Origin of the sequence: Parasaccharibacter apium (assembly GCF_002917995.1) — a bacterium.
Classification (GTDB): domain Bacteria; phylum Pseudomonadota; class Alphaproteobacteria; order Acetobacterales; family Acetobacteraceae; genus Bombella; species Bombella apis.
Window position 1 is genome coordinate 1 of the sequence record NZ_LMYH01000012.1, and the last position, 115,343, is coordinate 115,343.

General features: G+C 53.5%; 95 protein-coding genes and 2 tRNA genes (1 of these 97 running past the window's edge). 57 read left to right on the forward strand and 40 right to left on the reverse strand.

Annotated elements, in window-relative coordinates; genetic code table 11:
* Positions 1-186 precede the first annotated feature (186 nt).
* Both ASO19_RS04730 and ASO19_RS09065 read left to right on the forward strand, forming a co-directional pair.
* On the forward strand, positions 187-1,008 hold the full coding sequence (locus tag ASO19_RS04730; RefSeq protein WP_103765519.1) for an HNH endonuclease: 822 nt from the start codon (positions 187-189) through the stop codon (positions 1,006-1,008).
* A 49-nt stretch (positions 1,009-1,057) separates the two neighbouring features.
* The gene (locus ASO19_RS09065) at positions 1,058-2,134 is read left to right on the forward strand and encodes a hypothetical protein (RefSeq protein WP_146046916.1); all 1,077 of its coding nucleotides are present in this window, start codon (positions 1,058-1,060) and stop codon (positions 2,132-2,134) included.
* 1,241 nt (positions 2,135-3,375) lie between these two features.
* Here the strand turns inward: ASO19_RS09065 and ASO19_RS09270 are convergent.
* Positions 3,376-4,044 (reverse strand): sterol desaturase family protein, encoded by a 669-nt coding sequence (locus tag ASO19_RS09270; RefSeq protein WP_103765520.1) that lies wholly within the window; start codon positions 4,042-4,044, stop codon positions 3,376-3,378.
* A 97-nt stretch (positions 4,045-4,141) separates the two neighbouring features.
* Complete coding sequence (locus ASO19_RS04740; RefSeq protein WP_232317229.1) at positions 4,142-5,185, reverse strand: polysaccharide biosynthesis/export family protein; 1,044 nt, start codon at positions 5,183-5,185, stop codon at positions 4,142-4,144.
* A gap of 437 nt (positions 5,186-5,622) precedes the next feature.
* Between ASO19_RS04740 and ASO19_RS04745 the strand changes: the two genes are divergently transcribed.
* The 9 genes from ASO19_RS04745 to ASO19_RS04785 all read left to right on the forward strand — a co-directional run bounded on the left by ASO19_RS04745 (position 5,623) and on the right by ASO19_RS04785 (position 20,613).
* A complete protein-coding gene (locus tag ASO19_RS04745) occupies positions 5,623-6,873 on the forward strand; it encodes a capsule biosynthesis protein (RefSeq protein WP_146046917.1) in 1,251 nt (416 codons plus the stop codon).
* The gene (locus ASO19_RS04750) at positions 6,860-7,705 is read left to right on the forward strand and encodes an ABC transporter permease (RefSeq protein ID WP_081563119.1); all 846 of its coding nucleotides are present in this window, start codon (positions 6,860-6,862) and stop codon (positions 7,703-7,705) included. Before ASO19_RS04745 ends, ASO19_RS04750 begins: the two co-directional genes overlap by 14 nt.
* Positions 7,706-7,712: 7 nt before the next feature.
* Positions 7,713-8,366: an ABC transporter ATP-binding protein gene (locus ASO19_RS04755; protein WP_081563120.1), complete on the forward strand. Its 654-nt coding sequence runs from the start codon at positions 7,713-7,715 to the stop codon at positions 8,364-8,366.
* Positions 8,367-8,399: 33 nt separating this feature from the next.
* Positions 8,400-9,686 (forward strand): glycosyltransferase family 4 protein, encoded by a 1,287-nt coding sequence (locus ASO19_RS04760; RefSeq protein ID WP_248630459.1) that lies wholly within the window; start codon positions 8,400-8,402, stop codon positions 9,684-9,686.
* A 3,188-nt stretch (positions 9,687-12,874) separates the two neighbouring features.
* Positions 12,875-13,870, forward strand: coding sequence for a GDP-mannose 4,6-dehydratase (gene gmd, locus ASO19_RS04765; RefSeq protein ID WP_103765522.1), 996 nt, complete (start codon positions 12,875-12,877; stop codon positions 13,868-13,870).
* A 1-nt stretch (position 13,871) separates the two neighbouring features.
* Positions 13,872-14,798 (forward strand): NAD-dependent epimerase/dehydratase family protein, encoded by a 927-nt coding sequence (locus tag ASO19_RS04770; protein WP_081563124.1) that lies wholly within the window; start codon positions 13,872-13,874, stop codon positions 14,796-14,798.
* 41 nt (positions 14,799-14,839) lie between these two features.
* Positions 14,840-16,972: a glycosyltransferase gene (locus ASO19_RS04775; protein ID WP_081563125.1), complete on the forward strand. Its 2,133-nt coding sequence runs from the start codon at positions 14,840-14,842 to the stop codon at positions 16,970-16,972.
* 630 nt (positions 16,973-17,602) lie between these two features.
* On the forward strand, positions 17,603-19,078 hold the full coding sequence (locus tag ASO19_RS04780; protein WP_103765523.1) for a phosphomannomutase: 1,476 nt from the start codon (positions 17,603-17,605) through the stop codon (positions 19,076-19,078).
* A gap of 119 nt (positions 19,079-19,197) precedes the next feature.
* Positions 19,198-20,613, forward strand: a complete 1,416-nt coding sequence (locus tag ASO19_RS04785; RefSeq protein WP_103765524.1) for a mannose-1-phosphate guanylyltransferase/mannose-6-phosphate isomerase — start codon at positions 19,198-19,200, stop codon at positions 20,611-20,613.
* A 35-nt stretch (positions 20,614-20,648) separates the two neighbouring features.
* Here ASO19_RS04785 and ASO19_RS04790 read toward each other — a convergent pair whose 3' ends face one another.
* The 4 genes from ASO19_RS04790 to ASO19_RS04805 all read right to left on the reverse strand — a co-directional run bounded on the left by ASO19_RS04790 (position 20,649) and on the right by ASO19_RS04805 (position 25,556).
* Complete coding sequence (locus tag ASO19_RS04790) at positions 20,649-21,839, reverse strand: glycosyltransferase family 4 protein (protein WP_232317232.1); 1,191 nt, start codon at positions 21,837-21,839, stop codon at positions 20,649-20,651.
* Between the two features lie 3 nt (positions 21,840-21,842).
* Positions 21,843-22,820: a glycosyltransferase family 4 protein gene (locus ASO19_RS04795; protein ID WP_081563128.1), complete on the reverse strand. Its 978-nt coding sequence runs from the start codon at positions 22,818-22,820 to the stop codon at positions 21,843-21,845.
* A gap of 260 nt (positions 22,821-23,080) precedes the next feature.
* The gene (locus ASO19_RS04800; RefSeq protein WP_373364566.1) at positions 23,081-24,439 is read right to left on the reverse strand and encodes a capsule biosynthesis protein; all 1,359 of its coding nucleotides are present in this window, start codon (positions 24,437-24,439) and stop codon (positions 23,081-23,083) included.
* Positions 24,432-25,556: a capsular polysaccharide export protein, LipB/KpsS family gene (locus ASO19_RS04805; RefSeq protein ID WP_103765526.1), complete on the reverse strand. Its 1,125-nt coding sequence runs from the start codon at positions 25,554-25,556 to the stop codon at positions 24,432-24,434. The genes ASO19_RS04800 and ASO19_RS04805 overlap by 8 nt, the downstream gene beginning before the upstream one ends.
* Before the next feature lie 384 nt (positions 25,557-25,940).
* Here ASO19_RS04805 and ASO19_RS04810 point away from each other — a divergent pair, with 384 nt between their 5' ends.
* The gene (locus ASO19_RS04810; RefSeq protein WP_181005198.1) at positions 25,941-27,245 is read left to right on the forward strand and encodes an LTA synthase family protein; all 1,305 of its coding nucleotides are present in this window, start codon (positions 25,941-25,943) and stop codon (positions 27,243-27,245) included.
* A gap of 69 nt (positions 27,246-27,314) precedes the next feature.
* Here the strand turns inward: ASO19_RS04810 and gpmA are convergent, their stop codons facing one another.
* Both gpmA and ASO19_RS04820 read right to left on the reverse strand, forming a co-directional pair.
* Complete coding sequence (gene gpmA / locus ASO19_RS04815; RefSeq protein ID WP_081563131.1) at positions 27,315-28,067, reverse strand: 2,3-diphosphoglycerate-dependent phosphoglycerate mutase; 753 nt, start codon at positions 28,065-28,067, stop codon at positions 27,315-27,317.
* Between the two features lie 190 nt (positions 28,068-28,257).
* The gene (locus ASO19_RS04820) at positions 28,258-29,553 is read right to left on the reverse strand and encodes an MFS transporter (RefSeq protein WP_081563132.1); all 1,296 of its coding nucleotides are present in this window, start codon (positions 29,551-29,553) and stop codon (positions 28,258-28,260) included.
* A gap of 452 nt (positions 29,554-30,005) precedes the next feature.
* On the opposite strand from ASO19_RS04820, the gene ASO19_RS09275 reads away from it, so the two are divergent.
* Complete coding sequence (locus ASO19_RS09275; RefSeq protein WP_227431460.1) at positions 30,006-30,269, forward strand: (2Fe-2S)-binding protein; 264 nt, start codon at positions 30,006-30,008, stop codon at positions 30,267-30,269.
* Between the two features lie 37 nt (positions 30,270-30,306).
* Here the strand turns inward: ASO19_RS09275 and bfr are convergent, their stop codons facing one another.
* Positions 30,307-30,801 (reverse strand): bacterioferritin, encoded by a 495-nt coding sequence (bfr, locus tag ASO19_RS04835; RefSeq protein WP_081563135.1) that lies wholly within the window; start codon positions 30,799-30,801, stop codon positions 30,307-30,309.
* A gap of 359 nt (positions 30,802-31,160) precedes the next feature.
* On the opposite strand from bfr, the gene nfsB reads away from it, so the two are divergent.
* On the forward strand, positions 31,161-31,817 hold the full coding sequence (nfsB, locus tag ASO19_RS04840) for an oxygen-insensitive NAD(P)H nitroreductase (protein WP_081563470.1): 657 nt from the start codon (positions 31,161-31,163) through the stop codon (positions 31,815-31,817).
* Positions 31,818-31,914: 97 nt separating this feature from the next.
* Here nfsB and ASO19_RS04845 read toward each other — a convergent pair.
* From ASO19_RS04845 to ASO19_RS04860, 4 genes are all read right to left on the reverse strand, one after another.
* Positions 31,915-32,005, reverse strand: a tRNA-Ser gene (locus ASO19_RS04845).
* Between the two features lie 24 nt (positions 32,006-32,029).
* Positions 32,030-32,683 carry a phosphoribosylanthranilate isomerase gene (locus ASO19_RS04850; RefSeq protein ID WP_081563136.1) on the reverse strand — a complete coding sequence of 218 codons (654 nt, stop codon included), beginning with the start codon at positions 32,681-32,683 and terminating at the stop codon, positions 32,030-32,032.
* Positions 32,680-33,399, reverse strand: a complete 720-nt coding sequence (gene pyrF, locus ASO19_RS04855) for an orotidine-5'-phosphate decarboxylase (RefSeq protein WP_043560210.1) — start codon at positions 33,397-33,399, stop codon at positions 32,680-32,682. Before pyrF ends, ASO19_RS04850 begins: the two co-directional genes overlap by 4 nt.
* 12 nt (positions 33,400-33,411) lie before the next feature.
* A complete protein-coding gene (locus ASO19_RS04860; protein WP_043560207.1) occupies positions 33,412-33,744 on the reverse strand; it encodes a hypothetical protein in 333 nt (110 codons plus the stop codon).
* Between the two features lie 237 nt (positions 33,745-33,981).
* Between ASO19_RS04860 and ASO19_RS04865 the strand changes: the two genes are divergently transcribed.
* Genes ASO19_RS04865 through ASO19_RS04880 form a run of 4 tightly spaced genes read left to right on the forward strand, consistent with a single transcriptional unit; the run spans position 33,982 to position 40,327 of the window.
* Positions 33,982-37,182, forward strand: coding sequence for a glycosyltransferase (locus tag ASO19_RS04865; protein ID WP_103765529.1), 3,201 nt, complete (start codon positions 33,982-33,984; stop codon positions 37,180-37,182).
* Positions 37,175-38,590 carry a M20/M25/M40 family metallo-hydrolase gene (locus ASO19_RS04870; RefSeq protein WP_103765530.1) on the forward strand — a complete coding sequence of 472 codons (1,416 nt, stop codon included), beginning with the start codon at positions 37,175-37,177 and terminating at the stop codon, positions 38,588-38,590. Before ASO19_RS04865 ends, ASO19_RS04870 begins: the two co-directional genes overlap by 8 nt.
* A gap of 17 nt (positions 38,591-38,607) precedes the next feature.
* Positions 38,608-39,612: a 4-hydroxythreonine-4-phosphate dehydrogenase PdxA gene (pdxA, locus tag ASO19_RS04875; protein WP_103765531.1), complete on the forward strand. Its 1,005-nt coding sequence runs from the start codon at positions 38,608-38,610 to the stop codon at positions 39,610-39,612.
* 19 nt (positions 39,613-39,631) lie between these two features.
* Positions 39,632-40,327: a pyridoxine 5'-phosphate synthase gene (locus ASO19_RS04880; RefSeq protein ID WP_103765598.1), complete on the forward strand. Its 696-nt coding sequence runs from the start codon at positions 39,632-39,634 to the stop codon at positions 40,325-40,327.
* A 53-nt stretch (positions 40,328-40,380) separates the two neighbouring features.
* Here ASO19_RS04880 and ASO19_RS04885 read toward each other — a convergent pair whose 3' ends face one another.
* Positions 40,381-41,076, reverse strand: a complete 696-nt coding sequence (locus ASO19_RS04885; protein ID WP_227431435.1) for a hypothetical protein — start codon at positions 41,074-41,076, stop codon at positions 40,381-40,383.
* A gap of 140 nt (positions 41,077-41,216) precedes the next feature.
* Between ASO19_RS04885 and ASO19_RS04890 the strand changes: the two genes are divergently transcribed.
* Positions 41,217-41,441: a DUF3126 family protein gene (locus ASO19_RS04890; protein WP_043560191.1), complete on the forward strand. Its 225-nt coding sequence runs from the start codon at positions 41,217-41,219 to the stop codon at positions 41,439-41,441.
* Positions 41,442-41,520: 79 nt separating this feature from the next.
* Here the strand turns inward: ASO19_RS04890 and ASO19_RS04895 are convergent, their stop codons facing one another.
* From ASO19_RS04895 to ASO19_RS04905, 3 genes are read right to left on the reverse strand one after another with little or no spacing between them, the layout of a single operon-like run.
* A complete protein-coding gene (locus ASO19_RS04895; RefSeq protein WP_103765599.1) occupies positions 41,521-43,290 on the reverse strand; it encodes an aminopeptidase P family protein in 1,770 nt (589 codons plus the stop codon).
* Between the two features lie 32 nt (positions 43,291-43,322).
* Positions 43,323-44,228: a 50S ribosomal protein L11 methyltransferase gene (locus ASO19_RS04900; RefSeq protein WP_103765600.1), complete on the reverse strand. Its 906-nt coding sequence runs from the start codon at positions 44,226-44,228 to the stop codon at positions 43,323-43,325.
* Between the two features lie 17 nt (positions 44,229-44,245).
* Positions 44,246-46,459 (reverse strand): ATP-dependent helicase, encoded by a 2,214-nt coding sequence (locus tag ASO19_RS04905; RefSeq protein WP_103765532.1) that lies wholly within the window; start codon positions 46,457-46,459, stop codon positions 44,246-44,248.
* A 99-nt stretch (positions 46,460-46,558) separates the two neighbouring features.
* On the opposite strand from ASO19_RS04905, the gene ASO19_RS04910 reads away from it, so the two are divergent.
* Entirely contained in the window at positions 46,559-47,182 is a 624-nt protein-coding gene (locus tag ASO19_RS04910) for a JAB domain-containing protein (protein WP_052349065.1), read from the forward strand.
* Positions 47,183-47,187: 5 nt separating this feature from the next.
* Complete coding sequence (locus tag ASO19_RS04915; protein WP_086431389.1) at positions 47,188-47,826, forward strand: JAB domain-containing protein; 639 nt, start codon at positions 47,188-47,190, stop codon at positions 47,824-47,826.
* Here the strand turns inward: ASO19_RS04915 and ASO19_RS04920 are convergent, their stop codons facing one another.
* The 4 genes from ASO19_RS04920 to rpmE all read right to left on the reverse strand — a co-directional run bounded on the left by ASO19_RS04920 (position 47,827) and on the right by rpmE (position 50,557).
* On the reverse strand, positions 47,827-48,963 hold the full coding sequence (locus ASO19_RS04920) for a 5-(carboxyamino)imidazole ribonucleotide synthase (protein WP_043560180.1): 1,137 nt from the start codon (positions 48,961-48,963) through the stop codon (positions 47,827-47,829).
* The gene (purE, locus tag ASO19_RS04925) at positions 48,960-49,454 is read right to left on the reverse strand and encodes a 5-(carboxyamino)imidazole ribonucleotide mutase (protein ID WP_043560177.1); all 495 of its coding nucleotides are present in this window, start codon (positions 49,452-49,454) and stop codon (positions 48,960-48,962) included. The genes ASO19_RS04920 and purE overlap by 4 nt, the downstream gene beginning before the upstream one ends.
* Positions 49,455-49,475: 21 nt before the next feature.
* A complete protein-coding gene (locus tag ASO19_RS04930; protein WP_052349063.1) occupies positions 49,476-50,087 on the reverse strand; it encodes a DUF1013 domain-containing protein in 612 nt (203 codons plus the stop codon).
* A 242-nt stretch (positions 50,088-50,329) separates the two neighbouring features.
* Positions 50,330-50,557: a 50S ribosomal protein L31 gene (gene rpmE / locus ASO19_RS04935; RefSeq protein WP_043560174.1), complete on the reverse strand. Its 228-nt coding sequence runs from the start codon at positions 50,555-50,557 to the stop codon at positions 50,330-50,332.
* Between the two features lie 240 nt (positions 50,558-50,797).
* Between rpmE and mscL the strand changes: the two genes are divergently transcribed.
* Entirely contained in the window at positions 50,798-51,250 is a 453-nt protein-coding gene (gene mscL / locus ASO19_RS04940; RefSeq protein ID WP_043560173.1) for a large conductance mechanosensitive channel protein MscL, read from the forward strand.
* Positions 51,247-51,585 (forward strand): hypothetical protein, encoded by a 339-nt coding sequence (locus ASO19_RS04945; RefSeq protein WP_043560170.1) that lies wholly within the window; start codon positions 51,247-51,249, stop codon positions 51,583-51,585. The genes mscL and ASO19_RS04945 overlap by 4 nt, the downstream gene beginning before the upstream one ends.
* Before the next feature lie 82 nt (positions 51,586-51,667).
* On the opposite strand, the gene secF is transcribed toward ASO19_RS04945, so the two are convergent.
* A complete protein-coding gene (secF, locus tag ASO19_RS04950) occupies positions 51,668-52,597 on the reverse strand; it encodes a protein translocase subunit SecF (RefSeq protein WP_086441623.1) in 930 nt (309 codons plus the stop codon).
* A 5-nt stretch (positions 52,598-52,602) separates the two neighbouring features.
* Positions 52,603-54,141 (reverse strand): protein translocase subunit SecD, encoded by a 1,539-nt coding sequence (gene secD, locus ASO19_RS04955; protein ID WP_081563146.1) that lies wholly within the window; start codon positions 54,139-54,141, stop codon positions 52,603-52,605.
* Positions 54,142-54,296: 155 nt separating this feature from the next.
* Between secD and ASO19_RS04960 the strand changes: the two genes are divergently transcribed.
* Positions 54,297-55,277, forward strand: a complete 981-nt coding sequence (locus tag ASO19_RS04960) for a Gfo/Idh/MocA family protein (RefSeq protein ID WP_103765601.1) — start codon at positions 54,297-54,299, stop codon at positions 55,275-55,277.
* A 47-nt stretch (positions 55,278-55,324) separates the two neighbouring features.
* The gene (locus tag ASO19_RS04965) at positions 55,325-55,747 is read left to right on the forward strand and encodes a superinfection immunity protein (protein ID WP_052349062.1); all 423 of its coding nucleotides are present in this window, start codon (positions 55,325-55,327) and stop codon (positions 55,745-55,747) included.
* A gap of 52 nt (positions 55,748-55,799) precedes the next feature.
* Here the strand turns inward: ASO19_RS04965 and ASO19_RS04970 are convergent, their stop codons facing one another.
* Positions 55,800-57,614 (reverse strand): ABC-F family ATP-binding cassette domain-containing protein, encoded by a 1,815-nt coding sequence (locus ASO19_RS04970; protein ID WP_103765533.1) that lies wholly within the window; start codon positions 57,612-57,614, stop codon positions 55,800-55,802.
* A 133-nt stretch (positions 57,615-57,747) separates the two neighbouring features.
* On the opposite strand from ASO19_RS04970, the gene cydD reads away from it, so the two are divergent.
* The 4 genes from cydD to recQ all read left to right on the forward strand — a co-directional run bounded on the left by cydD (position 57,748) and on the right by recQ (position 63,493).
* Positions 57,748-59,445 carry a thiol reductant ABC exporter subunit CydD gene (gene cydD, locus ASO19_RS04975; RefSeq protein ID WP_103765602.1) on the forward strand — a complete coding sequence of 566 codons (1,698 nt, stop codon included), beginning with the start codon at positions 57,748-57,750 and terminating at the stop codon, positions 59,443-59,445.
* Positions 59,442-61,079 (forward strand): thiol reductant ABC exporter subunit CydC, encoded by a 1,638-nt coding sequence (gene cydC, locus ASO19_RS04980; RefSeq protein WP_043560159.1) that lies wholly within the window; start codon positions 59,442-59,444, stop codon positions 61,077-61,079. The genes cydD and cydC overlap by 4 nt, the downstream gene beginning before the upstream one ends.
* 111 nt (positions 61,080-61,190) lie before the next feature.
* On the forward strand, positions 61,191-61,607 hold the full coding sequence (locus tag ASO19_RS04985; protein ID WP_081563148.1) for an OmpA family protein: 417 nt from the start codon (positions 61,191-61,193) through the stop codon (positions 61,605-61,607).
* Between the two features lie 41 nt (positions 61,608-61,648).
* Entirely contained in the window at positions 61,649-63,493 is a 1,845-nt protein-coding gene (gene recQ, locus ASO19_RS04990; RefSeq protein WP_052349192.1) for a DNA helicase RecQ, read from the forward strand.
* An 11-nt stretch (positions 63,494-63,504) separates the two neighbouring features.
* Here recQ and ASO19_RS04995 read toward each other — a convergent pair whose 3' ends face one another.
* Positions 63,505-64,014, reverse strand: coding sequence for a copper chaperone PCu(A)C (locus ASO19_RS04995; protein ID WP_181005200.1), 510 nt, complete (start codon positions 64,012-64,014; stop codon positions 63,505-63,507).
* 151 nt (positions 64,015-64,165) lie between these two features.
* On the opposite strand from ASO19_RS04995, the gene nrdR reads away from it, so the two are divergent.
* The 3 genes from nrdR to thiL are packed head-to-tail and all read left to right on the forward strand — an operon-like array spanning position 64,166 to position 66,081.
* On the forward strand, positions 64,166-64,645 hold the full coding sequence (gene nrdR / locus ASO19_RS05000; RefSeq protein WP_103765535.1) for a transcriptional regulator NrdR: 480 nt from the start codon (positions 64,166-64,168) through the stop codon (positions 64,643-64,645).
* On the forward strand, positions 64,642-65,124 hold the full coding sequence (gene nusB / locus ASO19_RS05005) for a transcription antitermination factor NusB (RefSeq protein WP_043560149.1): 483 nt from the start codon (positions 64,642-64,644) through the stop codon (positions 65,122-65,124). The genes nrdR and nusB overlap by 4 nt, the downstream gene beginning before the upstream one ends.
* A 12-nt stretch (positions 65,125-65,136) precedes the next feature.
* Positions 65,137-66,081 carry a thiamine-phosphate kinase gene (thiL, locus tag ASO19_RS05010; RefSeq protein ID WP_103765536.1) on the forward strand — a complete coding sequence of 315 codons (945 nt, stop codon included), beginning with the start codon at positions 65,137-65,139 and terminating at the stop codon, positions 66,079-66,081.
* Between the two features lie 52 nt (positions 66,082-66,133).
* Here the strand turns inward: thiL and ASO19_RS05015 are convergent, their stop codons facing one another.
* A complete protein-coding gene (locus tag ASO19_RS05015) occupies positions 66,134-67,312 on the reverse strand; it encodes a hypothetical protein (RefSeq protein WP_043560144.1) in 1,179 nt (392 codons plus the stop codon).
* An 87-nt stretch (positions 67,313-67,399) separates the two neighbouring features.
* Here ASO19_RS05015 and ASO19_RS05020 point away from each other — a divergent pair, with 87 nt between their 5' ends.
* Positions 67,400-68,194 (forward strand): SDR family NAD(P)-dependent oxidoreductase, encoded by a 795-nt coding sequence (locus ASO19_RS05020; RefSeq protein WP_043560141.1) that lies wholly within the window; start codon positions 67,400-67,402, stop codon positions 68,192-68,194.
* A 95-nt stretch (positions 68,195-68,289) separates the two neighbouring features.
* Positions 68,290-69,279: a glucokinase gene (gene glk / locus ASO19_RS05025; RefSeq protein ID WP_103765537.1), complete on the forward strand. Its 990-nt coding sequence runs from the start codon at positions 68,290-68,292 to the stop codon at positions 69,277-69,279.
* 372 nt (positions 69,280-69,651) lie between these two features.
* On the opposite strand, the gene ASO19_RS05030 is transcribed toward glk, so the two are convergent.
* A tRNA-Cys gene (locus ASO19_RS05030) sits at positions 69,652-69,725 on the reverse strand.
* A gap of 197 nt (positions 69,726-69,922) precedes the next feature.
* Here ASO19_RS05030 and ASO19_RS05035 point away from each other — a divergent pair.
* Together ASO19_RS05035 and ASO19_RS05040 are read left to right on the forward strand one after the other, a co-directional pair.
* Positions 69,923-71,374 carry a TolC family outer membrane protein gene (locus tag ASO19_RS05035; protein WP_081563152.1) on the forward strand — a complete coding sequence of 484 codons (1,452 nt, stop codon included), beginning with the start codon at positions 69,923-69,925 and terminating at the stop codon, positions 71,372-71,374.
* Positions 71,375-71,471: 97 nt separating this feature from the next.
* Positions 71,472-74,177 carry a valine--tRNA ligase gene (locus ASO19_RS05040; protein ID WP_086431512.1) on the forward strand — a complete coding sequence of 902 codons (2,706 nt, stop codon included), beginning with the start codon at positions 71,472-71,474 and terminating at the stop codon, positions 74,175-74,177.
* Between the two features lie 104 nt (positions 74,178-74,281).
* Here the strand turns inward: ASO19_RS05040 and ilvD are convergent, their stop codons facing one another.
* Positions 74,282-76,135 (reverse strand): dihydroxy-acid dehydratase, encoded by a 1,854-nt coding sequence (gene ilvD, locus ASO19_RS05045; RefSeq protein ID WP_086431393.1) that lies wholly within the window; start codon positions 76,133-76,135, stop codon positions 74,282-74,284.
* 171 nt (positions 76,136-76,306) lie between these two features.
* On the opposite strand from ilvD, the gene msrA reads away from it, so the two are divergent.
* Entirely contained in the window at positions 76,307-76,840 is a 534-nt protein-coding gene (msrA, locus tag ASO19_RS05050) for a peptide-methionine (S)-S-oxide reductase MsrA (RefSeq protein WP_086431394.1), read from the forward strand.
* Positions 76,841-76,886: 46 nt separating this feature from the next.
* On the opposite strand, the gene ASO19_RS05055 is transcribed toward msrA, so the two are convergent.
* The 5 genes from ASO19_RS05055 to ubiE form a co-directional block, all read right to left on the reverse strand.
* The gene (locus ASO19_RS05055; protein WP_103765538.1) at positions 76,887-78,206 is read right to left on the reverse strand and encodes an ABC transporter ATP-binding protein; all 1,320 of its coding nucleotides are present in this window, start codon (positions 78,204-78,206) and stop codon (positions 76,887-76,889) included.
* Between the two features lie 3 nt (positions 78,207-78,209).
* Entirely contained in the window at positions 78,210-79,487 is a 1,278-nt protein-coding gene (locus tag ASO19_RS05060) for a hypothetical protein (RefSeq protein WP_143539834.1), read from the reverse strand.
* A 254-nt stretch (positions 79,488-79,741) separates the two neighbouring features.
* The gene (gene dut / locus ASO19_RS05065; protein ID WP_103765539.1) at positions 79,742-80,194 is read right to left on the reverse strand and encodes a dUTP diphosphatase; all 453 of its coding nucleotides are present in this window, start codon (positions 80,192-80,194) and stop codon (positions 79,742-79,744) included.
* 35 nt (positions 80,195-80,229) lie between these two features.
* Positions 80,230-81,417 (reverse strand): bifunctional phosphopantothenoylcysteine decarboxylase/phosphopantothenate--cysteine ligase CoaBC, encoded by a 1,188-nt coding sequence (coaBC, locus tag ASO19_RS05070; protein ID WP_103765603.1) that lies wholly within the window; start codon positions 81,415-81,417, stop codon positions 80,230-80,232.
* Between the two features lie 2 nt (positions 81,418-81,419).
* The gene (gene ubiE, locus ASO19_RS05075; protein WP_081563158.1) at positions 81,420-82,208 is read right to left on the reverse strand and encodes a bifunctional demethylmenaquinone methyltransferase/2-methoxy-6-polyprenyl-1,4-benzoquinol methylase UbiE; all 789 of its coding nucleotides are present in this window, start codon (positions 82,206-82,208) and stop codon (positions 81,420-81,422) included.
* A 29-nt stretch (positions 82,209-82,237) separates the two neighbouring features.
* Here ubiE and mutM point away from each other — a divergent pair, with 29 nt between their 5' ends.
* From mutM to ASO19_RS05125, 10 genes are all read left to right on the forward strand, one after another.
* The gene (gene mutM, locus ASO19_RS05080) at positions 82,238-83,092 is read left to right on the forward strand and encodes a bifunctional DNA-formamidopyrimidine glycosylase/DNA-(apurinic or apyrimidinic site) lyase (protein WP_103765540.1); all 855 of its coding nucleotides are present in this window, start codon (positions 82,238-82,240) and stop codon (positions 83,090-83,092) included.
* Positions 83,093-83,200: 108 nt separating this feature from the next.
* Complete coding sequence (gene rpsT / locus ASO19_RS05085; protein ID WP_043560115.1) at positions 83,201-83,473, forward strand: 30S ribosomal protein S20; 273 nt, start codon at positions 83,201-83,203, stop codon at positions 83,471-83,473.
* Positions 83,474-83,758: 285 nt separating this feature from the next.
* Positions 83,759-85,210, forward strand: a complete 1,452-nt coding sequence (gene dnaA, locus ASO19_RS05090; protein ID WP_154981439.1) for a chromosomal replication initiator protein DnaA — start codon at positions 83,759-83,761, stop codon at positions 85,208-85,210.
* 74 nt (positions 85,211-85,284) lie between these two features.
* The gene (dnaN, locus tag ASO19_RS05095) at positions 85,285-86,409 is read left to right on the forward strand and encodes a DNA polymerase III subunit beta (protein ID WP_043560108.1); all 1,125 of its coding nucleotides are present in this window, start codon (positions 85,285-85,287) and stop codon (positions 86,407-86,409) included.
* Between the two features lie 9 nt (positions 86,410-86,418).
* Positions 86,419-87,519: a DNA replication/repair protein RecF gene (gene recF / locus ASO19_RS05100; protein WP_103765541.1), complete on the forward strand. Its 1,101-nt coding sequence runs from the start codon at positions 86,419-86,421 to the stop codon at positions 87,517-87,519.
* Between the two features lie 128 nt (positions 87,520-87,647).
* Positions 87,648-90,095 carry a DNA topoisomerase (ATP-hydrolyzing) subunit B gene (gene gyrB / locus ASO19_RS05105; RefSeq protein WP_081563161.1) on the forward strand — a complete coding sequence of 816 codons (2,448 nt, stop codon included), beginning with the start codon at positions 87,648-87,650 and terminating at the stop codon, positions 90,093-90,095.
* Positions 90,085-90,990, forward strand: coding sequence for a DUF3108 domain-containing protein (locus ASO19_RS05110; RefSeq protein WP_052349059.1), 906 nt, complete (start codon positions 90,085-90,087; stop codon positions 90,988-90,990). Before gyrB ends, ASO19_RS05110 begins: the two co-directional genes overlap by 11 nt.
* A gap of 46 nt (positions 90,991-91,036) precedes the next feature.
* A complete protein-coding gene (gene glmU / locus ASO19_RS05115; protein WP_103765542.1) occupies positions 91,037-92,368 on the forward strand; it encodes a bifunctional UDP-N-acetylglucosamine diphosphorylase/glucosamine-1-phosphate N-acetyltransferase GlmU in 1,332 nt (443 codons plus the stop codon).
* Positions 92,368-94,191, forward strand: a complete 1,824-nt coding sequence (glmS, locus tag ASO19_RS05120) for a glutamine--fructose-6-phosphate transaminase (isomerizing) (RefSeq protein WP_043560099.1) — start codon at positions 92,368-92,370, stop codon at positions 94,189-94,191. The genes glmU and glmS overlap by 1 nt, the downstream gene beginning before the upstream one ends.
* 129 nt (positions 94,192-94,320) lie before the next feature.
* Positions 94,321-96,906, forward strand: coding sequence for a cation:proton antiporter (locus ASO19_RS05125; RefSeq protein ID WP_043560096.1), 2,586 nt, complete (start codon positions 94,321-94,323; stop codon positions 96,904-96,906).
* 5 nt (positions 96,907-96,911) lie between these two features.
* On the opposite strand, the gene ASO19_RS05130 is transcribed toward ASO19_RS05125, so the two are convergent.
* Entirely contained in the window at positions 96,912-98,306 is a 1,395-nt protein-coding gene (locus ASO19_RS05130; protein ID WP_181005201.1) for a peptide MFS transporter, read from the reverse strand.
* 299 nt (positions 98,307-98,605) lie between these two features.
* Complete coding sequence (alr, locus tag ASO19_RS05135) at positions 98,606-99,691, reverse strand: alanine racemase (protein ID WP_103765544.1); 1,086 nt, start codon at positions 99,689-99,691, stop codon at positions 98,606-98,608.
* A gap of 362 nt (positions 99,692-100,053) precedes the next feature.
* Here alr and ASO19_RS05140 point away from each other — a divergent pair, with 362 nt between their 5' ends.
* The 3 genes from ASO19_RS05140 (at position 100,054) to spt (ending at position 103,334) form a co-directional block, all read left to right on the forward strand.
* On the forward strand, positions 100,054-101,802 hold the full coding sequence (locus ASO19_RS05140) for a fatty acyl-AMP ligase (protein ID WP_043560091.1): 1,749 nt from the start codon (positions 100,054-100,056) through the stop codon (positions 101,800-101,802).
* Between the two features lie 81 nt (positions 101,803-101,883).
* A complete protein-coding gene (locus ASO19_RS05145) occupies positions 101,884-102,138 on the forward strand; it encodes an acyl carrier protein (RefSeq protein ID WP_043561221.1) in 255 nt (84 codons plus the stop codon).
* Positions 102,135-103,334 (forward strand): serine palmitoyltransferase, encoded by a 1,200-nt coding sequence (gene spt, locus ASO19_RS05150; protein ID WP_103765545.1) that lies wholly within the window; start codon positions 102,135-102,137, stop codon positions 103,332-103,334. The genes ASO19_RS05145 and spt overlap by 4 nt, the downstream gene beginning before the upstream one ends.
* 89 nt (positions 103,335-103,423) lie before the next feature.
* On the opposite strand, the gene ASO19_RS05155 is transcribed toward spt, so the two are convergent.
* Together ASO19_RS05155 and ASO19_RS05160 are read right to left on the reverse strand one after the other, a co-directional pair.
* Complete coding sequence (locus ASO19_RS05155; protein ID WP_103765546.1) at positions 103,424-104,359, reverse strand: hypothetical protein; 936 nt, start codon at positions 104,357-104,359, stop codon at positions 103,424-103,426.
* Entirely contained in the window at positions 104,352-105,338 is a 987-nt protein-coding gene (locus tag ASO19_RS05160; protein WP_248460666.1) for a diacylglycerol/lipid kinase family protein, read from the reverse strand. Before ASO19_RS05160 ends, ASO19_RS05155 begins: the two co-directional genes overlap by 8 nt.
* A 147-nt stretch (positions 105,339-105,485) precedes the next feature.
* Between ASO19_RS05160 and ASO19_RS05165 the strand changes: the two genes are divergently transcribed.
* Genes ASO19_RS05165 through ASO19_RS05185 form a run of 5 tightly spaced genes read left to right on the forward strand, consistent with a single transcriptional unit; the run spans position 105,486 to position 110,218 of the window.
* A complete protein-coding gene (locus ASO19_RS05165) occupies positions 105,486-106,403 on the forward strand; it encodes a metallophosphoesterase family protein (protein ID WP_086431406.1) in 918 nt (305 codons plus the stop codon).
* Positions 106,397-107,566, forward strand: a complete 1,170-nt coding sequence (locus tag ASO19_RS05170; RefSeq protein WP_081563172.1) for an LptF/LptG family permease — start codon at positions 106,397-106,399, stop codon at positions 107,564-107,566. The genes ASO19_RS05165 and ASO19_RS05170 overlap by 7 nt, the downstream gene beginning before the upstream one ends.
* A complete protein-coding gene (locus ASO19_RS05175) occupies positions 107,563-108,663 on the forward strand; it encodes an LptF/LptG family permease (RefSeq protein ID WP_052349056.1) in 1,101 nt (366 codons plus the stop codon). Before ASO19_RS05170 ends, ASO19_RS05175 begins: the two co-directional genes overlap by 4 nt.
* Positions 108,660-109,466 carry a sterol desaturase family protein gene (locus tag ASO19_RS05180; protein ID WP_043560082.1) on the forward strand — a complete coding sequence of 269 codons (807 nt, stop codon included), beginning with the start codon at positions 108,660-108,662 and terminating at the stop codon, positions 109,464-109,466. The genes ASO19_RS05175 and ASO19_RS05180 overlap by 4 nt, the downstream gene beginning before the upstream one ends.
* Complete coding sequence (locus ASO19_RS05185) at positions 109,463-110,218, forward strand: nucleotidyltransferase family protein (RefSeq protein ID WP_103765547.1); 756 nt, start codon at positions 109,463-109,465, stop codon at positions 110,216-110,218. The genes ASO19_RS05180 and ASO19_RS05185 overlap by 4 nt, the downstream gene beginning before the upstream one ends.
* A gap of 53 nt (positions 110,219-110,271) precedes the next feature.
* Here the strand turns inward: ASO19_RS05185 and ASO19_RS05190 are convergent, their stop codons facing one another.
* Positions 110,272-111,159 (reverse strand): glucosamine inositolphosphorylceramide transferase family protein, encoded by an 888-nt coding sequence (locus ASO19_RS05190; protein WP_043560078.1) that lies wholly within the window; start codon positions 111,157-111,159, stop codon positions 110,272-110,274.
* A 167-nt stretch (positions 111,160-111,326) separates the two neighbouring features.
* Here ASO19_RS05190 and ASO19_RS05195 point away from each other — a divergent pair, with 167 nt between their 5' ends.
* Together ASO19_RS05195 and ASO19_RS05200 are read left to right on the forward strand one after the other, a co-directional pair.
* Positions 111,327-112,133 (forward strand): inositol monophosphatase family protein, encoded by an 807-nt coding sequence (locus ASO19_RS05195; RefSeq protein WP_103765548.1) that lies wholly within the window; start codon positions 111,327-111,329, stop codon positions 112,131-112,133.
* Between the two features lie 49 nt (positions 112,134-112,182).
* Positions 112,183-112,884 carry a lipid-binding SYLF domain-containing protein gene (locus tag ASO19_RS05200; RefSeq protein ID WP_052349055.1) on the forward strand — a complete coding sequence of 234 codons (702 nt, stop codon included), beginning with the start codon at positions 112,183-112,185 and terminating at the stop codon, positions 112,882-112,884.
* A gap of 99 nt (positions 112,885-112,983) precedes the next feature.
* Here the strand turns inward: ASO19_RS05200 and mltG are convergent, their stop codons facing one another.
* Both mltG and fabF read right to left on the reverse strand, forming a co-directional pair.
* On the reverse strand, positions 112,984-114,054 hold the full coding sequence (mltG, locus tag ASO19_RS05205) for an endolytic transglycosylase MltG (protein ID WP_103765549.1): 1,071 nt from the start codon (positions 114,052-114,054) through the stop codon (positions 112,984-112,986).
* Between the two features lie 43 nt (positions 114,055-114,097).
* Positions 114,098-115,343, reverse strand: the 3' portion of a protein-coding gene (gene fabF, locus ASO19_RS05210) for a beta-ketoacyl-ACP synthase II (RefSeq protein WP_043560074.1). 38 nt of this gene lie beyond the right edge of the window; only the last 1,246 of its 1,284 coding nucleotides appear in the window; its start codon lies beyond the right edge, outside the window; the stop codon is at positions 114,098-114,100.

A 115,343-nucleotide genomic window follows, 5' to 3' on the forward strand; every position in this document is an offset into this window, starting at 1 on the left:
GATGACCGCTCGAAAATGCAGGTCGGACTCCAGGAGCGTGCAGGAATAGCGACGCGCGCGCTTAAGGAACGCGGAGCTGACATGCAGGACGGGAAACAGAAAGCGCAAGAAAAGGCTCAAGCCGCCAGTCTTGCCCTATGAGGAACAGTATTGTGCCTCTTGCAATCTTATGTAACCAATTAGGATATGCTTTGGCCGTTTGAACTTCATCGATTCTATCATCGTCGCAATGATATTCATGCGCGTTTTGGTGGTCAGCAACAGGGCGGCATTTCAACGCCGGCTGACACGCCTGGGATCTTCATTTTTACCGGGCACGGCGCGGGCCATGTTGGCCACCAAGATGCTTTCGAAGCAGATGGGAGCTTCCGCTATACGGGGCAAGGCCAGCTTGGCGATATGCGGATGATCTCGGGAAACCGAGCCATCCGTGACCATGTGCAGAATGGCAAAGACCTCTTGTTGTTTCAGCAGACCAAGAAAGGCGGCCCGGTCCGGTTTGAAGGGCTCTATGTCTGTGGCGGTTGGGAAATCGAGCAGCAGCCCGATATGAACGGCCAGCCGCGGCAGGCAATTGTCTTTACGTTGGTGCCTCAGAGCCAGCTTTCCATAGAGGCTGAAGATCTTGCAACGAAAGCTCCGACTGATCTCCCGTTAGCAGAACTGAGAAAACGAGCATTCCAAGCGGCTCTTGCCCCCACTGCGGCGAGCCCACGTGTTGCGTTGGCAAATGTGAGGGCTCGCAGCAAAGCAGTGCGAGATTACGTTCTGGCTCGTGCGAGGGGATCTTGTGAAAACTGTCGCAGTGCAGCCCCGTTCTTGACTGCTACAGGACAGCCCTGCCTCGAAGCTCACCATATTCATAAGCTGAGTGATGGAGGTCCGGATCATCCCGCATCGGTTGCTGCATTATGTCCGAATTGCCATCGGGAGGCTCATTTTGGGGTTGGTCAGGTGCTTTTGAACGATCAATTACTTCAGCATGCCCAGAGCTTGGAGAAATATTGATTATATCGTGCATTCATTAATGAGATCATAAATAAATCCGGGGAATAAAATGTACTCTACACTTTACGGAAAAAGATTAGATAAAAAACCAGACGAGTTCCACTTCGCTTTATCACCAAGCGGAATTTGGGAAAATGAGGAAATTGGAACAATCGTAAATAGTATCAGGGATGCATTCGATAATCTAAACATGAAGTGTTTGCAGATATTGTTTGATTCTGCAGATCATTTTTGGAAGGTTCTTGAGCGATCTGATTTTAATATTGTCCATGCAGGATTAGATACGGAAGCCATTTTTAGTTCAGAAGAATTTAGGTTGTATACCAATAATTTAGAAAACATCGACGATAAGAAAATTTTATATTATTATTCTATAAAGAACTATTACAACGTTGCACTTAATATGATCAATCATTTTGTTGTCGCCATTGGCGATGCTTATGCAACGCTTTCTAAGCCAAACCTGTATAAAAATGTAACTCTTGAACAACAAAAGTTCAAGATGGGAGAAGACTATCGTCACAGCATCTCGCCTGACACCATGAGAATTTGGTCGGGATTTAGTTTTTCAATAGAAAAAATTATCAGCTTTCTTGATTTTACAACAAAATATATCTCTGATCTATCAGGAATTACTCCAGGAATGGTTTCATGGAAGTCTAAAGCAGGTAGCGTTCTGTTTGGTGATTGGAAGTCTATTCGTTTAGCAAAAGGAACACCTCTATGCGAACGCAGCATTCCATTCAATATAATTGATTCCTTAAGAAATGAAAGTGTTCACAATGGAACCATCAATCATTACTCTGGCGTATACGAACATACGAATGATGAAAAAGTAAATAGACGCTTTATTCTTATGCCGGACTATAATAAAAGCACTGGACGTCTTCTGGTCGCAGGAGGGAGAAAGCGTTTTTACACCCAAGATAATCATCTCAACGCACTTTTGCCCACTCTTGTTATTAGGGTATTTTCAGATGCTCTAGAATCTCTAAACCAGATAGATGCTAAACTCGAAAATAGATGGACGGATATGGAGGACTATATTGGAAGATACCCTGAATTTTTTGCCGCTGTTAGAGCTTCAGAGCAAGAGAACTCTTTTCTGAAATATACACCATTATAGTGAGCAAGTTATTTCATACTTCCTATCCAATGGTCGCCTCTCGATGAAAGCAGGCATCATTGTAGATAAAACTGAGCTGACGCATAAGCGAACAAAGCGTTTTGCGCCTTTCCAAGCAATCTACGTGAGGATTTTATGTGGGATTAAATTTTCAGAGGAATAATATTTCCAATTTATTCAATGAGTTGTTGACTATCTTCGGAAGGCATCCCCTCCGCCACGGTTCCTTCTGAAAATCGCAGTGTCGCCCCAGAGATAAGATGGCATTTATTTTCTGGCCCCCGGCGAGGCCCAAAAATTATTCCTTAGAAGTAGCTGCTTCAATAGATTGCTACCGCCCATTGTCCCAAAGGAGGGAGGTGGGATTGCGATTCCCCTCCCATAAATTTTCATGAAATTTAAGAATCGCTTGCGATGTGTACACTAGCAGTATGGAAAGAGAATCACAGAGCGAGAGAATGAAAGTAGCGGCATCTGACTTTACCAACGCCGAGGCCAATAATGGTCGGGGATCAGACCGTGGGATCGTGCAGGCAACTTTCGAAATCGTTTCCAGCCATGATGACGCTAAGCAGATTGGGGAGGTTCTTACTGAAGAACTGGAGCTTACGCTATGAAAAAATCTGGAACTGTCGGTGTGATTATAACTCAGCAGGAATACACTTCGCATCACGATGAGTATGTCATCCCGCCAGATAGGGCGGAACGATTGTCCGTATTGTTGTCAAGGATTTTGATAGGCTGATTTCTATCAAGGCAGCCAACAGATATCGTTTCCTGTTCTAGATTCAGAAACACCTAAAGAGGATGGAAATAAAGCCGTGAGGCCGTTTTTTGACGAACTATCCATGTGAGCCGCCAGGGCTAGTTAGTTCAGCGACGAGATACTCTGTCTGTTTTGAACTGGATTGTTGACAGGTTAGAGAGTGACGTGGGGCGTGAGGGAATGGTTCAAATCATTGAGAGAGCGTTATCGTTGGCTCTTTATTTTTGGAGTGTTAATGGAAATGGTTCTCTTCGCATCCATATGTAAGAATTGAGGCATATTGAGGGGCATAGATGAAGGGGAAGCTTCATCAGGGAAACAAATTTATTCTAATTTATAATTCTAAGATATAGTTTCACGCAAGGGAAATACATATAGAGTCTTCAAAAGTTATCTTTCAGCATAAGGATTTATTGTAAATGGCATCAGTTGTATCTTAATAGATCAGATATAAAAATTTTAAATAAAAATCCCTCTATCTTTTATATTTTGTTCTAAATATTGAATCAAGGAAAGGTAAGCTTATTGAATAATTATGCTCTTCCGTGCGGTAGTGATGAAGTAAATGGTGCTTTTTCCATAAAGATAAGGGGAATTTTCTCATTTTAAAATTATGCGTAGCATAATGTATGGTATCGTATATGGCGTACCCTGAGAAAAATCCCATGAAAAAAGAGGTGCCTAAAGAAAAACCTATACTATAGACACTAATACTCCAGATAAATAGTCCAATTGGTAAAGTCACAATTATCGGCATCAACGTTCGAAAGGGATGATTGGGTTGAATATGATGATTTCCGTGGAAGATATAAATCAGTCTTTGTATTTTTTTATTATTACTAACAAAATGGAAAGCAAATCTATGAAGAATATACTCAAATAAAAGCCACAAAAATACTCCAATTAAAAGAGGGATAATAAATGTTATCAATGGTGTGCGTGTATAAAAAATGGAGAAAAGCAAAATACCCTCAAAGGTTATGCAATATATAATAAATTTCCTGAAAGAGATTAGAGTGAAGGATTCCATCCAATCTTTCTGGAAGATTCGAACAGGGGGTTCCTTGGCAGAAACTTTATGATTGGGAGTTAAAGAATTTGCTGGATCAGAAACTCTAATCAATCTTGAAGAAGATTTTGACATATTAAGACAGAACCCCAAGTCGTTGGTAGGAGGGAGAATTACATCAAGGTTGCCTGCTGATATATCCTGAAAGGATTCCTCTTAATCATAAGACGGACTAGCGAGCAGCAACGGCAGCCATGGATGCGGCTTGCCCGAACAACGCTCCAACAATCATATTTATCTTGAAAATGGAATCTGTCGCAGCGTCAGCTATCAGGATAGAATCATGGTCCTTCATTGGGATTCTTTGTGCCAAGAAGTATTGAGTCGGATTCAGCATATCAATCTCATATACAACTGGAGCAGAATCCATTCCTGGCTTAATCGGAACACCAAGGCGCTTACAGACCATTTCATTTTCATAGCGGATAAGATAAACGGCATTCCCATCAGCACGACTATCAGCAGGGCCACCAATACGTGCCAGAGCTCCTGCAAGGGTCAACTTAGCTGTTCCGAACTGCACCTCATTACGTGCCTGTGTCTGTCCTACTGCGCCAAAGGCAGTGAAAGTACGAGGCTGGTATATAACATGGATCCGATCGCCAGGATCAGCTCGAATATCTTCTTCCGGGTGGTTTTCTAATGTTGCCAGATCCGTAGCCCCAATTTTGCCGTTACGTACCAGTTCAACTTGTGAGTCTGTTGGTGGGTACTTTGCTCCTCCAGCTATGGCGATCACATCTGAAAGATGTTCGTCGGCAAGGGAAAGGACAACCCGGCCTGGATGAATGATTTCACCTGAGACAATAACGGTGTTACCAATGTCATTCTGAATACGGACCATAACTTGAGGATCTTGCGATTTTCCTTTTAGATGTTCCTGAATTACCGCAGCGACCTGGCTAGGGGTTTTCCCTAAAACATTCATCCTTCCGACATATGGAACCATAATGGTTCCGTCACCTTCGACTTGAGTAGGAGGAAGATTTTGAGAAGAGATATGAGGTGCACTTCCGCCTACAGCCGCACCATCACTGGTGGGTGCTGTTTTATCAGAAGATGAGAAGAGGCCATTTCCCAGCTCAAATATCGTAATACCTAGCACATCGCCAGCGCCGATATGATCGTTGCGGGATTGCCTGAGATTACTAGTGACGAGTGTAGATATCTTGGGGGTTATTTCAGATGACAAAATATCTGCAATCTCTGGTGTCATGGTTAGAAGTTTGTAATCGAGAGCTTTCGTATTCTTCGATGATTTCGTATAGTTATGGACCTGTTTCTGCGTAGGACTGGAATGAGGAACCCAGCTACAGCCAGATAGAAGGAGGATAGCAAGCCCAGTGGCCCCCCTCATTGCACGGGTGAAGGTACTAGCGTTGCAAAAGGAAGTTTTCTTTAAAGAGGGGGAATCAAGCACGGTGCGATCCTGATGGTAATGACCTTGAAGGGCTAGCCGGACTTGTCATTATCCATTTTTTAGGAGTAAGGCAAGCCTGATATGTTTCGGTATTGTGCTTTCTCAAGAGGTAGCCTTTGCTTTTCCGAAGTTGCAAGTGCTTGACTGAAAAATATTCAGGTTGGTATGAACGCACATGGCCGAAGGGAGTGGGTTTGAACCTATCCTGGCAGATAGTTTTAGGAAGTAGACAGTTGAGTGAACCGCTACCGGAACATCTGAAGCATGTTCAGAAAGATACTTTTCTTGATGATAAAAATAGGACACCGGTTAGCTCTGGCATGATGTCTTCTATTACCTATTTAGGGAATGTACTGCTACGGAATATGGTTGGTGCGGCAAGATGGCTGAGGAAGCAATGGGATTTTTCTTTGATAGTCTTGCTTCCAACTACCGTTGTAGCAGTCTATCTTTTGTGTTTGGCAAGTCCTCAGTATATTTCTGAAACACATTTCCTTGTTCGTGGGAAATCAATTAACAACTCCGCTATGGGTGGGTTAAGTAGTCTGCTGGAAACTAGCCACGGTGGATCCCAAGACACTTATGCCGTACAAGATTATATGATATCGCGTGATGCTTTGAAAATGTTGATTGAGAAAGTACGTATCAATACATTATTTAATGACCCCTCGGCTGATTTTTTAGCTAAATTTCCTTCTTTTTTTCTGAGAAAGGATTTTGAGAGTTTTTATAGCTACTATAGGAGGCATATAGATGCGCGCATTGACGAAGAAACGGGTATATCTCATTTAAGAGTTCGTACTTTTTCGGCGCTCGATTCACAACGTGTTGCGCAAACATTATTGGACGCAGGTGAAAGGTTGGTTAATGAGATAAATGATAGGCAGCGATATAACACTCTTCATGCTGCTCAAATGGAACTTGATACAAGCTTGAAGGAGTTGCATGATACAGAAATGCAATTGGCGATTTATCGGTATAGTAATGAGATCATTGATCCGATGAAGCAGGCTATTCCGATGGTCGGTACGGCACTTTCTCTGGAAACAAGACTTTCTATGTTAGAAGCTGAAAAGAAACAGCTTATTTTGAGTGCTCCTAATAGCCCTCTGATAAAAGTATATGCTCAGCGGATTGCGTCGATTCAAGCTCAAATGAGTGGTATGCAAGCCCACATAACAGGGCGGAAGGGAGAAGGACAAGGATCTTTAGTGCCTAAGTTGCTTGGATATGATGAGCTCACGGTTAAAAAGAGTATAATTGAAAAAAAGATTTTAGCTGAGACGAGCGCATTGGAAATGGCTAAAGCTCAAGCTGATAGGCAGATGCTATATGTTACAGTTGTGGCGCAGCCGAGTTTGCCGGACTATCCGGAGTATCCTAAAAATTTGGCCTTTCTTTTTATAACGTTTGTATCTGCATTGTTGGTCTATGCTACCGGGAAACTATTAGTTGCGGGGGCACGTGAACATGCGCTCCAGTAAAGATTCTTCAATAGAGGAGATCAGTAGATATAGTGCTGCAAGGCATGCGAGGCCGAGTTTGCCTCATGCTTTTATGATACAACTACGTGTTATCTATGCTCTATTAATGAGGGAGATACATACTCGATATGGTAGAGAAAATATTGGTTTTTTATGGGTAATAGGTGAACCTATTTTATTTTGTGCTGGGGTTGCAATTGTATGGACTGCTATTCGTCCCTCTCATGAGCATGGGTTGCAGATGACGGCAATGGTCATCTCAGGATACGTTCCCCTAACTATGTGGCGTCATACTTATAGCCGATCCATCAAGGCTTATGAGGTTAATTCATCTTTATTGTTTCACAGGTTGGTTACTCCATTAGATATTATTTTGGCTCGAATTATTTTAGAAGCAGCTGGGGCGATATTAGCTGGAGCCTTGGTTGTAGCTGGTGCTTTGTATTTGAATTACATGGAGGTTCCAGAGAGCTGGTTTTTTGTATACTTAGGTATGGGGTTTTGTACATTTTTTTCATTTGGCTTTGCAATTATTTTAGCAGCATTAACAGAGCGCTCTGATATTTTGGAAAAAGCGATGGCTGTCTTTTCGTATCTCTCGCTTCCATTGTCGGGAGCCTTTGTTATGACCGATTGGATTCCTGCTCGTTATCGTTGGTTGTTGGAGTATTCTCCGCTGGCAAATAGTATTGAGATGATAAGGTATGGTTGTTTTGGAATGAAAGTTATTCCTCACTATTCGGTGCCCTTTCTTCTTTTTAGTTGTACGCTTTTGTTTATGATTGGATTGTATTTGACTTTGCGGGTAAGGCCGCACATTAATATTTCGTGAGGCATGTATGATAGGACTAAAGTGTATTGGCCTAACTAAGACTTTTAAAGTTGGCCGTAAAAGGCGTGTTGTTTTAGATGAGGCCGACCTTGATGTCTATAAAGGCGATAAGCTGGCTGTTCTTGGGCGGAATGGAGCTGGGAAGTCGACACTAATAAAATTGATAGGGGGAGTCGAGCATCCTACAGGGGGCATCATAGAGCGAAGGATGACCATTTCGTGGCCGTTAGCGTTTTCAGGGGCGTTCCAGGGAAGTCTTACGGGGCATGACAACTTGCGTTTTATATGTCGCGTTTATGACCTTCCCTACGAAAAGACATTGGATTACGTCGAGGATTTTGCTCAATTGGGTAGGCAATTTTATGAGCCTGTAAAAACATATTCTTCGGGTATGCAAGCGCGGCTTGCTTTTGCCCTTTCTTTGGCAATAGAATTTGATTGTTATTTAATAGATGAAGTCATTATGGTGGGGGATGCACGTTTTTCTAGACGCTGTGAGGAAGAGTTGTTTGGGAAGCGTTCGGATAGAACTTTGATTGTCGTATCACATCAGATGGACTTTTTAAGAAGGACCTGTAATAGGGCGGTATTGCTGAATGACGGCAAAATTCAAAATTGCTCATCGGTCGAAGATGCTATCCAACGGTATGAAGCACTCTAACTAATTTGAAAGGGACGTTCGGTGAGGCCTAATTTGCGCATTGGAGTTGATGGGTTTAATCTTGCTCTTCAGAAAGGGACAGGGGTCGCTACATATTCAGTAGCTTTGACTAGGGCTTTGCGTTTATTAGGGCATCATATAAGTTTATTATATGGATTGCCAATACCTAGAAATCTTTCTTCCGATTTAAGGGAAGTCTTGTTTTTTGATACGTTAGGTACCGATCTTTATCCAAGACGGCCTAAATTTCCCAAGCCCTCTTGGTGGAAAGAGACATTTAATCACTTTTATGGTCATAAGGCAGAAGAAGTAGTTATTAGTGGACATGTTGTTTTGAAAGAGCATGCAACGCGCCTTCCGGAATATGACAAAGTTTATAATGTTCCTTCATTGTTTAGAGCTGCCCAGGGTTTTTTTAAAACAACAGGGCGTTTTTTAACTGTAACCATGCCCAATCCGCCTGATATCATGCATTGGACGTACCCCTTGCCGCTGAAGGTGCGAGGTTCTAAAAATATCTATACCATACATGATATAGTTCCCTTGCAGTTGCCACATACAACATTGGATGATAAGAAGTTATATTTTGACCTGTTGACGAAGATAGTCCGTCAATCTGATGGAATTTGCACTGTCTCAGAGGCTTCGAAGAAAGCTATTGTTGATATGTTCCCGGCTGCAGAGGGGCGTGTTTATAATACATATCAATCCCATTTACTTGATGCATATTGTATTGATGATAATTCTTTGATTACGAATAACGAGTTGCATCGACTTTTTTCGCTGAAGAGTGACGAGTATTTTTTGTTTTTTGGTCAGTTAGAGCCTAAAAAAAATATAGGCCGCATAATAAAGTCTTTCTTGTTATCAAATACGCGCAGGAAATTGGTGATTGTTGGTTCAAATTCGTGGAAGGAAGAAGATGAGCTTAGGTTCTTAGGTAAAGGTATAGAGGACGGCCGTATTATACAGATCCAATATGTAGAGAGAGACGTTCTTTATTCACTTATCAAGCACGCACGGGCTTTGATTTTTCCGTCTATCGCCGAAGGTTTTGGATTGCCTGTGTTAGAATCTTTGGTTTTGGAAACTCCAGTATTGACCTCTAGGGAGGCTCCTTTAAGAGAAGTGGCAGGGGATGTTGCGGTTTTAGTCGACCCTTATGACATTAATGATATTAAAGAGGGGATTGAACTTTTGGATAGTAACGATGAGTTATGCTTTCTTCTAAGGCAAAAATCAAAAGAACAAGCAGAAAAATTTTCTCCAAACCATTATGCGGAAAATTTATCTCATTTTTATAGAAAAGTTCTTATTTAGTGCAAAACTATATTTTACTATTTTCTATGTCTAAGATAGATTTCTAGGGAGAATTGAGGAGTGATTCAGAAGATAAGATGTAAAATATTTATTTTGCGGAGATTCTATTAAGATATCCGGCAATGAATTGATAATACCTCTTACCGGGTGCTCCTATTCTTTATTCTTTGAGCTTAGCTCAGAGATTTTCCTCTGGATGTCGGCATTCTGTATGATTATTGTGGATGGTAGAAAGTAAGTTGCCGTCGTTTTAGCGGGGTGACAGGAATGAGTTGACGCTGTTGAGGCATTTTTTGATTTTATCCAGAGTATATCCTCTGCCACAAAGCAGATAGGTTGGGAACTTAGATAATTGATCAAAAAGAGCACAGGGTTATGGCAGCTTACGGGCTTGGTTAGGAGGCGGGTGAAGGTTAGAGTTTTTTCGTGCCATTAGAGGTGACGTAGACTTTTGATCTAGGGCCACCATGTGAGGGGCCAAAGCTCTGCGCGATTCTGATTTTTCTCTGCTTTACCTTTTTTACGACCCTGACTGCTTTTCGGTGAGCAAGTATGACGGTTCCATTAAAATAGGCCGAGCCAAAGTGAAATCAGCTTTTCTGAAATGATGGCAAGTTTCTGCTATATTCTTTATAGTAGTGTATGTGCCTTGATTTTGCTGGGAGGGTACATCATGAGGCTCCATTTTCCTTTACATGGCCTCTAACCTGCCGATCTCCCGGTTGGTTTATGATTTGGCTGGCCGGCATGGGGCGGAATATCAGGAGGGAGGCTTCGGAACATGGCCATTTATCGGCTAGCAATACATCCTTCTTTGCCTACAGGCGTTACGTGCAGCAAACTGAGACAGTACCTCTAGAGGTAGATCCTTATTGTGAGGTGAATATATCCAATAGGTTAGTGATCATAGCATCACAGTCTCTTCAGCCTCATTCTTGCCTGATTAATGAGATCAACGGTTCGATTGTCCCAGAAGGTTGTGGTTGGATGAGAGCATATATGTGCATTGACGAGAATTATTGGGTTGGTGCCAATGTAATATTGCTGAGAAGGCTGGGATGACATGATGAGCCAATGGCCTTCTCATTTGTAGAGGCTTGCAATTTGGATTGAAAAAAGAATCTAGCCTGCACCCTAGGGGACGGAACTGGCGCAGTGCCTGTCCGGAGAGGTGCGGTGGAGAACACTACGCTGTGCCCAGGCTGAAAAGCTGGTGTATCTGTTATTCTACCGAACTAATTGTTCCGATAGAGTTAGTTGCTCTCATCAGGACATCGGAAAATGCTAGTAAGGCAATGCGTCAAGATGGGGGACGGTGAATATTGACTGGAATAGTGCTACTCGTTTCCTTCCGACGTAGAGAACGTAAGTTCAAATTTTCCAATTTATCGTTGACCGTGCTCCGCAGTTGCGCGTGTCCGTTACGGATAACGGCTCTAATTCTATCAGAATATCCTGTGTTACCTAGCTATTGAAGATGATGACGGCATGTACTTTTGGGCAGGTTGGCCTAAGCCCTAGTGATTATTAATAATATCAGGATGGCTTAAATGCCCTAGCCCGACTTGGACTCTTAGAGCTCATGGCGTGTGATCAGAATCTCCATGCTGAGTTGGTGCCCGTTCGTTAACGGGGGAGGGGGGAAGTGTCTTTTGACCGACGTCGACCTCGTCGCTTCTAACTGCGTTGGGTTCGGACCTGGGTGTGGTACTGGACGGCATGGATTGAATCTTCGGCGGGGAGACATAATCATGGGGATATCTATTCAAGACAAGTTGGGCAGTAAGCTCTGCCCCGTTTTCTTAATCTTCTCTAGTAATGCCACGAGGCGATCTTGGCCAACGTAGGAGGTGTGGTCGGTCAGCTTATAAAGAATCTCCTGTAGTAGCGTCGTCGTAACGTAATTGATGCTGAATAGCTGAAAAATGAGCATTCGCCTTAGCTCTGAATCGTGAAAAAATTCTGACTGATTGGGTGACAATTCAAGGGCTAGGAAGCTAAGAATGAGATGTTCTGGCTGCGTCGCTATGCAGGGAGAGGGTGGGATAATTTTGGAGTAAGTTGAACTAATTTTACTTGGTTCGATCTGACTAAATTGGGTTTAGTTCTGGAAGAGATATGTGAGTGTTTGGCTCATGTCGTGATCGTATGTTTTTATGGAAGATTGTAATAGATTCGTACGATACTTCCGGCACATTGTTCTTTATATTGAGACCCATTGGAAATTAGCGTTCTGGCGGGATAAGTTCATCGAGATGGCAGGCTATTTCCGCAATCTGCAGGGATGGTTTGTTCTAGCCTTCTGTGGTTGCCCGCAGGTAAGGGATTGTTTATTTGATCTGATATTGAAAAAGTTGATGTAGGATACTTGCCTTTTGGAGTGTGCTGACGGCAGTGGTTGGCAAAGTGAGCCGTTGATCTCGAATTAAAACGGAGATCAAGGACGGTTCAAGCGCCACTTTTAGTGGGAAGATTGGGTTAGAAAATCAGTCATTTTTTCTTGTTTTGTAGCAGGATACCTGCCTTAATATATTCATTTCTCTATCTTAATACTTGACGCATATTTTTGTATATGTCATATAACCTGCTTATACTAATTAATAATTTATTTCTAGTTGTGGAATTATAGACAACCATATCAATGCGATGAAGCATATGCTTCTGTTACACCTAAGTGTAACATTATAAATAATTATGTGAAATATTCAACTATTGCTTGTGATAATATGTAACGGTATCCTTAACGACTCCCTGATCTGGACAGGTTTAAGCTGAAGCTCGAAGATTAAAAAAATATTTTTTTTGAAGGAGGTTTTATCTGGCGGGACGGTTTGAGCTGTGGTAAGTAAGGACATAATAGCTGAGACGGTGAGCATGTTGTTTTGCCCATTTCAGTGGGGCTTTTGTGCAATGCGTGGGGTGTGAATCTCGGAAGGTGAGGGGTCTGTCTATCCTGAGAAGTGCGTATTGGCTCAAAGTTTTTAATGTATGCAGCCATGTTTATTAAGAAGGGCTTGGGTTGTATCTTGCTGGAATGGGACTTGCGGGTTGGGAGTGACTGCCTTGTGTCTTCCGAGAAAATGGTAAGGCATTTTTGATGGAGTGGTAGGGTATTTTCTCTCGGCTTGTCGATCGTTTGTATTTATGGTTCGACCCTTTCTGGGTGCTTTAAAAAGGAAGTAGTTGGTATGCCTACAGCTCTTATCACTGGTATTACGGGGCAAGATGGAGCTTATTTAAGTGACCTTTTGTTGAAGAAGGGTTACCGCGTTGTGGGGCTTGTACGGCGGACCGCATCTGCAGACGTGATTTGTGCTCGTTTAAAGTGGCTTGGGATAGAAGATAAAGTCGAATTTGTCGACGGGAATATGACGGACCTGTCAAGCCTTATACGTATCATGCAGGATGTAAAGCCAGATGAGGTTTATAATCTCGCAGCGCAGAGCTTTGTTGGTGCTTCGTGGCAGCAGCCTCTTTTAACGGGGACTGTAACGGGTCTGGGTGCCGGTAATCTTCTTGAGGCTGTCAGGATCGTTAATCCGGGAGCTCGTTTCTATCAAGCGTCTTCATCGGAAATGTTCGGGAAGATTCAAGAGGCTCATCAGTCTGAGCAAACGCCGTTTTATCCACGCTCTCCTTACGCTGTTGCCAAGCTCTATGCGCATTGGATGACGGTGAATTATCGTGAAAGCTTTGGGATGCATGCGTCGTCAGGCATCCTTTTTAATCACGAGAGCCCGCTACGCGGGATTGAGTTTGTTACCCGCAAAGTGACGGATGCTGTGGCGCGTATTCACTTGGGGTTGGCGGACCATGTTTCCTTGGGGAATTTGGAAGCAACTCGCGATTGGGGGCATGCGCGCGATTATGTAGAGGCTATGTGGCTGATGCTGCAGCAGGAAACACCGGATGATTATGTTGTTGCGACGGGTCGGACAACCAGCATCCGTGATTTGTGCAGGATTGCCTTTTCGTGTGTTGGTCTTGATTATGAGCCGTATGTTCGTGTTGACCAGGCATTTATGCGGCCGGCCGAAGTTGATGTGCTGCTCGGAAATCCGAAAAAGGCTGAAGATAAATTGGGTTGGAAGCCGACAACTTCGTTGGAAGATATGATCTCGGAAATGGTTGAAGCCGACATTGCGCGTCATACAGCGGCTGCGCACAAACTGACGCGGAAGTAATATGTCACGTCGAATCCTCATTACGGGCGCGAGCGGTTTTGTTGGGCGCCATTTGACGTCTCTCCTTAAGGCTCATCCTTCGAAAGACTTGATCTTCGATGAGCGGTTCGACGTTACTAACATTTTGGAAGTTAGCGATGTTGTTCGGCGTGTGCAGCCGGATGCTTGTGTGCACTTGGCTGGCGTGACTTCTATCGCTCAGGCGCGCCAGGATCGCAACAAGGCGTGGAATGTTAATCTACAAGGTACGTTAAATGTTGCCCAAGCTCTTTTGGCGTATGCACCACAGGCAACATTGGTCTTTTCGTCGAGTAGTGAAATTTACGGGGATAGTTTTCTTACGGGTGAGGCTTTAGATGAGAACGCTCTTCTCATACCTAATAATCCTTACTCAGTTACTAAAGCGGCAGCTGACCTGAGTTTGGGAGCGATGGTGCGAGAAGGGCTTAAGGTCATTCGTGTTCGTCCTTTCAATCATACGGGGGCAGGGCAGGTAGAAAATTTTGTTGTAGCGGCATTTGCTCGACAGATTGCAAAAATCGAAGTTGGTACGCAGAGGCCAGTTGTCGAGGTTGGTAATTTAGACGCCGAGCGTGATTTTCTTGATGTCCGCGATGTTTGTGAAGCTTACAAGGCCTGTATTGATCGTTCCCAAGATATTCCATCGGGAGTAATCTTGAATATTTGTTCAGGGCAAACGCGCTCTATTCGTTCCATTTTGGAAAAATTAGTTAATTTTTCTAAGGTCGAAATCGAGATACGTGTTAAAAAAGAGCTTTTACGGCCTGTCGATGTTCGCTATGCACGTGGCTCGAATGAACTAGCATGTAAGATATTGCATTGGCAGCCGAAGGTTCTGTGGGAAGAAACCTTGCAAAGTGTTCTAAACTATTGGCGTGAAAAAGAGCGCTCGGCAAGTATTTCTTAGTCTTAATTTGAGGGTTTGTTGTTTTTGTATTCGGGGGGGGGATGATGAAATTTTTTAAGTTCGCTTCAGGTGTTAAGGATAACACAAATTACTGTGCTGTCGGTGATCGCAACATGAAGGAAAAGAAATGGGAGTCGGCTGTTGTAAACTATAAAAAGCATCTGGAATTACACCCAGGTGATTCTGCAATTTGGGTACAATATGCTCATGCCCAGAAAGAGCTTGGGCGGTCAGAATTAGCTATTGCGGCCTATGAAAAGGCAGTGAGTCTTGACAATCGAGACCATGAGACATTTTCCCATTTAGCTCATCTCGAATATCGACTTGGAAAACAAGAGGAAGCTCGCTCTCATGCGTTTGAAGCTGCAAAAATAAAACCATTCAAGAATTATGTTGATTTGTTCGTTCGTTTGGGTGGAGACATACGCTTTTTTGAAACGAAGGAAAGTAAGGCTAAATATCTGATCGAGATTGATGATATACTTATTTTTTTAAAAATCCATAAAACTTTATCAGGAATTCAGCGTGTCCAGGCTGGTATAATGCAGGGCATCATCAACCTTCCTAAAGCTAATTCGAAAAATTTTGCCTTTGTAAGAGCAGGTGAGAACGGCTTTGGATTTTGGCAGATTTCTTTTGAGAATATTTCGCGGATTCTTGAATATATCCGCTCCGATAATGTTGAACAGGAAAAGTTAGTTCGTTTAATTGAGGATGCTGAGAGAGAAGCCTCTCTTATTTCCGTTGTTAAAGGTCAAGTTTATCTCATTCTTGGAGCTTTTTGGGCTGCTCAAACAAGCCCCGCACGTTATTCATTGCTTAAGAAAAGTGGGGTGTCCATTGGTGTTTATATATATGATATAATTCCAATATCTTATCCTGAATATTGTCATGTTAATTTGGTAGCTGAATTTTCTTATGCGTTGTCGGATGGTTTTTTCAATTTTGATTTTGTCTTTACGATATCTCAGTATGTTGCAGATGAAGTTAAAGGGTTTATGAGGGAGCATAATCTTAAAGAAATTCCTGTAATCCCGGTTACTTTGGCCCATAGGATGAATGGGGAGACTAATCCGACTTTAAGATCTAAAGAATTTGAAGGGGACTTATCCTTTCTAAATGAACGAGAATTTGTATTAATGGTTTCGACCATTGAAGCTAGAAAGAATCATATTTATCTGTATAGGGTATGGAAGGAGCTTGTTAAGCAAGGGGTCTCGGTTCCTGATCTTGTTTTCGTTGGGCGTTTTGGTTGGCGTGTAAATGACCTCAAGAGCATGCTTGAAGATACGGACTTTCTAGGCGATAGAATTCATGTTCTTCATGATATCGGTGATGTTGAATTGGAGATGCTCTATAATAAATGTCAGTTCACGGTATTCCCCAGTTTTGCAGAGGGATGGGGCTTGCCTGTTGGTGAAAGTCTTTTCTTTGGTAAACCGTGTGTTGCCTCCTCAAGTTCTTCCATACCGGAAGTAGGTGGTGATTTAGTTGATTACGTTGATCCACTCAATTTGCATGAGGGTATTGAGGTCATCAGAAAGATGATTGAAGATGCTCAATATCGGGCCCGTCGTTCTAAACTTATAGCCACTACCTTTACACCAAGAAGCTGGGACGATGTGACGAATGATCTCATCTCAGCCCTGCCCAAAAAATCTATTGTTACCGATGTGGATTATTTGCCACCATTGTTAAAAATGGGTAAGAAATTTGAGCCGGCACGATATACGCATGGTCAGAGATTTTGCCAGGATTACGTCAACCAGCCGCTTCGTCTTTTGCTTGCTGATGGTTGGTATTCATGTGAGCCAAATCTAGGCGCATGGATGAAAGGGAAAGAAGGAATTATCGAGTTTAGAACTAACCTTCCGCCACAAACAAAGATTACAGCGTATCTTGATCTTATAGCTGCGCCTTGGACGAAGCATAAAGTTCGTGTTTCAGCAGGTTTGGCTAGTAAGTTCCCTACAAAAGACAAAGGCATCGATCTTGTTGCTGGGGAGAGAATTTCATTACCTGTAACTGGCTATTCTGATAAAAAAGGCGTCTTCTCTATCTGTATTGAAATATCGGGAGAAGATATTATCTCTCATCCGTTGAGAAATGCTCAGGAGAATCGGATTTTTTATCTAGGATTGCAATGTTTGATTTATGTTCCCAATCTTGATTGACTTGAAATTTTGGAGCTAGTTGTAGTCTTTCACTGTTGGAAGGGGATGTAAAACTCAAGCTTGTCACTTTGGTTTTTGCAAGTTTCAAAAAGTACTTCAATGTAAAGATCAGGTGGTAAGCAGCCATGACGTTCTTCCGAGAGCAATAACTCTCGAGCAAGGTGAATTTGCGGCGAGAGAGTTATTGTTGGAAGCGAGGAACTTGAGGAAGTTACGACTGTAGAGAGAAGTATACGGATACCAGACGTTCGGAACTATCCTGAGGTTTGGAATTTTTATACTTCTCTCGCATTTTTAACTTGGAAGTTGACGGTCCTCTGTCTCCCTACTTTGCCTTTCTGGAAAAGGCCAGGGTATATACACTTGTAAATACTTGCATATCTATTTATTTTGACGTGATGATTCTTATATAAAAATTTGGGCTTATGTGTATTGGAAATATCCTACAATAATGGAATATTTTGTTTTTGTGGTATTGATATTTTGAAATAAAAGTGCAGGATCTGTTTTCTTTTGTTGTTAAGGTAATTTTGAGAATTTATCCTATCTTTTGACTTTCCATACGAATCAGATTGTTTTTTTTTGTTAGGGGGGCCATTATCGCCCTCTTCTTAAGGGGGGGGATTATTCATGAAAATCAGCAAGTTAATGCAGGACTCTGGCGTCTCTTTCGGCACAAGTGGGGCAAGGGGGCTTGTTTCGGACATGACCGACCAAGTCTGTTTTACATATGTTCAAGGTTTTTTATCATATCTTGGAACAATTGGTGAGTTTAAGTCAGGAAAAGAAGTAGCTTTGGCAGGGGATCTTCGGCCTAGTTCACCACGAATATTGCAAGCCTGTATTGCAGCTATTGAATTTTCTGGGGGGAAGCCTGTGTTTTGTGGCTATATTCCAACCCCAGCTCTTTCTTACTATGCTTATGCAAAGAAGATTCCATCATTAATGGTAACTGGTAGTCATATTCCAGCGGATAGGAATGGCATCAAATTTAATCGTGCAGAAGGGGAATTTTTGAAGAGTGATGAAGTCAAGATGGGAGAGCAGGATATTGCAATACCATCCCACTTGTTTGACCAAGTCGGCAACCTGTTAGAAATTCCGATGTTACCTGAGCCTCTTAGTGTGGAAGAGGAGTATGTTAAAAGATATAAGGTTTTTTTTGGAGAAAATGCCTTAAGCGGTATGAATGTTGGAGTGTATCAACATTCTGCTGTAGGGCGAGATATTTTAACAAAAATAATTTCGTCACTGGGTGGAAAGGCACTGCCATTTGGACGTTCTGATAGTTTTGTTTCTGTCGATACGGAAGCCGTTAGGGGAGAAGATGTCGCCATTGCGCATCATTGGGCTTCAGAGAATGCTGTTGATGCCATTATAACGACTGATGGCGATTCAGACCGCCCTTTAATGGCTGATGAACATGGGAAATGGTTAAGGGGTGATTTGCTTGGGATATTGGCGGTCGAGTGCCTCGAAGCCAAAGGGGTCGCAACTCCAATTAGTAGTAATACAGCCTTAGAAGACAAGCATCCTAATATATCTATAGAGCGTACAAAAATTGGTTCGCCTTATGTGATAGAGGCTATGAACACGTTAATCGAGCAAGAGGTTTCTCCTGCCGTTGGCTATGAGGCGAATGGTGGCTTTTTGCTGGGAACGCCTGTTTATAGGAAGGGAAAGAAATTAGAGAAGCTTCCAACGCGTGATAGTGTATTGCCGATTTTGTGCGCTCTTGCTGCATCGCAAAATAGCGATAAGTCACTTAGTGCGTTAGTGGGAGATTTGCCTAATAAATATACAGCCAGTGATAGAATAAAAGATGTTCCAACTGCCTTTTCGAAAAAGAAGTTGGCATCGCTACGGGATGATATTTCTTCTGGAATGAAGGAGTTAGGTTTTCTAGATTTATGTGGCAATGTCAAGTCATTGAATGAAGTAGATGGAATAAGGGTCACATTTGATAGTGGTGATATAGTACACCTTCGTCCATCGGGGAATGCTCCCGAGTTACGGCTTTATGTTGAATCTTATTCAGAGGAACGTGTTCAGTTCTTATTATCTAATGGATTGCAATTTCTATCACGTTGGAAGAACGAGCTGTAACCAAGATTTGTGTCTAGGGAAGCTTGAAAAAGTTTTTCAATCTTCCCTAGACAGAGTTTATAGCTTACAGACTGCTACTGTTCGTTGTATTTTTTTAATGTTTCAGTGGGGTATGTAGTATGATCGTTCCTGTAATTCTTTCTGGCGGTTCTGGCACTCGTTTATGGCCTGTGTCTCGAAAGAGTTATCCAAAGCAGTTTTGTACGCTGTTGGGCGATAAAAGTCCTTTTCAAGAGACATTACAACGGATTGTAGGACTTGGTATAAAGTCGGCTCCTATTGTTGTTGGGAATCGAGAGCATCGATTCATAATGGCGGAGCAGTTGCGCCAAATTGAGATGAATGACGATAGTAATATCGTACTTGAGCCGCTTTCACGTAATTCGGCGGCAGCTATGGCTGCAGCAGCTTTTTGGCAGGCAAAGTCTGATGAAGACGCCATCCTTTGGTTTATGCCAGCGGATTCAGCTATCACCGACAATAAATCTTTAAATGAGTCTCTGCTTCGAGCGTACGAGGTAGCAACGCACGATTATATCGTCATGTTTGGCATTCAACCCACTCGTCCTGAAACGGGATATGGCTACATTGAGCAAGGTAGTCCGATAGAAGGGAAAAACGGAGCTTTCCATATTGCAAAGTTTTTAGAGAAACCAGATGAACTGAATGCTAAACGTTTTTTAGAAAGCGGTAAGTATTTCTGGAATTCTGGAATGTTCATGGCTCGGGCACGTATTTTTTTAGAAGAGTTACGCAAGTGGGCCCCGGAGATTTATGATTCTGTTGAGAAGAGTGTTCGCCTTTCGGAAAGTGACTCTGCCTTCATTACGTTGGATGAAGCGAGTTTTATGAAGACTCCTTCTATATCTGTTGATTATGCTCTCGCTGAGAAAACACAACGTGGTGTGGTTGTCCCATCCTATTTTGAGTGGATGGATGTAGGAAGTTGGGATGCTGTCTGGGCTCTGACCGAAAAGGATAGTAATGGGAACGCTGTTTCAGGTAATGTGTTCCTAGATCATACGAAGAATTGTTACGTAAAGTCCGACAATGTGGTCGCTACAGTGACGGGGGTGGAAGATCTTGTCATTATAGTCACCAAGGATGCTGTTATGGTCTCTCATAGAGATCGTGCTCAAGATATCAAACATGTGGTTGAGCTTTTGAGAGAGCAGGGACATTCTGAAGCCGATCAGCACGTCAGGATGTATCGTCCATGGGGTTTTTACGAAAGTTTGATAAAGGGCCATCGCTTCCAGGTGAAACGAATCTGTGTGACACCTGGGGAGAAGCTTTCCTTACAGAAACACTTTCATCGAGCCGAGCATTGGGTTGTTGTAGAGGGTACCGCTTTAGTTACGCGGGATGATGAGATTCTTACGGTAAGGGAGAATGAAAGTGTCTATCTTCCCCTTGGATCCGTTCATCGTTTAGAAAATCCTGGTCGGATTCCGGTTACGTTGATTGAAGTACAATCTGGCCCCTATTTGGGAGAGGATGATATTGTAAGATTGGAGGATATATATCAGCGCTAGTTAGTTACCAGTATTCATGTGGGAGATTATTCCGCTCAATTTGACGTTGTAATCTCCTCTATGAATTTGATGTAGCGTTTTTGATAAGAGGGCGAATTAAATGAGTTACTGACCTGGTAGCCCTGTGTACGGATCTCGTAGATTTCTGAGGGGCTTGCCTTGTCAAGTTGGGTGATTTTTTCAGCAATTGAATCAATACTGAGCGGATTGCATAATAAAGCTGCCCCGCCGGCTATTTCTTCCGTAGCACCTCCTTGGCTGGTAAGCACGGGTATCCCTAAGGCCATGGCTTCTATAATAGGAACTCCAAAACCCTCAGCTAAACTTGGGAAAAGCAAGGCCTTCGCTTCTGCCAAGGTGCGTAAAAGGGAAGAACGTTGGCTCCAAGGCAGATGGATGACTCTACTGTCTGGAGAGGGTGAAGAACAATTCGGCTGGTCATCCCCTTTGGGGCCAATAAGTACAAGAGGAGTTTTAGTTTTGGTACGTGCATGAGCTTCCAAAAGTCGTTCTATATTTTTACGGTGTTCCATCCGACCATAAAATATAAAAGAATTTGGTGGCGCTATTTGAGGGGCTTTTTTTATTTCTTGCAGTGTTTCTCGATTAAAATCTACAGGTTGATATAAAGTTGTTATCCTATCTTCCTCTATAGTAAAAGTATTGATTATCTGTTGGCGAACTGTTTCGGATACGGTTATGAAATGTACATCGTGGTCGATGAGATTCTGAAGAAGAGAACGAAAATTATGAGCGTTGATATTTGTTAGGTGTGGATGTGTTAGAGGGATAATATCATGAATAGTTACTATATTTTTACACCCCTCGATAAGAACTGGAAGAGGATACGTCCAGTGCATTATATCTGGGGCGATAGACGATTTTAATATGAATATTTTTTTATGGTAACGAAAATGCACATGTGCAACACGGTAAAGATCGCTGGCTAGATGAGCTGTTCCCCATGGTGATTGAAAGCTCTCTTCATGAATATGAGGAGCTAATGAGGCCAATGCTCTTACAAAGCGGTATATACCACTTCTTAGAGGAGTATCTTGTGTATTCTCGAGAAGCCATTTAACATTGAATCCATTTTCTGTTAGAATTTTCTGATGATTAAGGGCATAATAATAAATACCTGTGCCATTATGGCGACTAATATTTCTTCCATCTAGCCATATTTTCGGGTTGGACGATGGCAATGAAACTAGGTTCCTATTTTTCATAAATTAAATACTGTTTCTTTCTATCAAGGAAATACAGTTTTCTACAGTTTGAGCGATGCTCCCATCCCATGATAACGGCTCATACGTTTTTAACTTTTCCATCTGATTTTGCCATAGTGGACCATGTTTTTTGAAATCATCGATCATAATTTCCCAGTTTGGGGTATCAAGTGGATCAATATAATATGGGATGTCTCCACCAACTTCTCGTAGAGCCGGGATGTCAGCACAAATACTTGGAACCTGCAAGTACATAGCTTCAACTAGAGGCAGACCATATCCTTCTGTAAAGCTGGGGAAAAGAAGGCCATTGGCTCTTTTCAAAAGAGCTGTAACTTCTTCATCCGAAAGATTATTTTTTTCCTTGACGGAATTTTGTAAAGCAGGTGAACGGTCCAAGAGATCTAAAATATTCTCATTTTCCCAGCCACGTTTCCCAACAAGGACAAGATAAGGTACTTCTGCTTCCCCATGCTTTTGGACCATAGCTCTCCATAGATGGAGCAGCATAAGATGGTTCTTTCGTGGTTCTATTGTACTAAGATATATAAAATAAGGTCTATTATAAATGTCAGATAAAGTTTCCTTGAAAGAATTTCTGATATTTATTCCATGAGGTACGGCCCAGATAGGGGTATTGTCTTGTCCATTTTTCGTGGAAAAACTTTTTAAGGACGTAGCTACCGTTTCTGTTGGGACTACGACAGCTTTAGCTAATGCAATAACAGTTTTAATACGAGCCCTATGACGAGATAACTCACGCTGCCGCGAATATTCAGGATATTCGAGCGGTATGAGGTCATGCACCATTGGAACGAAATATGATTTAGTACGAACAAGAAAACGCTGAATTGCGTTTTTATGCGTTAGGTGATGGTGCGACAGGAGCAAATAAATTGATGGATAAAAAATCTTCGTTGAAGATGGGATAAAAGAGAAACAGAATTTAAGGCACAGAGCCATTTTATAGGCATGTGCCATGTATGTCTTGTTTCCTGAGCTCCACCCATTGATTAGAGAAATTATAAATTTTTTGCTTATTTTTTTTGGTAAAATATTTATCCGCCCCAGTAGAGAATATGAGGCAAAATATAGTTGTTTTTCATGGTACTCGAGAAGATATTGTGCATATGCAAGCTCTACCCGGTCAATACCTGTGGGCGCCAAACAATCAGCACGGGAAAGTAGACGAGATATGTCTAGTATAAAAACAGGCTGTAGCTGAGATGATGTCATACGTTTCAAAGGGAGGCCGGCTGATATTGTTCGAGGCGTATTACGGTATGGTGAACTAATTTTTCAAGCCCTTCTTCAGAGAAGAAACCTCCAGGGATTAGGCATTGATCTATCAGTACACGACGAAAAGCCGCAAAGATGAGTGGGTCAGGTCGCTGGGGTGCCTGCCAGAAAGCTTTCAATGTCGATTGCGCAGTCAGTCCCGGCATGTCGTAAATGGCGTGACCCAAGGTAATGACAGGGACATTATGAGCCAGAGCCAGGGTACCAGTCGTGCTGTTAACGGTTACGACCCCACGGGCATGACGCACAAGCTTGGCTATATCTCCAAGCTCCATGTAATCCACACGATTGCTGACACCATGCGCAGCAGCAAGCCGCTGGACAAGTTTCTTCCAGTCCTGCACACCATTGTCGAGCGGATGCTCTTTGATGACAAGACGCATCTCCAGTGGGGCATTTTTGGCAAAGGATACAAGAACTTCGGTGATGACTTCCGCCACACCTGAATAGGAAGAATGCAGGCGTAACTGAGCATCGGCATCCAGTTGCAGAGGGAGCAGCATGTAAGGCTTGGGCCCTTCAACCAGCCATTCAGTCAGTTCGTGACTGCGTTTTTGAGCCTTTTTACGGCGACAGAGGCGTCGCAACCACCCAACGCCTTCCACCAGGGGCGGCCAGGGACGATAATCTGTCCAATGCGGGAAACGCCACTTCAGAAGAATGGTGGCCGCGTTATAGGCCACGCCTTCCAGTGCACGACGTGGGAAGGAAGAGGGGACAGGCTCATGTGGGGCGGCAGGAGGCAGCTGGCTGGCACGCTGATAGTACCAGTCAGGGTCTTTGGGTAGCGTGGAATTACCGTTAACGCCACCAAGTTCCAGGGTGACCCAGTCTGGCCGGATATAGCCTTCCTCAAAAACATGGACGGCAATATTCATTTCACGGCAGATGAGGATGGCCTGCCGATGGAGTTCCCGGCAGTCACCAAACAGCAGCACGTCCGTGATGTGATGTTTTTGCAGGATATGCCCCAGAAAGGCGGGCCATGTCCCATAATTGCTGCGGAAGGCAATACCACCTCCCAGACGCCAGAAAAGCTCATCCCCTCCATTGAAGTTGATTTTCCACACATTATGCCCCCGTTTTTTCAGGGCACGGCCAACAGATTGGAAAAAAGGCCCCATGAGCCCCTGGAGCAGCAGGAAATTGCGTTTTGTTTTTGGGGGGATCTGGAGCGACATGGGCACAAGCGTGCTGGTCTCTGTCAGGCTCGGATCTTCAAAAAAATTGGATGGATATTCGGCGTGTTCCGTCTCTTCGGGAGGGTGGCCAGAATATGTTGTCTGGGTATTGTCAAACATGAGGGGCCCGGCATGATGAAATGAAATGTGTGAAACAACGGCGTAGCTGGCCCTGCCTCTGCCGTAATTTCATGGCGTATGTTGGCTTCCAGAGCTCAGTCTTGCCAAAACAGTCAATCAGCTCCTCCACGTCACATCGCTGTTCTGTCTCTGGATTGATATAGAGCGGATACAGAATAAGGGCGATTGCAGCAAGGTCTGTTACATCCAGTTGACGCCCCCGGCGGGGAAGAGATGGTCCCAGATGTGTTGTCAGTCCCCAGCCAGCGTAAAAGGGGGCACCGTATGTCGTAACCTTTTTGCCACGTATCAGCGCCTCAAAACCTGTCAGGGATGTGAGGGTGTGTACCTCGTCAACATGTGTAAGGAGCTGGCTCATGCTGCCACTGCGGTCAATGCTGTTGGCGTAGGCAAGAATGGTTGCTTCGGAAAGATGACCGGAACGATGGCCGGCCTCCACATCAGGGTGGGGCCGATAGATGATCCATGCTCCAGGATTCCTGCGGCGAACCTCACGCAGCAGGGCGAGATTATCCGTAATCTTGCCTCCGCCCCTTACGACAGACAGATCTCCAGCAACCTGCCCCGGAACCAGAATGACCGGCCCCCCCTCAGGATGCTCCATTTTGAGGGGAGATGAATCAGGCGTAGCGGCATATTTGGAAACATGAAGCGTTTTGAGGCGCTCCATGAGAGTATCGGCTCTTCTACGGAGGGCTGGTGCAACCTCGGTATCCCTCAGCATGTCCTCCAGATCACTGGGGTGGGAGGGATCAACATAAGCGCCCTGGCTGTCCAGGATAATGGAGCATGGAGGCAGAAACCCGCTTCCCAGTCCCATGGACCGGATGAAGCCATCTTCCACGAAGAAGAGGGGCACCCGCATGGCATAAGCCTGTGCCTGCAAGGCTGGTGTGATGCGGTTTGCCCAAACAGCCAGTCCAGCATTCTTTTTCCGGGCATAGGCCAGAGCCCGACGGGGCGACCAGAAAAACCGGATGGGGTCTCTTCCTTCAAGAAAAGAACGAATGCGGCGCTGTTTCCACCATGCTATTCCATGGCAGGCTACGACAGGCCTGATGGCTCTGGCTCCAGACGCAGGGACATGGCATGACATGGTGAAATGGGGCCTTTTCCATACCGGACAGGTGGTAGAAACACTAGCTTGTTATCAGGAAGTCTTTTTTTTGGGAAGAGAGGGGTGGTGAATATAATTTAATTTCCACGATTGAATAATAATTCGACCGATAAGTGGAGTTTATTGGAAAAATTTCCATTTCATTGATCAATCCATCCCTGAAATGTCCAAGGAAAACTTCATGAATCCGTTTATTCTGTCATTTCTTTCGGAGTTCCAGTATCTTCAATGTCATATTACATTACAGAATTATGTTTGATGATTGTAGGGAGCCTTGTCATTGGAGAAGGTATCGACCTTTTTGTTCACCCTGTCCGTATTGTAAGAAAGCCCTCCCTGGTCCTTTTACGCTGTTTTCCAGTCATGATGGCAACCGGTATTTTTCTTTGCCTGACAGGTGTCATCTGGCTTTCCCTGCTGCTGAGTGCCATCCTGATGGGGGTGCTTGTAACGGCATCCAACCTGAAGCTGCGCCTGTTGAATGAACCTTTGGTTTTCACGGACTTTGCCCTGATCGATGCGTTCATGAAGCATCCACGTTTTTATCTTCAGGGCATTCCGCCTGCTGTGCGGTGTGTTGTCGTAGCTGGTGGTGCAGGGGTGCTCTACCTGCTTGCATGGGCTTCATCACTGTCTGTCGGGTTACGGCTGATGGGCTGTATCGAGGCAGTCGCCGTGGGACTATGCCTCTGGTGGCTCTTGGCACGGGGAAGTCGTTCCGATGAAACAGGGCCGGACGTGTGGCGGGATGTGCGTGAGGGAGGGCTGCTGCCAACACTGCTGCTTTATGCCTGGCGCTGCCGTGAGCTGGCACCGCTACCCGTCAGGCCTGCCTTGTTGCGGACGGCTGCCGCACCAGAGTCTGTCATCGTCATCCAGTGTGAATCATTTGCCGATCCTGCGGAGCTGAAGAATGAGTGGTCGCCTCTGCCAGAGCTCGTCCGATGTCGGCAGGAAGCGGTACAATGGGGAAGGCTCCTGCCTAGCGGATTAGGTGCCTATACGATGCGTAGTGAATATGGGGTTCTGTGTGGCGATGATGAGGAGATGCTCTCATATCGCCGGTTTGATCCATTCCTGACAGCGGATCAGTCTCCGTCCCATGCCCTGCCGAATCGTCTGAAACATTTTTATGAAACGGCTCTTTTCCTGCATCCCTATGATCTGCGTTTTTATGGTCGGAATCGTCTGCTGCCCTTATGGGGGTTCAATGACGTCATCGGGCGGGAATGTTTTTCCGAGCAGGACAGGGTTGGCCCGTATGTAGGTGATGCTGCGCTAACAGCACGGCTGCTGACATATCTCCAGAAAAACGATCATTTTCTGGCCTACTGTGTGACAATCGAAAATCATGGTCCCTGGAAGAAAGGGCGGTTGGAGCAATCGAGTGGTGCAGAAGCGTGGCATCAGCACGTGCAGAATGGTGATGCCATGTTGCGGGAACTGCTTGCAGAGATCAAAGGGAGCGGGCGGGACATCATGCTGGTATTCTTTGGGGACCATCGTCCGGCGCTGGAAGCATTGCCTGCTGTTGAAGGACTGGAGAGGGGGACACCCTATGTCATACTGCGGCCCAATGGGCCAGAGGGAAGTCGCGTATCATCTGAGCCTGTAGATGTAACACCTGCCGAGCTCCATCGGAGCATTCTTCATCACGTCAGCTCCTGAAAAGATACGCTATAAAAAAAGGGCGCCTGATGAAGAGGCGCCCTTCTTCTTTTCATATGCCAGAGAGGATTACTTGGCTTTCCCCTGGTTGGCGACAGCTGCTGCCTTGGCAGCAATTTCCTCGGCATCACCCAGATAGTAGTGCTTGACCGGCTTGAAGTTCTCATCGAACTCATAAACCAGCGGCACACCTGTAGGAATGTTCAGGTTCAGGATTTCATCTTCCGTCATGTTGTCCAGATATTTCACCAGAGCACGAAGGGAGTTGCCGTGAGCAGCGATGATGACCTTCTCGCCCTTCTTGATGCGCGGCAGGATGGTCTTCTCCCAGTAGGGAATCACACGCTCAATGGTCAGGGCCAGGCTTTCCGTGACGGGCAGCTCATCAGCACTCAGATGGGCATAACGCGGATCATGACCGGGGAAACGCTCATCGGAACGCTCCAGAGCAGGCGGCGTGACAGCAAAACCACGGCGCCACTGCTTGACCTGCTCATCGCCATATTTCTTGGCTGTTTCAGCCTTGTTGAGGCCCTGGAGAGCACCATAATGACGTTCATTCAGACGCCAGTTCTTCTCAACGGGCAGCCATGCCTGATCCACACCGTCCAGAATGTTCCAGAGTGTATGGATGGCACGCTTCAACACGGAGGTATAAGCGTAATCGAAGGAATAGCCTTCCTTGTGCAGCAACTGGCCGGCAGCTTTGGCTTCGCTGCGCCCTTTCTCTGACAGGTCGACGTCATACCAGCCAGTGAAGCGGTTTTCCTGGTTCCACTGGCTTTCCCCGTGACGAACCAGAACAAGCTTTGTTACGGCCATGATGATCTCCTTAATGTATAAGGTTTTAGCAACACTGGGAGATTGCGCCACTACAGCCTGAACTGCAAGGGCTCAGCCTCACTTCATGCCGTCTGTCAGAGCATAGCCGTTATGAGGCATGACAGGGACGGAGAGAAAAAGGCCACCCGCAGGGGATGGCCTTTGTTCTGATCGGGCATGGAAGGGATGATCAGGGGGTTCCCTGCTTCTTTTCCTGCTCTTCGGTAAAACGGCGAGCCTCTGATGAAACGGTCAGTGTCATGGTCAGACCGGCGGTCAGCAGATAGATGATGGCAAATGTCCAGATGACGTAGGCCATGCCGACGCCGAAAATCATTTCGCAGAGGGAAACAATGGCAGGCCCTACCCATGTCGACGCTCCAGCGCCCAGCCCGAGTATGGACAGCGCAGCGGCTTTCTCCCGTGGGCAGATCTGGGGCATAAGACCGGAGAGAGGAACGAAGGCAGCGATGGAGGCTCCATAAAGTATGCCCACAACCGCAGCCGCTGCGAAATTGCCCGGATACCAGAGGGGAACATAATAGAAGAGAGGAATGGTGATGAAGCCACCGATACCTCCAAAAACAGCCACGACGAAGCGGTAGCCCATTTTGTCCGCCACCATGCCTGAAATCAGATTGACGATGATGTTGCTCAAAAAGATGAGTGACAGCAGGTTGAGCCACTGCCCGAGCGTGAACCCCAGATGATCGACAAAAAAGCCGGGCATGATGGCCAGAAAGGCATATTCCGATGATGTATCAACCGTGCGGACAATACCGGCAATGAGAGTTTTGGGCTCACGCCAGATGATGCTGATGGAGCCCAGAAAGATCTGTCGGGCAGGAACATCGGCAGGTAGAAGACGGCGATTGCCGGTTGGCTCCCTTGTGAAAAGCAGGGCGATCAGTCCGCCGAGAACAACCAGCCCCAGAGAGCACCAGAAGGTGTTGATTTCACCGATGGCAGGAATCGCAAAACGGGCAAACTGGGAGCCGAGAGTAGGCAGGCCGGCAGAGAAAGAGAACCAGAACCAGCCGGCTGCCGCTCCAAGCATGGATGTTGGTGTCGCTGCAGCAATCCAGACCAGGAAACCATAGGCGAACAGCGGATAGGCAAACCCGCGGAGAGCATAGAACGTCAATATCCATGTACTGTTGTTGGGGGTAAGCCCAAAAACAAGGAAGCAGACCTCCAGGACAGCCCATAGGACCAGACCGCTCCACATGACCTTTTTAGGTCCCATGAGATCGGATAGTGGCCCGGCAAACCAGGCGGCAATCATCACGGTGATGCCGTAAAAAGTGAAAAGCTCGTTGACGAAACTCTGGGGGTGGCCGGTGTGCAGCATGAACGTATCCAGGTATCCCGCCTCGACACCATCGCCGACCATGAAGAGAAGCTGTCCGACAAAGGCCCAGAACAGGGCGGCCGGTATGCCTATTTTTTCAACAAAGTGTGGTTTCTTGTCTGGCGTGCCTGCCATGAAATCTCTCCATTGGTTGGGGAGGGATGAAAAAAGCCAGTCCGTGGCGCTTCATTCCTCAATAGATGATTGACTGGCCTTACGAGAGTGCTCAGGCCCCTTGAATTATCGTCCGTACAGGAAGCGTTTTATTAGAGCCCTGAAATAGGAATTCAGTATGCCTGTCCAGACGCAGAAGTATGTTTCTGATATCATAAAGATGATTTTTTTTCAATTTTGTATATTCAGCGACCAGTTCTCCCTTATCGCCCGGGATATCTGGCGAATGGTAGAGATATTCCATGGTCGTGTCATGAATCACTTTCTGTTTTCGGTGAAACCTGAATTTTTTCATACCCATTTCGCTATCATTCTGAAAAGCCTTCGAGAAAGAAAGGAGAGAATTAAGTTGCGAAAGAATGTCATTATCATTAGCGTCACAGGGGTACAGCAGAATGGAAGGCGGGCTCCAGATGATTATATGCTCATGCAACGGATTGTCTGACAGGGACGTGCAGGCGGCCATCCAGGCCGGAGTTGTGAAAGTCTCCGAGGTTTACTCTGCCCGTAAGTGTCAGGTGAAATGCGGCAACTGTGTAAAGGGAGTCGCCTGCCTTCTGAAAGAAGCAAAGCGGAAAACCTGTCCCTGCCCGACAACTATGGCAATAGAGCAGGGGATGGCTGCACAGATAGCCAATGGTGATGACCCGATACAAAAAAAAGAAGCCTCCCTTTAAGAGAGGCTTCTTTCATCAGTCTGGCTTCTGACAGTGATCAGTGGCCGCTATTCTGGTCGGCGCTTTCAGAGTTCAGCGTAATGTAGCGTTCCAGGCCGATCTGCTTGATGAGGTCCAGCTGGGTGTCGATGAAGTCTTCATGGGCTTCTTCGTCAGCGAGGATGCGGAAGAGCAGGTCGCGGGACACGAAGTCACGGACGCTTTCGCAGTAGGCGATGCCCTCGCGGATTTTCTCCAGAGCCAGAGCCTCGACCTTCAGATCACATTCCAGGATCTCTTTGACATTCTCGCCAATGTGCAGCGGGTTCAGATGCTGCAGGTTCGGCAGTCCACCCAGGAAGAGGATGCGCTCGATCAGCCAGTCGGCATGACGCATTTCTTCAATGGACTCTTCATATTCCTTCTTGCCCAGTTTGGTGACGCCCCAATGGTTCAGGGTGCGGGAATGAAGGAAGTACTGGTTGATGGCTGTCAGCTCATTGGCAAGCTGAGCATTGAGATATTCAATTACTTTCGGGTCTTTTGCGGCCATTTTTCTCTCCATCGCATGAAGTATGAACTGTAGGATTATCTCCAACGAAGGTCGGTATAGTCTTCAACTTTGAGGATTGCAATATAAAAATTAAATTACGATGTATTCGTACTTGATAATCATTATCAAAGAGACTTTATAAGAAAGATTATCAAAATCGCACGGTGAGTATTTCATGGTTTTTCTTGTTATTTCGATATATATTTAAAAATCCTGTTTATCCCATAAGTTTTTCTTTTCATTGCTCCTGATGCCCACACCCCCCATCTTGATACTGGGAACAGGATGGAATCGTTTGCTGAATCCTTATTGTTTGATATAAATGGAACATATTCCCACATAACTGAAGGATGGATGTCATGGATCTTCTCCACGTTCTGAAAACACGGTACACGACCAAGGCCTACGATGCGGCTCGCCGTATCCCGGAGGAGACAGTGCAGCAGCTGCTGGCAGCCCTGCGGTACAGCCCGTCTTCGGTCAATGCCCAGCCTTGGCATTTCATCATTGCCGATGATGATGCAGGCAAGCAGCGTCTGGCCAAGGCAACACCAGATTCCGGGTCTCTGTCTTATAATCGGCCCAAGATCACGCAGGCCTCTCATGTAGTGGTTCTCTGCGCCCGCAATGAGCTGCCGGAATCTTATCTTGAGACAGTGCTCGACAAAGAAGAGCAGGACGGACGCTACGCTGATGCTGCGGCCCGTGAGGGTTTTGGTACAGCCCGTGCCGGGTATGTCCAGCAGCATCTGGATGCTGGCGATGTCGCCCACTGGAACCAGAAACAGGTTTATCTGGCACAGGGCTTTCTGCTGCTTTCCGCGGGGCTGTTGGGTGTTGATGCAACACCAATTGAGGGCTTCCTGCCGGATGTCATTTCAGAAGAATTCGGCCTGAAAGAAAAAGGGCTGACACCTCTGGTCATTGTTGCGCTTGGCTATCATTCTGACAAAGATGCCAATGCGACATGCCCGAAATCCCGCCTGGCACCTGAGAGCATTTTTTCGAAGGCCTGAGCAACACAAGGCTTCACCGGGGGATTACGATCTTCCGGTGGGGTCTACAGGCATGCACTCGGAGCGCTTGAACGGAAAGCAGATTTCCAAGGGGAAGTGGCGGAGAGAGAGGGATTCGAACCCTCGGTACGCTATTAACGTACACACGCTTTCCAAGCGTGCGCCTTAAGCCGCTCGGCCATCTCTCCGCGAGCGATGGGGGGACAATACCATTATTCTTTGCGAGTGCAAGCCTTTTTCTGAGAATTTTTCACAAATTTTTCAATAAGAAGCGCAGACTTGATCCCAGGAGCTTCTTCCACTCCGGATGAGACATCAACGGCTTGGGCGCGGCTGACCCGTACAGCCTCGCTCACATTGTCAGGGGTCAGTCCACCGGCAAGAAGCCACGGAGCAGGAGCCTGCCACTGGCGTGTCAGCGTCCAGTCAAACACACGCCCCAGCCCACCGGGGCGGGTATCTCCTTTCTGGGCAGGTGCTTCGATGACATACCCATCCATGGCTTTCGAGACAGGCAGATCGTGCTGCTGGGCGACGCCACGGGCCAACCAGACGGGCCGACCTGTCTGCTCTTTCAGGGTGAAAGCAGTGGCTTCATCTGTATAGAGTTGCAGAATATCCAGAGGGATACGCTCCAGAACGGCAGCAATCTGCTCATGGGTTGGCCGCACAAAAAGCCCGACACGAAGAGGCCCCCCCGCAGAGGGAGACGCTATGGCCTCATGCAGCCGGGCTGCCTGTTCCGGTCGGACAAAACGGGGGGAGGCGGAATGGAACACAAGACCAACCCAGCGCACACCCGATACGGCACAGGCTTCCATATCTTCTGCCCGTGTCAGACCACAGATTTTGACATCAACCTTCACAAGGTCGCAGCCTGCAATTCATCCTGAATGGCCTGTGCGGCAGCGGCGGGATCATTCGCCCGGGTGATGGGACGGCCAACCACGATCCAGTCGGCACCAGCCCGTGCTGCCTGTGCTGGTGTCATGATGCGTTTCTGGTCATCCGTGCTGCTGCCTGCGGGACGAATGCCCGGAACGACAAGTTCTGGTCCGTCACCCAGAGCATCACGCAGCGCCGTAATTTCATGAGCTGAACAGACCAGACCATCAGCTCCGGCCCGGACAGCCATCCGGCCCAGCCGTACCACTTCCTTTAGCGGTGTGGTGTTGATGCCTATCTCCGCAAGGCTTTCCTCATTCATGCTGGTCAGTACAGTCACAGCAAGGAGCTTGGGGCGCTTCCGCCCGTCATCGAAAGCCTCTTCCAAAACTGCACGGGAGCGGCTGATCATCTCGGCACCACCAAGTGCGTGAATGGTCATCAGGCTCGGCTGGATGGGAGCCAGAGCCCGGAGGCCAGAGGCAACCGTGTTGGGAATGTCATGCAGCTTCAGATCCAGAAAAAGCTCCTGCCGGGCGGCCAGACTTTTTACGGCATCCAGCCCGCAGGCATAGGTGAATTCCAGACCAAGCTTGATGGCATCAACCTTGCCTTCCAGCGCTGCTGCCCAGTGCTGGGCCTGGTCGTGGGAGGCGGTATCCAATGCGGCAATGAGGCGGGTACGACGAATAGACATGAGGAAATGGTCTTATTTCTGTGAAGAAGGCTGGATCGCATCAGAAGTGGGAGCAACACTGCCCGCCTTGAGCTGGTCGAGCCGCTGATGCAGCTCGATCAGCTGTTTCTGGGATGTACGCAGCTGTGATTCGGCCTTGCGGGCGCGGCGACGCTGGCGCAGTTCGCCTGTCAGGCCAAGCAGCAGCCCCAGCACGAGGGACGGCACGGCAAGCAGGGTGATGAGTTTTCCCATTTTGATGGAGAAGCCGAATGAGGCCAGCCAGACGGTGGCATCATCAAGATTGCTCATGGCGAAAATGGCCGTAAAGGCCAGAAAAAGAACGATGATCAGAAGGCGAATCATGCGGATTGCTCCTACCCTGCCTTGTGGCAGTAAACAAGATGGACCAGGAGGGTCATGAAGAATGCTGGTGAATGTTGTTGGCGGACTCTAGAAGAACTCGCCCATTCTGTCATCCATCTGTTTTGTCTTTACATGATCTTGATGAAAGGAGGTGTAGTTATCCTCCCTAAAAAGGGGAAACTCTGGTATTAGGCGCTCAGGCGTCGTCTCAATGCTGGAAAGGCTGGTAGAAGCAAGATGGACACGGATGGGACCTTTTTCGAGGCGGTAGCGAATGATCGGGCAAGGGCTCCTGTCTGGAGTGAATTTGATGCCGCCTGGTACCGTCGCCGTTATGCCCGGCAGCTGGCAGAGGCGGGGACGGTCTGGACGGACGGACAGCTTGCTGAGCGATGGCAGAGCGGTGAGGGACAGGAAGGAACTTCACCCAACAGGTATTTTGATGAAGAATGGTACCTGAATGCCTATCCTGATGTCCGGCGTGGCGTGCAGGAGAAAGGTATCTTTCAGAGCGGGTTCCAGCATTATGTAGATGTAGGCTGCCAGAGCTGCTCTGGACACTGGCTTTTCTCGGCAGAATACTACTTCAAGGTGAATTCGGACTACAGTCTCCGGGCCATGCGTGAGGCAGGGCATGTCAATGCCTATGACCATTTTCTCCGTGTCGGGGATTATGGTTTCCGGTCGCCTCATTTCCTTTTCGATGCCGAACTCTTCATTCGTGAATGTCTGGGGAAAAACATTCCGTTTGATCCCTCCCAGGGGGCCTTCAGCCAATATCTGGCCCTCGAACATCCTGACATGAAAACAGTCAGGACGTCCTGGTACTTCGATCCTGTCTGGTATCTTGAAAAATATCCCGATGTTCTCAAGCTGATAGAGGATGGCGTATTTACAGGGCCACTTCACCATTACATGGGATGTGACAATCCCAGCGCTTATGATCCGAACCCTTATTTTGATGAATCCTATTATCTGGCACAGAATCCTGACGTAGCTGATGCCGTGAAAAGCGGAATGTTCCGCAATGGTTATGCCCATTTCATCCGGGCAGGGATCAGTGAGCTGCGCAATCCATCGGCTGATCTGGATTTCAGGGCGTTTGTGGCCACGCTGGATATGCCCCAGTCACTCAACAAGGCACACGTGGACAATCCCTTTCTGCTCTGGATTTTACAGCAGGAAGGGCGGACAGGCGCCGAAATTCCCGGGATTTCCATTACTGCCGCCAACAGGCTGGCGTTATGCAAGGTCGAAGCCAGTCTGCCCTCCCTGTTCAGGAAGCCTTTGAGATTCGTGAATCAGGCGTCTCCCCAGCTGAGTGTCGTTCTGTTTTCACAGGGCAATTATCTGCTCGATATTGCAACGCTTGCTTCCCTGCATGCGCAGGGTATTCCCGACATGCAGGTCGTCGTGGCCAGTACAGGCAACACCCTTTCCCGGCAACGGCTGGATCAGGCAGTAGAGGGGTTGCGGCACGTTGTCAGCGACAAGCTCCAGCCCCTGGCGCAGCAGTTGCGGGAGAGTCTGCCTTTCCTTGCCGGTGAGCGCATCCTGCTTCTGGAATCCGGCGTGCAGCTGTTGCCCATGGCCCTGTCCTTTGCCATGGCTTCCATGATGGCTGAAGAAAGTGAGGGGGGCGGCAAACTTCTTACAAGCATCAATACCGTACTGGAAGCAGGTAGCGCTGTATGGCGTGATGGCAGCATCACGTGCCATGGTCAGGGAGAAAAAGGACAGGCCCAGTCTGTCAGTTTCCAGAAGATGGTGGAAGCCATTCAGGGGGGGCTGCTGTTCTGCCATCGCACAGCGATGGAACAGGCACTGCATTACCTGGAAGGGCACAGGGCGGAGCCTTTCTTTACCTGTTTTTCCATGGCGTTGCGGGCCACGGGGCGGACCCTGTCTTATTGGCCAACCGTACAGGCCAGACTGCTGAATGCCACGCCGGAAAGTTATGCGAGGCGGACCATGGGAAAGGATGCCTTGCGGCGTCTATTCCCCGTTTTTCTGCCCAGACATGCCGTGGCCCGAGGGGACGCCCGCATGGGCAAGAGCTATCGCCCTCTTGTCATGATGGTTTTCCCCCATCTTCCACGCCTGATTGAAGGTGGTTCAGCACGGCGGGTCATGCAGCAGATTGATGCTTTCCGTTGGCTGGGCTGGCAGGTGCTGGTTGTCGGTCTGGACCGGAAAGAAGAAGACAGGCTCGTCATTCCTCATGATTATCCAGCTGATGTGGAATGCTGGCGAGGTGTGGATGATTTTTCATCCTTCCTGCGGGACCGGTTGACCGACATGAAACTGCTCTGGATTGGTGGAACGCATGTTCTGTCCCGTCTGGGGCCGGTTCTTGCCACAGGGGACATTTCCCTTCAGGACAAGCTGATCGTTCTTGATACTGTCAATCAGGACGGCACGGCCCTCAGAGCTGTGGAAGAGCATCTGCGACGTCTCGTTGGCATTGTGGATGAGCCGGCACGTCTCATGAGGGAAGCCAGAAAAGAACTGGATTATGCGTGGCTCTGCCAAGGCATCGTGACGGGTGATGAGCAGACAACCGCACTGCTGCACAGGCTGGGCTACGGCAATGTCACAGCTCTGCCTTATGCTGTGTCATGCCGGCAGCTGGGCAAACAGGACGAATTTGAACGGCGGCAGGGTATTTTGTTCCCTCTTTCCATCTACCGGGCAGGGGATTCCGGACATGACGGATTTGACTGGTTCTGCCTTGCCGTGATGCCCCACTTGCAACGTCATTTCAGTCTGCCACCTTCCATCGGGATCGGAGGGTATCATCATCCTTTGGTCGATCTGGGATTTTATGAGCGCCTGGCACCACTGGATGGCTTGGCCGAAATGGATACGCTGCCCAGGATGATGCAGCGATGCCGTATTCTCATGGACCCTTCGCGGGTCCCGGCCACACAGGCTACCGAGATACTGGAGGCCGCCGGTCAGGGCATCCCGGCCGTGCTGAACAAGGTTCAGATGGAACGTCTGGGCTGGAAGGATGAAGAAGAAGCTCTGGATGGTGGTTTCAACGATCCGCAGCATTTTGCCCGGCAGATCATCCGTCTGTATGAAGATCCGGCTCTCTGGGACCGGATACGGCGCAAAGCGCATGAAACGGTCAGGGAGAGGCACGGCCATGGTCGCCTGCATGAAGCTTTTGGGCGGTTCATCGAGGCATTACTGAATGGGCCCGCTACGGTAGACTCCCCTGCCGGGAAGGAAGGGGCACCGCTACATCGCTCCTTTGCACCAGCCCCTCTGCGCATCGTGTTGAAACCGGCTGGAGACCCCCCTGCCGCCGAAGATAAAGATGAAGAGTCGGAAGACGGGCTGGAGGATGAATTCATGCCGCTTCCCACTCATCTGGGTGTGACATTGCCTGAAGAAGACCAGAATCAGAAGGAACAGGCTGACAATGACTGAACGTATGGCCGCAGTCCTCCAGCATGTGGAGGCCACCAAGGAGACGGCACTGGAGCGGCTTTGTGAACTGTTGCGGATTCCCAGCATTTCCACACAGAAGCAGCACAGGGATGATTGCCGGAAAGCCGCACGCTGGTTGGCGGAAGAATTGCAGGGGCTTGGCTTTACGACGTCTTTGCGGGATGTTTCATGGGCAGAACCGGGACATCCAATGGTTGTCGGGCATGATGATGCCAATGCAGAGAAGGTACGGAACGGGCAGACCCACGTTCTCTTCTATGGTCATTACGATGTTCAGCCGACAGACCCCGAAGCCCTCTGGTTAACGGATCCGTTCGAACCCTGCCTGAAGGAGACCGGCGATGGCCGGAAGGTCCTCGTGGCCCGGGGAGCGAGCGATGACAAAGGGCAGGTGATGACCTTCATCGAGGCCTGTCGGGCATGGAAAGCTGTTCATGGGGACCTCCCCGTGGCTGTCAGTTTTCTTCTGGAAGGTGAAGAAGAATCCGGTGGTGAGAATCTGCTTCCCTTTCTCAAGGAGAATCAGGAAGAGCTGAAAGCTGATATTGCCCTGATCTGTGATACCGCCATGCCGGACAGGGAAACCCCGGCCATCACGACCTCTCTGCGTGGCACAGTTGCCGAGGAAATCGAGCTCGTCGCTGCCAGCCAGGACCTTCATTCCGGCATGTATGGCAATGCTGCGGCCAATCCGGCTTTTCTGCTCTGCCAGATCATCAGTGGCCTGCGTGATGAGCAGGGGCGGGTCACACTGCCCGGTTTTTATGACGGTGTGACCGTGCCGGATGAGCATACCCGCCAGCAGTGGCGGACACTCTATCCTGATGATGCAGCCCTGCTGGAAGATGTCGGCCTGTCCCATGCTGCTGGTGAGCGGGGCTTCAGTGCCATTGAGCAGACATGGTGCCGTCCGAGTTTTGAGGTCAATGGCCTTGCTGGCGGGTATCAGGCGGATGGCTTCAAGACGGTCATTCCGGCCCGGGCTTCGGCGAAGGTATCATTCCGTCTGGTACCGGGGCAGGACCCACTCAGGATTCGGGACTCCTTCCGGGCTTATGTCCGTGCAGCCCTGCCGGAAGATGTCGAGGTTGTCTTTACGGGGCATGGAGCTTCATCCGGTTTTGCCGTGAATCAGGACAGCCCCTTTCTTCTGGCGACATTGGACGCTCTGGGTAAGGAATGGGGCAAACCGGCCGTCATGACTGGTTGTGGAGGCTCGATCCCGGTAGCAGAGGAAATCCGTGAAGCCTTGGGCATGGATGCACTCATGGTGGGATTTGCTCAGGCTGATGATCGGATACACTCTCCCAACGAGCAGTATGGTCTTGATTCATTCTTCCACGGGATACGCTCATGGGTCCGTATCCTGGCTGCCTTGGCCCGATGAATCGTATAAGACTAGGCATGGCGCAACCTGTTGCCCTGACCATGGGAGACCCGGCTGGCGTGGGGCCGGAGCTGACACGCCGTGTCTGGGAGTGTCTCAGAACGGCTGGGCGACCTTTTTTCTGGATAGGGGACCCGGTGCTGCTGGGAGGCAACACACCCTACCGGGAAATAGGCCATCCGTCCGAGGCAGCCGCCTGTTTTGCAGAAGCCCTGCCCGTACTGGCGCTTTCCTGTCCGGAACCGGTCAAACCCGGGCATCCCTCAACAGGCAATGCCGTAGCGGTGATCGAGAGCATCAGAAAAGCTGTTCATTACGCTCTATCAGGGGCAGCCGGAGCTGTCGTGACCAACCCGATTGCCAAGCATGTGCTGGCAGCTTCCGGTTTTCCCCATCCGGGGCATACAGAGTTTCTGGCAGCTCTGTGTGGTGCCCGTGGCAGGGAAGTCATGATGCTGGCCTGCCCGCAGCTCAAGGTTGCTTTGACAAGCATTCATGTCTCGTTGAGACAGGCCATCGAGACGCTTTCGGCAGACCGCATCATGGCTGTGAGCCGGGTAACGGCATCTGCCCTGCAACGTGATTTCGGTCTGATCCAGCCTCGGCTTGCCATTGCAGGGCTGAACCCTCACGCAGGTGAAAATGGCATGATGGGGGATGAGGAAAGCCGCATCATCAAACCCGCTATAGAGGCCTTGCAGCGGGAAGGGCTGGAGGTAAGTGGCCCCATGCCACCAGATACCATGTTCAGTGCCGCTGTCCGTCCCCGGTACGATGCGGCAATCTGCCTGTATCACGATCAAGGCCTCATCCCGGTCAAGACGTTGGACATGGCTGGAGGTGTCAACGTCACACTGGGTCTGCCCATCATCCGCACATCGCCAGATCATGGAACAGCCTTTGATATTGCCGTCGGTCCGGGTGAGACAGGAAAGGCAAGCATTTCAAGCCTTTCATCAGCGCTTGCCATGGCCCATGATATGGCAAGCCAGCGTGTCATGAGTGATGCGCAGACTCCATGAAGAGGGAAAGGAACAGCCCATGATCCGTCTTGGTATCAATGTTGATCATGTTGCAACATTGCGGAACGCACGGGGTGAGCGCTACCCCGACCCTGTCCGTGCTGCTGAGCTGGCTCTGGAGAATGGGGCTGATGGTATTACGGCCCATCTGCGTGAGGACCGCCGCCACATTCGGGATGAGGATATCCGTCGCCTCCGGGCGCTTTCGGCTCCACTCAATTTTGAAATGGCTGTCACGGACGAAATGGTGACCATGGCCTGCGCACTGAAGCCCCACGCCTGCTGCCTTGTGCCCGAAAGACGGGAGGAATTGACAACAGAAGGTGGGCTTGATGTCGTAGGATTACGAAAAAGTCTGGCCCCGCATGTCAGCCGCCTTCTGGAAGCTGGCATCCGTGTTTCGCTGTTCATCGATCCAGAGCCGGAAGCCATTCGCACGGCGGCTGCTCTGGGAGCTCCAGTGGTTGAACTGCATACGGGAGCCTACGCTCTGGGGAAAGAAGGCGAGCTGGAACGTCTCCACAGGGCTGCCCATATGGCAGCTGAATGCGGGATTGAACTTCATGCCGGTCATGGTCTGACCTACGAGAATGTCTCTCCCATCACGAAACTGCCTGGGCTGAAAGAACTCAATATCGGCCATTTCCTGATCAGCGAAGCCGTCTTTGTCGGGCTGGGAGCTTCCGTGCGGCGGATGAAAGATCTGCTTTCCTGAAGACTTCATAAACCGTCATGGAGAGGTCCCGTCACTGGGACCTCTCTCAGGATTCAGTTGGGCTGTGTGTTGAAGATGGGCAATCCATTATTGCCCTGCTGGATACTGAATAGCCCATTGTTACGACGGACCTTAGGGATGCTCCCGTCTTTAGGAGCTGGCTGGATAAGAGGTTCGTTCGGCTTATGATCGTAATTCGGAACAAATTTACTTGATTTGTCGGAATAGGTGGCCTCTGGCCGCTGCTCTTCCGTGGGCATGGAATGAAATGCCGAAATCGGCCCCATGGGCCAGACGCCCGGAGCATCACGCATTGTTCCTTCAGGCTGTCGTGCACAGCCGCGTGTCAGCATGGAGCAGATACCATCTTCGCCAATATATTCGTCATCGTCGCCTGCATAATGGATCTCGGCAACCCGATCATGATCCATACGGACAAGCATCCGGCAGCTTGAGCCAGCTCCACCGAAAATAGACTGATAGGCACTGATAGCCGAACTTACTGGAAGAAGGCCAGAGCTGGGGAGAGGGGCGATCGAACGGGAAATGTCGTATTCCCAGATCGCCGTACTGTCATTCAGTGATTTGGTCGAATTGGGAGCTCCCGCACAAGCCTGCAGATCATAGCTTGTCATGCCGATCATTTCATATTGAGCTTTGTGAGCCTCATGGGCATCCCAATAACCGCAGGCAGAGAGGCCGAGCGGCAGCATACAGGTAAGCCGGAACAGGATTTTCTGAAATGTCATTCTCTCTCCATCAGAGTAGAAAGGCAGGCAATGGGGGGACTGCTTTATCATGTTTTTCTTTCTGTCTGAAAGATGGGTTTTAGTCTCCAGTGCAATCGGTTAGAGAAGGAGGAGCCGTTTCCCTTTTTGGAGTTTGCTTTATGGCCGATATTTCCGCTGCTGAGGTTCCCCGCCTGCAAAAGGCACTGCGCCGTCTGCTGGGCTCTCCGGAGCTGACAGTTCAGGTCCCGCCACGCAAGGGCATGAGTGTGGAAATCGCAGTGGCTGGTGAAGTCGTGGGGACTGTGTATCGCGATGAGGATGAGGGCGAGGTCTCCTATGCCGTCAACATGACAGTGCTGGAAGAAGACCTCCCTCCTGCCTGACCTGTAGCGGTCTTACCGGTACAGCAGGAAACCTCTCATCCTTGATGGTGAGAGGTTTTTTCATATGCAGGTACTGCTTTCAAAGCAGAGGTGCACAGCTCTGACGGAGCCACGGGTGCAGCTCATCTTCCAGCAGTGGCAGGAGCTTTTCCAGAACTGTGGCATGGTACTGGTCCAGCCAGTGCCGTTCTTCTGCTGTCAGAAGCTCCATGGCGATGAGACGGCGATCTATGGGGGTGTGGGTCAACACCTCGAACTCCAGGGAGGGCCGTACGGTTTCGGGCAGGGAACTTTCCCGAACGAGCAGCAGGTTCTCGATACGGATGCCGTAAGCGCCAACCTCGTAATAGCCCGGTTCGTTGGAAAGGATCATCCCTGGTACAAGGCCGGTCGGCCGTGGCGCTACGGAGATGGATTGAGGCCCCTCATGGACGGAAAGATAACTGCCAATGCCATGGCCGGTACCATGATCAAAATCCAGTCCCTGATTCCAGAGAGCCGCCCGGGCAAGAGTATCCAGCCTGTAACCTGGCAGTCCCATGGGGAAACGCTGGCGGCTCAGGGCAATATGCCCCTTCAGAACTGCCGTGAAAGCTTTCTGGATGGCGGCAGGTGCTTCATCCGGGCCAGTCCAGATAGTCCGTGTGATGTCCGTGGTGCCGAAAGGATATTGCGCCCCACTATCAACCAGATAGACGCTGTTTTTCTGGAGGATGCTGTCATGCCCGGCTTCGGCCCGGTAATGAGGGTAAGCGCCGTTGGGACCAGCCGCAGAAATTGTCTCAAAACTGGGGCCCCGATAATCAGGGGACATGGCCCGGAACGCCTCAAGGCGATCGGCCAATTCTGTTTCACGATGGCCGGGGCCATGTTCTTCCAGCCAGTGCAGGAACCGGGCCAGAGCAATGCTGTCCAGTTCATGCGCCCGACGGTTGCCATCCTGTTCCACGGTTGTTTTGATGGCTTTGGGAAGAGTGCACAGGTCCGGCCCATCAGCGATGTGAGCTCCGGCGTCCTTCAGGACCATGCTGAACCAGACTGGCGTCGTGGCAGGGTCCAGCCGTACGGTTTTTCCGGCCAGGGCCTGCAAGGCCTTCGACAGTTCGGAAGGAGGGAATGGACGTATGCCTGAATCTTCCGGGGCATCATGGAAACGGGTCACATCAGCAAAAATGTCGGCCGAACCATCAGCATGAAGCAGGCCGTACGCATGGGCGACAGGGGTCATGGCAATGTCACTTCCCCTGATGTTCAACAGCCAGGCGAGGGACGGGCAGTCCGCAAGGATCATGGCATCCTGCCCCGCTTCATGCAGCTGCCGGGCCAGACGATCCCGCTTGCTCCGGCTTGTTTCCCCTGTAAATTCGAATGGTTGGTGATGGATCAGATTGGCTGGTGAGGGAGGCTGATCATGCCATGACATATCTATTGGATTGTCAGACAGGGGTACGAGCTGGATACCATCCGTCTCCCATGATGAGAGGTCTCTCTGGCTGGTCAGCCGGGGGTCATACCCGATGCGCAGCCCTTGCGCTTTCTCAGCCAGCCACTGCCGGGGAGGATGCTGGCCGCCATGACGGGTTTCCCACAATGCCGCCGGAGCCTGCTCGGCCATCTGTACGGTGTAGCGGCCATCGGAAAAAACACAGCCGGTTTCTGCCAGCAGGATGGCAAGGCCAGCACTGCCCGTAAAACCGGTCAGCCAGGCCAGTCTTTCAGAATGGGGCGCAACATATTCCCCCAGATATTCATCACCCCGGGTGACGATGACACCGGAAATGCCAAGTCTGTCGAATTGCTGGCGGACGAGAGCAGGACGGTCCTGCAAAGGAATGGATGAAAGAGACACAGACGCCACCATGGAAAAACGGGAGAGAACAGTCAGGCTGGTTTCCGAAGGATCAAGGTACTCCAGGGGCCTTCCCTGAGCTGCTTTTCAAGGATCAGGCCCTGCCTCTGGTGGGCAACCAGCACCATGCGGGCCTGGGTATTGAGCAGTCCGGCCAGGATGGCTGTTCCCCCTGCCTGAAGGTTGCGGGCAAGATCCTTGGCCATGCGGCAGAGAGGACGAGCCAGAATATTGGCAAAAACAAGATCATAGGGAGCATTGCGGCGAACAGCTTCCGTATGCCAGCCATTGCCGAAGCGGCAGTCCAGCAGGGGGCCGAGCCTGTTCAGCCGGGCATTGGAAGCTGCAACACGGACAGACCATGGCTCGATATCCACGGCCAGAACAGGGCGATGCAGCAGGCGAGCCGCTGCCATGGCCAGAATACCGGACCCACATCCCATGTCCAGAATATGACGGGGGCGCCGATGGGCAATCTGTTCCAAGGCACGCAGGCACCCGCGGGTGGAACCATGTTCACCGGACCCGAAAGCGATCCCGGCATCCAGTATGATGTCCAGCCAATTGGAAGGTGACGTCTCCTTCAGATGTGTCCCCCGGATACAGAACCGCCGTCCGACATATTGGGGAGGGAAGGCTTCCTGCGTACGGGCCAGCCAGCCCTCGGCCTCGGTGTTCTGCCGGTGCAGGGGTGCGTCCACGCCTGTCATGGCACGGACAAGCGCCAGGGCGTTATCCAGCTCCTCCTCATTCCGCCCTTTTTCCTTGACGGCTTCCAGCCGCCAGTAACGCTGCTCATCATCCTCTTCGAACATGCCGACCGTGTCACAGACCCCAAGCAGGGCCTGCTCGAAAAGTGGAACGTGTATTTCCTCCACCACAATGGAAAGCGTCTCCAGCGCCCGGGCATGGCGGGAACCAACATGGGTGGGGGCAATAGGGCTCTGTTTTGTCTTCACGATACGACCTCTATAAAACCGGCCATGATCCGCTTCAGACCGATATTTTCAAAATTGATGGACAGACGATCCCCTTCAACCCCGATGACCACACCTTCACCGTAACGGTTGTGGCGCACCGTCGCTCCGATGGGGACGGCAGGCTGCACAGCGGACGGTCTGGCCCGCTGTTGTCCTGACAGAACCTGAGCCCTGTGCCTGAAAAATGACCTTGAGGGCAGGGCGTGACCGGCCTCTGCAACATTCCGTAAAACCTGTTCTTCAGGCAGTTCATCCAGAAAGCGGCTTGGTATGGAATCCTGCCAGTTTGCATAAAGCCGACGACTATTTGCATGGGATATGATTACCCGCTCACGGGCACGGGTAAGGCCGACATAAGCGAGGCGCCGTTCTTCCTCCAGAGCCTGGTTTCCACCTTCATCCAGAGAACGCTGGGACGGGAAAAGGCCTTCCTCCCATCCGGGCAGGAAAACCGTTGGGAACTCAAGCCCTTTGGCGGCGTGGAGCGTCATCAGGCTGACCTTGTCCGGATCGTCTTCGGCATTGTCACTGTCCATCACAAGGGCGATATGTTCCAGAAACGCATCCATTGTTGGAAACTCACCAATCGCCCGGATCAGCTCCCGGATGTTGTCCAGCCTGCCGGCGGCTTCTATGGTCTTCGGGTCATCCCGCCACATGGCGAGATACCCACTTTCTTCCAGCACCATGTCAGTGGCGACAACATGGCCTTCCTTGCCGACAGTGTCTCTGGCCCTGGAGAGGCTGTCCATCAGGTCCGACAGCGTGGCGGCCGCCTTGCCCTTCAGCTGCCCCTGTTCCAGCTGATGCTGAAGCGTCTGTTGAAGGGACAGCCCCCTCTCTCTGGCAGCATTCCGCAGACGGGTCAGGGCAACACTGCCAAATCCCCGTTTGGGCAGATTGACGATGCGCTCAAAAGCCAGATCGTCAACGGGATACAGCACTGCCCGCATATAGGCGATGGCATCCCGTATCTCGGCCCGTTCATAAAAACGCAAACCGCCAATAATCTGATAGGGAATGCCCATTTTCATCAGGGCATCTTCAAAGGGACGTGTCTGGAAACCAGCCCGCATCAGGATGGCGATGGAACCGTAAGGATGACCTTTTGTGTGAAACTCCTGTATCCGGCGGCCAATGACACGGGCCTCGTCATCCGAGTCCGGCATGTTGATGACCTCAACAGGATCACCCTCCATGATGTCGAGCCCAGGCCGCAGAACCTTGCCCAACCGTCCCTCATTATAGGCAATGACCTGCGAAGCCACGGTCAGGATGCGGGGGGTGGAACGATAATTCTGCTCCAGCCGGATGATCCGTGCACCGGGAAAATCTTTCTCGAAACGGAGGATATTGGCAATGTCGGCACCACGCCATGAATAGATGGATTGATCGTCATCCCCGACGCAGGCAATGTTAGAGGGTTGTCCATCCTGCCTTCTGGCCAGAAGACGCAACCACAGATACTGGATGGTATTCGTATCCTGATATTCGTCAACCAGAATATAGCGGAAGCGTTTCTGATACTGCTCCAGTACATCGGGATGCTGACGGAGGATGGTCACCACATGCAGCATGAGATCCCCGAAATCACAGGCATTCATTTCCTTCAGACGTATCTGATAGGCAGCGTAGATGGCCGGGAGCTGGCCATTGGCCAGTTCAGGTGTCTGCGCAGCAGTGATGCCATCGGGCAGCAGGGCCTGATCTTTCCATAACTGGATCTGATGCATGATCTGTGCCGGAGGAGAGCGCTTGAGGTCCAGTTTCCAGGGCTCTATGACCTGCTTGAGAAGACGGAGCTGGTCGTCCGTATCGAGAATGGTGAAGTTGCGCTCCAGCCCGACATGTGGCGCATGCTGCCGAAGCATGCGGGCACAGAGAGAGTGGAAGGTTCCCAACCAGAGGCCTTCCACTGGTCGGCCGAGGATGGCGCTGATGCGCTCCCTCATTTCCCGGGCAGCCTTGTTGGTAAAGGTCACGGCCAGTATCTGCTCGGGCCATGCCAGCTTTTCCAGCAGGATATGAGCGAACCGTGTTGTCAGAACCCGGGTCTTCCCGGTACCGGCACCAGCCAGAATCAGCAGGGGGCCTTGCGTCGTTTCCACGGCAAGACGCTGCTCTTCATTCAGCCCGTGCAGATAATCAGGACCGGAAGACGGAAAACGGGGGGAAAAAAGATCATCCATCACAATTATCTGGTATAATGCGGCTCATACCCGCTGGCTAGGACATAACCATAGATTGTGAAAAAAGCAGTTTCATCCAAACAGGGGCACAGGGCACGGATGAGAGAGCGCATCCTCACCCATGGAGCCGAGACCTTGGCCGACTATGAGCTCCTGGAGGTTCTGCTTTTCTACGCCATTCCTCGCAGGGACACCAACCCGCAGGCCAAAGCGCTGCTTTCCGCTTTCGGGTCGATAGGGAAGCTGTTGCAGGCATCTTCTGCCAGACTGGAGCAGCATGGTCTGAGCGAGCGCATCATGAGCCTTCTGGAACTGCCCGTATTGGCAGCACGCTCCCTCATGGAGAGTGATGAAGACATGCCGCTTCAGCTGGGCAATGCCAAGGCTCTGATGAATTATCTGAAAGGCACATTGCAAAGGACAGATGAGCCAGCCATCGGTCTGATCTGCCTGGACAGCAACAACGGCCTGATCATGGAAAAGCTGCTGCCAGCAGCCAGTAACCTTCATGCCCTCCACCGATCAATTGCACAGACACTTCTCAACTGCCACGCCACTGCGGCCATCGTCGTCTATTACCATCCACGCAGTCCAGCCACGGCACTGGCTCCAGAGGTACGGGGGCTGAGACAGGTCTTGCGGTCTCTGGATGTCATCGTCCATGAAGGCATCCTGATTGGTGAGGGATGGTATGTCAGCATGAGTGAATCCGGGCTTCTATAAGGAGGATGATCATTACGGACCGTCTGCCCTCCGTCAGGGAGAGCTTTCACAAAATCGCATCGTTTGTTGTTGCCGGGAAAGATGCCCGCAAGGAGCTGGTTGAGCGCCTTCTGCGGCATCATTCTTCACTGGCTGAACTCATTTCAGCTCAGCCAACGGACAGAAAGGCCATAAACCGGGATGATGTGCCTCTGGCCGTATTCTGTGCTGTGCTGAAAGAGCTGGCCCATCGGTATGGACGGTCCTTGCTGCCAGAGGGCAACCTGCTGGAGCAACCGGAATTGCTGAAGGACTATCTGATGGTCCAGATGGCCAGGGAAAGAGTGGAACAGTTCCGGCTGCTTTTTCTGGATGACAGGAAACACCTCATCCGCGATGAAGTGCAGAGCCACGGGACAATCAACCATGTTTCGGTCTATCCACGTGAGATAGCAAAACGATGTCTGGCGTTGGGCGCAGCCGGAATCATCATGGTCCACAATCATCCGGGAGGGCAGGTAAACCCATCCCGGGGAGACATCACCATGACCCAGGCCATTCAGAAGGCATTGGCTGTCATCGATGTCTGTCTGATAGACCATGTCATCATCACAAGAAAAACCCAGACCAGCTTCCGCCAGCTTGGGCTTCTTGATGATGACTGATCAGTCCTCAAGCTGGGGCTGATAGCGGGAAAGAACCATGCTTCCGGGCAGTCCTCCACGAGGGAAGATGCGGTTTACATGGCCCATCTTGCGCCCCGGGCGAGCTTCCTCTTTTCCATAGAGGTGGATGGAGGCATTTTCCTCCCCCACGATCTCTGGCAGGAGCGCCATGTCATCCGGGCCAATCAGATTATGCATGTAGGCATCAGAATGGCGTCGGGCAGGCGGCAGGGGCAGCCCGGTCACAGCCCGGACATGCATTTCGAACTGGTCTACCAGACAGGCACTCATGGTCCAGTGGCCGGAATTATGAGGGCGAGGCGCAATCTCATTGACAAGGAGCCTGCCATCCCGATCCTCAAACAGTTCCACCCCCATGATACCGACAAGCCCGAGCTTTTCAGCCAACGTTGCGGCCAGGGTCTGCGCTTTTTCAGCCAGATCGGGCATGATGGGGGCTGGTGTGATGGAGACACGGAGGATCCCCTGGCGATGATGATTTTCCGTAACATCAAAGCAGCGCACGGTGCCTGCTGCATTGCGGACAACCATCACGCTGACCTCACGGGCAAAATCAATTTTCCGCTCCGCAACCAGCGGATAGGGGAGGGTGTCTGCCTCTGCTGCCAGAGAGTTGAAAGCGGCTTCATTCTCCAGACGGAACTGCCCCTTCCCATCATAACCGAAACGGGTTGTTTTCAGGATGCAGGGAAAGCCGAATGATGGGAGAGCATGAAACTCCTCTGCCGAACCGATTTCCCTCCAGGGGGCAACCGGCAGGCCGAAGGATTCCAGAGTGGTCTTTTCGGTGATACGGTCCTGGCTGGTTTCCAGAATATGACCGGATGGATGGACCGGACAGAACCGTGCCAGATGGGCCAGACCCTCTGCGCTGATATTTTCAAATTCAAACGTAATGACGTCACAGGAACGGGCGAACTGCTCCAGACACACCGGATCATCGTAAGCACCAACCGTGAAACGGGCCGATGTTTCCGCTGCCGGGCTTGGCTCACTGTTGGAGAGGATATGGACCCTGTAGCCCAACCGGGCAGCGGCCACGGCAGACATGCGACCAAGCTGTCCCCCCCCAACAATGCCGATCCAGGCGCCAGGCTGTAATGCTTCCGTCTTCATCCTGCAGGAACCTCAGCCACGGAAGCCGTCTGCCGTACCCTGAAGGCTTCAAGCCTTTCGGCTATGCTGTCATCGGAGAGGGAAAGGACAGATGCAGCCAGCAGAGCTGCATTGATGGCTCCAGCCTTGCCGATGGCCAGTGTGCCGACAGGCACCCCGCCAGGCATCTGCACGATGGAGAGCAGACTGTCCTGCCCTTTGAGCGTGCGGCTTTCCACCGGCACTCCAAAAACAGGCAGGGTCGTCCATGCTGCACACATTCCTGGCAGATGGGCTGCGCCACCCGCTCCGGCAATGATGACCTTCAGGCCACGTTCACGAGCCGTTCTGGCATAATCAGCCAGCCGGTCCGGCGTCCGGTGGGCGGAAACGATCCGGGCCTCATAGGGGATGCCCAGAGCGTCCAGCTGCTCACAACCATGCTTCATGGTCTCCCAATCCGACTGGCTGCCCATGATCACACCGACTGACGGCGCTGGTGAGACACTCATCGTGTTCTGCCCCTCTTTGTCTCAGAAGCTGTTGCCGGTTTCATCACGGGACGGGAAGAGGCTCTCCGGGTCGATTGCCTCATGATCATTCTCAAGCGGCTTCCCTTCCCGGACGAGACGGTCATTGGCGGCCTGAACGGCAGCATTCAGGTCTGTCTGGGTGCAGAGGCCAAGGATGACGGGGTCACGAGGCTTGATGTTGGGGCTGTTCCAATGTTCACGGTTGCGGATTTTGGCAATCGTATCCTTGGTTGTGCCCAACAGGCGGACAATCTGGGTATCGTTCAGCTGCGGGAACTGGCGCAGGACAAAAGCGATGGCATCGGGGCGATCATGCCGCTTGGCCACCGGCGTGTAGCGTGCCCCCTTGGCACGACGGGCCACGGGATTGGGAGTGGCTGTCAACTTGAGCCGGGCGGCGGGATTGGCCTCACAGCGCTTGATCTCGGCTTCAGTCAGCTGATTGTTTTTTACAGGATCATAGCCGTTGATCCCGCCGCCAACCTCACCATCAGCAATAGCCTGAATCTCCAGCGGGTGCATCCCGCAGAAAGTGGCGATCTGGTCAAAGGTAAGGCCGGTTTTCTCAATCAGCCAGACGGCAGTTGCCTTCGGCATTAGCGGCAGGGTCATGTCAACGCAGTCCTTTGCAGAGCGATAATATGGTCCGGCATCTGGCAGGGCCCGGGCCACTCTGGAAAAGAATCACCCGCCACCCGCATGAGGGGCGGTGCCTGCGACAATGCACGACAGTGCCGCCAAGATGCGTCAGAGACCATGAGAGGTCAAGATGGAAAGAAATAAAAAGAAACCCTCCACCCGAGGAAAAGGGTGGAGGGTTTCTCTATCCAGACATCCCGTAAAGGGAAACTGTCTTACTTCTTGATATTGCCAATACCGGAGAAGCGCTTGTTGAACTTGGCAACCTGCCCCCCTGTATCCAGAATACGCTGAACGCCCGTCCAGGCCGGATGGGTCTTGGGGTCAACGTCCAGACGCAGCTTCGCGCCGGGCTCGCCGTAGCAGGAACGCGTTGTATATTCGCTGCCATCAGCCATCACGACCGTGATTTCATGATAGTCGGGGTGGATACCGGGTTTCATAATATTTCCTGAACCTGATGAAAGAAGCTCCGATACCGACCGGAGCAGACGGAGCCCTCCATAAAGGATATGGCTCGGAAAATAAAGGTTGGGCATCATTCTTTTTGTTGATAAAGCGATTCTTAAAGACTTCATACAGTTTTGCCATAATACGCTGTATGCTACGGCAGGGCTCGGCTACATGGCACAGATCATGCCTGTCGTGCGGTCTAGATTCTTCAAATTTCAGGAAAAGGCTATATGAGTCCTATCAAAACACCTGGCTGGGTTTCTGATTTTCAGAAATTCATCATGCGCGGGAATGTCGTGGATCTGGCAATCGGTGTGGTGGTTGGCGCTGCTTTCAGCTCCATCGTCAACAGCGCCGTCAAGGATCTCCTGACCCCGATCCTGGGTCTTCTGACGGGGGGCGTGGACTTCAGCAACATCTTCATCACCCTGAAAGGGCCGGTCAAGGATACACTGGCAGAGGCACAGAAGGCCGGAGCCGTGACCATCAATGTGGGCCTGTTCCTCAATGCGGTCCTCCAGTTCCTCATCATTGCCTTCTTCATCTTCTGGGTAATGCGTCTGGTCGGCAAGCTGCACCGCAAGGAAGAAGCGCAGCCTTCCGCCCCGCCGGCTCCTTCCAAAGAGGAAGTGCTGCTGACGGAGATCCGTGACCTCCTGGCGGCACGCGCAGTAGAGAAATGACCCGTTTTTTCCCCATGAAAATGACGGCACGATGCGCCCTGGCGGGTCTTGCTCTGGCAGGCGTCCTGTCTGCCAGTTCCGCCAAGGCGGATGGTACAGCTTTCGGGGTCCCTCTGTCGCCCAATGCGCACCTTTATTCATATTTCATCATCAATGGAATGGCCCGTGGCGCTTTCCTTCTGGGCCAACTGCACCAGAAAGATATGCCCACGCTGATCCAGATGGATGAGGTGACCCGCAAGGCTGTGATCCACAATCTGGACTCACAGACGATCAGGTCGGACTTCAGGGCGGAACAGATACTGACCCGTTATCTTGGGCTTATCCTGAAATAGTTCCCGGGAGCTGGACAGGATACAGAAAAGGGGGCTCCAGAGCCCCCTTTTTTCTGACCATGTTCCGGTGAAAAGGCTGGTCTCAGCCTGCTTTGCGCAGTCGCTTCTGCCCCATTAGGAGCAGAAGTGGTGCGGCAATGAAGATGGATGATGATGTCCCCACGACAATGCCGAACAGCATGACCGTAGCAAAGCCGGTCAGCGTGCTTCCACCAAACAGTGCCAGAGGCAGAGCGGCAAGGAACACCGTCATGGACGTACCCAGTGTCCGGTTCAGTGTTTCATTGATGGAAAGATCCAGCAATTCCCGCAGAGGCATTGTCCTGTATTTGCGGAGATTCTCACGGATACGGTCATACACGACCACCTTGTCATTTGTGGAATAACCCAAGATGGTGAGCAGTGCCGCAACCATGACGAGGTCAAACTCGAACCGTGTAACCACTAGAAAACCAATGGTTTTTGTCAGGTCCAGCACGAGTGTAATGACAGCACTCAGGGCAAACTCGCGCTCGAAGCGGAACCAGATATAGATGAGAATCATCCCGAGGCTGAAGAGGAGGGCAAGCACACCATCCCGAAACAGTTCGGACGACACGGACCCGCCAACAGCATCAGCCCGCTGGATCTGGACACCAGGAACAGCCTGCACGATGACCGTGCGGACCTGATCCACCAGCTTCTGGGTAACATGCTCATCTTCACCCCCTGGCGGAAGGTTGATGGCAATGCGGACATCCTGCGGAGACCCGAAAGACTGTACGGAGGCCGCATTGATGTGACCAGCCTTGAGGACCTCCCGCATATGGGCGGGATCTTCCGCTGCTGGAGAGTGGGTTTCCACGATGATTCCACCCCGGAAATCAAGCCCCAGATTGAGGCCCGGCGTGATGAACAGCACCACAGAGGCGATGGAGAGAAGGGCGGAGACAATCAGACCGGCATGACGGCCACGCATGAAGTGGATCTGTCGGTCATCACGTACGAAACGGAGAAGAGGGCGAGAAAACATGGCGATCAGACCGGCAATTCCTGTGGACGTTTATGAGCATACCAACGGACAATCAGCATGCGGGACAGCACCAGCGTCGTGAACAGCGTGGTGACGATGCCAATGGTGATGGTCAGGGCAAAGTTGCGGACCGGCCCCGTACCAAAGACAAAGAGCATGACATGGGCGAGGAAGGCCGTGGCATTGCTATCGATGATGGTCCCCGTGGCCCGCTGGAACCCGGCCTGAAGCGCCTGCAGGGGTTTCCGGCCGTTCCGTACTTCTTCCCGGATACGCTCATTGATAAGAATATTGGCATCCACCGCCATGCCGAGGGTCAACAGGATACCCGCCATACCCGGCAGGGTCAGTGTTGCTCCAAAAAGCGACAGAATGGCCAGGATCATGACCAGATTGGCAAACAGCGCAATGTCCGCATACAGGCCGAACCGGCCATAGAACAGCAGCATGAACAGTACGACCAGCACAAAGCCAGCCGCAAGACTGACCACACCAGCATGGATGGAGGCCGCACCAAGGCTCGGCCCGATGCTGCGCTGTTCCACTACGGCAAGGGGAGCAGGAAGGGCCCCGGCACGGAGCAGCAGCGCCAAGTCGGAGGCGGAACGAGCCGTGAAGCGCCCGGTGATGATCCCGCGCCCCGCCGTGATGGGGCCGTTGATGACAGGGCTTGTCAAGATGTGACCGTCCAGAACGATGGCGAACGGCTTGCCGACATTCTCTGTCGTAATGCGGGCAAAGTCATCTGCACCTTTATTGTCAAACTTCAGTTCGACAACCCATTGCCCCTCATTCATTGTGGCAGCGGCGTCTGTCAGGTTGGCACCATCCACGTCGACCCTGTCCTCCACAGCGATTTCTCCACGCCCCTCAGGCAGGGGCAGCATGGTCGTGCCGGGACCAGCATGGAGCGGGTCTGGAGAAACGAGATGGAAGGTCATGCGGGCTGTTGTGCCCAGCAGGGTCTTGATACGCTGAGGATCGCTGATGCCCGGCAGTTCCAGCACGATGCGGTCTTCCCCCTCACGGGCAATGCTCGGGTCGATGGCACCGGTACTGTCGATACGGCGGCGGACAATCTCGATGGAGCGTGACACAGCCTCCCGGGCCCGGGCCCGGATGGATTCCGGTGTCAGGCTGATGACGAAGCGGCCATCTTTCTCATTGATGGCCAGTTCACCAGGAATGGAGGGCGTCAGTTCTTCCAGAACCTTCCGGTCGCTCTCCTTTTCACTTTCGGAGCGGGGCGTGAGCAGCACGGAGGCCGTAGCATCATCCCGCTGGATGAGCCGATAGCCAAGGTGGGCACTAAGCAGCCCCTGACGGATCTCACCTTCCAGTGACTGAAGCCGGTCATGCTGGAGGGTTTTCGTATCCAGCTGCAACAGGAGATAGGAGCCTCCCCTCAGATCAAGCCCCAGATGTACCTGATGCCAGGGCAGGGATGATGAGGGAGATTTCATGAAATTGGGCAGGCAGAGCAGGGCACTGATCAGACAGATACCCACCACGCCTAACATCCTGAGGCGGCTGTAATACAACATAAGGGGTCAGAGAACCTCAAAAACGTGGAAATGAAGAGGCCAGAACTAATCTCGCAGATGGGTGCGACCATGCCCTCTCCAGTATTTTATTGCAACCATTATGCATGGCTGCATGGCGCCTTGCACAAGCATTTCCGGGTGCTATGATTCCTTTCATGAAGACGGAAAAGCTCCTTGATGTCGCCATTGCGGGTACCGGGCATTTTGGCCGTTACCATGCCCTCCAGGCTGCCAGACACCCCCGGGAGCGGCTGGTCGGGCTGTACGACCCTGATCATGGTCGTGCCCAAAGCATTGCGGAAGAAACGGGAACCTCTGCCTTCAGAAACTACGAGGAGCTTCTGGAACGGTGTGAGGCTGTCATCATCGCTTCCCCCGCCGAAACACATTATCAGATGGCACAACAGGCCCTGATGGCCGGCTGCCACGTGCTGGTTGAAAAACCTCTCGCCGCCACAAAAGAAGAAGGGGCCGCACTGGTACGCTGTGCTGGAGAGCAGGGATGCATCCTCCAGGTCGGACACCTGCTGCGTTATTCGGCCGAGCATCAGGCCATTTCAGCCCGCATGAAACAGCCTCTGTACATCGAGGCCACAAGGATCGCTCCCTACAAGGAGCGGGGCACGGATGTATCAGTCGTGCTGGACCTGATGATTCATGATCTCGACTTCATCCTGTCCCTTGTGGACAGCCCCATCCTCCATATTGATGCGATGGGCGCCGCCGTATCCAGTGCTCATGAAGACATCGCCAATGCACGTGTCCGTTTTGCCAATGGCTGCGTTGCCTCCATTACGGCCAGCCGCATTTCTCTCAAGACCGAACGGAAAATGCGTCTTTTCTCTCAGGAAGGCTATCTCTCGGCGGATTTCATGAGTCGACAGCTGGTTTTCATAAACCGTCATGAAGGAATACCCCTCCCGGGCAGCAATGGCTTCCGGCGGCAGAGTGTGCGGTGGCATGACCATGACAACCTGGCTGCCGAGCATGATGCTTTTGTGGCGTCCTGTCTGGATGGTGCTCCCGTGATGGTGGATGGACAGGCCGGTCTCAGGGCTCTTGACGCTGCCCTGAGAGTTGGTGAAGAGATACGGGCTGCGCAGGAGTTGATCCGGCATGCAGGTCTGATCGACTGATCAGGACACTATAGTGCATTTCCTTACGACATGAAGGGACAATCATCATGGACATGACTGACTACACGCAGCAGATCAACGCCATAAATCCTTATCTGAGCCTGCTGATCTTCGCCATCCTCATGCTCTCCATGCTGGCGCTGTATTTCCTGCCCAGCATCATTGCCATCATGCGGCAGCATCCCCAGAAATGGCTTCTCATCGGTCTGAATGTCTTTGCTGGGTGGACAGGGTTCTTCTGGATCGGCCTGCTCATCTGGGCACTCTGGCCAAAAGAAAAACTGGTTGCATTTCAGGATGGACAGGGCTGGGGCCCCTATCAGGCACATGATCGGACCCAATCTTTTGGAGGATCATCTTCTGACCGGCCAACTGAAACGCTGGAGCAGCTCGCCCAGATGAAAGACCGTGGCGCCCTGACAGAAGCTGAATTCGCCAAGGCCAAGGAACGTCTCATCAACCGCCTGTAACGGCATGTCCTTCCAGCCCGCCATTGCAGGCTGGAAGGACCTTTGCCGAAGATCAGTTTTCCAGCAGTTCTTCCCGTTTGCTTTCAAGCTCAACCCAGCGCTCTTCCGCTTGGCGCAGCTTTGTCTCGGTGTCTTCCAGCGCAGCCGTAATCTTTTCAAACCGGACAGGGTCCCGGTTGTACAGCCCGGGGTCAGCCAGAGCATTCCGGCAAAGCGTGGCGTCTTTTTCAAGTTTTTCAAGAAGCTCAGGCAGCCGGTCCAGCTCCCGTTGTTCCTTGTAGCTCAGTTTGACGGTCTGTTTGACAGTACGTACAGGAGAAGAACCTGTATCGCTGGAGGAGGGGGCCGTGTCTTTCTGGCGTCTCTCTACGGGAGACCGTCCCCTGCGTTGGGCCAGCATGTCTGAATAGCCACCAGCATATTCAATCCAGCTGCCATCACCCTCTGCCACCAGAGTTGAGGTTGCCAGTCTGTCCAGAAAATCACGATCATGACTGACGAGCAGAACCGTCCCAGCATAATCGCCCAGCATGTCCTGCAACATATCCAGCGTCTCAAGGTCCAGATCGTTGGTAGGCTCATCCAGCACGAGCAGATTGGAAGGACGGGCCAAGGCAGCCGCCAGCGCCAGCCGCCCCCGTTCTCCCCCGGAGAGATGGCTGACTGGCGTGCGGGCCTGTTCCGGCCGGAACAGAAAGTCCTTCATGTACCCAATGACATGCCGTTTTTCCGTGCCGACCTGTACCATCTCGCCATGTCCGTCCGTCAGGAAGCTGGCCACACTCTGGTCGCCATCCAGGGCGCTGCGCTGCTGGTCCAGCGTCACCATCTGGATGGACGGACTACGCCGGATTTCACCGGCCTGTGGGGTCATCTCACCGGTCAGCAGGCGCAGAAGCGTCGTTTTCCCGGCCCCATTGGCCCCGCAGATTCCCAACCGGTCGCCTCTGGTCACCTTCAGCGTCAGATCACGGATGAGGGGACGCTCCGGATAGGCCCAGCCAACACCTTCCGCAGCCATGACAATCTTGCTGGTATTCTCCGTCTCACTGGCTTCCAGCTTCAGGGAGCCTCTCTGGCGGGAGGCAAGATCACGCCGCTCCGCCCTCAGGGCGGCCAGTTCAGCAACACGACGGACATTTCGCTTTCGGCGTGCTGTGACGCCATAGCGCATCCAGTCTTCCTCACGGGCAATCTGACGGTCCAGCTTGTGCGCTACCCGTTCGGCAAGCTCAATCTGCTCGTCCCGCCATGATTCGAAATGGGCGAAGCTGGCGTCCAGCCTCTGCGTGCCCCCCTGATCCAGCCAAATGACTGCCTTGCACAATGTTTCCAGAAAGCGGCGGTCATGACTGATGATGATCATCCCCGCTCCCGAGGCCAGAAGCTCCCGCTCCAGCCAGGCGATGCAGGGGAGGTCCAGATGGTTGGTCGGTTCATCCAGAAGGAGAAGGTCCGGCTCAGTTGCCAGAGCCCGGGCAAGGGCGCTTCGGCGTGCTTCCCCTCCAGAAAGACTGGCACATTTTTCACGACCATCCATGCCGAGCTCACTCAGCATGGCTCGGGCCCGGTAATGGGCTGTCTCGTCCAGCTCCGCCGTCACATAATCGAAAACCGTGTCCCACCCAGAAAGGTCGGGTTCCTGCGGCAGATAATGTACTTTCAGCCCTGGCTGGAGGAAACGCTCGCCATCATCCTGTTCCAGCTCCCCCGCTGCAATGCGGAGCAGGGTGGATTTGCCCGAGCCATTTCGCCCGACAAGGCAGAGCCGTTCACCCGGCAACACGGAGAGCGTGGCACCGTCCAGCAACGGACGGCCACCCAGAGTATATGAAATGTTCTGTAGATTGAGGATTGGTGCAGACATGGGCCTGATGTGAAGAAACCGAAGCAGATTTGCAATATGGAACGGATGAAGAGGTGAAAGAAAGATTTTTCCGATGGAAAACTTTTACTCTGTCTGTTTTTCTTTTCCCCGCTTCCTCTGTATATGTCTCCCCATGAAGGCAGACAAGAAGATGCTCAAAGGCTGGGTACGGCAGCAGAATGGCGCCAATCGCCCAGCCACCATGTGTATGGCCCTGATCGGAATGTGCAACGTCCTTGCCGGAATGGTGCTGGTATGGAGCCTGGCCTCCATTCTGGCAGGCCTGCTGGCAGGCGGGGGGAGGCTGGATGCCCGCTGGTTGGGTATGTTCATCCTCATGTCTGTCGTCCGTGTCATTCTGGGATATGTGCAGGAACACTTGGCTGTCTCCAGCGGTGAGCTGGCCCGCAAACGCCTGCGGCGCGAGCTGCTGTCCCGCTTTTTTGCACAGGGGCCGGCGCTACTCCGGCATCAGCACAGTGCTGCACTGGCGTCTCTGTTGACAGACCGCATCGAAGCGCTGGAGGGCTATTTTGCCCGCTGGTTGCCTGCCTCGACCCTTTGGGTGGTAGCGCAGTGGTCTGTCGTTCTTGTTGTGTTCTGGCAGAATCACCGGGCAGGGCTCATTCTGGGGGGATGCTGCCTTTCCCTTCCTTTTTTCCAGGCCGTGTTCGGCATTGCTACAGCCATTGCCTCACGCCGTCAGCTTCTTGCCCTCAACCGCCTCCAGGTCCGTTTTCTGGACAGGATCAGGGGCATTGCTACCATCGTTCTTTCCGGCAATGCGGAAAAAGATGCCCAAGGCCTGGGGCAGGCTGCTGATGAACTGCGACAGCGGACCATGAAAGTGCTGCGTCTGGCCTTTCTGACATCAGCATCCACTGATGTTGCCATGATCGTTGCCTTGGTCTGGATCGTGATCGACCAGCGCCACGGTCTCATGCATGGCGGGTCTGTTGCGCAGACAACCAGCATCCTGTTTGCCGTGCTCATGGTACCAGAAGCCTTTGCGCCATTCCGTGCACTCTCAGCGGCCTATCAGGACAGAGCACAGATTACCAGCAGCGGCGAGGCCATACAGAAACTGCCGACCCTGCCAGAAATGGCAGCTGGCACATCTGCTGACCAGCCACGTGCCGAGCGGACGGCTCGGGGTATTGAGCTTGATGTGCAGGGGGTTTCCTATCAGTGGGTAAAGGATCGGCCACTGGCGCTTGACGATGTGTCATTCCAGCTCAAGGCGGGTGACGTGGCCCTGCTGACAGGCCCATCAGGAGCTGGAAAATCAACCCTCATTGAAATGCTGCTGGGTTTCATCAGACCCCTCGAAGGTTCCATACGTCTTGGCGGTGTCGACCTCCAGGCGCTGGGCCCGGCAGAAATCACGCAACAGATCAGCTGGATTGGTCAGAAGCCGGTCATTTTTGCAGGTACGCTGCGTGAGAATATCATGTTCGCTACACCTGAAGCGTCTGAAAAGCAGCTTCAGGCGGCTTTGGAAGCATCTTCCATCACGGGATATCTGCCCCTGCTTCCTGATGGGCTGGAGACAAGACTGGGTGAGGGAGGATTCGGCCTTTCAGGTGGGCAGGCCCAGCGGATCGCCATCGCCCGTGCCTTCCTGAAAGATGCCCCGCTGCTCATCATGGATGAACCTACCGCCCATCTTGACCCCATGACGGAGCAGGACATCCTCATGTCTCTCCGGGGGCTGCTGAAGGGTCGTACAGCCCTGATTTCCACCCATTCGCCCCAGTTCCACAATATTGGTGAGACCGTGCGTCTTACCATGGAGACGGGACGGCTTACGGAACAGGAGACACTGGCATGAGGCAATTGCAGCCATTATGGAATGTATGGAAAGCCCGTGGGGGACGCCTGCTTATCGGGCTGGTTCTGGCCGAACTTTCCGTCTGTGCCGCTTTCCTGCTCATGGGGCAGACCGGCTCCCGCCTCGGGCTGATCGCCATTGGTGGGGTCGTTGCCTTTGGCATCCTCCGCTTTGCTGGCGCCGCCCGTATCATTCTCCGCTATCTGGAACGTCTGGCCACGCATGACGCCACCTTTCGGGTTCTTGCAGACATCCGCCTCTGGTTTTACAGAAATCTGGCCAAAGGAGCCGCAGCTGGGCTGGGCTTCCGGCGTTCTGGTGATCTGCTCTCCCGCCTCGTGGCCGATGTGCAGAGTCTGGACAGTCTCTATCTGCGTATTCTAGTCCCGCTGGCAACGGCGCTGTTCAGTCTGCCCATCGTCATCTGGGTTTGTCTGAAGGGAAGCCTGCTCCTGGCACTCAGTATCGGTGTCATTTTCTGCCTGGTCGCCTTTGCCTTGCCGGCACTCATGGCGAAACTGTCCTATCGCTGGGGGCCAGAGCTGCAACAGGCGCAGGCTGACATGAACAATCAGGCCCTTGACCTCGTGGGAGGGATGCGTGAATTGCGCATCTTCGGGCAGGAAGATGCCGCTGCAGAGCGGTTTCTGGCCGCAGAGGAAGCCTTTTACACCGTGCAGCGTCGACAGGGACAGGCCATGGCACACATCCATGCCATCTCCCTGTTGCTGACCCGCCTGGGGATCATCCTTGCTCTGGCAGGATGTGCGGGAGTCTTCTTCCCTGAAGAGCAGGCTGTCATGGGCATCACCATTCTTTTTGTTGTCATGACTGCTCTGGACAGCATCGTGGATCTACCAAGGGCAGGCCTTCTTTTCGGGCGCATCCGCCATGCGGCAGAACGTGTGGTGGATGCCACGGTCATGCCTGAAGGCACTCCCGCAGAAGGAACAGCGCCTGCCCCCGCTGGCCATGAGATTGAAGGGCGGGACGTCACCTTTGGCTGGACACCGGAAAAACCCGTTCTGCAGAATGTGAATTTCAGACTCCGGGCAGGGGAAAGGGCCGCACTTGTCGGACCATCAGGTGCCGGGAAGTCCAGTCTTGCAGCGCTGCTGCTCAAGGTCGTGGCGCCTCAGGAAGGAAGCATTACACTGGGTGGGCAGGACATGGCTTCCATCCAGACCGAGGCCCTGCGGGAGCAGGTGGCATGGCTCTCTCAGGCAAGCCATCTTTTTGACGACACGATCCGCTCCAATCTGCTTCTGGGACGGGAGGGCTTTTCTGACAAAGCCCTCTGGGCTGCTCTGGAACAGGCGCAGATTGCTGATTTCGTGCGTTCCCTGCCTGATGGGCTGGATAGCTGGATTGGTGAAAACGGGTCCCACATTTCCGGCGGGCAGGGGCGCCGCATTGCTCTGGCCCGCGTGCTGCTTTCTGAAGCCCCGGTACTGATCCTTGATGAACCCGGTACCGGGCTCGATCTGGAGACGGAACGTGCCTTTCTGGCAACACTCAACCAGCTGGACCGCTCCCGTACCATCCTGCTGATTACCCATCGTCTTACAGGAGTGGAACAGTTGGATCACCTCTGGACCCTCCATGAGGGACGCCTGAAGTCCCAGCCTCTTTGAGACATGGATGCATTTTTACCACTCCCAGGGCCCAGACCCATATTGACCGGAGCTCAAAGCACGGGCAGTTAAAGATGATCATTTTCCATAGGTAACGAGAAGGATGCTCCCATGAAGAAAGTTTCTGCTTTCATGCGTCGTCTTGCTCCCGTGGGGGCGACCTCCCTCATGGTGGCCGGGCTTCTGGCTGGCTGCGTATCGCATCCGCCGCGGGATGATTATGTCGTGTTTTTTGATACGGAGTCTGTGAGCCTCAGCCCCACAGGGGAGGCCATCATCGCCAGCGCCGTTGATGCCGCCCACAAACGGAATATCTCGCACATCACGGTTTCCGGTTCTGCCGGGAAAAATGAGGATGCGGACGTGCTGAAAAAACTCGCAGATGCCCGTGCGGATTCTGTGGTTGATGTGCTGGTGCGGGATGGCATCAAGCGTGAGGATATCCGCAAGGAACCCTTCGTGCCAACAGATGTCGAGAATTCACGCGTCGCCTTCCGTCGTGTCACGGTCCATCTGGGCGCACATTGATTCAGGAGCACGATCAGCATGACGGGGAACCCTGCGAAGGAATAGGGAACCCCATTGATCGCTTTCCCCGTCATGTTGGTGAAACTCCTGAAGCTGTCCTGCACCGGGTTTTTGGTTTTGAGAGCTTCCGGGGCCTTCAGGAGAGTGCCGTTCAGGCCGTCATGAAAGGAGAGGACGTTCTCGTCCTTATGCCAACAGGCGGCGGGAAGAGCCTGTGCTATCAGGTACCGGCTCTCTGCCGCAAAGGGGTTGGGCTCGTCATCTCCCCCCTGATCGCCCTGATGGAAGATCAGGTTGCCGGGTTGAGGCAGCTCGGGGTGAGGGCATCAGCCCTTCATTCCGAAATGGAGTATCAGGATCAGCAGACAGTCCGGGAGGATCTGCTCTGTGATCAGCTCGACCTCCTCTATATTTCACCCGAGAGACTGCTGACACCGTACAGCCTCAACCTGCTGCGGCGATGCAGCCTGTCGCTCATTGCTATTGATGAAGCGCATTGCGTTTCCGCCTGGGGCCATGATTTCCGGCCGGAATATCGAGAGCTGGCCAATCTGAAGCAGCTGTTCCCCAGAGTTCCCCGCATTGCGCTGACAGCCACGGCAGACCCTCGCACACGAAGTGACATGCTGGCGGCTCTGGACATGCCCCAGGCTCACATACTGATGGGCAGTTTCCACAGGAGCAACCTGTTTCTTCAGGCCCAGCCCAAACACTCGGAGACACGTCAGGTTCTGGATGCACTGGACCGCCATATGGGACAGGGTGCGGCCATCGTCTATTGCGGTAGCCGCAAGAAGACGGAAACACTGGCCCGGCAGCTGCGTGAAAAAGGCCATACAGCTTTTGCTTTTCATGCTGGCATGTCCCCCGCCGACAAGAAGAATGTCCTGTTGCGGTTCCGTTCTGGTGAGCCCATGATCGTTGCGGCAACCATAGCTTTTGGCATGGGCATCGACCGCCCAGATGTCCGCACCGTCATCCATCTGGACATGCCGACGTCACCAGAGGGCTATTACCAGCAGATAGGCCGTGCTGGACGTGACGGTGAACCGTCGCATACTCTTCTGCTTTACAGCGGAGAAGGTGTCGCCAGAGCCCGCTACTGGCTGGAAGAAGCCCAGGTGCCGGAGGCGGAAAAACGGGCGATGCAGGGACGGCTGGAAAGCATGATTTCCCTGACAGAAACAACAGGTTGCCGGACCCAGGCCATTCTGGCCTGTTTCGGTGAAACGCTGCATGAACCCTGCGGCCATTGCGATAACTGTCTGCATCCTCCCTCTACCTTTGATGCCACTGAAGCAGCACAAAAGGTTCTCTCCACCATATACAGGACAGGCGAACGGTTTGGAGCCGTGCAGCTCATTGCTGTTCTCAAGGGCAAAATGACAGAAGCGGTGGAACGCCACGCCCTTCAGCACCTTTCAGTCTTCGGGATTGGGAAAGACAGAACGGATGTCTGGTGGCGTATGGTCATCCGGCAGCTCATAGCCCGTGGTGCGATTGGCATGGTGGGGGATCATGGCGGATTGGGACTGAAGCGGGAGACAGCACGGCCCATTCTCAGGGGAGAGGTGTCCGTCAGCCTGAGGGAAGATGCAACGTCACGCCACATGGCCAGCATGGGGGACACGCCACGGAATGACCCCAATGAAGGGCTTTCCGATGAAGAATATCGCCATTTCCTGGCGCTGAAGATGTGGCGGCGGGAAGAAGCCTATCAGCAGGAAATCCCGCCCTACATCATTTTTCGTGACGCCACCTTGCGGGAGATCATCCGGGCCCGTCCAACCAACAGGCAGGAACTGGGAGACATCCGTGGGGTTGGTCAGAGCAAGATCGAACGTTACGGCGATGCGGTTCTGGCCATTCTGCAGGAAGCTCCCTGAAAAGGGGAGCATCAGGGGCCGACGTGTTTTTCTTCCACAATCGGCTGCATGACAAACGAAGCCGTCACGTCTCCCACATCCTGAAAATGAAACGTGAAATCAAGTTTGCTGCCAGCCTGATAGGGGACTTTCAGCCCGTGGCAGATCAGATGATAGCCACTTGTCGGAAAAACGAGCGTCCCTTCATGCGGCACAGCCATGCGCTGGAAAATATCATATGTCTGCCGGGGAGACTGGATCGCAACCTGGCTGTTCCGGTTCGACGTGACGGAATTGCATCCGGGAGATGTGATACCGCGCAGCAGCATGTCCGTTACCCCATGATTGCTCAGCGAGAATGTCCCGAAAGCAAACGGAGCTTCCCTGTAGCGTGTGTGCAGCGCGGCATCATTGATGGTGATGCTCTTCAGGGAAAGAGGCGGGGGGGCTACACCGCTGTCGGTAGCGGCGGCGGCACTTTCCAGCCCGAGACCGATCAGCAGGGCTGCTATTGTCAGGGAGTTGCGTCCTGTCCTGTTCATGATCCTCGCTCCTGCCATATGGCCTGGGAAAAGACAGGGCAATCATAAAGAAAAAAGCCCTTTCATATTCCTCAATGCTGCCATTTCCGATAAACTGTGCAGCAGGCGGGGTCAAGAAAGACCCTGCTCTGGTTGCTTTTCGGATTATGCCATGTACTGCCCTTTTTGCGGAAATCAGGAAACGCAGGTCAAGGATAGCCGCTCGGCAGAAGATGGTGCTGCCATCCGCCGTCGGCGTGTCTGCTGTGCCTGTGCGCAACGCTTCACCACCATTGAACGTGTGCAGCTGCGTGAACTGACCGTCATCAAGGCCGATGGTCGCCACATTCCTTTCGATCGTGACAAACTGGCCCGGTCCATCCGGATTGCCCTGCGGAAACGGCCTGTCGATGAGGTGCAGCAGGAGCGCCTGCTGAATGGCCTTGTCAGACAGCTGGAAGCCTCCGGCGAACAGGAAATCCCATCCTACAGGATCGGAGAGCTCGTCATGGATGCGCTGCGTGAGATTGATGGCGTTGCCTATGTCCGCTTTGCCAGTGTCTATAAAGATTTTCGGGAGATTGAGGCGTTCTCCAAAATTCTTGTCGATATGAACAGACCCGCCAATCCCCCCTCTCAGGAGACCCCATGACCGAACCGTCATCCACTACATCACGTAAACGCAGCCGGACAATTGCCCGCATGGCAGCCACGCAGGCCCTGTATCAGTGCGAACAGACAGGTGCCAATCCCGAGAGTGTCCTCATGGAGTTCATCCGGCACCGGCATGTTGCCTCTACGGCCTGTTTTGAAGATGGCCATATTCCTGATGCCGACCTGAACCTGCTGGAAGAGCTTGTCCGCAATGCCGTGCTGAAACAGGATGCCATCGACACGACTCTGACAGCACTGCTTCCTGAAAGCTGGCCGATGGACCGTCTTGACCCTGTCCTGCGTGCCCTGTTGCGCACGGCTATTGGAGAAATGATGACAGGGCTGCCAGCCCAGGTTGCCATCAATGAGTATCTGGATGTCGCCCATGGCTTTTTCAGTGGGGATGAACCGAAGATGGTCAATGGCATTCTGGACAGATTTGCCCGTCAGCTGGGCGGAGAGCAGGGCGCACGGTAAAGGACGGTACAGATGGGCGAGTTTGACTTCATAGCCCGGCATTTCCGTCCGCTTGCAGGGCCGGGCGCCATGGAGCTTCGCAATGATGGAGCAACCATGGCTCTCCCAGCAGGGGAAGAACTTGTTCTCTCCAGCGATACCATGGTTGAGGGGCTTCATTTCCTCCCAGATGATCCGGCAGGGACGATTGCCCGCAAGCTGCTACGCTGCAATCTCTCAGACCTGGCTGCCATGGGCAGTCGGCCACGCCATTACATGCTGAATGTCAGTGTTCCGCTAGGACGGCATTATGATGAAGCCTGGTTTACGGAATTTGCTGCCGGGCTGGCAGCGGATCAGAAACAGTATGACATTTCTCTTCTGGGAGGCGACACAACTGGCAGTCCTTCCCCGCTGATGCTGAATGTCACCATTCTGGGGTCAGTCCGGCGGGGACAGGTTTTACGCCGTGATGGTGCCAGAGCGGGAGATGGTGTCTGGATTACCGGCAGTCTCGGGCGGGCTGCGTTGGGATTGCAGATCCGACTGGGCAAACTGGCGACAGGGGACACCTCTCTTGTAGAGGCCTATCGTATACCGACACCTCGTACCGGCCTTTCCCTGTATGGTATCGTCAGTGCCGCCATGGATATCTCGGACGGTCTGTTGCAGGATTCTGGTCATATTGCCGAAGAATCTGGTGTGGCCATCACCCTTTTTGAAGAAAAGCTGCCTCTTGTCCCTGAGGTTGCTGCCCATATGACGACTCACCGGGAGATAATCCTCCTCGGAGGGGATGATTACGAACTTCTACTGACCTGCCCCGCCGCCAGCGAGGACGCTTTGCAGGCCCATTGCAGACAGCACGGCGTGCCCCTCACCAAAGTGGGCATGGTGACAGAAGGCAAAGGCGTGACCATGCTGGACAGACAGCACGCCCCCATCAATTTCTCACGGACCGGCTGGCAGCATTTCTGATCACTGCCAGACCATGATGGAGGAAGAAGGGCACTTCCACCACCCAGCCTCATCAGGCAGAAAGATTTTTTTCGTAAAGACGATGTGTTTTATGTGGATGAGGCACGAGAGATTCCGCCAGATTCCTCATTCCGACATCACTCTCCAGAACCCAGCCAAGTTCAACCCATTTGTAAGGCAGCGTATGACCACGACGCATCAGTTCCACAATGGCGAGAGAAGGCAGAAGCGACCCAAGCATCGTTCCGCGCATTTTGCTGGAAACACCCAGCAGAATCACACGGGCCGACCGAAAACGGTGCGTTGCCAGCCGGTAGCCAAGCCGCATCCACCCAAGAGGTGATGGTGCTCCTCCCAGATCCCCCGCAATGTCGTAGAGATTGGGAAGAACCATGGCCATGGCAACCGGTTCGCCATTCTGATCAATCTGGACATAATGCTCAGGGCGCAGGAGCGGCTTGATCTGCTCGATCATGGCCGTCATTTCGTAATCCTGCATGGGCACAAAATTGTACTTATGTGACCAGGCATCATTATACAGCTTCCGCAGCACCTCTCCCTGGGTAGTGATTTCCTTCTTGGAAAGATTGCGGGTCGTAATCGTGCTGAGCCGCCCTTCACCGAGTCTCAGATTGCCTGGAACCTTGAAGCGCTCTTCCGTCGTTCCATCCAACTCCAGCCGGTAGCTCAGCAGGTCCTGCGCCTTCTCATATCCACATTGACGGATGAGGGCATCCAGACCTTTCGGGTGCCAGGGAATGGCAATCATGGGGGCGGAGCGCTGCCCTTCCACCATGGTCCCGGTCTCCGCATTTCCGCTCAGCGTGACTGGGCCGCGTATCTTGGAAATCTGCCGTTTTTTCAGCCAATCCTCAACAGCCTGTAGAAGGGCTGAGACAATCTCCCGTTCAGGAATGGCATCAAGCGCACCAAACTGCCCAATAACTTCCTGCCAGTGATCAATTGCCTTATGATCAACAATCGCAGCGATTCGTCCAACGGGGCGACCATCGCACCAAGCCAAGAAATACTGTATCTCCGCATGGCGGAAAACCGGGGATTCCTTGGGGCTGAGCAGGTGCCTCTGCTCCATGTCCAGCGGGGGGACGAAGCCGTCCATTCCTTTATAGATATGGCGCGGAAGTGTGATAAAACGACGTAAATCTCCCCGTGTGGTCACGGGACGAACATCGACCTTGGCAGATTGAGAGTTTGGCGCTTCACATTGCATAGCAATGGCTATACTCGTACACGAGCCTTCCCGCTAGAGGGCAAAAATGAAAGGGGCTTCATGTCCAGACCAGAAAAAAACTCAACGATGCCTCGGCATCACATCCTCATAACTGGCGCTTCCAGCGGCATCGGGGCGGCTCTGGCGGAGTATTATGCCCGTCCCGGCGTACATCTGACACTGTGGGGACGGAGTGAAGAGCGGCTGGGAAAAACGGCGTCCGCAGTGCGCGCAAAAGGTGCCAGCGTGGACATCTTCAGCATCGACCTGACACAGGCCGATGAGGCCCTGAAAGCCCTTGCCTATACCGATGACCAGCTGCCGATCGACATCCTGATCCTCTCAGCCGGGATGGCGGACATCCGGCCTCATGGCGCCCTTGCTGAATCAGCAGAGACAGCCCTCAGAATGTCCATGGTCAATTTTGCCACCCCTGTGGCCATGGCCACCGAAATGGCAAACCGCATGGCAGCCCGTCGTCATGGCCGCATCGCCCTGATGGGGTCTGTCGCTTCCTTCCATGATCTGCCGCTGGCCACAGTCTATAGTGGCTCCAAAGCAGGGTTGGGACGCTTCAGCACGGCCCTCCAGGCAGCCATGACGCCTCATAATGTCCGTGTCTGCCTGATCGCTCCAGGTTTTGTGGATACCCCCATGAGCCAGCGGCTGGACGGTGAGCAGGCTTTCCTCGTTCCGGTGGAGAAAGCAGCCCGCAAAATCGCCCGCAGCATCAATCAGGGCAGGGGGGTTCTTGTATTCCCGTGGGTGTTCCAGCTGACCCGTCTGCTGGAGATGGTCCTTCCCCGTCCTATCGCCCATCGCATCCTGCGGCGGCTGGATGTCATGCAGCATCCTGAACATGAAAAGACTGCCCACCAATAATTGAAGAAAACCTTACAGGTCAGGTGCTTGCAGACAGGAAGGGGGCATGGGAAAATGGGGCAGCACATCTCTCTGCGTATTGAAGGGATAAACGTATGAAAGAAATTGTTGCCGTTGATATCGGCGGAACCCATGCCCGCTTTGCCATCGCTGAAATCAAGGATGGTCGGGTGGTGTCTCTCGGGGAAGCAACGACACTCAAATGTGCCGAGCACGCTTCCTTGGCGCTGGCATGGGAGGCTTTTGGCCGGTCACTGGGGCGCCCCATTCCCCGGGAAGCGGGCATTGCCGTGGCCTGTCCGATCAATGGCGAAGTCCTCAAGATGACCAACAATCCGTGGATCATCCAGCCGGCCCAGCTTGGCAGCCGCCTGAAGCTGGATGATTTCGTTCTGGTGAACGACTTCGGAGCGATCGGTCATGCTGTGGCCCAGGTTGGCCCGGAATACATGAACCACCTGTGTGGTCCAGATGTTGATCTTCCCTCCGAGGGGACCATCACCATTCTTGGTCCGGGTACGGGACTGGGGGTGGCAAGCCTTCTGCGTGGCGAAGATGGGTATCATGTGATCGCAACGGAAGGTGGGCACGTGGACTTCTCGCCTCTGGATGCGGTGGAAGATCATATCCTTCAGGCGCTTCGTGAACGTTTCCGTCGTGTTTCTGTTGAGAGAATCGTCTCAGGGCCGGGCCTGACCAACCTGTATGAAGTCATTGCAGAACTTCAGGATCGTCCCATCACCATCAAGGACAACCGCACCCTGTGGACCACAGCGATGGAAGGAACGGACAATCTGGCCGCCGCAGCACTGGAGCGCTTCTTCCTGAGTCTCGGAGCTGTTGCCGGGGACCTGGCTCTTGCCCATGGGGCTCATGGTGTTGTTGTGGCCGGTGGGCTGGGCCAGCGCCTGGCAAATATTCTACCGCATTCCGGCTTTGCTGAGCGGTTCATCGCCAAGGGGCGTTTCGAAACCATGATGAGCGAAATGCCGGTGAAAATCATCACACATCCGCAGCCTGGCCTGTACGGTGCTGCCGCTGCTTATGCCAGCAAAACAGCCAGCAAACAGGCAGAAACTGCTTGATCTGAATGAGGGGAGTCATCCAGAAAGAGGATGCTCCCTTCCTTCACCATGATATGATTTTCTGAAAAAATACAGGGTTGATCGAGGACACTGTTCCATTCGCCCCATGTTTTACCAAGCCGCACCCTTTTTCGTCATGTTTCGGGAGAAACAGCTTGGACGAAGTAAAATCTGAAATTCCATGAAGCGCCTGTGTGGCCTGCGACCACACAAAAAACCGTCATCAAAAAGGGAAATTCCCCAGAAATATTACCCCCTTATATACCCCCAAAATTGTGGGATACACCGGGACTAATCGGAATAGTCGCTACCCCGAGAATGGCTGTTTCTCAAGGTGTCTGGGACGTATCGGGAGGAATCGGGATAACACCATGGAGGTCTGGGCGGGAATCGAACCCACATACGCGGATTTGCAGTCCGATGCATAGCCATTCTGCCACCAGACCTCAGGTGTGTGTCCTTAATAAGGATTATTACTCACAGGTCAATAGGGAGAAAACGATACAGGGCATTTTTCGCTTATTTTCAGTGAGATTCTCCCTTATAGTCCCTCTTGCACATCTTTTCCGAAACAGACGACCAAACCGGCAGATTAACGAGCATGAAACTCCCGCCCCATTTTTTTTCAAAAATTAGAAAATCGATGAAGATGGGGCTGGGCCTATGTGTTGGAGCCGGGCTCCTGTGCCAGCATGGCCATGCCCAGACAGCGGTTACAAATCCCAATGGCAACCCGGAGTTCGTCCCTCATACCCTGAAAGATGCATTGGCTCTGACCTATCTGACGAACCCCCAGCTTCGGGAAGCCCGGGCGCAGCTCCGCTCTGTTGATGAGCAGATGTCCGCAGCAGAGGCGGGGTGGCGACCAACCATTACGGCCAATGGGTCACTGACCTACTACAAGGGCAGCAGCCGCTACACACAGCAGACCGAGATCAATGGCCAGACTGTCAGGCTGCCCAACATCCAGCATTATAACAGTGGCGGTTACAACACGACCGTATCGCTGACCCAGCCCATCTATCAGGGCGGAAAAACGGTTGCGAGCATCCATATGGCCCGCAACCAGATTTTTGCCCAGAGAGCTCGGCTGATAGAAACGGAGCAGGAGGTCCTTTACGGGGCCATGAATGCCTATGTCCGTCTGGTCGCCAATCTTCAGCTCCTCCAGGTCAGCATCAATAATGAGAGAGCTCTGCGGGCCCAGCTGGATGCAGCGAACAGGCGCTTCCGCCTCGGGGAACTGAGCCGGACAGACGTGGCGCAGGCGCAGGGTGCCCTTGCAACAGCCACGGCCGAACGTCATCAGACAGAAGGTGCCGTGCAGGCAGCCCAGGCCAGCTATCTCCAGGTCGTTGGCGTGCCGGCCCCACCAGACCTTGTTCCACCACAGCCTCTGGCCCTGCCTGTCCGTACGGAACAGGAAGCCGTAGCAGAGGCCGTGCGGAACAATCCGAACGTGATCGCCGCACTCTTCAATGAAGCACAGCAGAAAGACAACATCTCCCTCCAGATGTCGGCCATCATGCCCAAACTTTCTGCCGGAGTGGCTTATCAGCGTTCAAAAGATCAGGGGCAGGACCAGTCCCTGCAGGACAACAAATACGCCACGCTCAACCTCCAGATTCCCCTCTATCAGGGAGGGAGTGAATATGCAGCCGTCCGGCAGGCCCGCCAGACGGCCATCGCAGCCCGCAATGAGGTGGATGTCCAGCGCAGGTCTGCCCTGGAGCAGACATCAGAAAGCTGGCAGACCTACATGTCCATCAAGGACACGCTCCGCAGCCACCAGATTGCCGTTTCCTCCAATATGGCGGCCCTTGCCGGTGTCGAAAGGCAGGCTCTTGTCGGTACGGCAACAACCCTGTCCGTCCTCCAGCAGCAGGCCACATTGTTGCAGTCACAGCGTGCACTCATCCAGAGCGTGACATCCCTGGTCACCTCCTCCTACGACATTGCCCGTGCCATGGGCCATCTCACCGCTGTGGACCTGAAACTGAATGTCCCCCTGTATGATGAAAAAGCCTATTATCATGCCGTTAAAAACCGCCTCTGGGGCGTTGGGGATTATCAGGTAAACCAGCCAGGCCGATAAATGGGGGAGGGGTTTTTCACCTCTGCCTATCGGCAAGTTTTCATGCCGGTGATATGAACATCACCCTCTGACACGCTACATCATGACCCGGGAAACCATGTCCGAACAGAATGCACACTCTTCTCTGATTCCTTCCGATCTGGAAAAGGCCTTCATCCCCGCCGATTACGAAACCACGCTTTACAGATTGTGGGAAAATGCCGGGACGTTCAGGGCGGACCCCGGGAAAGGTGGCTCGCCTTATTCCATCATGTTTCCGCCCCCCAACGTCACGGGGACACTGCATCTCGGGCACGCCCTGACCTTCACTCTCCAGGATATTCTTATCCGCTGGCAGAGGGAGAAAGGGGCCAATGTTCTCTGGCAGCCCGGTACAGATCATGCCGGTATCGCCACGCAGATGGTTGTCGAACGGGCTCTGGACAAGGAAGGCATCAACAGGAAAGAGCTTGGTCGGCCCCGCTTCATTGAGCGTGTCTGGGACTGGAAGAATGAATATGGCGGGACCATCATCCAGCAGCTTCGCCGCCTTGGTGCCTCGGCAGACTGGACCCGTGAACGGTTCACCATGGATGAAGGTCTGTCACGCGCTGTTCGCAAGGTATTCGTCCAGCTGCATGAAGAAGGGCTGATCTATCGGGACCGTCGTCTTGTCAACTGGGACCCTGTTTTCCGCTCGGCCATTTCTGATCTGGAGGTGGAGAACAGGGAAACAAAAGGCTCCATGTGGCATATCCGTTATCCTCTGGAAAACGGTGGAACCATCACGATTGCCACAACCCGACCGGAAACCATGCTGGGCGACGTGGCTGTGGCCGTCAATCCGGAAGATGACCGCTATACCAGCATGGTTGGCCAGACCATCATCCTTCCCCTGACGGGGCGGCGCATCCCTGTCGTGGCAGATGGACATTCAGACCCGGAAAAGGGAACAGGGGCTGTTAAAATCACACCAGCTCATGATTTCAATGACTTCGAAGTCGGAAAGCGTCATGACCTGCCAGCACCGACCATTCTGGATGAAAGCGCCTGCATCTGGCTGGATGAGATCCGTGCCGAACTGGCTGACCACGCTGGCATAAGCGACATCGAGTTCGTCCAGGCTCTGGAAGGTCTCCACCGTGATGAGGCCCGTAAGAAGATCGTTGAAAAGCTGGAAGAGATGGGCTGGCTGGAAAAAGTCGAGCCCCATGTGCTTCAGGTACCCACAGCCGAACGTGGCGGTGCCATTGTGGAGCCGAGACTGACGCTGCAATGGTACTGCGATGCGCCCAGACTGGCACAGCCCGCCGTCGAGGCTGTCCAGTCCGGTGAAATGGTCTTTGAACCCCAACAATGGGAGAATACCTTCTTCGCCTGGATGAGGGACCTTCAGCCGTGGTGCATCAGCCGTCAGCTCTGGTGGGGGCATCAGATACCGGCCTGGTATGGGTCTGATGGAAAAACCTACGTTGCAGAGACGGAAGAAGAAGCCCAGAAGAAGGCTGGCCCTTCCATCACCCTGACGCAGGATGAAGACGTGCTGGACACATGGTTCAGCTCGGCTCTCTGGCCGTTCACGACACTGGGCTGGCCGGACAGGACGGAAGAGCTGGAGTTCTATTATCCAACCAGCACCCTGGTCACCGGCTTTGACATCATCTTTTTCTGGGTATCCCGGATGATGATGATGGGGCTTCACTTCATGGGGAAGGTTCCTTTCCGCAAAATACTGATCCATGGCCTTGTTCGGGATGAGAAGGGACAGAAAATGTCCAAGTCCCGAGGCAATGGTATTGATCCTCTGGATCTGATTGCCGATTACGGGGCGGACGCTACCCGCCTTGCCATTGCTGCGGGTGCTGGGCTGGGACGGGACATCAAGCTGGGCCGTACCCGTGTTGAAGAACATAGAGCCTTCATCACGAAGCTCTGGAACGCCTCCCGGTTCCTCCAGATGAATGGAGTGAAACCGAATCCCGGTTTCAATCCATCTGCTGTCCAGTCCACCATGGCCCGCTGGATTCTGGAGGAAGCCCGCAAGGCCGTGACACAAGCCGATGCGGCACTGGAAGCCTCCCGTTTTGATGAGTACACACGCTGCTGTTACAATTTTGTCTGGAATATTTTCTGTGACTGGTTCGTGGAATTCTCCAAACCGACCTTCCGGGCCGGTGGTGTGGAGGCAGAAGAGCTGAAGGCAGCTGGTGCGTATGTACTGGGTATTATTCTGCGCATGATGCACCCCGTCATTCCATTCGTGACCAGCACGCTCTGGGAGAAGCTGGGTTATTCTGGACCGTTTGGGACCGACAGCTGGCCTGAGATTCCCCAGATTGCCGGTGCTGAAGACGCTGCGGATGAAGTCAACTGGGTCATCCGGTTGATCAGTGACGTGCGGACTGTTCGGGCAGAAATGAATGTTCCGCCATCCCAGAAAGCCCCGCTGCTGCTGCGTGATGCTTCGGAAAAAACGCTCGAACGGGCCCGTAAATGGCAGGCTGCCATCGACCAGATGGCTCGTGCCTCCGAAGTTTCACCACTGGCAGGGGAGCCGCCGAAAATGGCTGCCCAGCTCATTCTGGATGAAGCAACCATCTTCCTGCCGCTGGAGGGTGTGATCGACCTTGAGGCGGAAAAAGCCCGTCTCCAGAAGGAAATCACACGGCTTGAGGGGGAAATCGGCAAGGTCGAAAAGAAGCTCGGCAATGAGAACTTTGTTGCCCGTGCCAAGCCTGAGGTTGTTCAGGAAAATCGTGACCGGCTGGAGACGTTCCAGCAGGAGCTTGCCAAGCAGAAAACAGCTCTGGGGCGTATAAGCTGATTTCCCGTTGCCATCAGAGTAAAAAAAAGCCTGCCCTGAAACGGCAGGCTTTTTTATTGCAAGGGATTTATCGAGAGGGACGGTACTGACAACCGTCCCTGATATTACAGCTTCTTGACGATGATCTGGGACAGATCCCGAACAGCCCCATGGGCTGCACTGGTCGTCATGGCCGCATAAGCCTTCAGAGCCGTGGAAACGACACGTTCACGCTGAGGCTGCCAGCCTGCAGAGCCCTTCCCATGCATGGCAGCACGGCGCGCTTCAAGCTCTGTCTCCGACACTTCCAGATGCAGACGCCTTTCAGGAATGTCGATGATAATGGCATCACCTTCTTCCACCAGGCCGATCAGACCGCCTTCAGCGGCTTCCGGAGACATGTGACCAACAGAAAGCCCAGAACTCCCGCCTGAAAAACGTCCATCAGTAATCAGTGCGCAGGATTCTCCCAGCCCCATGGATTTAAGATAACTGGTCGGGTAGAGCATTTCCTGCATTCCCGGTCCGCCTTTGGGCCCTTCATACCGGATGACCACGACATCACCCGGTATGATCTCCTTGCCCAGAATGGCATTCACAGCAGCATCCTGACTGTCAAAGACACGGGCACGCCCCTTGAACTTCAGAATATGTTCTGCAACCCCTGCCGTTTTGACGATGGCGCCATCCAGCGCCAGATTTCCATAAAGAACAGCCAGCCCGCCATCCTGCGAGAAGGCGTGGTTCCGGTCACGCAGAACACCGGTCCGACGGTCCCGGTCCAGCTCCCTGTACAGGCTGTTCTGGGAAAAAGCCTCAACCGTCCGCACACCACCAGGCGCTGCCCGGAACAGCTCTTCCGCCTCATCCTGATTCTGCATGATGTCCCAACGCCTCAGGGACGCCGCCAGCGTAGGAGAGTGCACAGTCGGCGTTCCCGCATCAATCAGGCCGGCACGATCCAGCTCTCCAAGAATGGCCGGAATCCCGCCAGCCCGGTGGACATCCTCCATATGTACATTGGCAACGGAGGGCGACACCTTGCAGAGGTGAGGGACCTTCCGGGACAGGGCATCAATATCACTCATCGTGAAATCGACTCCGGCTTCCCGGGCTGCGGCCAACAGATGCAGCACCGTGTTGGTGGAGCCCCCCATGGCAATGTCCAGCGTCATGGCGTTGGTGAAAGCCGCCTTCGTAGCAATGCCACGGGGAAGAGCCGTTGCATCGCCTTCCTCATACCAGCGCTTTGCCAGCTCTACGCTCAGGCGGCCAGCCCCAAGAAAAAGCTCCTTACGTTTGGCATGTGTCGCCAGAAGAGAGCCATTGCCCGGCAGGGAAAGACCAAGCGCCTCCGTCAGACAGTTCATGGAATTGGCCGTGAACATGCCCGAGCATGAACCGCAGGTCGGACAGGCGGATCGTTCCACACGTTCGGAGATGTCATCACTGACACGTTCATCAGCTGCCGCCACCATGGAGGTCACAAGATCAACCGCCCGCTCAATGCCGTCCATGTCTGCCTTGCCAGCTTCCATTGGCCCGCCAGACACGAAAACGGTCGGGATGTTCAGCCGTAGCGAGGCCATGAGCATGCCCGGTGTAATCTTGTCACAGTTGCTGATACAGACCAGCGCATCGGCACAGTGGGCATTGACCATATATTCCACGGAATCCGCAATCAGTTCCCGTGAGGGCAGGGAATAGAGCATCCCGCCATGCCCCATGGCGATACCGTCATCCACGGCAATGGTGTTGAATTCCCTGGCCACACCACCGGCTTCCTCCACAGCCGAAGCCACCAGAGCTCCCATGTCCTTGAGATGGACATGACCGGGCACGAACTGGGTATAGGAATTGGCAATGGCAATGATGGGTTTGCTGAAGTCCCCATCCTTCATGCCTGTCGCTCTCCAGAGCGCACGGGCCCCTGCCATGTTGCGGCCACGGGTGCTTGTATGGGAACGATAGGCAGGCATTCAGGAAACCTCTTTCAAAAAAAATATTTTCAGGGCGTTCTATAGTAAGAAACGGTAACATAAAACAAAAAAATTGAAAGATATGAAAAGCATGGCGATTGCCCCCTAGCGATACAGGCCGCTGAAGGCCATATGCAGGGCACTCACGATTTTACACGGACAGGAGCAACCATGACACAAACATCATCCATCATCCTTGGGGGCGGGTGCTTCTGGTGTGTCGAAGCCATCTTCAACGGTCTCAGGGGCATCATCTCTGCCAAACCGGGGTACGCGGGTGGTCATGTAGAGCATCCCAGCTACAAGGCTGTCTGTACCGGCAAGACCGGCCATGCCGAGGTAGTACGGGTGGTGTTCAATCCTGCTGAAATTGGTCTGGAAGATATTCTCCGGGTTTTCTTCACAACCCATGACCCGACCCAGCTGAACAGACAGGGCAATGACGTAGGCACGCAATACCGCTCCGTCATCTTTGGTGATGAAGCCCAACAGGCCGTTGCCCGGACAGTCCGGGACGACATTGCAGCCCAGAACATCTGGGAGGCACCGCTTGTCACCTCCATTGAGGGACCTGCCCACTTCTGGGAGGCGGAAGAAAGCCATCATGATTATTTTGCCCGCAACCCGGAAACAGCCTATTGCGCCGCTGTCGTGGCCCCCAAGGTTGCCAAGGCCCGCAAGCTCTACCGGGACCGGCTGAAATAATCAGTTCTCCATCATGAAAACAGTGGAGGAACGGAAAAAGGTTCCTTCACTCGTCATATTCCAGCAGCACACGGTCCGTTTCTTCATCATAGCCAAACAGATTGGCATAACGGGCCCATGATATGGCTGTATTCATTGTCTGCCGGGCATAGGTTGTGGACATGGTATCTTCCAGCTTGCGGCGGAATATATCAGCATCCATGGCATGGTTGCTCCGCTCATCCAGCGTGCTGCGGATCAGCTTCAGCAGCGGGACGGAATGAAGCAGGGCCGTCCGCATGATGTCCCGGCGCGCATCGGCATCGCCTTCCACGAAGGTACGGCCCGTGCTGGTAAGCATGATGTCTCCATCCTCCAGCTCTGCGAAATCCAGCAATTGCAGGGTTTCACCCAACGGGAAAAGGTCATCAAGAGTCATCTGGAGTTGATTGGCCAGCTCCGGCAGGTCTGCCCGACCAGAGAGGGGCGCATGTTCCAGCGATTCCATGAGGCCGACCAGAAGTTCAATGGAAATGTCGGGCAGCACGATGAAGGAATCACTTTCATCCTGAACCTCTCCCTGATCGGGCGCGGAAAGGTCAGCCTCCGAAACACTGGGCGCCCGAAGGGTCATCAATGTATATATCTGATCCACAAAATGGCGAAAATCATCGTCCTGACGATTCCGGGGATGGGGGAAGGGCACAACAATCTCATGCGTGATACGCCCTGGCCCCGATGAGAACAGTAAAATCCTGTCACACATCAGCACGGCTTCTTCAATGGCATGAGTGGCCAGCACCATGGCTTTCAAAGGTCCCAGCCGATGTTCCTGCCACAGTTCTATCAGGTCTGTTCGCAGGTTTTCGGCGCTCAGATGATCGATATTGAGAAAAGGCTCATCAAGCAGAAGGATTTCAGGCTGCCGTGCCAGAGCACGGATCAGCGAGGCCCGTTCTGCCAGAGCATCAGAAAGCTCTCTCGGATAGGCACCTTCATATCCGTCCATATCGAGGACCTCGATGATGGCATCCGCAATTTTTTCCCGCTCTTCCCGGGGCTGACGTCTGGCCTCCAGAGCAAGAAGAACATTTTCCCGTACTGTCAGCCATGGAAAGAGAACATCATCCTGAAGGATGATGGACACCGTTTCGAGCGCCTGGGCAGTAGCTCGTCCTTCCCGCCAGAACACTTTCCCCTTTCGGGGCTGTTCCAGGCCAGCCATGATCTTCAGAAGGCTGGATTTGCCCGAGCCTGAACGTCCGACAAGCCCCAGAATTTCCCCCTCCCGAACATCCATGTTGACCTGTTCAACAATGGGAACGTCCTGATGGCGGGATTTATGTGCAAACTGTGCACAGTCGGCCAAGCGTAAGATAGCACTCATGAGCTAGATCCTATAACGGTGCGCCATGCGCTCCTGCAATGGAATGCAGATACCCCATCGGACAGACACAGCCATCAGCGTCATCAGGCACAGCAGGATGCCCTGTACACTGTAGGCGTGAGCCTGAAGAATACGCAGATGGAGCGTTTTCCTTTCCAGCAGAGCGGCCAGATAGACATTGTCCCAGAAAAAAGGCAGCGCCACGACAGCTGCCTGCAGCAGAGGCGGGCAAAGCAGGGGCAGGCGGACATCCTTCCAGAATGACCACAGGGGCAAACGAAGATGATGCCCCATCACGATGAACTGACGCCCCGCAACGTCGGCTTCCCGAAGAAACGCCCAGCCAGTGATGCCCATGACCGCCAGAGCCGGCATGACATTCAGAGGGACGGGTACGGACAGTCCCAGCCAGACCATGAAAACAGGAAAAAGCGCTACCACCAGGCAGGCCTTCCGGATCCGCTTCTGCACCTGTACAGGAGCACCCAGCAGCAGGCCCCCCAGCCACCCCCAGACTCCACCAACCAGACAGACCGCTACCACAAGAGCTCCCAACGGCCCCGGTATGCCCCAGAACCCCCAGGAAAGGATCATGGTCAACATGGTTCCGGCTCCTCCCAGCAGGCAGCGCCTCTTCCAGGAAGCGGAACGCTCCTCCAGCCTCTGTGTCTGCATCTGGTCACAGACGGCATAATGCCGACCGTATCCGCGCAGGGGCGCAATGAGACCATGCTGAACCAGCAGCACAGGCACCAGCATGAGAAGCAGTACGCCACAGGCGGACAACTCTCCGCCTGTTTTCAGAGCCGAGAGAAGTGCTCCCCCCAACCCGGAAGGGGTATGGGAAAGAAACAGTGCAAGAACCAGCTCCCCTCCCAGAATACGGAGCCAGAAATCGGGCAGGTCCCTCAGAACGGACCGTACGAGTTCAGGGAAGGCAAACGGGATGTGAAGGCGCCAGAAACCCTGCCAGCGCCCCAGCCGCAAGGCTCTTGCCGTTTTCAGAAAACTGGACGGGATTCCTGTTTCCGCTTTCAGGGTGGCGTGGACACTCCTGACCAACAGGCTGAAGCAGCCCACCGCCACGACATCCCAGAACGGCGTCATGACCATACAGAACAGCCCGACAAGGCAAAGGGAGGGAATTTCTCCCAGTATGGCCGTCACACCAGCCAGCGCCCGACGCAGGCCAGTCGAACAGGCCGCCAAGGAGAGGAGAACACAATGCCCCGCAGCCGCCAGAAGCAGCGCCACCACTCCCTTGCCCAGGGTCCAGAACATATCATCCCATGGAGACGGGAAGACAGGGAAGGGCACCAGACCACATGCCCGCAGAAGCCCATACAGTCCCCCCAGAATCAGGACACAGCAGGAGAGACCACTTCCCTGATAAGCCAACAGCCAGTGCCTGCTTCTTTCCCCCAGTCTGGAAAGGTACGCAAAGGGCCAAGTATCCCGTCTCATGGCTGGCCCATGGCCGAATGAATCTTCATGACCGACCCCTCAAAAATCAGCCGCCGGGACTGGAAAACCGGTCAATGGCCGGTACTGCCGAAGCCCCCATGCCCTCGGTCTGTTGTATCAAGGCTGCTGCACTCCTGCCACTGCATTCTCACGACAGGCGCCAGAACCCCCTGGGCAACCCTCATCCCACGTTCGATGACAAAATCTTCCGCCCCGGCATTGATGAGGATGATGCGGATTTCTCCCCGATAATCTTCATCAATGGTGCCGGGACTGTTGGGCACCATGATGCCGTGCTTCAGGGCCAACCCGGAGCGGGGACGTATCTGAAGCTCATGCCCCTCAGGCAGGGCAACACACAGCCCTGTCGGCACCAGTTTCCGCTCCCCCGGACGAAGTATCAGAGGCTCCTGCACCGCCGCCTGGAAGTCAACACCGGCAGCTCCGGCAGTTCCATAGGCAGGCAGCTCCAGCCCCTCGGAATGGGGGAGGCGAAGAATACGGACTTTCACGACATCGGACATGGCTTGATCCCCTCACAGCTAAAGCCAGAGGACTGTTAATCCTGTTTCTGGAAAAAAGCCACCACCCGCTCTGCAAGCTGTTCTGCCAGAGCGGGTTTGGTCATTTCTGGCCAGCTCTCCGTTCCATTCTCTGTCAGGAACAATACCTGATTTTTCTGCCCACCAAACGGATGCCGGCTCACATCATTGGCAAGAAGCCAATCACACCCCTTGCGGCGACGCTTCTGCTCCGCATGACTCTGAAGATCATCCGTCTCCGCCGCAAACCCGACAACCAGTGCCGGACGTTTTGCAACATGGGACAGCGTGGCCAGAATGTCAGGATTCTCTCTCAGGGAAAGAACAGGCGGAGCCTCTGCCGTTTTTTTCATCTTCCGGCTGCTGACAGTCTCAGGGCGCCAGTCACTGACAGCTGCCACACAGATGGCTGCATCAGCCGGAAGCTGTGCAAGGCAGGCAGCCTTCATCTCTTCTGCCGTCCTTACGTCAATCCGCTGGACAGACGGTGGAGTGGGCAGAAAGACAGGACCACTCACGAGCCGGACGTCGGCACCTCTGGCCGCCAGAGCGCCTGCAATGGCATAGCCCTGAAGCCCTGATGAATGGTTGGAAATGAAGCGGACAGGGTCAATCGGCTCTACCGTCGGGCCGGCCGTGACAATGATACGGCACCCCCTCAGGCCTGTTCCCCCCGACAGGGTTGAACGGACTGCCGCCAGAATCTCGTCCAGCTCTGCCAGACGTCCCATGCCGGTTTCACCACAGGCCACGGCACCATGCGCCGGACCAACGCATCGGACACCCCGCTGCTCCAACAGGGCAAGATTGGCCTGTGTGGCAGGATGGGACCACATGTGAGGATTCATGGCCGGTGCCAGAAGAATGGGAGCAGCCGTTGCCAGGAGAAAGGTCGTGGCCAGATCATCAGCCATGCCCTGTGCCATGCGAGCCATCAGATTGGCCGTGGCCGGGCAGACCAGCACCAGGTCGGCCGACCTGGCAAGAGCGATATGACCGATCTCACTTTCCTGCCCGGGGCGGAACAGCTCATCATGGACAGGAGCGCCACACAACACTTCCAGGGACAAAGGCGTCACGAACTGCTTCGCCGCTTCCGTCATGACGGGCACGACCTCCATGCCCTCATGCCGGAGCTGCCGGGCGAGATCCAGCGCCCTGTAGGCAGCAATGCCACCTCCCAGAATGAGAATGACGCGGGCCATGCTCAAAGCCGCCAGCCAGAATGAATGGCCACGATCCCTCCCGAAAGATTCTGATAGGATACACGATCCATCCCCGCCGCCCGCATCATGCCTGCCAGTGTTTCCTGATCCGGGAACATGCGGATGCTTTCAGCAAGATACTGATAGCTCTCCGCATCACCAGCAATCATCTGCCCCATGCGGGGCAGCACCTGAAAGGACCAGAGATCATAAAGGGCCGAGAGGGCCGCCACATCCACTTTCGAAAATTCAAGGCAGAGAAAACGCCCGCCCGGCTTCAGCACACGACGGACCTCCCGCAGGACAGCATCCTTGTCCGTACAGTTGCGCAGTCCGAACGCCATGGAGACCCTGTCCATCGAAGCATCGGGAAAAGGCAGTGCCTCGGCATCGGCAACACAGACATCCATCTCCCCGATCAGCCCGGCCTTGATGGCCCGCTGACGGCCAACTTCCAGCATGGCCTCGTTGATGTCCGAAAGCACGGCATGGCCACCACCACGACGCAACCAGCCAAAAGTGATGTCTCCCGTACCGCCAGCAAGGTCGAGCAGCCTGTATCCCGGCTGCGGGGACAGCATGGTCACGAAGATGCGCTTCCAGACCCGATGGATACCGAGGGACATGGCGTCATTCATGACGTCGTATTTGCCAGCAACGCTTTCAAAAACCTGTCGGACCAGCGGTTTCTTTTCGCCCCGTGGCACATCACGGTAGCCGAAATCAATCGTATCAGCCTCAAAATCAGCTGACGAAGAAGAGGAGGTATGGGAAGAATGGTGTTCAGTCATATGCCACCGTTATCTCATTGCGGATATTTATGCCAGAACTCCCAGAAGTTGAAACCATTCTCCAGAGCATGAAGGCTTCGCTGAAGGGTCACAGCCTGTCCAGCGTGGAGGTCAACCGGCCTGACCTGCGTCTGCCTTTTCCGCCAGGTCTCTCCACAATCCTCCTCCATCAAACGATCATCCAGTTGAGACGTCGTGCTAAATATATTCTGATGGATTTCCAGCATGGCTGGACCCTTCTCATACATCTGGGCATGTCCGGCAGGCTGTTCATCGACCCTGCCCGCCAGAATCTGCCACCCCGCAAGCATGAGCATCTCGTCCTGTGGACCAGCAACGACCATCGTGTCGCCCTGGTGGATCCCAGACGTTTCGGTATGGTCTGTCTCTTCCAGACAGAACAGGAACACCAGCAGCCACAGCTTGCCCATCTGGGAGTGGAACCTCTTTCTGACCAGTTTACGGCAGAAGCCCTTGCGGCAACCCTGGTCACGACACGGATGTCTATCAAGAATGCCCTGCTGGACCAGCGCCGGATTGTCGGACTGGGGAACATCTACATCTGCGAAGCCCTGTTTCGGGCCCGCATCCATCCCGCACGGGCCGCTGACAGTCTGAGCAAGGCGGAGACAAAACGTCTCTGCAGCCTCATTGTGGAGATACTCCAGACGGCTATTGCAGCCGGAGGCTCCACATTGCGGGACTATGTGCACACTGATGGCCAGCCAGGGGCTTTCCAGACCCTGCATCTTGTCTATGGCAGGGAAGGGCAACCCTGCCCAGCATGCCTGGCAAAAGGGTATTCCATCCCCATACAGCGTATGACACAGAGCAGTCGGTCCACGTTTTTCTGTCCACACTGCCAGAAAAAGTTGCGTAAGTGACCCGTTATTGCCGCAGGATATGAAGACAGTGCTTGACGCCATGTCAGCGGAGCGGTAGAGGGGCAGACATTATTTTTTAGCGAACTATCCGCAGGAAACCTGAAGCCCATGGCAAACAACGCATCTGCCCGTAAACGCATCCGTCAGAACGAGCGCCGCCGTCTGCGCAACGCTTCCCGCCTGTCCCGTATGCGTACCTTCATCAAGAATGTTGAGAAGGCCATCCTGTCCGGCGACAAGAATGCAGCGGCAGAAGCACTTCGTGCGGCCCAGCCTGAGATGCAGCGTGCAGCTGGCAAGGGTGTGATTTCCCGCAACACGGTCAGCCGCAAGCTCTCCCGCCTCTCTGCCCGCATCAAGTCTCTTACCGCCGCTGCCTGATCGTCCGATCCAGGCAGAATGGCCCGTTTCATCAGGACCTGATGAAACGGCTTCGGGCGCGCCCACTGGGCGCGTTCTTTTTTTGCCCTCACGCAAAGCGGGGTCGTGTCATGGCCCAAGCAGGCTTTCCCTTTCCTGAAGGTTAAGCTAGTGTGACAAGCCCCCCAACGCCCCGGCAAAAACACTTGATTACCCCTTCTGGCGGGTTCTACCCTAGCCGAAGGCCTGCAAGACCATGAAGTACGGAGATCAGAAGTGGAAAAAGCTCAGTCCCAGGACGCTGCTATGGCCTCTTCTGAAAATTCTGCTCTCAAGGCATCTTGGCTGCGCATCTGCGATCGCCTGAAAGGTGAGGTCGGCGATGTGGAATACAGGATGTGGATCCAGCGCATTACGTTGGGCCCGCTGGATGATGATGAAATTACCCTCTACCTGCCGGAACGTTTTCTGAGAGACTGGGTCCGTGCCCAGTATGGCCAACGCCTTCAGTCCCTGTGGCGTGAAGAGAATCCAGCTGTCCAGCATGTCGAATTACGGATCGACAAGAAAGCACAGCGTGCCGCAAAAACCGGGGATGATGCTCCACAGGCTGAAGAGGGCGGGGGGGCTGCGAATCTCTCCATCAGCGCCATGGCCAATGAAGATGCAGCGGCCCTGGATCGTGAAGAGGCCGTTGCAGCCACTTCGCCCTCGATGAATGAAGTGCGGAATGATCTTGCCGTCCCGCTGGACCGCCGCTTCACGTTCGACAATTTCGTGGTCGGCAAGCCCAATGAATTCGCCTATGCCTGTGCAGGGCGTGTTGCGGATCATCCCGCCAGCCCCGGTTTCAACCCGCTCTTCCTGTACGGTGGCGTTGGTCTTGGCAAGACCCATCTCATGCACGCTATTGGCCTCAAGCTGATCAGCCGCGGGAACATCTCGGTCGCCTATATGTCTGCCGAGAAATTCATGTACCGTTTCATTGCGTCCATGCAGTCCAAATCCCAGATGGAGTTCAAGGAACAGCTCCGGTCGGTTGATGTGCTGATGATTGACGACCTCCAGTTCCTGATCGGGAAGAACAGCACGCAGGAAGAATTCTTCCATACATTCAATGCGCTGGTGGATGCAGGGCGGCAGATCATCGTCAGCGCTGACAAGAGCCCCTCTGATCTTTCCGGTCTGGAGGACAGGCTCCGCACACGGCTGGGCTGCGGTATGGTAGCGGATATTCACGCTACGACCTTCGAACTGCGCATTTCCATTCTGGAAGCCAAGGCCAAGGCCTCTGGCACGCCTGTCCCTCCCAAGGTGCTGGAATATCTGGCCCACAAGATCACCACCAACGTGCGGGAGCTGGAAGGTGCACTGAACCGCCTCATCGCCCATGCTGATCTGGTAGGCAGACCCGTCACGCTGGAATCGACACAGGATGTCCTCAAAGACATGCTCAAAGCTCATGAGCGCCGTGTCACGATCGATGAAATCCAGCGCAAGGTGGCCGAGCATTTCAATATCCGTCTGACCGACATGTCATCAGCCCGTCGTGCCCGGGCCGTGGCCCGCCCCCGGCAGATTGCCATGTATCTGGCCAAACAGCTTACAAGCCGCAGCCTCCCGGAAATCGGCCGGAAATTCGGCAATCGGGACCATACGACTGTCATGCATGCCGTGAACCGCATTTCGGAGCTCATGGAACAGGACCCCGGTCTGGCTGAAAGCGTCGAGCTGCTGCGCCACATGCTGGAAAGCTGAAGATGGCTTTTCAAGCATGTCCTTGTTTTGCTAGAGAGACATATTACTCTTCCCGATAAGGCTTTGGGGTTGTCATGAAGTTCACAGTTGATCGCGCGCCACTTCTGCGTGCACTGTCTCACATTCAGGGTGTCGCTGAAAAACGGAACACCATCCCCATTCTCGCCAATGTGCTGATGGAGCATGATGGCGAGGTTCTGCGCCTGACAGCGACGGACATGGAGATTGCCGTCGTCGAGGAAATTCCATCAGAGGCCACACATGCCGGGTCCGTCACTGTTCCGGCTGCCGTTCTCTTCGAGATCGTCCGCAAACTGACCGATGGTGCCCTGATCGAGTTCGAACAGAAGGATGCGGAAGGGCCCCTTCACCTCAAGGCCGGGCGGTACGAGACGAGCCTGAACGTTCTGCCAGTTGATGACTTTCCGGCCATGGTAGCAGGCGATCTGCCTCATCATTTTGCCATTCAGGCAGGTGATTTGCGTCGGCTGGTCGACCGTACCCGCTTTGCCATGTCCAACGAGGAGACCCGTTATTATCTCAACGGCATCTATCTCCATATCGTACTGGTGGACAAAAAGAACCATCTCCGGGCTGTGGCGACAGATGGACACCGGTTGGCCAAAGTCGACGTTCCAGCGCCTTTCGGCGTAAAAGAAATGCCGGGCATCATCATCCCCCGCAAGACCGTAACCGAAGTTCGGAAACTGCTGGATAATGATGGAGCCTCCGTAGAGGTGGCTCTTTCAGAGACGCGCATCCAGTTCCGTATCGGTTCCATCTTGTTGACCTCCAAGCTGGTGGATGGCACTTTTCCGGAATATACCCGTGTCATTCCCCAGTCCAATTCACGCATCCTGCGTGTTACCAAGCAGGATCTTGCGGCAGCCGTAGGTCGTGTGGCGGCCATCAGCCAGGAACGTTCCCGCCCGGTAAAGCTGACCATCACGAAGAACCATCTGACCCTCTCCGCAACCAGCCCCGATCAGGGCATTGCTCAGGAGGAGCTGGATGAAAACAGCGTCACCTACGACAATGACGACATGGAGATCGGCTTCCAGGCCCGTTACCTGACGGACATCACCGACCAGATCGACGCTGAAGCCGAGTTCGCCCTTGCCGACAGTTCATCTCCGACACTGATCCGCGATACGGCCGAGCCTGCGGCTCTGTACGTTCTCATGCCCATCCGGGTCTGAACGATCTCCTTGAACCTGCACCGTCTGACATTAACGGATTTTCGTAATTACAGACGGTGCGTCTGGGAGCCGTCCGCCACCCTGTCCGTCCTGACAGGGGAGAATGGCAGCGGCAAAACCAATTTTCTGGAAGCCCTTTCCCTGCTTGCCCCGGGGCGGGGGCTTCTGGGCTCACCAGCTCATATGCTGCCCCGCCACGGAACAACCCAATGGGGCGTCGCCGCCCATCTGGAGCGGGAAGGACAACAGTTCCAACTGTCTACCGGCCTGACCGAGGGGCGGGGACGCCGCATCTTTCTCCTGGACGGAGAAAGAACACGGACCATGGCAGAAATTGCCCGACTTTATTCCTGCGTCTGGCTTACTCCGCAGATGGAACGTCTCTTTCTTGAAGGTGCTGGCAGCCGTAGACGGTTTCTGGACCGGCTGACCGTCGCTCTCCTGCCGGATCATACGCAGCAGCTCATGGCACATGAGCGGTCCGTCATGAGCCGGAACCGCATCCTGCTGGAACAGCCTGATGAAACGGCCTGGCTGACCTCCCTAGAAGAATCCATAAGCCGCCACGCAGTCGCCATAACGGCAGCCCGGCTGCATCTTCTCGAAACATTGGAAGAAACCCCTTTCGGCAATGAAGCTTTCCCCCAAACCCTTCTGGAGCTGCACTGCCCCATCGCCACAGCGCTGAAAGCCAGCCCGGCACTGGAAGTGGAAGACCAGCTCCGCCACGCCCTGCAACAGTCCCGCCTTCAGGACAAAGCCCGCAAGAGCACCTCCATCGGAGCACACAGGGCTGACATGAGCCTGCGGGACGCCATGACAGGCCGTCAGGCAGCACACTCCAGCAGTGGACAGAAGAAAATCATGCTCCTGAGCGTCATCCTCTCCCATGCCCATGCCATCAGCAGGGTCTGGGGGCAGGCTCCCGTCATCCTTCTGGATGAACCTTTGACCCATCTTGATGAACGGCGGCGGATCATCCTGATGGACAGTCTCTCTGCCCTGAAAACGACCACCATCCTGACAGGAACCGAAGCTGAACCTTTTTCTTCCATCAGAAACATTGCAGCTTTCTTTCATGTTCAGAATGGCGCACTCCATCCGGCATGAGGCGGCCAGAATATGGCCTTTTCTCACGGTTATTTCGGGATAACCCCGGTGACAGCACTGGTCAGGAAAGGCTTCTGACAGTATATTCACCCATCAAAGCTCTCAGCCAACCGGAGTAATGCGCAGGCATGTCAGAATCCCATAACCAGCCGGAAATTCAGTCTTCCGATCATGAGGAATATGGCGCCTCTTCCATCTCCGTCCTGCGGGGGCTGGATGCTGTCCGCAAGCGGCCTGGCATGTATATCGGGGATACGGATGATGGCTCCGGCCTGCATCACATGGTCTTCGAGATCATTGATAATGCCGTTGATGAGGTACAGGCAGGTTTCGCCTCCTACTGCATTCTCACTCTGAATGGGGACGGCTCTGTCACAGTCCGGGATAACGGGCGTGGTATCCCGACAGACCTGCACGAGGAAGAGGGGATCAGTGCGGCTGAAGTCGTGCTGACCAAACTGCATGCCGGGGGCAAATTCAATCAGAATTCCTACAAGGTTTCCGGCGGTCTGCACGGTGTGGGGGCTGCGGTTGTCAATGCTCTCTCCGAGACCATGGATGTACGCATCTGGCGACAGGGCAAGGAACATGCCATTCATTTCCGGCACGGTGAGCGTGTAGCTCCCTTGGCCGTCATCGGTGATTCGGACGAAGAAAACGGAACGGAAGTCACCTTCAAGCCGAGTGCGGAGACATTCTCCAAAACTGAATTCGAATTCAGTATCCTGGAGCGCCGTGTCCGTGAGCTGGCCTTCCTGAATTCTGGTATGAAGATCATCCTGCGTGATGAGCGTCACAGTGAGCCACGGGAGGTTGTCTTCCACTATGAAGGGGGACTGACAGCGTTCGTCAAATGGCTCAACAGCTCCAAGACGCCACTGATCGACCCTCCCATCACCGGGGAGCTGCAGGATGAAACATCTGGCATCAAGGTGGAATTTGCTCTCTGCTGGAATGACAGCTTCCACGAGACCATGCTGTGCTTCACCAACAACATTCCCCAACGTGATGGCGGCACCCATCTGGCCGGTTTCAGGCAGGCCCTGACGAGGGCCGTCGGGAAATATGCCTCTCTGCTGGGCAACAAGAAAGAAACCAGCAATCTCACAGGTGAGGATATGCGGGAGGGGCTCTCCGCCGTTCTTTCCGTCAAGGTTCCCGACCCCAAATTCTCATCCCAGACAAAGGACAAGCTGGTTTCTTCCGAAGTTCAGCCTGTCGTGCACACCATCGCCGCCGACATGATCGGCCACTGGTTCGAGACGCATCCCAAGGAAGCCCGCATCATCATTGCCAAGATTGCTGATGCCGCCAGTGCGAGAGAGGCCGCCCGCCGTGCCCGGGAACTGACACGGCGCAAAGGCGTTCTGGATGTCTCATCCCTGCCGGGCAAACTGGCCGACTGCCAGGAACGCAACCCGGAAGGGGCAGAGCTCTTCATTGTGGAAGGGGATTCTGCCGGCGGAACAGCAAAACAGGGACGGGACCGCCGTTTCCAGGCCATTCTGCCCTTGCGTGGCAAAATTCTCAACATTGAGCGTGCCCGCTTCGACCGGATGCTTGGCTCTGCCGAAATTGGCACCCTCATCACAGCCTTGGGCACGGGGATCGGTCATGGTCCAGCCGAGCAGGGGGGCTTCAATATTGACAAGCTCCGTTACCACAAGATTGTCATCATGACGGACGCTGACGTGGATGGCTCCCACATCCGCACCCTGCTTCTGACCTTCTTCTTCCGGCAGATGCCCCAACTCATCGAAAACGGCCATCTCTACATTGCCCAACCGCCGCTCTTCCGTGCCAAACGTGGACAAGAGGAACGCTACCTCAAGGATGAACCTGCACTGGACAGCTACCTGCTGGACAAGGCCCTGAGCAATGCATCCCTGACCTGCCATGACGGAACCGTACTGGACGGTGCGGAACTCCGTGACGTGATTGACCGTTGCAGCCGACTGGCACAGGACATGCGGGCACTTTCAGCCCGTGTCCCGCTCTGGATCATGGAGCAGGCGGCTGTCAGCGGGCTCATCAACCCTGATGCAGCGATCCGACAGAAAGCAGTCGATGGCTTCCTGGCCAGACTGGAAGCAGCATCTCCCGAAAATGAGCGGGGCTGGGAAGTTGAGGCCGACAGCCAGGGCGTCACCTGCCGTCGTTTTCTCCGTGGTGTGGGAGAACGCTACACGTTTGAAGCCACACTGCTTCGCTCCAGTGAAGCACGCCGTCTTCTCGCGCAGTCCCAGTGGCTTGCTGAATTCTTCAGCAGACCCGTGACATTGCAGCTTGACCAGAAGAATTTCGAATTTTCTGGCCCAGGCATGATGATGGAACAGATACTGGCCCAGGGGCGCCGTGGTCTGGCCATCAACCGCTTCAAGGGCCTGGGCGAAATGAATGATGAGCAGCTCTGGCACACCACGCTGGACCCGGCCACCCGGACCCTCCTGCAAGTGCAGGTTGGCGATGTCGAAGAAGCGGGGCAGGTTTTCTCCACCCTCATGGGGGATGTTGTCGAACCCCGTCGTGAGTTCATCGTGGATAACGCACTGAAGGTTGCCAATCTTGACGTCTGACACGCTTTCAATCCGCCGCTCCATCACTGGCCGCCTGCTGGCGGGCCTGACGCTGGCTTCTTCCTGTCTGCTGGCCCCGGGGGCTCTGGCAGAGCAGGCAGACGCGCCTGCACCGGCACCCTCACTGAAAAGCGCAGCCGACACCCTGCCTGCCGCACAGAACATACATCTCCGGTACGGTGTTTTCATTCATGGGTATCGTGCCTTGGGCGCTGATGCAGATTATGTCCTGCAACCTTGGGGCTACGGAGTGGAGACGCATCTTTATACCGTTGGTCTCGCCAGCTGGTTTTTGACACTGAATCTGCTGAGCAGTGCCCAGGGGCACTTCAACGGAGATAATGTTGCGCCGGTTTCCTTCAGCAACAGTGGATTTGCCCATGGCGAGGAAGAAAAAGCTCACATTGATTTTGATCTGACTGGCCCGCATGTGGCCGTCTTCCTACCAGTAGACAAACAGCGGGAGCCATTGCCCGCTGCAGAGCTGAAGCAGTCTGTCGACATGCTCAGTTTTCTTGTTGCGCTGACACACCGGATGACGCTGAAACAGGACTGCACTTTCAGCAGACCTGTTTTCGACGGTATCCGTCTGTCCTATCTGGATGTTCATGGCCCCAGCCAGACGACCCTTCCCAAGGATCATGGGTCCTATTTTCGGGGGGACGCCCTGAAATGTGATTTCACGGGACGGCAGATTGGTGGTTTTTCCATCGGCACACGCTTCAAGGCCGCCCAGTCCAGTCCTCACAAAGGAACCGTCTGGTTTGTCCATGATCCTCAGGGCGGGTTCGTTCCAGCACGCATCGAATTCGATCACTACAAGATGGGGCAGATTCTTGTCGTTCTACAGGCAGCACCAAAAGTCTCTGCTGTCACACACACCCAGACCCGCTGAGCCTTCCCCTCATGCACCTGTCTTCATTCCATGGGAGGCCTGATCTATGAGTTCCATGACTACTGCCATCATTCTGGCTGCCGGTATAGGAACACGCATGAAGTCCCGGTATCCCAAGGCCATGCAGCGTCTGGGAAACCGCCCCATGATCTGGCATCTGATCGAAACAGCCCGGCAGGTCGTGGACCGCATTGTGGTCGTCATCGGCCCGGGAATGGATGATCTGGCCCGGCAGGTATCTCCCCACACAACTGTCATCCAGCATGAACGTCTGGGTACGGGACACGCCGCAAAAACAGGCATGGATGGGTTGGAAGAGGGACGGGCTGTCATACTTTATGCTGATAACCCACTCCTGACAGCCGATACCATGCAGCGCCTGCTGGATGCCCAGGGAGAACAGGAGAACGTACTGTCCCTGTTGGGAATGCGCCCTGCTGTACCCGGGCATTATGGGCGGATTGTGACAGGCCCCGATGGGCAGGTGGAACGGATCGTCGAGTTCAAGGATGCTTCCGACGCCGAAAGGCGCATTACACTCTGCAATGCAGGCATGATGTGTGCTGAGGTTGCGCAGCTGAAAGACTGGTTGAGCCGCATCACCCCCGAAAATGCCCAGAACGAGTATTATCTGACGGATATCGTCGCTCTCGCAGCCCAGCAAGGACGAGTAAGCTGCGTCGAGGGGACGGAGGACGAGCTGGCCGGCATCAACTCCCGGGCCGAGCTGGCAGAGGCCGAAGCACGGCTCCAACAGCGTCTGCGCCAGAAAGCATTGCAACAGGGCGCCACCCTAATTGATCCATCCAGCGTCTTTTTCGACCCTGATACCATCATTTCTGCCGATGTGGTGATCGAACCCAACGTGTTCATTGGGCCTGGCGTCACTCTCGAAGAAGGTTGCGTAATCCGTGCCTTTTCTCATCTGGAAGGATGTGTTGTGAAGCAGGGCGTCGTGATTGGCCCTTATGCCCGGCTGCGTCCTGGCACTGTCTGCCATGAAGGCAGCCACGTCGGCAATTTCGTGGAACTCAAAAACACGACTCTGGGGGCCGGAAGCAAGGCAAATCATCTCAGCTATCTGGGGGACAGCCAGATAGGTGCGGGGAGCAATATTGGCGCTGGCAGCATAACCTGCAATTATGATGGCGTCTTCAAACACGGAACCGTTATTGGGGAAGGCTGCTTCATAGGGTCCAATACCATCATGGTGGCCCCCATCCAGATTGGCGATGAGGCCATGACAGCGGCAGGCAGTGTCATCACGCAGGACGTTCCCGCCGAGGCCCTTGCATTCGGGCGGACACGGCAGGACAATAAGGCAGGCAAGGGGAAGGCTCTCCAGCAGGCACTGCGGAAGAAGAAGGAACAGGGCTGATGTGTGGTATTTGTGGCGTCGTCGGACACCGTCCTGCTACTCCGATCGTATTTGAAGGGCTCCGTCGGCTGGAATATCGTGGTTATGATTCTTCCGGCATTGCGACCGTGGAGCATGGTCGGCTCGCACGTTGCCGGGCTGCCGGAAAGCTGGATAATCTGGCCAAGGCTCTGGAGGAAACACCCCTTTCCGGTACCACAGGTATTGGCCATACCCGTTGGGCAACCCACGGAGCACCAACCACCAACAATGCCCACCCGCACAGGGTCGGAAAAGTGGCGATTGTTCATAACGGTATCATCGAGAATTTTTCAGACCTGAAGAAAACCCTTGAAGCCGGGGGGCGTACCTTCGAGACTGAAACGGATTCAGAAGCCGTTGCCCATCTGCTGGATGAGCATATCCAGAACGGTCTGCCTCCCAAGGAAGCTGCTTTTGCAACCATCCGTCAGCTCCAGGGTGCTTATGCCATTGCCATGATCTTTGAGGGACATGACAATCTCCTCATCGGGGCCCGTCATGGCGCTCCTCTGGCTATTGGCTACGGCGAAGGGGAGATGTTCCTCGGGTCGGACAGTCTCGCCCTGGCACCGCTCTCCAGCCAGATATCCTATCTTGAAGATGGGGACTGGTGCGTGCTGACACGGGAGCATGTCGAGATTCTGGACGGGCAGGGCAGGGCTGTTGAGCGGCCGATCCAGACAGCCTCCCTGACAACAGGGCAGATTGGCAAGGATGGGTACCGGCATTTCATGGAGAAGGAACTCCATGAACATCCCGTAGCCATTGGCCAGACGCTCCAGCGCATCATCGACCCTGTCACACGCCGCATTGCTCTGCCAGATATGCCATTTGATGCCAGTACGCTGTCCCGTGCTACGATCACGGCCTGCGGTTCAGCTTTTTATGCTGGCATGGTCGGCCGCTACTGGCTTGAAGAGCTGGCCCGGCTGCCGGTTGATATTGATGTGGCCTCCGAGCTGCGCTACCGGAACCCGCCACAGCCTGACAAGGGGCTGGCACTGCTCATATCCCAGTCCGGTGAAACAGCCGATACACTCGGGGTGCTGAGGGAGCTCAAGACGGCTGGGCAGAGCATCGTCTCCATCCTGAACGTGGAACATTCCACCATGGGCCGGGAGAGTGATCTGGTTCTGGGCATGGTAGCCGGACCAGAAATATCAGTTGCCTCCACCAAGGCATTTACGGCCCAGCTTGCCGTGCTTGCTGCCCTGACCATCGATTTTGCCCGCCAGCGCAACCTGCTGGATGAAAAACGGGAACGGGAGCTGACAGACAACCTGCTGGACCTTCCATCCCATGCCATGGAAGTTCTGGGCCTGTTCGACCAGATACGCACCATGGCACGGGTGATTGCCCAGGCCAGGGACGTCCTCTATCTGGGACGTGGAATCTGCATGCCTGTTGCCCAGGAAGGGGCGCTGAAGCTCAAGGAAATCAGCTACATCCATGCAGAAGCCTATGCCGCTGGAGAGTTGAAACATGGTCCCATCAGCCTGATCGACCCCAGTGTTCCTGTCGTGGCGATCGCACCTTCCACCATCCTGTTTGACAAAACACTTTCCAACCTTCAGGAAGCCCGGGCCCGTGGGGGACGCATTCTTGTCTTTACTGATGAGAAGGGGGCTGAACGGCTGAAAGACATTGCAGAACACATGGTCATCCTGCCGGATGTCAGTGCCTTCGTGGCGCCCATCCTCTACACCATTCCGGTACAGATTCTGGCCTACGAAGTTGCCCTGCTGAAAGGTACGGACGTGGACCAGCCCCGCAATCTGGCCAAGTCCGTTACCGTGGAGTAACGACGACGCCCCGTTAATGCTTCAGAAAGGTGGAAAGCAGGTAATAACCCCCTGCAAGGCTTGCCTGACAGGGGTTTTGCGCTTACTCTCCGGGCAGCGTGATCAGAGGGTGAAAAAAGGGGATATCAGATGGAAATAGGGCTGGCAGCTGTACTTCTGACCCTGGTTTTCCTCCTTTTTCTCATCAGCTTCATTCCGCCCCTGGCCAAGAAGATCAACCTGCCTGAAACGGTCATCATTGCCGTATTGGGGATAGGGCTGGGGGCAGCGTCCTCTCTCGTCAACAATTCCATGGGGCTGGACCTGCTGGAAGGACCGGCAGGGGCTCTCCTGTCATTCCCCATCAGCAGTGAGGGCTTCCTGCTCATCTTCCTGCCACTCCTGGTCTTTCAGGGGGCCATGGGGATCAATGTCCGCAGTCTGACCCATGAAATCGCCACGGTGCTGCTGCTGGCCATCGTGGCTGTCATTGTCTCCACAGCGACTATTGGCTTTGCCCTCTATCCCTTTGCACAGCAGAGCCTCGTTGCCTGCCTCCTGCTGGGGGCCATCGTGGCCACGACAGATCCCTCTGCCGTGGCCAGCATTTTCCGTGAGATCGGCGCAGCGGCCCGCCTAAGCCGCCTTGTGGAAGGGGAAGCCCTGCTGAACGATGCAGCGGCCATTGCCATTTTCACCATCCTGGTATCGGCCATCACCGCCCATCACCAGATCAGTTTCAGTGAAGCCTGCATAGATTTTCTGACCAACTTTGCCGGAGCCGTCATCATCGGTGTGTCAGTCGCCCGACTGGCCCTCATCATGATTACTGCCATCAGCGGATTCCCCGCAGCTGAGATCACACTCTCCCTCGTGCTGCCCTATGGGGTTTACATCCTCTGTGACGATATCCTCGGGTTTTCCGGTGTGGTCGCCACGGCCTCTGCCGGTCTGACCATTTCGGCTTTTGGTCCATCCACCTTCCGTCCCCAGACGTGGCGCTTTCTCCGGGAATTGTGGGAGCAGATCGAGTTCTGGGCCAGTACGCTCGTCTTCATGCTAGCGGCCATGCTTGTCCCCCGTATGATGATCGGCATGACGAAGTGGGACCTTCTGCTGATCTTCATTGCCAGTCTGGCAGGGCTGATCGCCAGAGCAGCCGTCATCTTCGGCCTCCTTCCTCTCCTGATCCTCACCAGACTGTCGCCACCTGTTCCATTACGCTTCAAGACCACCATGGCCTGGGGTGGCCTGCGTGGCGCCATCACGCTGGCGCTGGCACTTGCTGTCAATGAAAACCCACACATCAACGATTCCATCACCCATTTTGTCGGGATCGTAGCTACCGGATTTGTACTGACCACACTTCTCATCAATGGCACGACGCTACGCTCTCTGGTTCTTTTCCTGAAGCTCGACAGGCTGTCCCCCATTGATGAAGCCCTGCGAAACCAGATCATCGGTATCGGTCTCAGCCATGTGGCTCAGCGTGTGGCCCATGTGTCTGATGAACTCAGTTTTGGTGCCCGGACACGGGGCGGGGTCATCAGCCGGCTTGAACAGCGTGCTGAAAAGGAAAAAGCCAGCAACAATTTTGAGACAGCACTGACCGACAAAGATCGCGTCAACATGGCCCTGCTGACCATTGCCAACCAGGAGCGGACCCTGCTGCTGGACCTTTTCCGGGTTCAGGGAATGTCCAGCCGTCGGGTGATCGAGACCCTGCTGCGCGCTACAGAGGCCATCGTGGATGCCACCCAGCTGGAGGGACGGTATGGCTACGTCAAGACACGCCGCAAGAGTCTTCAGCCTTCCTGGCGTCTCCGCCTGGCACAGATGCTGCACAGGCGCTTTCATATTGATCGCCCGCTGACCGCCTGCATGATGGAGCGTTTTGAAACGCTGATCATTTCCCATCTGGTTTCCACATCCCTGATACGCTTTGTCCGGGAACGCATGGAACCCACTCTGGGACTCCGTATTACGGAAATCGTGTCTGAAGTGCTGGGACGGCAGCGCAAACTGCTGGATGATGCCCTGGCAACACTGAGGCTGCATTATTCCGGCTATTCAGAAGCGCTGGAGGGACGTCTGTTGCGCCAGATAGCCCTTCGTCTGGAAGATGAAGAATATGCCACTCTGGCAAAGGACAACCTCATCTCGCAGGAACTGCATCGGGAGCTTCATAAGTCGATCGAACGACAGAGGAATCGGCTGGACACGCCGTTACGCTTCAACCTGCGCAGTGGCATTGAGCAGCGTCTGAGGTCTTTCCCTGCCTTCAACGGGGTTCCAGATGCAGCCCTTCATGAACTGGCAGGCCGGGTCTTCATCTGTTTCCTCTCGCCAGGGGAGATACTGATCCGCAAAGGCGAGCGCATCCGCACGATCTATGCGCAGGTGGCAGGCCTTGTAGAAACATCCACCAGCACGGAAACCCAGGAAGTCATGCTGGGAGCAGGGGACCTGATTGGCGCCAACAGCCATATTCAGGGACAGAGAGCGCATAATACGGTCCGCTCCCTGCAATTTTCCCACATGCTGGCCATTCCAAAAGCTGATTTTGACAGGCTTCTGCAAGCCTTTCCCATCGTGAAGCGTCAGATCATGAAGCGGCATGACATGAGGCTGAAGGGCTCTCTCGGAGCCAACGTGGTCATTACCAGAGAAGGCAACACCATCTCTCCAGCCCATGAAGCCGGTTTCATCATTTCGCCTATCGTGGAAAAACGCTGACTTTTTCAGCCGTGGGAAGAACCTGCCAGAAACAGGCGGCTGCCAATCCTGCTGGAGGCCATCAGGCCGAGCGTAGACAGGAAAGCAGCGCCTGAATGAAGCGACCAGAAAAGCGCATCAGGGATCTGGTGCAGCATCCCTGCCAGCTTGCCGACCATCAGGTTTCCTAGAAAAATATGCAATGTAAAGCAGGAAATCAGTGTCGTACTGTGCCGTGCAGGTGCATAACGGGAGAAGAGGGCCATTCCGATAGGAAAAGTCATCCCGCAGCCAATGTCATTGACAGTATGGAAGGCCACACCCCACCAGAGGCTGATCTGATGAGGGGCGGGGCAGACATATTCTCCTGCGATCAGGAATAACGGCCCAGCTGTCGCAATGGCGCTACCAATGATGATCTTTGTCATGTCATGTACGGGGCGGCCACGGCGGTGATCATACCAGCGCCAGAACCACAGGACCAGAAATCCCGTAATCATGCTGATGACGCTATCCAATGAAACCAGCGTACTGACGGGACACGTAATGCCCATGACAGTCAGGCGATAATGATCACTGCCCCAGAGAAGATAACCATCCATGATTTCCTGATTGGGAAGAACTCCAAGGGCAAACAGGCCTACCAGCCAGAGCAGAAAGACAATCCGTTTCTTTTCCACCACCGTGCAACCGACTGGCCGGATATCCTTGCCAACAGCAAAGGAGGCCGTTTCTTCTGGGAGATAGCGACACCCCATGAGATAACCAGCCAACCCCATCATCATCGCACAAGCTGTTGCCATGAAAGCCCAACGCCAGGCAATGGTTCCCAGAAAGGCGCAGAGAAGGGGAGAGATGATGGCCATGATCTGTATGCTCTGGCTGTAAAGCTGATAAGCATCAGAACGTCTACGGTCTTCCAACGTATATAGCGCTCCAACCTGCGCCTTCAGGCTGCCGGACAAAGCAACACCTGCCAAAAAGAGCCACAGGGCCAGAACAAAACAGCTTTCCGCCATCATGAGGGTAAAACTGACTGTCAGCAGACTGATGCCAATGACAGCAGAACGCGTCCGGCCAAGGCCGTGATCTGCCATGAAACTTCCCACAAATGGAGCTGCAAATATGACCGCCATGATGAGGCCCGAAAGACTGCCAGCTGTGGCGTCCAGACCACTGGGGGCGTACAGGCTATCATTGATGGACAGAAGGGACGGTAGGCCCAGAATATGCCGGGCCCGGTCTGTGTGCTGCAGGATGTCCTTCAGATACACCACCAATATGGAAAGCATCCCGTATTGGGCAAAGGAGAGCCAGCCTTCCGTCCAGAACAGAACCCACAAACCTTTGGGATGCCCAAGAAATTCAGTCTTCGGGTTTTTATATCTGGCTGGAAGGATATCAAATAATCTGTCAGTCATGGGTTGTCTTATAGCAGCGACAGAAATCTTGTGGGAGTTCCCTTCACAAAAGAAAATCGCATAATAAAGATTATGCAAACTCATATATGTTAAAACCAACCAGATAATCTAACGACCAGCCATACATACCAGCAAATTCAACGTATCAAACATCCATGACGCCACAATCATATGACCTCACAGAACCCAATGGCAATGTGCATCCCATGCTGCGACCATATAGTGCATTGGGCTGATCCAGCCCATACCATTACCCAGTTCTGTTCTTGGCCATCAACAGATCAGAAACTGACAGACAATTACCGGCACGAACCATTATAAAAACGATCAAACCTGTAGCCCAGAGACGTCAGCACCTCATAACCGATCGTACCCACACATTCGGCCATCGTAGCAATATCCTGCTGCGGCCCGATGAGTGTCAGCCATACACCCTCCCGGGCAACCTCATCCGGCAGCTCCGTAACATCAATGGAAAGACTATCCATGGAAATCCGCCCGAGAACAGGCAGACGTCTATCTCCCCACCATAAGGCACCATCCCGGGCAAAAGAACGGAAGATGCCATCGGCATAGCCAATACCAACAGTCGCCACACGCCTGGGCCGCTCTGCACGATAGGTCAGGCCATACCCGATACTCCCCCCTGCCTCGACAGTCCTGACCTGCAATATCTGAGCCTCAAGCCCAATGGCTGGCACGAGTGGGCAGCTCTCCCCATGCGGCGGAATGCCATAAAGCGCAATACCGGGGCGAACCATCTCGAAATGATAGTCAGCTCCCAGGAAAATGCCGGAAGAAGCCGCCAATGACCGAGGCACATCAGGAAAAACTGCACTCATGGCCAGAAAACGCTGAAGCTGCTCCCTGTTGGCAGGGTCATCCGGCTGGTCAGCACAGGCCAGATGGCTCATGACGAGAACCGGCTTCAACCCTCTCAGAACCTCGGCGCGAAGGTCATCTTTCGAAACCCCGAAACGGGACATGCCCGTGTCGAACTGAAGAGCCGCCGGATGATCCCGCCCCTCCCCATGACAGAAAGCCCGCCACTGCCTTACCTGCTCCAAACTGTTCAGAACCGGGATCAGACCATGCTCCACCATCGTTTCCGGCTGCCCTGTCAGGAAGCCATGCAGCACGAAAATCCTCTTGTCCGGCAGCAGTCTCCGCAGCTGGCATCCTTCCTCCGGCTGGGCCACAAAAAAGGTCTGGACCCTGTCAGCAAGACTGGAGGCAATCTCCCGCACACCCAGCCCATAAGCATCAGCCTTGACCACAGCAGCACATTCCGCACCCCGTACGCACTCCGCCAACCACGCATGGTTCCTCCTGATAGCGGCAAGATCCACCGTCAGACGGGCACTTGTCTGCTTGCAGAAATGCATCTCTCTGGCCTCTCATTCTCATGCTGTCCAAGATCAGGCGCCCTGATCTTACAGGAAATATCTTCCTTAGAAATTATTATTTAATGATAAAATCCCATACCGTTTTTTCCCTGTTTTCCGGGCTTTTCTCCCAGTTTTCAGGAAGGAAGACAAAGCCTCCCGCCAGAGGGCAGCAATTTTGTCGGTGAAAATCATGACATATGCTTGAGGCAGAGGGGTGTTCTGTATTAGAGACAGGGCACAGCATTACTGCTCTGCGGGCGCAGAGTGGTCTTTACCCTATGAACAGGGGTCAAGTTTTTTTGATTTCGCAGGGGCCTCAGGATGTTCAGTCCGATGGTCCAAACGGAGCTAGTCCAGGTTTGACCGAGGCCAATCAGAAACCCACTCCCACACTCTCCATCACCCCGAGCCGCTCCGGCATCGAGCGCCGCTATGGAGACTTCCCCAGCTTCCCCGCTGCCCTTGACTACGCAGCACAGGGGGCCAGTGGCTTCAATATCTATTCTGGACGGGGAACCCTGCTGGAAGTCCTCCCCTACAGCAAGCTGCGACAGCAGGCCCATGCCATGGCCCGCCGCCTGCTCGGCCTTGGACTGGAGCCGGGAGACAGGGTGGCCATTGTTGCGGAAAGTGACGGTGATTTCGCCCGCATTTTCTTCGGTTGCCAGTATGCCGGTCTCGTCCCCGCCCCCCTGCCCCTCCCTGTCGCTTTTGGTGGCAAGGAAGGGTACATCGAGACACTGCGTGGCATGATCACAAGTGCGGATGCCAGAGCCGTTGTCGTCCCCAAGGTCATCGGTGACTGGACAGCCGATATCGTCGCTGGTTTTTCCCTTCTCTTTGGCGGGTCCCCGGCTGAACTGACAGCCTGTGAGGAAAAGGATATTCCGCTGCCGGAAATCAGTGAGGATGCTCTCTCCTACCTCCAGTTTTCATCGGGCAGCACTCGCTTTCCCATGGGCATCAGTGTGACGCAGAAAGCCGGAATGGCCAATGCTCACGCCATTGCCCGTCATGGTCTCCAAGTCTATCCCAGCTCTGATGAGCGGGATGACCGTTGCGTCTCATGGCTGCCGCTTTATCATGACATGGGGCTTGTCGGTTTTTTCCTGACGCCCATGACCTGCCAGCTTTCTGTCGATCTCCTGCCCACACGGGAGTTTGCACGCCGTCCGCATATCTGGCTGGAGCTGATTGCCCGCAACAAGGCAACCATGTCCTACAGTCCTTCCTTTGGCTACGAGCTCTGCGCCCGCCGTGGCGCCCGGGAGGATATTGATCTTTCCTCATGGCGTGTGGCCGGCATCGGCGGTGACATGATCCGCCCGCACATCATCCACAATTTCGCCGAGACTTTTGCCAAACGTGGCTTTGATGAAAAGGCCTTCGTCGCCAGCTATGGCATGGCCGAAACAACTCTGGCCATCAGCTTTGCCCCGCTCAACACCGGGCTGCGTACAGATACGGTCGACCTCTCCATCATGGAACGGGAAGATTATGCTCAGCCGGCTGAGAAAGGTACCGATACAGCACGTGACTTCGTGCTGTGTGGCGTCTGCCTGCCCGGACATCAGATCGAAGTGCGTGACGGTTCCGGCAAGGCACTGAAGGAACGTCAGGTTGGCACCGTCCATGTCCGCGGCCCCAGCCTGATGAAAGGCTATTTCAACCGCCCGGACGAAACGGCAAAGGCCTTCTCCGGGGATGGGTGGCTGAATACTGGCGATATCGGCTACATGCTTGATAACCAGATCGTCATTACCGGGCGTGCCAAGGATCTCATCATCATCAATGCCCGAAACATCTGGCCGCAGGACCTGGAATGGGCCGCAGAGCATGAAGTCGACTCTCTCCGTTCCCGTGATGTCGCCGTCTTCTCGGTTGAAGATGGCCAGGGAGAGCGGGTTGTGGCGCTGGTCCAGTGTCGCTACACGGAAGAAGAACCCCGTAGCAGACTGAAAGAAGAACTGGTTGCCCTGTTCCGCCGTCTACATGGTATTGATGTGGATGTGGTGCTGGTGCCGCCACGGTCTCTGCCCCAGACCTCATCGGGGAAGTTGACCCGGGCTCGTGCCAGGGCCATGTACCTCAACAAGGAATTCGCCTGAGAGCTGAAGAGGCCATTCCCAAATATGAGAAGGAAGGTCATGCTGGTCTTCCTTCTTCGCTTGGTCACGAAGGGACAAGACATGACAGACAGTGTTGCTGATATCTCTCACATGATTCTCCAGAAACTTCTGGAAAACCCGAAAGTGCCACGCGACATTTCCGAAGACAGTCGGATCGTGGAAGACTTGGCCTTCGACAGTCTCGCCGTCATGAATTTTGTGATGGAGATTGAGGATATGCTTGATGTCTCCGTCCCTCTCGACAAGCTTGCAGACATCCGTACCATAAAAGATCTCGCTTCCTGTCTGCATACCATCAAGGCAGAACAGGCATGAGCGCTGGCATTTTTGACAAATACGCCACTCTGAAGGGAAATTACGACTCCCTCATGGCTGCAAGCCCGAGGAATCCTTTTGGCGTCGTGATAGAGCGCCCTCTTTCCGCTACGGTCGGTATCATCGAGGGGCGGGAAACCCTTCTCTTCGGTACCAACAATTACCTTGGTCTCAGCCAATCCACCGCAGCACGGGACGCAGCCATCCATACGGCCAAAACCATGGGCGTGGGCACTACAGGCTCCCGCATTGCCAATGGTACGTTCGAACTGCATCAGCAGTTGGAAAAGGCTCTAACGTCCGTTTTCAGAAAAAAACACGCCATGGTGTTCTCGACAGGATACCAGGCCAATCTGGGGACGATTTCAGCCCTCGTGAACAAGGATGACATCCTTTTTCTCGATGCTGACAGCCATGCTTCCATCTATGATGGAGCCCGCCTTTCTGGGGCACAGGTCATCCGCTTCCGGCACAATGACCCGGCGGACCTGGAGAAGCGTGTCGCCAGAACAGCCAAAACGACCGGGGCCCGCCTGATCATCGCTGAAGGCATCTACTCCATGACGGGGAACATCGCTCCCCTCAAGGAGTTCGTCGAGGTCAAGAAGCGCCACAACATTCCCCTGATGGTAGATGAGGCCCATTCTTTTGGTGTGCTGGGCGAGCATGGCCGTGGCGTTGCAGAAATGCAGGGCTGTGAGGACGATATCGACTTTATCGTCGGAACGTTCTCCAAATCTCTCGGGACGGTCGGGGGATATTGCGTAACGGATCATGATGAAATTGATCTCATGCGCCTCTGCTCCCGCCCCTACATGTTCACAGCCTCGCTGCCACCTGAAATCATCGCAGCAACCCTGGCGGCTCTCGAGGAAATCCAGAACCGTCCTGATCTGCGCCAGAAACTGCAAGATAATGCAGCCCGACTGCATCAGGGATTCAAGTCTGTCGGACTGAACACGAGCAGCTTCGTCTCCCCGGTCATTGCCGTCACGCTGGAAGATATTCCGCAGGCCATTACCTTCTGGAACGCACTCCTTGATGCCGGAGTCTATGTCAATCTCTCCCTGCCTCCGGCAACGCCGGACAACAGGCCGTTGCTGCGCTGCTCTGTCATGGCGGCACATTCTGCTGCCGAAATTGACCGGGCTGTAGAGACATTCGGCACCATCGCCAAGGAACTGAAGCTGGTCTGATCCCGCCCGACAGGCCGAAGCCCCCAAAGCAGGATCATGATTCCGCTTTGGGGGCTTTTCTTTTGATAAGCATCCCCATCAGGCCGTTGTCATGATCTCCCTGACCGGAGATGCCGGGCCCGCCAAAGAAAAAGCGGCAGGGTCAAAATAGGGTGCCTTTTCTCAAAAACCGATACGTGGATCGTCTGTCCCGTGTGCCGCTGTATTTTCCACAGCAGATAGCTCACCCCATCCCTGAACGTAAACGCTGCCTTGATGAGACGTGCCACGTTCAACGGCTTCCCAAAGGCTTTCACCCTTCCCCAGTCCCGTGTTGCCTTGTCTCTCGCTGAAGCCGTAAGCTGGGGAAGCAGAACGTCTCCCTGCGCAGCATAGCTCAGGGAGGCCTGCCTCCAGGCTGCTTTCAGCAGGATTTCGTATCGCTCTTCTCTTCCTGCCAGAAGGTTGTGGCTGCGTCCCTTCTTTTCCACACGCAGCTCGGCAGCGTAGGTATGGGCAAACAGATCGTGCCAGTATACGTCCGCCCTGCCCTGCTCAGGTCCCAGCAAGGCCGCCCAGCAGGATGCCGTAACCACACATTGGCTAATGGCCTGTAAAAGACGATCAGCACTTCCAGCATCACGTACCCAGACCAGACGCACCGGCTGGCAGAAGCGGGCCCATATGGTCGTATCCACTGTAAAAAGCGTACTGCGCCCGAGAAACTGCGCTATGGACAGAAAGGCAACTTTTGCCCGTATGGTCCGCCCCTCTACCTCATGTTCCATGTAATAGACATTGGGGGGAAGAAGACGATTGGCCATACGGGCCAAGGCATGTCCACCCAGACTTTCCGGCCGGTCTGTGATGACATAGAAATCAACGATCCCCTCGGGATCAACCTTGCGGAGAACCGATCCATAAAATAGGACACCGAGCGGCGGCCTGCGCAGCCGGCTGGCAACAGCCTCTGCAAACTGGGCGAGCTCTTCAGCTACGGGCGTTGTCAGCTCATTGATGAGCGTCTTCCTGATGATGTCAGACATGGACAAACCGAAAGGCCGGTCCTTCTTCCAGTTTCAGGCGGCCACCGGCAGAAACTGGAAAGACCTCACCATCCAGAACAAAATCACTGTCTGTTTCAAGCTGCATCGCCCGGGCAGTAGCGCTCGTGTAATCCTTGTGTGCCCGCAGCCATTCCGGTGCCCGCCCCCTCAGAAGGTTGAAACAGGCCTTCGGCAACGCCTCAGGAAACGCATGGACATCAAGAAAATGGAACCCGTCCCTACTGGTATCTTCATTCCAGAATGGCCAGATGCCATGAGACAGTTTTTCCAGCGCTGTCGTCATGAAAAGGAAGCTGCGCCCCTCCCTGCCTGGCACAGGCAATCCCGTTCCCTCTGCCGACCAGGAGAGCCTGTCCCCATTCATCCAGGAATGGCGGCTGCGACGGAAAAGAAGGCTCGCCATGCTGCTGAAGAGCGTAAAGAAAACAGCAAGATCATGCGGAGCAAATTTCAGGACATTCGGCGAATGAGCGATACGGACAGCTCTGGCATATCCCGTACAGCCACCAAACATGCCCAGTACCGAAGGCCGTTCTCCATCCGGCCAGGACAATCTTATGGGCGTCCTAATACAGCTTTTCAGCCCTTCAGGGCGCAACAGACGATCAATGGCGGCCTCGCCATGCAGGCCGAACCCGACATCACCGGCTATGAGATTGGTATTGCCGGAAGGCAGAATGGCCACGGACGGCAGGGGACAGTCATGATAGACAGAAGCAATCGCTGTCAGACAGGCACTGACCGTACCATCCCCCCCACTGATGGCAATCAGATCCACACCCCGGCTTTTCAGTTCAGTCAGATGCGCAGGGAGATGGCTGTCATTTAGAGCAGATACGCAGAAATCCCCCATTTTTTGCCGTGCCATTCGCACAAACTGCCCTTTGTCCTGAGCATTTTTGCGGCTGTTGGGGTTATGTATCAGGGCCGATTGTACGACATTCATCAATTTCTGCATCTATCCACCACGCATCCGCCCAGAAACATAAAAAGCCAGGCTATTTCATACGCTGGCCGAACCCCTTTAACATGGCTATGCTAAGGGGGCCAGCAAGGAGTTTTTCTCCTGAGAGATCACCCGCCCCTTCATGGATATGGTGCAACAATGCTTTCCGACCCGTCCGCCACTGCATCTTCCCGGCGTGACCTTTCTGTCTGTCTGGCCCATATGTCAGACCCGCATCTGCCTCCCCCCACCATCGCATGGTCTGCCTTCCTCAACAAACGTCTGCTCAGCCGCATTCTCTGGGTCAGCAGACGGAAGCATGTCCTGCTGCCATCCGTCACAGCCGAGCTGCTCGAAAACATCGCCTCCCACAAGGAACTTTCTGCCCTGCTCATCAGCGGCGACATAACAAATTTCGGCACGAAGGAAGAATATCGTCAGGCGGCTGCCTGGCTGTCCACCTTGCCTCTCACTCCCGTCGTCGTACCAGGCAACCATGACTTCATGGCACCCATTTCTTACAGGAACAGCCTGGCACAGTGGGAAACGTGGTCCGACAGTGCCTTTCCTTTTGTCCGTTTTTTCGGAAGGGTCGCCGTCATCGGGCTCAACTCCGCTCTGCCAACCCCTCCTTTTACCGCCTACGGACGCATCGACAGGAAACAGCGCCAAAAACTGGCAAGCCTTCTTGCGAAATTGGGTGAAGAAGGATACTGCCGGGTTGTCATGCTTCATCATCCCCCTCGCAAAAAGCTGCTGCCTTTCAGGAAATCCCTGATCAACACGCCAGCCCTGTCCAGCCTCCTGCGTCGCCATGGAGCAGAACTGGTCCTGCACGGACACTCTCACGATGCAACCATAACCACCGTCGAGGGGACAGACATACCCCTTCTGGGGGTCGGCGCTGCGGCCATGAACAGCCAGAATCCCGAGCGCAGGGCCTCATGGAACCATCTTACCTTTACCCCGCATGAAGAAGGATGGCAGATCAGGCTCATCCGCCGAGACCACACGGGGCACCCCTTTTCCCACATGGAATGGTTCTCCAGCATTTCGGCAAGGCAGCCTGCATGTTGATACGAAGTACCCTGCCAACACTGGATCGCTACCTGCTGAAGCAGCTGATTCCCCCCTTCACGATTGCATTGGGGACGATGCTTGTTGCCCTGCTGCTAGAGCGACTGCTGACGCTGTTCAACCATCTGGCCAGCAGCGGCAGCTCCATTGCCACACTGATCACGCTTCTCAGCGATCTCCTGCCCCATTATATGGGACTGGCGCTACCGGCTGCCCTCTGCATCGCAATCTTCATGACCGTCAACCGGATGAGCGATCACAACGAGATTGACGTGCTGTGTGCCGGCCATATTTCCCTGCTGCGCATCAGCCAGCCTTACATCAAGGTCGGGGCCATATTGGCCACCCTCAGCCTGCTCCTGTACGGCTACATTCAACCGATTGCCCGATATGACTACCGGGAAGGATTCTATTTCGCCAAACATACGGGCTGGGCACCCCACCTTCAGTCTGGCATGTTCGCCTCAACATCTTCCACCACCATGCTGACAGCAGACCGTGTCGACCATGGTGGGGCCCGTCTGAAAAACATCTTCATCCGCAATCTGAAGGATAATGGAAAAGCTGAGCTCATCACGGCTCCCAGAGGGCTGCTGACCATTTCTGAGCGGGACCAGGCCACCCAGCTCGACCTCTGGGATGGGCAGGTCATTCACGTTAACACACCAGATGTGCCTGACGACCATGCTACCGTTACCCATTTTGAACATATAGCCCGTGTCATCGAACGCAGCAAAAGCCGAAAAGCTTTTCGATCCCGTGGTGATGATGAACGGGAAATGACCACACCCGAGCTGTTCCAGGCCCTCCGCCACGGCTCCCCACGCATTTCCTACATCGTGCTCCGCTCCGAAATGGATTTCCGTCTGGCACGGGCCATCAGCATCATGTTCATTCCACTGCTTGCCATCGCTTTCGCCATCGGGCGCAAGCGTCGCCGATCCGTGGTCGGGCAGATCATGCTCGCCATCATTCTGGTCGGCTTCAATGAGGTTCTCCTTTTTGGGCACAGCATGGCCACAAATGGAAAAGCCTCCGTCTGGCTGACAATCTGGGTTCCCGAATTCCTCTTCTGCATTGGCTGCACGGCAGCCCTGCTGGCACGCTCCCAGGTCTCCTGGCGTCACAGAAAACCGGTACTCCTGAACAGGACGTCACCATGAGAGTCCTGCCCTCCAATCCCACCCTGCTTCAGGTCTTTCTCAAGCCGCTTCTGACAAAGATTCTCCTATGCTGTGGCGTGCTGACAGCCCTGCTCGAGATTCTTGCCCTGCTGGATGATGCCTCCACCATTCTGGACAGGCATCTGGGGATTAGTGGCCTGTTCCGATACATAGGCCTGCACCTGCCAACACTCATCGTTGAAATCATGCCCCTCTCGGTCATGATCGGGGGCCTGTTCACGCTGCTTCAGATGGCACTCTCCAGCGAGATTGCCGTGCTGCGGGCAGCCGGGCTCTCTACCCTCAACATGTTCCGCTACCTTCTGCCCATTCCACTCCTGCTTGGCGTCATCTGCATGGCCGTGCAACTATGGGTCATTCCCCCCTGTGAGCAGGAACTCAACCGCTGGTGGAACGAAGGCGCAACGCAGGCCAATGCCACTGACGATCTACACAGCCTGTGGTTCCGCCTCGGAACAGACATCATCCATGTTGAAACCATCAGCCATGGTGGAAGAAACCTTTCCAAGGTCATCTTCTACCGTCGTCAGGCCGAGAACGGAAACCTGACCGCAGCCCAGTATTATGAAAATCTGGTCCATGAAGGAGGACACTGGGTCAACCATGGCATCGCCAGGCAGCTGACCGTTTCCAACGAACAGACACAGGTTCAGCTGAGCAGCGAACCGCCCCCTCCCACCCTGACGGCATCCCCGCAGGAGATCATCAACATGACATTGCAGGGCGTGTATTATACCCCGCATCAGTTCTGGAAAATTTTCTCGGGAAAAGTGCCATCCAATTTACCTAGGTCAAATTATCTGATGGCATTATATGCTACACTGATGCTGCCGGTGCAGATGGCGGTGATGCTTCTCATCACTCTGCCCATCACCTACATTCCGCCGCGTGCGGGATTGCGGAACCCGTTGCCGGTGTACGTGATGGCGGCTGGTCTGGGAGTGGTCATTCTACAGGGCATGATCTCGGCTCTGGGAAATTCAGGTTCCCTTCCCATATTAATCGCTATAAGTTCGGGCCAGATCGTGGCAGCCCTGTTTGGTCTGGCATGGATACTGCGGATGGAGGAAAAATGAGTACGTTCAAACAATTTTTCCAGGGCACGACTCTCATGCAGAAAGGCAGGAGTTATGATCTGGGAAAAATGAATCTTTCGCAGTTATGGGCGGCTTACCTTACCTATCCGACAATCCTGCTCTATTTTGCCCTGATTATCGGTACGGCCATACTTAGCCTGTATCTGCGTCACAGCTGGTGGGGAGTCCTCATCCCCATTCCCGTCATTGTCGCTGTCTATCCGACAGCCTGGTACATCATCCACCGTTACATCCTGCACGGACGCTGGTTCTACCGGAACCCCATCACAGCCTCCATGTGGAAGCGTATCCATTTTGACCACCACCAGGATCCCCATCTGCTCGAAGTCCTGTTCGGCTCTCCTCTGAACACAGTTCCGACCATGATGGTCATCACCATGCCCATAGGCTGGCTGATTGGCGGCTGGGGTGGAGCTTTTTCAGCACTCTCCACAGCGCTGGTCATGACCTGCATCTATGAATTTTTCCACTGCATCCAGCATCTGGCCTACAAACCCCGCTGGCAGTGGGTGGTGTACATCAAGCAGCTCCATGTCCTGCACCATTTTCACGATGAAGATGGCAATTACGGCATCACCAACTATCTGCCAGATCGCCTGATGGGTACCTTTTACCGGGCCGCCAAGGAACGCCCCCGCAGCCCGTATGTCTTCAATCTGGGCTACACGGTCGAAGAGGCAGAGCGTTATCCTTGGGTCATGCGGCGGACAGGTGCCCCTCCCCGTGACCGGCCGGACCCTGCCCGTGCTCCCAAGAACGAAGAACTTTCCAAGAGCGCATGAACATTCCAGTCCTGATACTGGCCGGGTCGCGTGACGGCGAGCGTGACCCTCTGGCCCGCATGGGGCAGGTATCTCACAAAGCATTGCTACCCATTGCAAACAGCCCCATGATTGAGCGTGTTCTCCATACGCTTGAACAGGTTCCTGAAATCGGGCCAATATGGGTCAGTATCGAACAGCCCGGTCTATTGAGCCATTTGGGGGATCGCGTCACTCTTTTGCGGTCTGCCCCCTCTCCAAGCGAAAGTGTTGCCCAGGCACTCGACGCCATCGGCACGCCCTGCCTCGTCACGACGGCAGACCATGCTCTGCTCCGCCCGGAGTGGGTCAGGGAATTCATCGAAAAGAGTCGGACAGCCAATGTCGACCTGACGGCCGGTGTCGCCTTGAAGGAGACAATCCTGCGGGACGTACCCCAGACCAGGCGGACCTACATCCGCTTGGCAGATATTCAGTTTTCAGGCTGCAATCTCTTCTGGCTAGCTACTCCACAGGCGAAAGCCGTAGTTGCGCTCTGGCAGCGTCTTCAGCGTTACCGGAAACAGCCTCTGCGCATGGCCATGATTCTGGGGCTGCCGACCATTCTGCGTACCCTTACGCGCACGCTCAGTTCCCACAGGCTTGAAGAACGCATACATGCCCTTACGGGCGCCAGAATACGACTTATCCCTCTCTCTGACGGCCGGGCTGCTGTCGATGTTGACAAACCCGCTGACGCAGCTCTCGCAGAGCAGTTGCTGAGTCACCCCTGACATTTCCCTTCATGCCGCCCCATTCTGACAACGGCATGAAGAGAAACACGATCTTACTTCAAAATCTGTCTCTTGATATTGAAGAGAAGAGGTCCCAGTCCGCGGCGTATTTTCTTGAAATCCGCCAGCGTTACATCTCCAGCGGCAGAAAGAGTATGCATGCCGTCTGGATAGTCCCTGATTTCCGGCAGATGCACTGGGACGGAATCTCCCCCGCAAATTGACGGCCTTCCCTTACCAAAGCCACTGATCCGAAGCAGACGGATGCCACCGCCGTATGTCTCCGAACAATCCTGCACTGGCAGGAACACTTCATCGCCCTCAACAAACGGCGTCCCTCCCGGACGGGCACCGCTGCGGTCAATCAGAAAATGCCCCATATCGCACCATGGGCCTGTCAGCTCTTCTGCAAGAGCAATGTGCAATGTGCTCTGCCGTGCCTGTTTAGGGGCAGGTGGTGTCCAGAACAGCCACCAGCGTCCAGCATAATGAAGTGGGGTGGCGTCAATCGCTCCAATGGGGAAGTCGAACATGGGCACACGCTGCCACTCATAGGGAAAGGATGTTGCCTTGTAGAGTGTCAGACGCCCGGACTTGTAGGCCTCCGGCAGCATGTAGGTCACTCCCTCGTGCCGGAACACATAGGGATAAGAGAGATGCCAATCCTCACTCAGGACACAGCGACGCTCCTGCAGGGCGAAGGACTCATCGTAAATGAGAACCTCAATGACACCCTTGGCCTGGCTGTAATCATAATACTCAGCAAAAACATGCAAGCGTCCCCCGTCCCATAGACCAAAAGGATCTGCAAGAAACCCATCCTTTCCACAGGACGGCAGGAACGTCATGTCTATGTCGTCCAGACTGTTCTGCCGGATAACCTGCTCAAAAGGAGCATGAAGAATGGCCGAACGCCAATAGTCCATTTTAAACAGCTTCATCTCTTATCATCCTACGGATACATGCTCATAAAATCATCTTCCACCATACAGAGCTGCCCTCTCCAGTGGAAGAGCTACTGTTCCTCTGGAATGGCTGACAGCCGGAGCATCTTCCTGTACTTTTCTGCCCCAGACACGTCGCAGCTGCCATATTCAAGGATTCATGAATGCCCATCACATACGATACGGATACCGCCATCGACATCCGCTTTCATGCGGCCTGTTCCATCATCAAGGAAGCTGCGGCCCTTGCCCTGAACATGCAGCCTGCCCCCGGTAAGCCAGCTGCTGATCTCAAGGGCCATCAGGACTACGTGACTGAAGCAGACAGGACCGTGGAACAGTTTGTCACGGCCCGTCTGGGAACCCTCTTCCCCGAGGATGCCTTTCTGGGAGAAGAGCATGGCGGCAGCTCATCCGGGCTCTTCCGATGGGTCATAGACCCTATTGATGGCACATCCAATTATGCCAGAGGCCGTAATCGCTGGTGCATTTCTCTAGGCCTCATGCACCGGAATGTCCCGGTGGCAGGTATCATAGAAGCTCCAGCCATCCGGGAAAGCTTTACGGCAAGAAAGGGGAAAGGCGCCTTCCTCAATGGAGCCCCCATCAAGGCATCAACAACCGACAAGATGAGTGAAGCCATGGTGGAAATTGGCTGGTCACCCTACGTCCCCGAAGGCTGGTACCCCGAAAAGATGCAGGCCCTTTTGCACAAGGGGGTCATGCCACGGTCGCTGGGGTCTGGCGCCCTCGCTCTGGCTGACGTTGCCTGTGGTCGCTCGGATGGTTATCACGAATACGTCATCTTCCTCTGGGATGTTGCTGCGGCCCTGGTCCTTCTTGATGAAGCTGGAGCCCACGTGTCACCTTTCCTGAAAATGGGCGGCCTGACGCAGCGTACGACCATCCTCGCCTGTGCCCCGCTGGTTGCGGCAACCCTCTCGAAGACACTAGGCGTTACACTAGATTAAGTTTATAGTTCCAACGTGCATCCGTTTTCAGCCTACAGAGAGGTTTCCGATGTCCAAGTCATTTTCCTACATCTCACGGACTGTTTCCATTGCTGCGGGTGTTGGCATGCTCGCCATGAGCGCCTGCGCCGGTGACGCGGCCGCTGCCAAGATTTCCAAACAGCAGGTTCTCGTAAACAAGGCTACATTCGCCGTGCAGTCCGCTCTGCTTGACTCCAAAGTCAAGGAAAAGACGGCCCATGTACTTGGCGAGACAAAAGCCGTCGTGATCTGTCCCGACGTCACGAAGATGTCTCTCATCGTTGGTGGTACCGGTGGGCGTTGCGTCCTGCTGGCCCGTGGTGCCAACAATTCCTGGTCTGACCCGGCTTTCTATAACCTGAGCGCAGGCTCCTTTGGTCTTCAGGCTGGTTATCAGCACAGCCAGCTTTTCTTCTTCATCACGTCCCAGAAAGCACTCCTGAACCTGATGGATCACGAGTTCAGCTTTGACGCCAGTGCCGATGCTGCTTTTGGCAATGACAGCAGCAGCACGCAGAACACCCCCAAGGAAGTCTATGCCATGCAGAAGATGAAGGGGGTTTTTGCTGGTGTGTCCCTCGGCAGCAGCAAGCTGAAACCCGATAGTGAGGCGAACCGTTCCTACTACCATCAGGTCGTCGGGCCGGAAGACATCGTCGTGCGGATGCAGGTCAACAACAAGTCAGCCGATGCGCTGCGTCGTGTCGTCATGAAGGCCTTCAACCAGTAAGATTGAGGCAGATCATACGGTCTTCTCACAGATGGGGGCATTATCCAGAAGTGGATAATGCCCCTTCTTCTTTTCAGGTATCCCGCTGCACAGGAAAAATTACTGGGCTGCCGCTTTTTTCATACGGCGATAGGCACGGACGTTATCCGTCTGTTCGGCAAGGGTATGGGCAAAATTATGCCCCCCATGTCCTGTTGCGACAAAATACAGCGCATTACCCGAAGCGGGATGAGCTGCTGCCTCCAACGACTCACGACCAGGCGAACAGATAGGCCCCGGAGGCAGACCCGGATGAAGATAACTGTTGTAGGGGCTTTCTGTCTGCAGGTCCTCATGCGTCAAGGGGCGAGGCAGCACCCCATCTCCATCGCTCAACCCATAAATGACAGTCGGATCTGTCTGAAGCTTCATTCCCTGTTTCAGACGGTTCAGGAAGACCCGGGCGATCTGTGGTCTCTCCTCTGCCAAAGACGTCTCCCTTTCCACAAGCGAAGCCAGAATCAGCAGCTGTTCTGGTGTGGTTATGACACCCTGCAAGGCTGATTGATCCCGCTGATCCCAGATCGCCTGAAGCGTCTTACCCATCAATTCTGTCATGTGATGCAGAAGTGCCTGTCGCTCCATGCCCCAGACATAAAAGAACGTCTGAGGTGCCACCTGCCCCTCCTCTATGGTGGGAAGGTCTCCTTGCAACGCAGGTGCCTGCATCAGTAATGTCCTGATGCGCTTTGCTGTCAGGCCCTCCGCTACGGTCAAACTGTGCGTGACAGGATGCCCATGACGGAGAATCTCAAGACTGTGAGCCATGGACACCCGCTCTGGAAACTTCAGTTCCGCTGCGTGAATCGCTCCCTGTGAGCGGGTGGCATACATGGCTACCTTGAAGAACAGGGAAGACACACCACCCCGTGCCAGAATCCCATTTTCCTGAAGGGCTTCAATGACCCGACCAGTGCCACCCTTTGGGATGACAACCACACGCTCTGTCTGTAAAGGCCCCGGGTCTGTGTAATGGCCATACCCGGCGAAAACGGTTCCACCAGCAGCGGCCAGCAGCAAAGCAAAGACCCGTCCTTTTGTCAGGAGACGGAAACGCTTCCTGGCCCTGCTTCCACTCTCTTCTTCAGGCCCCTGTTTTCTGGAAGTGTCTGATGCAGGTTCCTGTGCCATCGTTTCAGTCTCCAGCGTCGAAAATCTGCATCAGACAGTCAGATCAGCCCCTGAACCGCTTCAGAACAAGGCTGGCGTTGGTCCCACCAAAGCCAAAGCTGTTGGAAAGAGCAACATCCACCTGCTGCTCTTTCGCCTTGTGAGGGATACGGTCCATGGCGCTCTCACTGGACGGTTCATCCAGATTGAGCGTAGGAGGCAGGATACCATCACGCATGGCCTGAAGGCAGAAAATGGCCTCCACGGCGCCAGCGGCACCCAGCAGATGCCCGATCGCCGACTTTGTGGACGACATGCTCGTACCAGCAGCTGCATCACCAAACAGGCGCTCTACAGCCCCGAGTTCCAGATCATCCGCCATTGTGGAGGTCCCATGAGCATTGACATAGCCAATCTCGGCAGGGCTGACCCGGGCATCCTTCAGGGCAGCCTGCATGGCACGGAAGGCCCCTTCATGATTCTCCGCCGGAGCGGTGATGTGATAGGCATCCCCCGAAAGACCATACCCAACGACTTCGCCATAAATCTTGGCACCACGACGCTTTGCATGTTCGTACTCTTCCAGCACGACCACGCCGGCCCCCTCACCCATGACAAACCCGTCACGCTGCCTGTCCCACGGGCGGGATGCTGTTGTCGGACTGTCATTGAAACTGGTCGAAAGGGCGCGGGCTGAACAGAAACCGGCAATACCGAGCTCACAGATGGCCGACTCTGCGCCACCAGCAACCATTACCTTCGCATCGCCATGCTGGATCAGACGGGACGCATCACCGATCGCATGGGTACCGGACGCACAAGCGGTCACCACGGCATGATTCGGCCCCTTGAAACCATAACGGATGGACAAATGCCCCGCCGTGAGATTGATCAGCGATGAAGGAATGAAGAAAGGAGAAAGACGACGTGCCTTGCCTGCTGCCACAGCCAGCGAGTTGTCGTAGATCGTTTTCAGGCCGCCAATGCCAGAACCGATCATGACACCTGTTGCACAACGATCTTCCTCTGATTCCGGCTTCCAGCCTGAATCTTCCACAGCCTGGATACCCGCTGCCAGACCAAGATGGATGAACCGGTCCATCTTTTTCTGTTCCTTGACAGGCACCCAGTCGGAAAGGGTAAGTCCACCCTCTTCCGTTGGTCCGGCTGGAACTTCGCCTGCAATTCTCGCCGGAAGATCAGAAGCATCAAACTGTGTGATCGGACCAATGCCGGATTGAGAGTTGATAAGGCGCTTCCATGTCAGTTCTGCACCAACAGCCAACGGGCTGACTACGCCTATTCCCGTA

What these genes read in the sequence shown, in the direction of transcription:
- ASO19_RS05200 (WP_052349055.1), top strand. Translation starts at nt 112,183, where the DNA reads ATGTCCAAGTCATTTTCCTACATCTCACGGACTGTTTCCATTGCTGCG.
- glk (WP_103765537.1), top strand. Translation starts at nt 68,290, where the DNA reads ATGAAAGAAATTGTTGCCGTTGATATCGGCGGAACCCATGCCCGCTTT.
- ASO19_RS05125 (WP_043560096.1), top strand. Translation starts at nt 94,321, where the DNA reads ATGGAAATAGGGCTGGCAGCTGTACTTCTGACCCTGGTTTTCCTCCTT.
- glmS (WP_043560099.1), top strand. Translation starts at nt 92,368, where the DNA reads ATGTGTGGTATTTGTGGCGTCGTCGGACACCGTCCTGCTACTCCGATC.
- spt (WP_103765545.1), top strand. Translation starts at nt 102,135, where the DNA reads ATGAGCGCTGGCATTTTTGACAAATACGCCACTCTGAAGGGAAATTAC.
- ASO19_RS04910 (WP_052349065.1), top strand. Translation starts at nt 46,559, where the DNA reads ATGAGAGAGCGCATCCTCACCCATGGAGCCGAGACCTTGGCCGACTAT.
- dnaA (WP_154981439.1), top strand. Translation starts at nt 83,759, where the DNA reads ATGGCCTCTTCTGAAAATTCTGCTCTCAAGGCATCTTGGCTGCGCATC.
- ASO19_RS05195 (WP_103765548.1), top strand. Translation starts at nt 111,327, where the DNA reads ATGCCCATCACATACGATACGGATACCGCCATCGACATCCGCTTTCAT.
- thiL (WP_103765536.1), top strand. Translation starts at nt 65,137, where the DNA reads ATGGGCGAGTTTGACTTCATAGCCCGGCATTTCCGTCCGCTTGCAGGG.
- ASO19_RS04890 (WP_043560191.1), top strand. Translation starts at nt 41,217, where the DNA reads ATGGCCGATATTTCCGCTGCTGAGGTTCCCCGCCTGCAAAAGGCACTG.
- ASO19_RS04820 (WP_081563132.1), bottom strand. Translation starts at nt 29,553, where the DNA reads ATGGCAGGCACGCCAGACAAGAAACCACACTTTGTTGAAAAAATAGGC.
- ASO19_RS04880 (WP_103765598.1), top strand. Translation starts at nt 39,632, where the DNA reads ATGATCCGTCTTGGTATCAATGTTGATCATGTTGCAACATTGCGGAAC.
- ASO19_RS04985 (WP_081563148.1), top strand. Translation starts at nt 61,191, where the DNA reads ATGAAGAAAGTTTCTGCTTTCATGCGTCGTCTTGCTCCCGTGGGGGCG.
- ASO19_RS04810 (WP_181005198.1), top strand. Translation starts at nt 25,941, where the DNA reads ATGATGGCAACCGGTATTTTTCTTTGCCTGACAGGTGTCATCTGGCTT.
- rpmE (WP_043560174.1), bottom strand. Translation starts at nt 50,557, where the DNA reads ATGAAACCCGGTATCCACCCCGACTATCATGAAATCACGGTCGTGATG.
- ASO19_RS04885 (WP_227431435.1), bottom strand. Translation starts at nt 41,076, where the DNA reads ATGACATTTCAGAAAATCCTGTTCCGGCTTACCTGTATGCTGCCGCTC.
- ASO19_RS09270 (WP_103765520.1), bottom strand. Translation starts at nt 4,044, where the DNA reads ATGTCAAAATCTTCTTCAAGATTGATTAGAGTTTCTGATCCAGCAAAT.
- ASO19_RS05170 (WP_081563172.1), top strand. Translation starts at nt 106,397, where the DNA reads ATGTTGATACGAAGTACCCTGCCAACACTGGATCGCTACCTGCTGAAG.
- ASO19_RS04970 (WP_103765533.1), bottom strand. Translation starts at nt 57,614, where the DNA reads ATGTCTGCACCAATCCTCAATCTACAGAACATTTCATATACTCTGGGT.
- ilvD (WP_086431393.1), bottom strand. Translation starts at nt 76,135, where the DNA reads ATGCCTGCCTATCGTTCCCATACAAGCACCCGTGGCCGCAACATGGCA.
- coaBC (WP_103765603.1), bottom strand. Translation starts at nt 81,417, where the DNA reads ATGGCCCGCGTCATTCTCATTCTGGGAGGTGGCATTGCTGCCTACAGG.
- secF (WP_086441623.1), bottom strand. Translation starts at nt 52,597, where the DNA reads ATGTTTTCTCGCCCTCTTCTCCGTTTCGTACGTGATGACCGACAGATC.
- rpsT (WP_043560115.1), top strand. Translation starts at nt 83,201, where the DNA reads ATGGCAAACAACGCATCTGCCCGTAAACGCATCCGTCAGAACGAGCGC.
- ASO19_RS04870 (WP_103765530.1), top strand. Translation starts at nt 37,175, where the DNA reads ATGACTGAACGTATGGCCGCAGTCCTCCAGCATGTGGAGGCCACCAAG.
- ASO19_RS05190 (WP_043560078.1), bottom strand. Translation starts at nt 111,159, where the DNA reads ATGAAGCTGTTTAAAATGGACTATTGGCGTTCGGCCATTCTTCATGCT.
- ASO19_RS04790 (WP_232317232.1), bottom strand. Translation starts at nt 21,839, where the DNA reads ATGAAAAATAGGAACCTAGTTTCATTGCCATCGTCCAACCCGAAAATA.
- ASO19_RS04775 (WP_081563125.1), top strand. Translation starts at nt 14,840, where the DNA reads ATGATGAAATTTTTTAAGTTCGCTTCAGGTGTTAAGGATAACACAAAT.
- ASO19_RS09065 (WP_146046916.1), top strand. Translation starts at nt 1,058, where the DNA reads ATGTACTCTACACTTTACGGAAAAAGATTAGATAAAAAACCAGACGAG.
- ASO19_RS05185 (WP_103765547.1), top strand. Translation starts at nt 109,463, where the DNA reads ATGAACATTCCAGTCCTGATACTGGCCGGGTCGCGTGACGGCGAGCGT.
- mutM (WP_103765540.1), top strand. Translation starts at nt 82,238, where the DNA reads ATGCCAGAACTCCCAGAAGTTGAAACCATTCTCCAGAGCATGAAGGCT.
- ASO19_RS09275 (WP_227431460.1), top strand. Translation starts at nt 30,006, where the DNA reads ATGATTATATGCTCATGCAACGGATTGTCTGACAGGGACGTGCAGGCG.
- ASO19_RS05015 (WP_043560144.1), bottom strand. Translation starts at nt 67,312, where the DNA reads ATGCAATGTGAAGCGCCAAACTCTCAATCTGCCAAGGTCGATGTTCGT.
- ASO19_RS04780 (WP_103765523.1), top strand. Translation starts at nt 17,603, where the DNA reads ATGAAAATCAGCAAGTTAATGCAGGACTCTGGCGTCTCTTTCGGCACA.
- glmU (WP_103765542.1), top strand. Translation starts at nt 91,037, where the DNA reads ATGAGTTCCATGACTACTGCCATCATTCTGGCTGCCGGTATAGGAACA.
- ASO19_RS04960 (WP_103765601.1), top strand. Translation starts at nt 54,297, where the DNA reads ATGAAGACGGAAAAGCTCCTTGATGTCGCCATTGCGGGTACCGGGCAT.
- ASO19_RS04860 (WP_043560207.1), bottom strand. Translation starts at nt 33,744, where the DNA reads ATGATTCGCCTTCTGATCATCGTTCTTTTTCTGGCCTTTACGGCCATT.
- ASO19_RS05145 (WP_043561221.1), top strand. Translation starts at nt 101,884, where the DNA reads ATGACAGACAGTGTTGCTGATATCTCTCACATGATTCTCCAGAAACTT.
- ASO19_RS04770 (WP_081563124.1), top strand. Translation starts at nt 13,872, where the DNA reads ATGTCACGTCGAATCCTCATTACGGGCGCGAGCGGTTTTGTTGGGCGC.
- msrA (WP_086431394.1), top strand. Translation starts at nt 76,307, where the DNA reads ATGACACAAACATCATCCATCATCCTTGGGGGCGGGTGCTTCTGGTGT.
- ASO19_RS04930 (WP_052349063.1), bottom strand. Translation starts at nt 50,087, where the DNA reads ATGACCCTGCCGCTAATGCCGAAGGCAACTGCCGTCTGGCTGATTGAG.
- gpmA (WP_081563131.1), bottom strand. Translation starts at nt 28,067, where the DNA reads ATGGCCGTAACAAAGCTTGTTCTGGTTCGTCACGGGGAAAGCCAGTGG.
- ubiE (WP_081563158.1), bottom strand. Translation starts at nt 82,208, where the DNA reads ATGACTGAACACCATTCTTCCCATACCTCCTCTTCTTCGTCAGCTGAT.
- purE (WP_043560177.1), bottom strand. Translation starts at nt 49,454, where the DNA reads ATGAGTGTCTCACCAGCGCCGTCAGTCGGTGTGATCATGGGCAGCCAG.
- ASO19_RS04755 (WP_081563120.1), top strand. Translation starts at nt 7,713, where the DNA reads ATGATAGGACTAAAGTGTATTGGCCTAACTAAGACTTTTAAAGTTGGC.
- mscL (WP_043560173.1), top strand. Translation starts at nt 50,798, where the DNA reads ATGAGTCCTATCAAAACACCTGGCTGGGTTTCTGATTTTCAGAAATTC.
- ASO19_RS04800 (WP_373364566.1), bottom strand. Translation starts at nt 24,439, where the DNA reads ATGTTTGACAATACCCAGACAACATATTCTGGCCACCCTCCCGAAGAG.
- gyrB (WP_081563161.1), top strand. Translation starts at nt 87,648, where the DNA reads ATGTCAGAATCCCATAACCAGCCGGAAATTCAGTCTTCCGATCATGAG.
- ASO19_RS05040 (WP_086431512.1), top strand. Translation starts at nt 71,472, where the DNA reads ATGTCCGAACAGAATGCACACTCTTCTCTGATTCCTTCCGATCTGGAA.
- ASO19_RS05130 (WP_181005201.1), bottom strand. Translation starts at nt 98,306, where the DNA reads ATGACTGACAGATTATTTGATATCCTTCCAGCCAGATATAAAAACCCG.
- mltG (WP_103765549.1), bottom strand. Translation starts at nt 114,054, where the DNA reads ATGGCACAGGAACCTGCATCAGACACTTCCAGAAAACAGGGGCCTGAA.
- nrdR (WP_103765535.1), top strand. Translation starts at nt 64,166, where the DNA reads ATGTACTGCCCTTTTTGCGGAAATCAGGAAACGCAGGTCAAGGATAGC.
- ASO19_RS04905 (WP_103765532.1), bottom strand. Translation starts at nt 46,459, where the DNA reads ATGGATGATCTTTTTTCCCCCCGTTTTCCGTCTTCCGGTCCTGATTAT.
- gmd (WP_103765522.1), top strand. Translation starts at nt 12,875, where the DNA reads ATGCCTACAGCTCTTATCACTGGTATTACGGGGCAAGATGGAGCTTAT.
- ASO19_RS04915 (WP_086431389.1), top strand. Translation starts at nt 47,188, where the DNA reads ATGATCATTACGGACCGTCTGCCCTCCGTCAGGGAGAGCTTTCACAAA.
- ASO19_RS04730 (WP_103765519.1), top strand. Translation starts at nt 187, where the DNA reads ATGCTTTGGCCGTTTGAACTTCATCGATTCTATCATCGTCGCAATGAT.
- secD (WP_081563146.1), bottom strand. Translation starts at nt 54,141, where the DNA reads ATGTTGTATTACAGCCGCCTCAGGATGTTAGGCGTGGTGGGTATCTGT.
- ASO19_RS04965 (WP_052349062.1), top strand. Translation starts at nt 55,325, where the DNA reads ATGGACATGACTGACTACACGCAGCAGATCAACGCCATAAATCCTTAT.
- ASO19_RS05060 (WP_143539834.1), bottom strand. Translation starts at nt 79,487, where the DNA reads ATGTTCTGGACCCTGGGCAAGGGAGTGGTGGCGCTGCTTCTGGCGGCT.
- nfsB (WP_081563470.1), top strand. Translation starts at nt 31,161, where the DNA reads ATGGATCTTCTCCACGTTCTGAAAACACGGTACACGACCAAGGCCTAC.
- ASO19_RS05180 (WP_043560082.1), top strand. Translation starts at nt 108,660, where the DNA reads ATGAGTACGTTCAAACAATTTTTCCAGGGCACGACTCTCATGCAGAAA.
- ASO19_RS04750 (WP_081563119.1), top strand. Translation starts at nt 6,860, where the DNA reads ATGCGCTCCAGTAAAGATTCTTCAATAGAGGAGATCAGTAGATATAGT.
- ASO19_RS04805 (WP_103765526.1), bottom strand. Translation starts at nt 25,556, where the DNA reads ATGTCATGCCATGTCCCTGCGTCTGGAGCCAGAGCCATCAGGCCTGTC.
- ASO19_RS04785 (WP_103765524.1), top strand. Translation starts at nt 19,198, where the DNA reads ATGATCGTTCCTGTAATTCTTTCTGGCGGTTCTGGCACTCGTTTATGG.
- ASO19_RS05020 (WP_043560141.1), top strand. Translation starts at nt 67,400, where the DNA reads ATGCCTCGGCATCACATCCTCATAACTGGCGCTTCCAGCGGCATCGGG.
- ASO19_RS04795 (WP_081563128.1), bottom strand. Translation starts at nt 22,820, where the DNA reads ATGGCACATGCCTATAAAATGGCTCTGTGCCTTAAATTCTGTTTCTCT.
- ASO19_RS04945 (WP_043560170.1), top strand. Translation starts at nt 51,247, where the DNA reads ATGACCCGTTTTTTCCCCATGAAAATGACGGCACGATGCGCCCTGGCG.
- ASO19_RS04920 (WP_043560180.1), bottom strand. Translation starts at nt 48,963, where the DNA reads ATGAAGACGGAAGCATTACAGCCTGGCGCCTGGATCGGCATTGTTGGG.
- bfr (WP_081563135.1), bottom strand. Translation starts at nt 30,801, where the DNA reads ATGGCCGCAAAAGACCCGAAAGTAATTGAATATCTCAATGCTCAGCTT.
- ASO19_RS05160 (WP_248460666.1), bottom strand. Translation starts at nt 105,338, where the DNA reads ATGCAGAAATTGATGAATGTCGTACAATCGGCCCTGATACATAACCCC.
- dnaN (WP_043560108.1), top strand. Translation starts at nt 85,285, where the DNA reads ATGAAGTTCACAGTTGATCGCGCGCCACTTCTGCGTGCACTGTCTCAC.
- ASO19_RS05035 (WP_081563152.1), top strand. Translation starts at nt 69,923, where the DNA reads ATGAAGATGGGGCTGGGCCTATGTGTTGGAGCCGGGCTCCTGTGCCAG.
- nusB (WP_043560149.1), top strand. Translation starts at nt 64,642, where the DNA reads ATGACCGAACCGTCATCCACTACATCACGTAAACGCAGCCGGACAATT.
- ASO19_RS04995 (WP_181005200.1), bottom strand. Translation starts at nt 64,014, where the DNA reads ATGAACAGGACAGGACGCAACTCCCTGACAATAGCAGCCCTGCTGATC.
- ASO19_RS05155 (WP_103765546.1), bottom strand. Translation starts at nt 104,359, where the DNA reads ATGTCTGACATCATCAGGAAGACGCTCATCAATGAGCTGACAACGCCC.
- alr (WP_103765544.1), bottom strand. Translation starts at nt 99,691, where the DNA reads ATGCATTTCTGCAAGCAGACAAGTGCCCGTCTGACGGTGGATCTTGCC.
- cydD (WP_103765602.1), top strand. Translation starts at nt 57,748, where the DNA reads ATGAAGGCAGACAAGAAGATGCTCAAAGGCTGGGTACGGCAGCAGAAT.
- cydC (WP_043560159.1), top strand. Translation starts at nt 59,442, where the DNA reads ATGAGGCAATTGCAGCCATTATGGAATGTATGGAAAGCCCGTGGGGGA.
- ASO19_RS04740 (WP_232317229.1), bottom strand. Translation starts at nt 5,185, where the DNA reads ATGACACCAGAGATTGCAGATATTTTGTCATCTGAAATAACCCCCAAG.
- ASO19_RS04865 (WP_103765529.1), top strand. Translation starts at nt 33,982, where the DNA reads ATGGACACGGATGGGACCTTTTTCGAGGCGGTAGCGAATGATCGGGCA.
- pyrF (WP_043560210.1), bottom strand. Translation starts at nt 33,399, where the DNA reads ATGTCTATTCGTCGTACCCGCCTCATTGCCGCATTGGATACCGCCTCC.
- pdxA (WP_103765531.1), top strand. Translation starts at nt 38,608, where the DNA reads ATGGCGCAACCTGTTGCCCTGACCATGGGAGACCCGGCTGGCGTGGGG.
- ASO19_RS05165 (WP_086431406.1), top strand. Translation starts at nt 105,486, where the DNA reads ATGCTTTCCGACCCGTCCGCCACTGCATCTTCCCGGCGTGACCTTTCT.
- ASO19_RS05175 (WP_052349056.1), top strand. Translation starts at nt 107,563, where the DNA reads ATGAGAGTCCTGCCCTCCAATCCCACCCTGCTTCAGGTCTTTCTCAAG.
- dut (WP_103765539.1), bottom strand. Translation starts at nt 80,194, where the DNA reads ATGTCCGATGTCGTGAAAGTCCGTATTCTTCGCCTCCCCCATTCCGAG.
- ASO19_RS05055 (WP_103765538.1), bottom strand. Translation starts at nt 78,206, where the DNA reads ATGAGTGCTATCTTACGCTTGGCCGACTGTGCACAGTTTGCACATAAA.